We start from the raw sequence: 115,343 nt of genomic DNA, 5'->3' as shown, positions 1-115,343 counted from the left end.
AGTTTGGTCTCCACCGTCACCGCGTTCAGCGTACCCTCCACCACCAGTGGATGATCCTTGGGAATCAGCCGGGGTGAAACTTCAAGCAGCCTTTTTTCGGGATGAATCGACGCGATCAGCCGGATGGTATGGCCGGTCGTACCTGCCATGCGCAGCGCGTCGGGCGTCAGCCGGTCAATACCGATCCGAATCACATCATCCAGGGTGACCCCCATGTCAAACACCGCGTTTGCCAGAATCACCAGTTTGATTGCGGCATCCGTTCCGTTCACGTCATAGGTCGGGTCTGCCTCCGCATACCCGAGATCGCGTGCCTCGTCAAGTGCCTGGGCATAGGTGAGGCTCTCTTCCTCCATTCTCGTGAGAATGTAGTTACAGGTACCGTTTAAGATACCAAACAACTGGAGGACTTTGTTTCCGGCAAGACCGTGTACAAGACCATTGATGATTGGAACCGCGCCTGCGACTGTTCCCTCAAAGAGTAACGCTGCATTGTGTTCTGCGGCAAGCTGTGCAAGTTCCGGGTAGGCAATGGAGACCGGACCTTTGTTTGAGGTCACCACATGTTTTCCCCGTGCAAGTGCCGTACGGATATGGGAAAGAGCCGGTTCACCGGTCTGTGCATTTGTCGGGGTTACCTCGACAAGAATGTCGTATTCAGCTTCACGGACGATTCTTTCCGCGTTCCACGCCGTATCTCCGCATCTGCCGGTTGCTGCCTTGCGGGAAAACACCTCGTCCATATCAAGGGAACTTCCCGGTTGGGCGACTGCACCGCTTTTGGAGTCGGCTGCTGCGGTTATCACAAATCCGTATGCCGGATCGGAAAGAACCCGGGCCACTCCTCTGCCAACCGAGCCGAGGCCGAGAAGGGCAATCTTCATCGGTGTCATGGTTCTTCCTCCATTTCATCAACGATCAGAAGATGTTTCTCTTCAGCAATCTTCATCAGAATGTCAAATGCCTGGTTCATCTCCGCAGCTCCCGCAGCTTTGATGGTCAGTTTTGCGGTGGACGGCTGGGTTATGTGCGGCATGATGATGTGCAGTTCGGTCACTTCGGCGACGTTTGCCTTATCGATACGGTTCACCGTGTCCGTCAAATCAGTGTGCAGAATATGACCGATTAAAATGAATGTCTTGGTGCAGGTCAGGTGCTCTGTTCCTATCCGGATGATCTCAATGCCGTTTTGTGCGAGCGCTGTTTTCAGCTGATCGAGGCGGTTCTGCGGGAGCGAGACGACAATGTCCACGATCAGGGTTCCGTTGCTCGTTTCTGCACCGCGCTGGTGCATGATCGAAATAATATTCGCACCGCTGTCAGAAACCGGTTTAATTGCCGCAAGGAGCTGGCCCGGCTTGTCGTTGAGTTCAAGTCGTAATGATATCTGCACCGTATCTTATCCCAATACTAATCCGTCACGCATCCATTTTAATGTGGGGTTTGGTTTTGGATCCCCGCTGCATTCAGAAAAGAAGATTTGCTGCTGTCACGCAGACCCAGTAAACCGCCACGGCGAACAGACCGCCGGAAAGTGTTGCAAGCAGGTTTGTTCCGGAGTTGCCGATAACGCCTTTGTTTTCGATCAGTGCACCGATCAGACTGTCCATGTTGGTACCGAAAAATCCTGCGGCAATGCCTATGAGGCATACATACCAGGGGGCAACCTCAAGTATGAACGCAAGTCCGCAGATGATTGTTGCACCGAACAGACAGGCGAGTTCACCAAGGACGGTTACCCCGCCGTTTGTTCCGGCAGGCACCGGACGCAGTGTTGTGATCATGTACGGGGTTCCGCCGGTGACACCGATCTCGCTTGCGAGCGTGTCGGCGGTTGCGGTTGCAATGCAGCCGAGGAAGAGTGCGGCAAAGATGTAGTCTCCGGTGATGCCGAAGAGGACTGCACCGGCAACGCCCACGAGTGCATTGGCAAATGCATTCATATAGCCGCGACGTCCGCTTTTTCCCTGTTCAACACCGAGGAAGACTTTTTCTGCGTACCGGTACTTGGTAAAGAATGATCCCAGAATAAAGAAGCTGATAACTATGAGGAACCAGGGGACTCCGGCAAACGTGATGAGGATGATACCAAACAGAACTGCGGCAAACACGCCGCTTGCGTCAACCGTTTTTGCCCGGTAGGCAAAGTAGGCAAATCCTGCACAGACCACAACCGCCAGGGCGAGCATCGTTGCATCATACGTGAACTCCAGATCGAAGAACAGGGTAATGGTCATTGCAACACCCAGAAGTCCGATCATTCCTGCGTCGTCGCGGTCGGTGAGGATGCTGCGCAGCATGAGCAGTACGACAACCGCGATGATTGCAACCAGACTGTCCAGCTGCATGCAGTGGAACATGGTTGCAACGATACCAAGAATTGCACCAAGGGTAAATGCCAGTGTTTCCGGCGTATAGTCCCGCAGTTTGCGGGCGAGATACTCTCCCCAGACCATCATCATCATGGGCCCGAGGAATGCGGTGACGGGGATGAGGCCTGTTCCGTAGAGCAGGGCAAGGACTGCAACAGAGATTGCAAGATAATGGGTTTTATGCAGGGTATAGAGAATTACGGACAGGAGTATGACTGCTGCTCCGACGATGTAGGGGTTGATTACCGGCGCTATGAGCATCAGCAGTGTTACCACAAGCGGCATGGCAACCAAGCGCGGTTTGAACTCCATTGAGTGTACTTGTTAGAGTACACTCTGCAATAAGGCTGTCCGTCGAACAGACTTTACATCTATTTAAAGGAAGGGCATAATTCGGGAAAAGACCGAAAAATATTCGGATGTTGATAGTATGTGCGAATACTCCAACTTAAATTTCTTTTAACCGGTATTCTGCCCGACCGAGTCCCATCTCTTCGGCACAGGTGAACTGGAGTTCCGGCTGGGTTCCCGGCCAGACGCGGGTGAACTTCTCTTCGCCTTCATGGTGATGATCGGGCAGGAGACTGCCGAAGATACCTTCCGCATTGTTGACCAGGTCGTAGCAGGCTTTGTCCAGAGCTACCGGGTCACGCGATGCGAGAATGCCGATGTCAGGCACGATCGGGATATCGTTCCACGGGGTACAGTCGCAGTGCGGTGTGATGTTGGTCAGGAAGTTGATGTAGAATGCTTTGCCGGTTTTGTTTGCAACTGCTCCTGCGGCATACTCGATCATTCTTTCCACGAATACGCATCCGTCATCCTTCCAGTCGATATCGATTGCGTGTTTCGGGCAGGTGTTCATGCACATCAGGCAGCCGATGCAGTGTTCAAGATCGATGACGATCTCTTTTCCGCCGAGACTGATGCAGAATTCAGGGCATGCATTGATGCAGGCACCGCAGGTGATGCAGGTATCTTTTTTGAGGAACGGGCGGGTGGTGTGCTGTTCGCGTTTGCCTTCGCCTGAGGCACATCCCATTCCGAGGTTTTTGAGGGCGCCGCCGAATCCTGCTACTTCATGTCCTTTGAAGTGGGAGACCACAACCATGCTGTCGGCTGCAACGATGTCTGCTGCAATTTTCACCGAGTCGAAGTGTTTTCCATACACTTCGACTTCTTTGGCGTTTGTTCCCCGGAGACCGTCGGCGATGATGACCGGACATTCGGTTACGGGATAACAGAATCCGTGGGAGAGTGCGGTCTCAATGTGATCTATGGCGTTTCTGCGTCCTCCCAGATACAGAGTGTTTGTGTCGGTCAGGAACGGTTTTGCGCCTGCGTTCTTGATCTGGCGCACAATGGCTGCGACATGCAGGGCGCTGACGAATGCATCGTTTCCGCGCTCCCCGAAGTGTACCTTGACTGCGGTGAGGTCACCTTCGGAGACCATGGTTTCCAGGCCTGCCGCTGTGCAGAGGGCCTGAATTTTGCTTTCCGTGTTGCGCCTGGCAGAAAGTGCCCCGGCCCGGGCGATATAGACATCCTCCATATATTATTCTCATTCGTCAGGAGTGCTATTTCTACTCTGGGGTTCCGCCGGCTTTGTACCTGTATGCCTGAGACCCGGTTTACTATATATCCTCAGCCCTCCTACTATATTGCGAATGGAGGATACGAAAACATTCGCAGAGTTCGCAATTTCTGAAGAGCTTCTTCAGGCAATTGAGGACATGGGATTTGAGGAACCAACGCCGATTCAGGCAATGGCAATTCCGCAGATCCTTGAGGGGCACGATGTAACAGGGCAGGCTCAGACGGGTACGGGGAAAACGGCGGCGTTCGGGATTCCAATTATCGAGGGGCTTGATCCAAATAACAAAGCGGTGCAGGCGTTAGTGCTCTCACCAACAAGGGAACTTGCAATACAGACTGCCGAGGAATTTTCCCGGCTGATGAAATACAAACAGGGACTGAGTGTTGTTCCGATCTACGGCGGACAGCCGATTGAACGCCAGTTAAAGGTGCTTCGCGGGTCTGTTCAGGTGGTTATCGGAACCCCGGGACGGGTTATTGATCATCTGAAGCGCGGGACGCTGAACCTTGACTCGGTTCGGATGTTCGTGCTTGATGAAGCGGATCAGATGCTGGACATGGGTTTCCGTGAGGATATTGAGGATATTTTCCATCATACTCCGGAGGATCGCCAGACGATTCTGTTCTCGGCAACCATGCCGGCTCCGATTCTGGAGATTACCCGCAAGTTCCAGAATGATCCGCAGTTTGTGAAGATAACGCGCCGCGAGCTGACGGTGCCGCAGATCGAGCAGACGTACATTGAGGTGCGCGAGCGTGACAAGCTTGAGGCACTCTGCCGTCTGCTGGATATGAACAATCCGGAGCTGGCGCTTGTGTTCTGTAACACGAAGCGGACGGTTGATGATCTGATGAGCCGTCTTCAGGCGCGCGGATACTTTGTGGAAGCTCTGCACGGCGATATGAAGCAGATGCAGCGCGACCGTGTGATGGCGCGTTTCCGCGGAGGTTCCATTGATGTGCTGATTGCAACGGATGTTGCAGCCCGTGGTATTGATGTGGATGATGTCGATATGGTGTTCAACTATGATGTTCCGCAGGATGTGGAGTATTATGTGCACCGGATCGGCAGAACCGGCCGCGCAGGCAGAACCGGAAAGTCGGTGACGTTTGTTGCGCCGCGCGAGATCTACAAGCTCCGTGATATTCAGCGGTATGCAAAGATCAAGATTGCCAAGACTCCTCTGCCGTCGCTGGACGATGTTGCGGAGATGAAGATGCAGATGTTCCTTGACAAGGTTCGCGCGGTGCTGATCGCAGGTAATCTGGAGAAATATCTGCCGATGGTTGAGCAGCTGCTTGAGACCGAGGATGATTCGGAGATTACGAGTATTGAGGTTGCAGCGGCTCTTCTGAAGATGCATCTCGATACCGGCAAGACCAGTTCCTCAGAGAATGGCGAGTCGGCATCTGCGGCATCACCGTCAGAACCCGGTTCTTTTGAGAACACGGGAGCAGAACCCGGAATGGTCAGGTTCAGAATTACGCTTGGCAAGAACCAGCAGATTCGCCCGAAGGATATTGTCGGTGCGTTCGCCGGTGAGTGCAATATTCCGGGAAGCTGTATCGGCAGAATCGATCTGTACGGCAACTACTCGTTTGTTGAGGTTCCGCTGGAGCATGCAGCAGCTGTTCTTGAAACCATGAGTCAGAAGACGATTCGTGGTCAGGAGCTGGAGATTCAGACGGCAACGCCGAGGTCCGAGCGTGAGGAAGAGGAACGCGACCGTGAGCGTTCGTTCCGCAGCAGCGGTTCCGGTGACCGCAGATCCTATGGCGGCAGCCGCGGTGGCTATACCGGCCGCAGCGGCAGCGGCGGGTTCCGTTCCGGCGACCGCCGGGGCGGCGATCACCGCAGTTTTGACCGGAGAAGTCCGCGCACCGGAAACCACGGTTTCTACGGCGAGGATTAACTCTAACTCTTTCCTTTTCTTTTTTTCACGAATTTTGACGGTTTCTGACAGGGAAAATGCCGGGAGCTGCTTGTATCAGAACCCGCAGACAATCACAAAAAAGGGTGTTAGTAGTTCGGCAGATACCGTTTGATCTCCCAGTCGGTGATGGCGCGGGAGTAGTCTGCCCATTCCAGTTCGCCGATGCGGTTGATCTGGGCAACGACATGTTCACCCAGGACACTGCAGAGCAGTTCATCCTGCAAGAGCGCATTGTTTGCTTCCTGTAAGTTCCACGGGAGACAGCGGATACCTTCGGCAGCACGTTCGGCAGGTGTCATGCGGAAGATGTTTTTGTCGATGCTTTCCGTCGGCTCGATTTTGTTGATGACACCGTCCATTCCCGCAGCAAGCATTACGGCAAAGGTGAGGTACGGGTTGCAGGTCGGGTCGGGACTGCGCAGCTCGGCACGGGTACTTTTTCCGCGTGACGAGGGTACACGGATGAGGGCGGAACGGTTTAAGGCAGACCAGCCGACATAGACCGGGGCTTCATAGCCGGGGATCAGACGTTTGTAGGAGTTGACCGTCGGGTTTGCGATGCGGGTGATACCGTCGATGTGTTTCAGGAGGCCGGCAATGAAGTAACGCGCGGTGTCGGAGAGCTGGTGGTCGCCGTCCGGATCGAAGAATGCGTTCTTTGCGTCCTTCATCAGCGAGCAGTTGACGTGCATACCGGAACCGTTGATACCGAAGATGGGTTTTGGCATGAAGGTTGCGTGCAGGCCGCGCTTTAAGGCGAGGGTTTTTGCGGCGAACTTGAAGGTCACGACTTTGTCGGCCATACCAAGGGCATCACCATAGGTGAAATCGATCTCGTGCTGGCTTGGGGCAACCTCATGATGCGATGCTTCGATGTTGAATCCCATCTCCGAGAGTGAAATAACCAGATCGCGCCGGACGTCTTCTCCGGGATCGGTCGGGGTCTGATCAAAGTAGCCGCTGTGATCCTGAAGATTGACGGATGCATGTCCGTCAACCAGCCGGAAGAGGAAGAACTCCATTTCGGGTCCCACGTTGAAGGTGTAACCGAGTTCTGCTGCTTTTTCTATCTGGGTACGCAGAATGTTACGCGGGTCGCCGGCAAACGGTTCGCCGCGGGTTGTGTACACGTCACAGATGAACCGTGCCGCCCGGAATTTTTCGTCCGACCAGGGGATGATCTGGTAGGTGGCAGGATCCGGACGAAGCAGCATATCCGACTCTTCCAGCCGTGCAAACCCCTGAATGGATGAACCGTCGAAGCTGATGCCGTCGGTCAGAGCCTTCTTCATTTGTTTCGTCGGAATCGCAACGTTTTTCGGCTTTCCTTCCAGGTCCGAGAACTGAAGGAGAACCGACCGTACATTATCGTTCTCCAGCTGTGAGAGAACCGCGTCGATTTCGTCAGAAACCATGCTTACATGTGGGCGGTGAAACGATATTAAACCTGAACTCGGGGGTTGACGGGAGTCTGCCGGCACTTCCCTGCCTGCGGTGATCTTTTGCGTACATTCCCGAGGTTTAATACTTCAGAGGTGCATGTATCTATCAGGCAGGGATGAAGCACCACAGCATTCCCTGCCGAGGAGTGATACCATACAAAAACCACAAAAATTCTCTACTTATCCATGAATCCTCCGTGAGAATGTGATACGAACCACCTCCATTCCCGGTTCCGCCGCATCCCCATCCATACCAGTCTTTCCAATATACCAATACACTGTCCGGGGAGATAACCCCCCGGAAAAATTTGTTTTGTCCGCTTAGATTAAAAGAACATATCCAGTGTGGTCTTCTTTGCTTTTGTTGGATCAAACTCGTCCCAGTCCCATCCAAGAGCGTCAAAGATACGCGTCAGCGGTGCCTGAATGGTTTTTTCGAGCATGGTCTCCCAGTCGATCTCAAACATACCGTCCGGTATCTGGTCCGGGTACTCGAAGCAGAGAACATCGGTGTTCGGATATTTTTCCGGGTTATAGGAGCGCCTGATGTAGAGCCGTTTTGGTTTGCTGCCGCGCTTGAAGTCGGTGCCAAGGTAGGTGTTTGAGTATTTTGCTCCCCGGCCATGGGCATCGAGCACCGTGTAGTCGTCCAGCGCTTTGTTGATGCCGCTTGGGATCCCGGCTTTTTCGAGCGGGCACCTGCCTGCGCGGTACATGCGGAGGACTTCAGGCAGGTACTCGCTGACCTCCTCTTTTCCGTTGCCTTTGAGAATCATTTCAAGCACCCGTTCCTGTACTTCGCGGGTGATGGGTGCGGAGTCGGAACGTTTCATCTCAAAACCGGTGATGTCGATCTTGTCAACGTCCTGTCCTTCCTTCCAGACGAGGTGGCCGGCATACCGTTTCTTTGCGCCGCCCTGGAAGAATCTGCGGTAGATCTTTTCGAACTTGATGGAGAAGTAGTTCTGATCTGCATCAAGCGTGTTCCTGGAGAAGTCGAGGTAACTTGCGTTCAGTTCGACTTCCAGTTCGCGGGCGATCTTCATTGTTTCTTCCTGCGAAACCTTGGGCAGCTGGACAAAGCAGGAGTCGGTATCCCCGTAGATTACTTCATAGCCGCGGGCGGTGATGATGTTTCGGGTGTGCTGGATGATGGCTCTGCCGACGGAGGTTACGGCGGATCCAATGTCGCGATCGTACAACCGGAACCGGGAGAATCCCGATACGCCGTAGTAGGTGTTCATGATGACCTTCAGTACGTTCTGCTGCATGTCGTAGAGCGTGTACTCCTGCGAGCCGTAGGGGAAGGTGTTGCGCAGTTTTTTGCGTTCGTCGCGTTCCGCCATGAGTTCGCTGATGATGCTGCGCGTGAGGCCGTCCGGCTGCCGGCGGAACCGGATGCCGTTTGGCGCGTGGATCTCGCCGTCAGGGGATTTGGTTTCGGGCGAGGCGTTTAAGGTCATCATTGCCATCGGGTAGAGGGATTTTAAGTCGAGTACGATGACGTTTTCCTTGACGCCTTTGCTTGCGGCAAAGACGGTCGCTCCTTCAAACTCTTCTCCGGCGGAGTTCCCTTTGGAAGGGAGAACGAATTTTCCGGAGGCTTTGCGGAGAATGTAGATGTCGATGACGTTGGAGGAGTTGAGTGCCTTGTCAAGCGGGCAGCCGACGTAGCGGGAGACTTCCTGATAGAACTCGATGATGTTGTTTTTGCGGTTGATGCCGACGCACAGCTCTACATCCTTGAAGTTGTACTCGACCATTTTTAGGGGGTCTTTGTTCCAGAGGTCGCCCAGTGTTCCGGTGTAACGGACTTTTCGTTCGCCGAGTTCTTCTTCGGCGATGGCGTCAAGCCGGTAGGATTCCTTCTGGCTGCCCTGCATTTTTTTGTAGGCGGTTAAGAGATCGAAGATGACGCGGCCGCGCATGGCGTTTCGTTCGGTTGGTCCCGGCAGGCGTGCGAATGCATCGGTTTTGAATCCGAGGGTTGCAGCCCGTTTGAGGATGTAGTCGGCGTCGAAGTCGGCGAAGTTCCAGCCGGAGAGGATGTCCGGGTCTTTTTCCTGGATGTAGGCGATGAATGCGGTGAAGAGTTCTTTTTCGGTTTTATAGGTGCAGATAGTGTGGTGGTCGCGGGTGAAACAGCCGTTCGCGAGACCGGGCTGTTCGTAGTAGTCAACGCGGGTGTCACCGAGGAGAACGAATGTGGTGTAGTGGTCGTCGTAGGAGTCGTGGCAGGTGAGACAGGTTATCGGGTCGCGTTCGGGTTCGGGGAATCCGTTGCGGTCGTCACATTCGATATCGCACATGCAGATGCGGGGTTTTGAGTGGACAACGACCGGTGCAAGTTCGGTGTAGCTGCATACTTCGGCAGGTGCTGTAACGCCTCCGGTCAGGCCGGTGTCGATTAAGAAACGGGTGGCGAAGGGGATGTCTGCTTCGTAGTGGTGGTAGCGGTCACGCACGATCCGTACGTCGGTTGGTTTTCCGGTGTAGATGCGGCGGAGCGGTTCGCCTTTGATGGAGACTGCTTTGTCCTGCGTGACTTCGATGTTGTCCGGGTGTGGCTGGTCTGCTTCTTTTTCCCAGACCCAGAAGTAAGGGCGGAAATCGGTGATCTGGAGGTGGCGGGCGGTACCTTCGGCGGTTCTGCCGAAGATGTGGACGACCGGTCCGCCCGGTGCATTGGTGTATTCGGCCTGGTTGATGGCGATGGTTACCGGGGATGATTCGTCCCCTGACATCAGACTCTCCTGCAAAGGCCGGTGAGATAGTCTGCAGCTTCGCGGAGTTTGGTTTCTTCCCAGTGATCGAAGGTCCAGGAGTCGTCGATTGCGGCACCGTTTCTGCCGAGGGTGACCGGAAGGCCGAGTGCGCATCCGTCAATATTGTAGGCTCCGTCCGCAGGGACCGAGCAGGTGATTAACCGGTGCGAGTCGGTTCTGATGTCATTAAGCATGCTGCAGATGTGCCAGGCAGGGCCGAAGATTGTACCGGATTTCCCTTTGATGACCGGCATGGAGGATCCGCGGATATCTGCAAGTATTTCTTCGCGGACGGTGTCCGGGACGCTGATGGGCAGGCGTGAAAAGACGGGGACCTGGTGTTCCCCGTGTTCGCCGAGGACACGGGCATCGCCCGTGACTCCGGCGGAAGCAAGTGCGAGGGAGAACCTGCGGCTGTCCAGGAGGCCGCCGAATCCAAGTACCTGTTCCTGTGCAAGGCCGGTGTGTTTTGCGAAGTACCAGGTAAAGACGTCCATCGGGTTGGTGACGACGATGAGGTGACCGCCGAATCCGGAGAGCATATCTGCTGCTTCCCGTGCTACCGGCAGGTTTGCGTCGAAGAGGTCTGCGCGTGTTTTGATCTCCGGGGTTCTGGCAGCTCCTGCGGAGAATACACAGTAGTCTGCGTCCCGCAGACGTTTTGTGTCACAGGAGACGGGGATGTCTATTGCGTGGGTGATGTCGAGTTTTTGTGCGGTGAGGACCGGCTCATACATGTCGTGCAGAATTATTTCGTCGGCGAGACCGAGAGCGGCTGCAAGGAAGGCCACTTCTCCGCCGATCCGTCCGGCTCCGAGGCATGCCAGTACTGTCATATCCAGTTATATTGATCGGGGCAGGTTATGAGGGTTGGGAATCCGGTGCTGTCAAAATGGTCAGCCAAAAATAGGGGGAGGGACTGATGGTAGTTATTCGATGTTTTGGAGGGTATTTTTGTCGTATCGCGAGATGGTTGCGTTTTTCTGGTTCTGATATTTTGCGTCGGGTTTTTTGTCGTAAGGACAGGCGCAGCGTTTGGTTACGTAGAAGACGAGCTGACCGACCGGCATTCCTGCATAAACACGAACGGGGCGGGAGTTGACGTTGCACATTTCCAGGGTGATGGTTCCGGAAAATCCTGCATCGATCCAGCCGCCTGTCTGGTGGAGTTCAATGCCGAGGCGTGCGACACTGCTTTTTCCTTCGATGGAGGAGACGATGTTGTCGGGAAGGGTGATGGTTTCGAGGGTCTCGGCAAGGACGAACTGGCCGGGCATGATGTCAAAGTAGGAACTCTTCCGCTCGCTTGTGTGGGAGAGGATGGTTTCTTTTTTGTAGGGGTCAATGACGTCGTCACAGGGTTCGTACCAGACGAAGTGGTTGCCGAGGCGAATATCAAGTGAGTTCGGCTGTACGAGTGCGGGGTCGTACGGGGTTACACCGATAAATCCGCGTTTTATGTGATCCGCGATTTCCCAGTCTACCAGAATCATATCTTATCTATATGATGCAGGGATAGAAAAAAGTGCTTTAAAAAAAAAGTTAGTGTCTCCGTAATACGGCATAGGCACCTGCGGCTGCTGCGGCGAGGATGAGTACGGTACCGCCGAGCGGGGTCGGCTGCGGTTCGGTTGGTGACGAGGTGGGTGCAGGGGTTGCGGCAGTCGGTACGGGGGTTGCCGGGGGGATTTGGGGGGATGCGATGATGCTGAAGGAGGCTGAGGTGCTGGCGGATACGGCGATTCCTGATACGCGGATGGTGTAGGAGTCAAGGGAAAGACTGGATCCGCTGACCGGGTAGGACCAGGTATTGGGGTTTCCTGCCATGACGGTTACGGTACCGGAGATGCCGGATGCGGAGGTCTGCTGATTTTTGTCGCCGGGGACGAATGAAGCGGGGGTGATTTCGATGAGCAGCTGGTTGTTTGGCGCAAGGTTGGTGGTTCCGGAGATGGTGAAGGGAGTTCCTATTTCCTGATCTCCTATCGGGGTAATGGTGATGGAGGGGTCCTGGACGGTGAGTTTCATGGTGGTGTAGAGGTCGTCAATGTAGGGGGAGTCAAGCATCCGGATCAGGGCGTTTGCTGCCTGGGATCCCTGAAGTCTGTTCGGGCCTTCGACGACGAAGGAGCTTTGCGTGCCGCCGTTTACGGAGGGGATGGCAAGGATGGTCTGGTCACCGCTGGTGATCTGGATGACGCCGAATTTTCCGTCGTACATGGGGTGTTCTACGATGATGTAGTACTGGCCTGAGGACATGCTTTCGGGGAGGTACATCTTGTAGTCGTATCTGCCGTTGTCAACGGGGGTTGTTATCCGTTCGTAGTAGTTGGTACCGAAGATGAAGATGGCTACGCCTGCGGGGCTGCCGGATGCGGTTCCGGCGATGTGGATGTAGTCGCCTTTTGCTGCGGTCAGGCTGGTGGTTCCGATGCTGAGGTCGGGCTGACGGAGCTGGATGGAGAGTGTTGCATATTGTGCGCCGGATAACTGGAATCTGTCGCTTTTTGATCCTACGGCGTAGATGGTGTAGGTTCCGACGTCAAGTCCGCTGCTGCCGGTGTCCCAGGTGTAGGTCCAGGTGTTATCACTTTGGACCGGAGTTTGGGAGAATGTGCCGGATCCATCGAGGCTGACGCCGCCTGCGTTGAGGTTGGGGCCGGTAAGGAAGAGGTAGGTGGTGTCGGAGTCGGTGTTGGTGCCGGTGAGTTTGATTTCCTGGCCCATGTAGTAGCTGCGGCCGCTGTCGGTTGTTGCGATGGTGAGGCCGCCGACGCTGATTCTGATCTTTACTGTGTCATAGTTGGTGCCTGCTCCGGCGGTTGCTGCGCTGTAGCTGGTGATGCTGTTTACGCGGATGGTGTAGGTTCCTTCGGGGACAGGGTTGCCGTTTACGGGGTTTGTTGTGTACTGGACAATTCTTTTTCCGTCGGATGCGGTGGTGACGACACCCCATGATTTTGCGTCGGATGCTGCGATGTCCGGGATGAGGACGGTTTTGATGACGCCGTCAACGGAGACCTGCGGGGTTGCGTCACCACGGGTTATGCCGATCTGGGCGGGTATCATCTGGGGGACGACTGAGGAACCTGTGCTGTCGATGGAGACGATGTAGGGGGTGTTCGGGTTTCCGGCGATGGTGACGGTGAAGGGGTTGCTGCGGATGATGGTATCGGCTGCTGCGGTGATGGTGAGGGTTTCTGCACTGCCGAGGGAGAAGGAGATGATGTTGGATTTTTTGGCGTAGTTGGCGAATGCGGCAGGGATGGTCCATTCGGCCTGCGACTGGTAGATGCCGCCTACGAGGGACGGGGCACCGAGGGGAACTGCGGGTGTTGTGATGCGCGGGGAGTTGATGTTGATTGCGGAGAGGTCGGTGGTGCCGAGCATGGTGGTTTTTCCGCCGACGGGGGTGGTGACGATGATGCCTGCAACGGCACCGATACCAGAGGGGCCGACTTTGGGTGCGTCAATGACGTAGGTGATACTGCTGCTTTTTGCGACGGTCTGGCCGTTTACGGAATCGGTGGAGCCTGCATACCATGCGTCGAGGCTGAGCTCGGGCATCCAGATGTAGAGGTAGCTGCCGGTCCAGGTGCTGCCGTCGTAGATGCGGTAGGCTCCGGTGTAGCCGTTTACGGAGACATCGAGGAGGTTGATAACACCGTTTGCATCAGCCGGAATAGTGTTGATGGGGGTCGGATTTGCGTCGCCGGTCATGTAAGCGATGGAGGTTGCGTAGCTTCCTGGCCCGTCACCGTTTCGTATTTTGATTTTGATCTGTTCATAGACGAAGGCGGTGTCTCCGGGGTAAACAGTCGGGGTGCTGCCGGACTGGGGGTACGGCAGCCGGTCGCCTCCGGTTATGTATCCGGGGGTTGGTACGGGTGTTGCGGTTTTTGTGGGGGTTGTTGTCGGTGTTGTTGTGGTTTCTGTGGGGGTTGTTGTCGGTGTTGTGGTTTCTGTGGGGGTCGTTGTCGGTGTTGTGGTTTCTGTGGGGGTTGCTGTCGGTGTTGCCGTACCTGTTTCATTGTCACGCTGTGGTACGGCATGTATGATTTCGTTCTGTTTTTCGAGGGTGATCCGGACTGCGTGCTGTTTTCCGATTTCCTGAATATTTTTTGCACCGAGCAGTTCGTTGATGTTTTTTGTCTGGAGATCAGTTGCCGGAAGGTGGGTATGGCCGCTTCCTGCGGCGGCAAATTGTATTTCGGGGAAGTTGTCTTCTGCTGCGGCGGCAGGCAGTGTGAGGAGGAATATACAGAGGAGGAGAATGGGTATTACTGGTTTTCGTTTCATGGAGTACACCTGTTTTTACGTAGATGGTGGTTTTTGTTGCTATTAAGAATGGAGATGGTGACAAAAACGGAGTTTGAGAACGCTGCTGCACTCTGCCGAGAAGCGGTGAGTTGGTTTATCCTTCGGTGGAACTCTGGGTATTTCCGCGAAGCGGTAAGCAGGCTGAAGGTATGCGTTCCCAGGGGATGCTCAGGAATCAGAGTGCAACGCTACCCTGAGGATAACCTCTATATTCACTGACGGCGAAAAGAGATACTGCATGCGGTAATGGTCTAATGGCATGACAGGGGCTTCCCAAGCCTCTAATCCGGGTTCGATCCCCGGTTATCGCACTCATTTTTATGGACGACGGTCATAATTATGCAATCAGTCTCATTGCGGAGAATCAGGTGGGGATCCTGCGGGACATCGGTTCAGTTTGTGCAGAGCACGATGCAAACATTCTGGTGACCCAGCAGGAGACGGTTACCCGTGGTCCGGATTCCGGCTATTCATGGGTTGATCTTGAGATTGAGGCATGCGACCGTGTGCAGGAGCTGGTAGCCGCTCTCCGGCTGATTCCCGGGATCCGGGAGGTGAAGCTGCAGGAGACGTTTCGTACCATCTTTGGCAAGCGTGTGATCGTGATGGGCGGCGGTGCGCAGGTGGCGCAGGTGGCTATGGGTGCGGTCAATGAGGCCGATCGTCACAATATCCGGGGCGAGAGAATCTCGGTGGATACGATTCCGCTGGTGGGTGAGGAAAATCTTGCATCGGCGGTTGAGGCGGTCGCACGTCTGCCGCGTGCGTCGATTCTGGTGCTTGCCGGCTCGATCATGGGAGGGGAGATAACAAAGGCCATCCATGCAGTGCAGGCCGAGGGCATTCCGGTTATCTGTCTGAAAATGGTGGGCAGCGCGTCTGCTGCGGCGGATCTGGTGGTCACTGATCCGATTCAGGCGGGCGTGATGGCGGTGATGCATATCAGTTCCATCGGGGTTTTTGATCTCAACCGCGTCCGGGGCAGAGAGTTTTAATGGTGGGAGTTTCATTATGACACAACCGATAAAGTCCGAGAGTCCGTGCTGTAGTCCCTACAGCTATGAACGTGCAGAGCTGACGCCTGCACTGGAAGCAGTGATTGAGAAAGCGGTCCGGGTTCTTTCCCGTGACGGGCTGGTGGTGTATCCTACCGAGACCATCTACGGACTCGGGGCGGATGCATTGTCGGAGATTGCCGTCTATAAGGTATATGAGGCCAAGCAGCGGCCGATGGGGAAACCAATCTCCGTTGCGGTTTCGGATATTGAGATGATCTACGGGATTGCGTACGTGGATGAGTTTGCCGAGCGGTTTATCCGGAAGTTTTTGCCGGGGCCGGTGACGGTGGTGCTGCCGGTGAAGAGCTGCCTTCCGTCTGATCTGTCGGGTGGAACAGGTACGATCGGTATCCGGTATCCGGATCATGCGGTTGCCCGGGCAATTATTGCGGAGCTGGACAGCCCGATTACTTCGACGTCTGCGAATATTTCCGGGGAGGTGTCGCCGGTGACGTCGGATCAGGTGAATGTTCCGCATGATTTTCTGATTGACGGCGGGAAGCTTCCGGGGACGCCGAGTACGGTGGTCGATCTGGCCACCGGAAAGATCGAGCGCCCCGGTGCAATGCTTGATGAGATTGCGACGTTTTTAAAAGAAGAGCGGCGTTGTCCCTGATGTTCTGAGATCCACCGAGGACACTGTTTCTCTTTTTTGGTATCATCCCCGGACTTTTATCTGTTGCGTGCGAAGGGGATACATATGACAACTGCATATCGGACGCCGTCTTTTCTCTTACTGATCGGGACGGTTGTTCTTTGTTTTTTCGCTGCCGGACTTGGTTCGCTGGTGACGGTGACGGGTACGGGTTCGTGGTTTATGACGGAGCTGATTAAGCCGGAGTGGCAGCCGCCGGATTATCTGTTCGGGCCGGTCTGGACGATACTGTATCTGCTGATGGGAATTGCGCTTGCATTCGTTCTTGCTCAGGGGACGGATCGTCGCGATGTCCGGATTGCCGCGGGAGTGTTTCTTGTACAGCTTGTTCTGAATGTTCTCTGGTCGTATCTGTTCTTCGGCTGGGAGATGATTGGCGCTGCGGCGGTTGAAATTGTGGTGTTGTGGGTTGCGATATGCGCGACGATGTATCTGTTCTACCGGATACGGCCGGTTGCTGCGTATCTTTTGATACCGTATCTTGCCTGGGTGACGTTTGCCACGGTTCTGACGGCAACGATCTGGATGCTGAACTGAGGGGTTACCTCAGTTCCTGTACTTTCTGGAGGACGGCGGCTGCATGGCCTCTGGATTTGACTTTGTTCCATGCAGCAAGGATTTTTCCTGAGCCGTCGATGATGAAGGTGCTCCGGTCAACGCCCATGTATTCACGTCCGTAGAGTTTTTTCTGGATCCATACGCCAAATCCTTCGATTGCGATGTGGTCGGGGTCGGAGAGAAGCGGGACGGTGAGTTCCTGTTTCTGGATGAACTTTTCATGGCTTTTTATGCTGTCCTGACTGATGCCGTACACTTTTACGCCAAGTTCGGTGAACCGGGGCAGGAGTTCGGAGAATTCTTTTGCTTCCAGTGTGCAGCCGGAGGTGTTGTCTTTTGGGTAGAAGTAGAGTACGGTGAGGTCTGCGGATGCGTCCGGGATGCAGATTTTATTACCGGCTGCATCGGGGAGACAGAAGCCGGGGATGGTGTCGTTTACGTTTAATGACATGGTTCAACGTTTGGAGGCAGGGGGTATTAAGGATTGGTTTGCGGCGGTGTGTGCAGTACTGAATACATTTTACCCAATCCTTAGGATGTGATAAAAAAGGTGGTGCCATGAGTTCATGACATCACAGGGTGCCTGTTCACCCTGGGGACCGTGTACTGTTTCGTCAGCGAGAACAAACCTCGGTTTCGGGAGACATCCTGTTGTGTAAGAGTGTGTGCTGCTTGCCGGCGGTCTGGTGCTGCGGGGCAGGAACGGGTAAAAAAGGAGTCCGGGGGGTTAGTCCTGGTGTTCGTGTGCTGTTGCGTGGCGGGTGGGCAGGATGAGAAAATCGCCACATATTTTTACCGATGCGCCTTCGGCGTCATCTGTGAATATTTGTGGCGGCTATCAATACACAAGCGGCGGTATTCTGTGTGTTCCGAGATTTCCCAGCAAAACCAAAGCGAAAGACTGATACTTTGGCTTTTCAATAGAATAGGTATTCCACCTACAGCCGGCAGATGATGAAAGTTACCCCCGCTGAACCGAAAGGGTATGATGACGCAGGGATCTGATGCCGCCTGTCTGTTTTGCAGATGAGTCGTTCACCGGAAAACGTGAGTGGAGTTTTTTCCGGAAACAATCCGGCAAATGTGCTGTGACAACCAAAAAAAAAGATGAAAATATTATTCGTCTCTTTTCTCGACTTCGACGATCAGGTTTTCCATAACCTTATCGACCGCATCCCAGGTCGGGTTTGTCTGTCCCGGCTTTCTCACGATGAACGGTCTTCCCTCGTCGCCGGCCTTGCGCATCTCAATATCAATCGGGATCGATCCAAGATACGGCACCTCATACTGCTTGGCTGCCTTTTCTCCTCCGCCCTTGCCGAAGAGATCCACGACCTCACCGCAGTGCGGGCAGACCATACCGGACATGTTCTCAATGATACCGAGCACCGGCAGATCCATCATCTCCACGAACTTGATTGCCTTGGTGGAATCAAGCACGGCAACATCCTGCGGAGTGGTAACGATAACCGCACCTTCCACGTTTGGTGCAAACTGCACGATGTTCAGCGCCTCGTCACCGGTTCCCGGCGGCAGATCGACGACGAGATAGTCAAGGTCTCCCCAGTCAACATCTCCCAGAAACTGCTGGATTGCCGCAGCCTTCATCGGTCCGCGCCAGACGATCGGGCTGTCGGTGGTGTTCAGGAGAAGCGCCATAGAGACGACTTTCAGGGAACCGGTAACTTTTACCGGCATGATCTTATCGCCGATTGCCTGAAGTTTCAGATCCTCAATGCCGAGCATCTTTGCAATGCTCGGGCCGTGAATATCCAGATCAAGAAGACCGGTCTGGTATCCGTGGTTTGAGAGTGCATATGCAAGGTTTACGGAGACCGTACTCTTGCCGACACCGCCTTTTCCGGAAAGAACAAGAATCACATGGCGTACGCTGATATCTGCTTTCTTCGGCTGCTGGCAGGTATCGGTCTTCTGCGTGCATCCGTCGCAGTTACCGTCACATCCTTCGGGTTTGTCTGACATTTCAATTTCACCTGTAATGTAAGCCTATATAACTTATTGCATACTCTGTTATACGGTGGAGAGTATATCCTTTGCGAATTTGGCGTGGGAGAAAAAATCCATTCACCCGCGGGTATCCGGGACATCAATTCCTTCGTAATAGGGTTTTATGTCCAATACCGGCGTTTCATCAATAGCCTCAAGACCCCGCACCGTGATGCGGGTTTGGGTGACGGAAACGATCGTTACCAGCGTCAGAGAGATCGGATTAGGCCGAACCGGCGCACGGGTTGCAAATACACCGGTCAGTTCCCGGCGCCCTCCGTGGGGAACAACCTGCAGAATGTCGCGTTCGGATCGATCAAACCAGCAGAGAATGAATACCGGATCGCCTTCAGACAGCCCCAGAAGTCCGTCGGAATACTCGGGGTATATCTCAATTGTGCTGAGTTTGTCCGTATGTCTTCCCTGATGAGGGGCATCCTTTCGTTCGGAAAAAGGTGAGTGAACAATACCGATAGGTCTGCATTCAATGGGGCCGCAGCGTTTCTGATGTTTCGCGGCATTTTTTTCTGCTGCAAGCGTGTCAAGCGCGTTGTTGCACAGCCAGTCGCAGGATCCGATGTACGCATTTTCCCGCGGAACATGCACATACACCACCTCTGCGTAGACGGATGCGGCCTGTACTGCTTCGTCATAGAGAGGTCTGAGGGTTTTTGAGCGCATCGCATACGTTCCGATCATCTGTGAGATCATCAGTTCACTGTCCGAGAAGACAGTGAGTGTTGCGGATGCCGGATCACAGTACTTTTTTGCGGCGGCGAGAGCTCCCAGAAGTGCCGTGTACTCGGCAGTGTTGTTGGTCTGCACCCCGAGAACCCGCACTTCGGACTCCAGCACCTCGCATCCCCGAAGAATCAGCCATGCAGCCGCTGCTTCTCCCGGGTTTCCGCGGCTTGCACCGTCGGTGTAGATGGTCAGTTCGTCCATACGATTTCTGTTGCCTCTCCTGCTATTTATTGCTGGGGATTTGGGACAAGAGGAGTTTTTCCCCAATCTATACTTCTATTAGGTTTTCAGGAGAGTGTATTGTATGCAACAGATAACCATCCACCTCGGAGCAAACGGTATTACCCCTTCAAGTACGTTTTCCGGCGGCAACATCTCACCGAAGATCGAACTGACCGGTGTACCCGCAGAGGTAAAATATATCGCAGTAATTGTACAGAACAAATCCGGCGACGGAAAGATGCAGTGTATCTGGTCAATCTGGAACATTCCCTCGGTAGGGTACATTCCGCCGGGATACGAGCATGGTCCGGTACCGGGATTTCCGTTCCCCGCAGTTCAGGGCATCAATGATTTCGGGGAACACGGCTGGCACGGTCCGGAGCCAAAACTCGGCAGTCAGGAACGGATGCTGTTCCAGGTTTTCGGTCGTGCGGAGCCGATTGCAATCTCTGCGGATGCAAAAATGGACGATGTGATCGAATCACTCCGCGATGGAAACACCATTGCCTACGGAAGTCTTGAGTCAACCTATTTCGTCTGACTCTCCTCTCTTTTTTGCGGTGTGCCGCATCTGTCAGAAAAATACCGGAAAATATGCCGCGGCTGTACATGATCGGTGCGCGAGGGTAAATCCGGGGATTATACGGGATAGATTTGCGGAACAAATTCTCGTTATTTTCAAAACAGGCAGCAGTATGCCGATTTTTCCGTGCCCCGACAAACAGCTTTATACACCCCAAAAGCACATGTAGATTTATGTCACACAAAGAGGCAAAAAAGGCAGCAGCTCCGGTTGCAGACGCAAAAGTCGAAGCACCGAAGGCAACCGGCAAGCACGCAAAGAAGAACTAACTTCCTGCCGTGTACTGGTTTAATGAACAGATGAGTTTGTGAACAACTGTGTGACACCCCCGGATATCCGATACGGATATCGAGCCTGCCACAGGCACCATGACCCGTGTTCCCGGGAACTGTTCCGGGAACACCGACATGCGCAGATAGACTGTTTTTTCGGGATTGTATATTTCCGCAAAGTTGACATGCGGAGAGTGCACAGATACACACATGGTACTGATTACTGAAGAGATAAAAGGGCAGATCGAAAAAGTAGGGGTCTGTCACCTGATCACCGCATCAAAGTCCGGAGTACCCAATGCCGCACCGATGGGAGGTCTGTGGGTAATGGACGATGATACCATCTGGATCGCAAACAACTTCATGAACAAGACCGCAGCAAACGTACGGGAAAACCCACAGGCAGCACTCCTTGTCTGGAGCCGTGAGATTGGCAACTGTATCCAGCTCAAAGGATACGCAACCCTCGAGTCCGGTACACCCGAACACGCGAAGATGATGGCGATGATGGAGGCAAAAAAGCCGGGACTCCCCAAAAAAGAACTGCTGAAACTTGTGGTAAAAGAGATCTACACCTGCATGCCGGGACCGGCAGCAGGTTCGAAGATCGCATAACTTTTTTTTATTTTGGTTACCTTTCCTGCCGGATTCCGCGCAGTTTCCGAATCGCATGCGACGACCGGGCGAAGAACGCGGAGAGGAAGAAGGAAAACTCCGCCGACCATACATCCGTTCCGGACAGTACCTCATATCCCGATTCCTCCATCACCTGACGAACATGTTTTCCCAGAGAGCCGGAGAGAATCTTCGCCGAATCTGCAAGCAGTGATGCAGCGGTCGTGTACTTGCGGCGGACCTCGGTGTAGTAGCGGTCCTCCTCAATCCAGGGACCGGCAAACTCTTCCTGCAGCAGATACTTGTCCACGAACCGGTCGGCATTTTCGTGATTCCATACCGGCGGACCGGCGCGGACAACGATCTCCGGCAGCCGGTCCACGAGCAGTTCAAAAAGAATCAGCGAGTTTTCCGCTCCCATCGAAACTTCGGCGCGGTGAATCTGGAATTCTTCGGCGACCAGCATGGATCGAACCGATTCCATACTCTTGCGCAGCTGCGGAACGACCGTATCGGCAACATAGGGGGGTGTTTTCAGTCGTATGGCAAGCATTGCGGTTCCCCGCTGCTGCAAAACAGCGGCAAACTCGGATCTGCCCATCTGCGTTGGAGAATCGGCAATGAAATAGACCGGACTTGGTTCTGCACAGTAGTCACGCGCCAGTTCCATGAACTCCGCAAACCGCGTCGGGGTAAGGGCGGCGGCAACGTTGCGGTCCTTATCAGTTGGATCGATCACCACCAGCGGTTCGGAGAACTTTTTCCGGACGGTCTTTTTGTCGGGATAATATCCTTCAATATCGATGACTTCACCGTAACGGAATTCGGATGCCGCCTGCATGAATTCGGAAAATCCTCCGTACGCAAGAATCAGCAGTTCGCAGAGATACCCGGAAAATCCGCCTGTCATATGATCCGAACCGTAGACGCCTCCGCCTTTGGCAAACTGTTTGAGCAGAAGCACATCCTCGCGGAGGGGGGCGATCTTGGGAAGAAGGTAGCGGGTGTGGAATGGTGTGCGGTCAACAGCGCATTTCATCTCGGCGGTTGAGGCAACATGGTAGCAGGGGACAAGGTCCACATCGAACCCCTCAATCACCGCGTTCAGATACGGATGCTCGGCATACTTTTCCTCCGCGGTTCCGGAGAACTTTTCCACCACCGCATACGCTGCGGCAAGTCCTTTCTCCTGCAGCTCCTCGCGGGGCAGTTCCGGCGGGAACAGCATGAAGATGTCGATGTCTTTGTCGCCTTTTACCCAGGTACCGCGGGCAACCGAGCCGGTCATCATCGCGGGGACACCTGCCGCTTCATAGACTGCTGCGATGAGTTTTTCTCCCATCTCCTGCGCTGCGGCGCGCTCGGCATCGGTAGGGAGCACGCGGGCTAAGACCTCCGCTTCGATTGGATTTCTGGTCACAGCTTCACTCCTGCAATTGTTTCATATATGGGTCCCGACGGGGTTAATGTACTCTTTTTGAACACCACCTCACCAATCGTGCAGGTGCCAAAGGACGGCTGCTGTTTCAGCGCGGCAATCCTGGGAAGAAGCGCAGGCGAGTAGTCCCGGACACGGGCAATGGTCAGGTGCGGGGAGAAGGGTTTTGGATCTTTTGCAATACCCAGAGGCAGCAGAAGTGCATCAATCTGCCGTGCAAGGTCTGCGGTCGCGCCGTCGTCTGCGATCTCAGCCTTAATGACACGCGGCGGTCTGCCGAATACTCCTGCACCGGAGACGGTTATCTGATAGGGGGATGCACGAATGCCCTGTAAGGCCGCGGTGATCGGGGGAATCTGTGATTCGGATACTTCGCCAAGGAACCTGAGCGTGATATGCATCAGTGGAGCCTGCACCGCAGTTATCCGTGCCGGTGTGCCCTGCAGGCTGTGTCCTGCGGCAGCAAGAGCGGCTTTGATTTCGTCCGACGGTTCCACTGCAATAAATGTCCGCACCATGTATGGGTAAGTATATGGGCGGTTGAAAAATAGGAGTTTTCGGCTCCGCGTTACCGGCAGAGCTGTTCAAAGACCCGGACAATATCCCGCGACGCACCCACATCATGCACGCGGACAATATCCGCACCGTTCTCCAGTAGGTAGAACAGCACCCCGAGTGTTCCGTAGAGACGTTCATGCGCCGGTTTTCCAATACAATCGCCGATGAATGTTTTGCGGGAAACTGCGGCGAGCAGCGGGCAGTTATACTGCTTCAGTCCGGAGAACTGCCGGCAGAGGTCCCAGTCCGCGGCAAGCGGCCGATCGGAAACCCATTTACCGATGCCCGGATCGAGAATAAGATTGCAAATGCCGTACTTCCCGGCACGGTCAAGTATTTCCTGCAGTGCAGCATGCGTTCCTGCCAGGTCCAACGGGTCGCCGGGGAGCCGGTGTGCTGCCATTGCAATCACCGGCAGGCCGGAGTCTGCGGCGAGTTTTGCATATTCCGGATTTCCAAGACCGTTGATGTCGTTGATGGCGGCGAGATCATAGTGCAGGGCGGCGTCCAGTACTTCGGGATGCATGGTGTCAAGCGACAGAACTGCACCGTATCCGTCAAGTTCTTTCATTGCGGTAAGTACCCGTTCCCGTTCGTCCGCAACCGTCAGCGGCGGGGCGTTGAGCGCGGTACTGCGGGCACCGAGGTCGATGATATCCGCTCCTTCGCGGATCATTTCTTCCACACGGGTAACAACCTGATCACAGGGGGTGAACGAGTCCGAAAAAAAGGATTCGGGACTGATGTTCAGAACTCCCATGATTTTCGGGGAGGTTTCCCCTCCGATGCGGATATTTTTAATCCTGATTTCCATTTCAGATCGCCTGCGTGCCTTTACTCCCGAATCTCCGGGTAGAGCGGATAGCGCAGGCAGAAGGTGGTAACTTCTTCCTTGGTCTCGGCAATCAGGCCGGCGTCATCGATGTGATGGAGCACGCGGGAGATCCACTCTCCCACCTGTTTGCACTCCTCTTCTTTCATGCCGCGCGTGGTGATGGTCGGTGTTCCGAGGCGCAGGCCGGAGGTTTCAAAGGGTGAGAGGTGCTGGCGCGGGATGGTGTTTTTGTTTACCGTGATGCCGGCTTTGCCGAGGGCAACCTCTGCCTGCTGACCGGAGATTCCCTGTTCCGAGAGATCGAGGAGACAGAGGTGGTTGTCGGTTCCGCCGGTGACGAGACGGAATCCATTGTCCATCAGGGTCTGGGCGAGCACTTTGCAGTTTTTGACGACCTGCTTTGCGTAGTCTTTGTACTCGCTGCTGAGGGCTTCGCGGAAGCAGACAGCCTTTGCGGCGATGACGTGCATGAGGGGGCCGCCCTGCATGCCGGGGAAGACTGCTTTGTCTATCGCGTTTGCGTACTCTTTGCCGCACATGATTACACCGCCGCGCGGGCCGCGGAGGGTTTTGTGCGTGGTGGAGGTGACGTAGGTGGTGACGCCAACCGGGGAGTTGTGCAGGCCGGTGCAGCAGAGGCCGGAGATGTGGGCGATGTCGGCCATGGAACGTGCACCGACATCCTCGGCTATTTCGGCAAAGGCTTTGAAGTCAATTTCTCTGGGGTAGGAGGATGCGCCGCAGACGATTAAATCAGGCCGGGTTTTACGGGCGAGTGCTTCGATTTCTGCATAGTCCAGGAGTTCGGTGTCAAGGTTCACGCCGTAGGCGGTGACGTCGTAGTACTTGCCGGAGATGTTGGCCGGGTCGCCGTGGGAGAGGTGACCGCCGTTGTTGAGGCTCTGGCTGAGGATTTTGTCGCCGGGTTTGAGGAAGGAGAGGTATACTGCCTCGTTTGCCTGACTGCCGGAGTGCGGCTGGACGTTTGCGTGTTCGGCACCGAAGAGCCGGCAGAGCCGGTCGCGGGCGATGTTTTCGATCTGGTCGTGGAATTCGCAGCCGCCGTAGTAGCGTTTGCCGGGATATCCTTCTGCATATTTATTGGTGAGAATGGTCCCCATGGCTTCCATGACTTCGCGGGCAACGACGTTTTCGGAGGCGATCAGTTCGAGTCCTTCGACCTGACGCTTGTACTCTTTGTTGATGAGATCAGTGATTTCCGGATCAAACTGCCGCAAAAACGACATATCTGTTGTCTGGGCGAGAAATGACATATCCCATTATTGGCGATGGGATAATATAACCGTCTCGGTCACCGGTTTTTTTGAAAAAATGTTTGCGGGCTGTACGGGGTGATGGCGGCTTTTTTGTGTGTTGCAGTCTGCGGTTTGAAAGAGAATGAGAGGAAGCCACGGTTCCGGTCAATGGTGTGCGGGGTTTTGCGATGCTGCTTTCCCCGGTATCTCCGTTTTTGCGAGGGGCGAATGGTTTTTGCATCTTTGCGGGGATCCGTGTGCGAGAGGAGAGAAAACCCGATCCCGATGGGGTCCCCTGCTGGTTTTACCGGATGCGGGTTCTTTTTCTGCTGTGCTTCAGTGCATGAGGAGGAGGAGGAGGATGGAGAAGCAGAGAAAAAGAAGGAAGATACTGATGAGTGCGATGATTCCTTTGATTTTAATCATGATAGGTTCCCTGTTTTTTCCGGAGTGATGCAAGAGAGGTTTTCTCCTGCATGCATTCCGTTTTTTTTCAGAATTTTCGCCGCTGCGGCCGTACAAGGAAATGAATGTCTGTAGAGTGCACAGGGATAAGACCTGTGCCGGAGGGAGCGGAAATGTCATTCCGCTCTTGCGTTGTTTGTGCGGGTGTGCAGCGTTTTTCGATTCTGACCGGTTTGTTCACCGGTGTCGGCGGACACCTTTCTTTGCGATGATGCGGGGCAACCGGCCGGATGCTACGGTCCCCGCCGTTAGCGGATACCATTCTGCGTGGGAGCGGAACTGGTTGCGGCCGGTCGGGTTTTCCGGGATTCATGAGTTTACGATTTTTTTTGAGGATCCCGGAGGTGCTTTGTCATCAGTTGTCTGCGGCTGAGAAAGGTGTCCTGTGCCGCCGGAGGGGCCAGGAGAGATGGAGAAGAGATGTTTGTCTCTTCTTAGTCTTTTCTCCGCAGCAGGACTCCTGCGGCAAGGAGGCCGAGGAGTGCGCCGCAGAGCGGTGCGGGTGCCTGGGTCAGGGTTGGCAGGGAGGCCGGGTCACCGGTGTTTCCGTCAGATGTCTGAACGACTGTGATGGTGCCGGCCGGTTTGGTTTCGGCGGGTTCCGGTCTGATGGCTGTGCTTTCCGGAGGTGCGGCGGTTGGTTCGGGGGTTGCAGATTCTATGATTTCTGCGCCGCCTTTTTCGTAGACGATGGCGAACGGGGAGAAGGTTTGCGTCGCTGCGATGTAGTTTGCGGCGCCGCGTTCTTCGCCGAGGTAGTGGGTCCTGAGTGTTACCCATTTGCCGCCGATGAAGTGCCGGAGGGAAACGTCATAGACCGTGAGGCCGCGGTCGGTGAGGAGGGCGACCGGGACACTGAACTCTATCTGGGCATATCCTTCGAAGGCCGGGCCGGTGATGTCAATGACGATGTAGCTGTCCGGAGGCGGGGTGACGCCTGCAGGGTCGCTGTCAAGGATGACGGTTCCGGTGGTGCCGGGGGCGAAGGATACACCGGTGATGCCGGTTACGGTGCCAAAGGTTACCTTTCCGGTCCCGCTGACAGTTCCGGAGGTGGTTGTGCTGTAGCCGTCGCCGCTGTCGCCGGACGGCTGCGGCGGGACCGGGGGTACGGGCGGGACGGGAGGTGTTGAGGTCCAGTTTGCGTACAGCGTGATGGTACGGGTGTCGTTTTTCCAATGACCGGTGCTGTTCGCATAGCCTGCAACTGTTTGTATCTTGCCGTCTTTGTCAAATATCTGCGTGCCTGTTCCATTCGTACCGGTAGTTTCGTTGTACCAGCCGAGGAAGGTGTAACCGTTCCTTGTTGGCTTCGGAGTAATATCGGAAACTAATTCATCGTAGGTGAAGGTAATCGTACCACTGGTAGGAGTGGTGTAGTTTTCAAGGGTGACGATTGTTTTGTTTGCCGTCCAGTTCGCAGAGAGGGTGGTGTCCCGCGTAATAGTGAACTTGTCACCGCCATGTAAGAGGGCGCTGCCGTTCCACCATCCGTTGAAGGTGTGTCCGGTTTTGCCCAGATTACCGGTATTATCAAGGACGGTGACGATCTCACCCGAAGCGTAGCCTCTCGTATCGATCGGGACAGTACCGCTGGTGTTGCCGTTGCCGTCGTAGGTGACGTGGTAGTAGGTGACGGGAGCGCTGCTGGTGAGAGCAAGTGTCTTCTTCTCATAACCGCTGACGGTGACGGTGATGTCCCCCGTGCCTGCCGCAGTTGCCTTGAGGGTGATGTTATAGGGGTATTTGTCATCCTCGTTGAATTTGCCAAACTCATTGCCCTGCAACATCCAGCTGACGGTTTCGTTTTTGAGTTCACCATACGTGGTATTGGTGATGTTTGCGCGGATGACGACACCCGCATCACCAATGAGGATGTCAAGCGAACCAATGGGATCTCCAGTAGTCGCATTCTCGAACTGGATCTCCGGCACCGGCGCGGTGTAGGAGGAGCCATGCGTATAGATTACCGGGACTCCGCCAAGGGTGATGTTCAGCGGGGTAATATTGAGCTGGTAGCTCTGCCCCGGTATAAGGTCGGTGAGCTGAACGGTGGTTGGAGTGCCTGCTGCTATTGCGTCGCTAATCTGGTTAGAGCTGATGTCCGCCGGATTGCTGATGTTGGTGAGGTTGACCCATGCACCGGTTGCGCCAGCGAGGCTGGTATTGAGCGTGAAGGTGACGTTTGCCACAGTAGTGTTGTAGGGGATGATCTTCGCGTCCCCTACCTCAGGCATATTTGCGACAATTCTGTGATCCCTGTCAACATCCGGGATGGTATATGTGGTGCCGGTTATCTCTGGTTTTATGTTGGCTCCGTTGTCCGTGAACGAACCAACGGTGCCTGTGATAGTGAACGATACAGATTTTCCGTCCATATAATGCAATTTTCCGCTGGGAATAATCGTTCCGCCGTTACCGGAAATCGCGTAGACTTCATGCGTTTTGTTCAGATGCAGTGCATCCGCACCTGCCGGTGCTGCACCGGACTGCCATGCGAGAATAGGAAGCCGGTAGTCTGGATCGGTACTCATTGTCCAGTTTCCACCGTCACCAAATGTCCAGCCGAGACCTTCATAGAATGATTGATTGCCCCAGATCATCAGCGTACTCGCGTTGGTAGCGTTGTTTCCGCCAGGTTCGGAGACAGGATAGCTGATGCTGCCGCTGATGTTGAGTTCCATGTGCCGCCATGCATAGATGTTTTCCATTGTCGGACATCCACTGATGAATCTCCCAAAGTAACTAATATCACTACTCACGTTCATCCACTGGTTTAATGCAACGGAGTTCGTGACGCTGCTCTCGGATTCTCCCGCAAGACCACCGGTATATGAGGTGGAGGCGATTACCTTACCTGTTGCGTAGCAGTTCGTGATGCTGCCTTCGATATACCCCACCAGTCCACCGGCATATTGGCCGTCGGCAGTGACATCCCCTGTCGCATAGCAGTTTTCGATGCCGTTGCTACCTTCGGAATACCCGATCAGACCTCCTAAATTGACATCTATGAAGCCTGTGGCAGTTACTGCCCCTGTTGCGTAGCAGTTCGCAGTGATAATAATGTTGTCGTTCCGCCCCACCAGACCACCGATACAGACAAAGTATTCCTCAGTATAGGTAGCGGTTACCTTACCTGTTGCGTGGCAGTTTGTGATGGTACTGTCGGAGGCAGACCCCACCAGCCCACCGATATATAAGTAGATGTTGTCAACGGGGGAGGAGGAGGTTACCGTACTGGCGGCGTGGCAGTCTGTGATGATACTGTCGGAAACATACCCCGCCAGTCCGCCTGCAGAGGAATAGGCGCCGGTGAGGGTGGCACTTACCGCACCACTCACGCTTACATTTTTGATCGTCGCACCCTCAACCCTGCCGAAAAGACCGGCGACGATGGCGGAGGAAAGAGTCACATTCATGTTCGTGATGTTCTTGTCATTTCCGTTGAACGTGCCTTGGAAGGATGTAGCTGATGTATTCCCGATCGGTGTCCAGTAGTGTTCACTCAGATCGATGTCATCATTAAGCTCGAAGTATTTTCCACCATAGGTAGTTCCGGAGTTCACCTGCACCGCAATACCGGCAAGCTGCTTCGCGGTCTCGATTAGGTATGGGTCATTCTCCAAGTCACCACTACCCGCCCACGAAGTATCATAATTTCCCGGATCCGTCCAATTCCCGCTTGGTCCCGCCGCACTGACCGCTCCCGTCATCAACATACACACAAGCAAAAAAACAGCAAACAAGAGGCACATCCGGCTTCTTCCCGCCGGAATCAGCGACCGCAGACCTGCATCGGCGGCACGAATTATGGAAAACAGTCGGGACATCATGAAAACTCCCTCCGCATATCCTGAATATCGGGGAGCGTCAGCGTGTTCGTACCTGCTGCATCACGTATGCGGTGGTGCTGATGTTCCCGCCACACACGCATTTCATAGGAGAGCACGGAATGCATCCCCCCGAAATCCTTTTTTACTGTCATGTCCACATCCTACAGGACAGAATCGGAGAGAGGCGATGACATGCACGGCGGAGCCGTCATTCGCTACCGATTATATCCTTTTATAGTAGGATATAACGCGGAAAATTCCTTAATTGAAATTTCATCATATATGCAGTGTGCGCACAAAAAATCAGACAAAATTTGCGGCTCAAAAAAATATGCCTGAGCTATACTCCCGAAATTTCATTTCAGGACGTTCTCTTCAAAAAATGCGGGAAACTACCCCAATGCACAAGCCGGGGCATATTCAGATGAATTGGGGATAGTATTATATCGTGGATAGTACTAAATACTACTATAACAGGATTCAATATTTGATGAAACCATGGGGAAACCGGTGCGCGAACAAACCACAAAAACAGCAGGGATTGCGACTGCATAATCTCAGATATATAATTTGTTTTTACTCGCGATTATTGACATCATCGCGTATAAATAGTTCTTCGTTACAATTTCCCCGAAGAAACCTCTGAAACCCACGTTTTTCCCCAAAATTATAACTACTGACGGGATGATAGATCACATTCATCCCCGGACGTTATAGATCCGGACGACACACCAATCACGGAGGTGAACACCCCGGAACCAGAACTCAGCACCACAAAACATACCCGGAACAAACATCAGATGTCTTCCCGGTTTCCGCCACTCACAAGGGAAAAAGGAACAGACATCTTTTCTTTCCGTCGTCCTCCGACGGAGGCATCCCCCGACAACCATCCGGAAGACAGAAGACAGTCCCCAGAAGACAGATCGTTTCCCGCATGCACAGACACAACCGCAAACCGCAACACCGCAAAAGACAGCTAGAACGTCCGCCTCAAAATCCACGACCCAACCGGCGAAAACTACTTCCTCAGCTTCACCCGCTCGGACAAAGCGGTTGATCCGGAACATGGAGAGAATAACACACCAGAAAAAGAGAAACATCACCATGGACACCCTCACCACCCTCCTCATCATCGGTCTCGCCGCACAGGGCATCGCATTCGCCACACTCGTCCTCGCCCTTCCCCTCTACACATTGGCGGACAGATGGCTTGACCGCACCCACCACAGCACCGCACACGAACACCGGGACTAAATCCCCCGGACTTTTTTCCAAGAAATTCCGCAGACACACCCGCGGAACTCATGGAAAAAAAGCAGACCCTCAAAGCCCGCTTTTTTCCAGCTCATCAGCAATCTGTGCAAGGAGAATCTTATCCTCCAGCTCCTTTGCAAGAGCCTCCGCCTTCCCGAAATCGATAAGTCCCTGTTCCAGATCCCCGCAATCAATCCGCGCAAGACCCCGGTTCAGATACGCCAGCGCCAGCCAGTGTCCTTCACCCTTCGTCCGGTCGGCATGGACAATAATATACGTCAGATCCTCCGCCGCACGATCAGCATGACCAAGTTTCCGGCAGATATCCGCACGATTATAACGAATCGGCACACACCCGGAAAACCGGTCAAGCGCCGCCGTATAATCCGCGACCGCCTCAGCGTACCGTTCCATCTCCTGAAACGACGTCCCGCGGTAATAATAGTAATTCACATTCTCCGGATTTTCGGCAAGTGCTTTCGTAAACCACTCGGCACTCTCCGCAAAATTCCGGGCAAGATACGCCTGCATCCCGTTCTGGAAAAACTCATCCGCCGCAGTCATAGCATCCCCCGCAGAGACCCGATGCGCGTCCCGTACTCCTCAATCATCTCTGAAAGCTCAAGCAGCCTCACCCACTCCTCCGGAATGGCCCCGCGTCCGAGAGAAGCCCCCGCAATCTGTCCCGCAACCGACGCGGTCACACTCGAATCCCCGCCGTGATTTGTCGCCGCACGAACCGCATCAGTAAAACTACCCTCATGCCGGAGCGCACAGAACAACCCGATCGCAAGCGCCCGTTCCGCCGTCTTTCCCGTACCAAGCATGGCAACCGCCTCCGTATCCAGAGTATCCCCATCTGCAAGAACAAGCGCCGCCGAAAGTCTTGCCGCGGTTTCCTCGCCCCAGGAAAGCTTTGCAGTCTCCTCCAGAACCACAGAAGCTGCATCCGGAAGTGCCGACCCCGCAACCAGATGAGAAATCAACGCCGAAAACGCACCGGCGGCGCGGTATCCGTCCGGATGCCCATGCGTCAGCGCAGCAATCCTCTCACCAAGAACACGTGCCTCCCGGGGTGCCGCAACATATCCTGCCGGCGCGGTCCGCATCATTGCATCCGACGATTTACTCGTATTAATCCGCATCTCCACACTTCCCATGGCACCCGAATGCAACGCCGCAAGCGTTGTTACTGCAGGTGCACGGGTAACATACATCTCAGGATGGACAAGCAGTCCCGTTGCCGCACGCTGAACCAGACCTCCGTCCTGCGTGTACAGCCATCGCAGATAGGACCGGTACACCGACTTCACCGGATCCGTCCCCGTCTTTGCCGCGTGAATCAGACCCTCCACCGTAAACAGCGTCAGCTGTGTTGCATCCGAAAAACATGCCAAACCCGTGTGCGGATTTGGCACAAGACATCCAGGAAGACCAGCAGCTCCGTACTTCCTCTCAATATCATCGAAGCTCGTGAACTTCACCGGATAGCCGAGCGCATCGCCGAGCGCCCCCCCGACCAGCGAGCCGGTAACACGAGAGGTACAGGAATTCATACTGAAATGTTTGTCCTGCTCCCTATTAGGATTGTCGGGGAAATGATCAGCACACATCCGTGAGTTACGACGAGTATTTATCGAAAAACGATAAATGAATCTGGTGTATAGTAAATGGGTAGCGGACAGAATCAAAGACCGTCTTCTCCAAAGGAAAAGCGGTTATACAATCGCGCAAAAATAGGTAAATCAATAATGAAAATCTCTCACTCCTTCCTGATTGGAGCACTCGTCCTCACCCTGCTGTGTGCCGGAGCTGCTGCTCCCGCGGCAGCAGAAGTCACCGGACAGGTCTCGGTGACCAGCCTGACCATGGACCCCGAAGTCCTCATGCCGGGCGACACCGCAATCGTAACCGCAGTCATCAAAAACTCCGGAACAACCTCCGTCTCCATCGGCCGTGCGCTGATCATGGGAGTAAACGAAGTATACTCCTCCGAAGACAAAGCCTACAACAGTGTCGGCATGCTCGGACCGGGCGATGAAATGACCTTCACCTTCCCGATTACCTCCCGCGGCGCAGTCGGTACTTTTTACCCGATGCTCTACCTTGACTTCCTCGACGCAGGACTGACCAGTCTCAAGTACACCTTCGCCGTCCGCGTTGACAACACCCAGCTCTCGGTCGCCCTGATCGATCAGCCGGACGCATTCGGTCAGAGCCGGAACGAAAAAGTCACCATCCGTGTCGGAAACCCGCGTGCCAACAGCTTAAACGGAATCCAGATCACCGTCACCGGTGACGGTGTCTCCTCAAAACAGACCACCTACTTTGTCGGAAAACTCGATCCCGATCAGCATGTCGATGCAAACCTGACCGTCGTCGTGGACAAACCGACCGACATCTCCTTTGACGTAAGTTACCGGAACGGCCAGAACCTGCACACCAACTCGGTGCAGATTCCAGTAGAACTCGGTGAACGCAAAGTCCGCGCCGAAATGGTCTTAAACAACATCGTGGTTTCCAACAAAGGAACCTACTATCAGGTCACCGGCGACGTCAACAACGCAGGACTGGAAGACGCAAAGTCCATCATGGTCACAACCGCCAAAGCAACACCAACTGCCCCGATGGAAACCTATGTGGTCGGATCGCTTGAACCGGACGGAATTGCCGAGTTCGATGTGACCTTCACCAACCCGGAATCCAACGTCGTGGACCTTGTGGTCACTTACAAGGACGCGGATGGTAACCCGTACGACACCACCGTTCAGGTAACGCTTCAGGGTGCCGTTATCTCCGGCAGCGGAACATCTGCAAACGAGGGTTCTCCCCTCGGCATTATCGTTGCCGCAGTGATCATTCTCCTGATTGCAGGATGTGCAGCGGTTGCATGGCGGCGCGGACTTCTTGACGACATAAGGAAGAAATAAACCATGTCCGAGGTTCCGGTTGTTGAACTCGTTGATGTCTATAAGGTCTATCACATGCCCGCAGGCGATGTACATGCCTTAAACGGCGTCACGTTTTCAGTGATGGAGGGCGAGTTCGTGGCCATCATGGGCCCGTCCGGTTCGGGAAAGTCCACCCTTATGAACATGATCGGATGTCTGGACGTCCCGACAATGGGCGAGATGTACATCGACGGCCGCAGCGTCAAAGAGATGACCGACGACGAACTGACCATTCACCGCCGCGACCGTATCGGCTTCATCTTCCAGAAGTTCAACTTAATCGGCCTTCTGACCGCGTATGAAAACGTCGAGTATCCGATGATTCTCAAGTACGGCAAACGCGATGATACCGGCAGACCAAAAGAACTGCTCGCAAGTGTCGGCATTGACGAAGCAAAAATGACCCACACGCCGTTTGAACTGTCCGGTGGTCAGCAGCAGAGGGTGGCAATTGCCCGTGCCCTTGCGAACGATCCGGCGCTTCTCCTCTGTGATGAACCGACCGGAAACCTCGACTCCAAGATGAGCGAACAGATCATGGCTCTGCTTCAGGATCTGAACAGGAAAGGAAGAACCATCGTCATGGTTACGCACGACCCGCACACCGCGACATATGCAAACCGGACGATCGTTATCCGTGACGGGGAAATTGTGAATGAATAAAAAGAAGAACGCATCGGCTCTCAATAAAATTGTCTCCCCGATCATTTTTGAACTGTCAATGCGGAATCTGCGTCTGAACTTCCTGCGGTCAATGCTTTCAATGATCGGCATTATCATCGGTGTTCTGGCGATTACCTCGCTTGGCATGATGGGAGCTGCGTTTTCAACGGATATGACGTCGCTTCTGTCATCATCAACGAACTCGCTGACAATCACATCGAATGAGGAGAAAACGGTGGACGGCATCTCCGTAACCGGGCTCTCCTCAAAAGATATACGCGACATTGAAGCAGCGATCCGGTCAGTCACCTCGGACTACTCGCTGATTCCTCTCTATCAGGGAGGAAGAGTAGTAAAGTTCCAGAACAAAGAATTTGGCGCCCAGACCTATGGTCTCAAACCCGGCGACATTCCCGAACTGGTGACGATTCTGAGTGGAAAAGTTCCCCGCGGCACAGAAGGAGTTCTGATCGGCGAAAAGCTTGCAGACGACCATGATCTCCGTATCGGCAGCCGGCTTACGATGACGGACAAGAACGGTGCAACGAAAGCTGTGCGTGTTGTGGGTATTCTGGAAAACACCGGCATGTCGCTGACGTTTTCCACCGATAGTGCAATTGTTGGAACGACAACCTGGTATGAATCAATCGTAAACACGCACAATCTCTACAGTTCTGCAATGGTGAAGACCGGCAATCTGGATAATCTGGACCCCATCTCCTCCGCGATTGAAAAGCGGCTGAACGGACGCGCCGACCGTGACACAGACAACCGGGTGTCTGTTATCGATGCACGGCAGTTTGCAGAGATGATGCAGGAGGGGCTTGGTATGATCTCGCTCTTCCTCGTTGCCATTGGCGGCATTTCGCTGCTGGTTGCAGCGGTTGCCATCTTCAACGTGATGCTGATGAGCGTGAAAGAGCGTATCCGGGAGATCGGTATTCTCCGCAGTATCGGTACGCTCCGCAATCAGGTACTGCTGATGTTTCTGTATGAGTCGGCGATCATCGGTCTTATCGGTGCGATGATCGGCGGTATCCTGAGTGTCGGTGCATCGGCCTTGGTGATCGGCCTGCTGTTTGGCAACATCAGTCTGATGTTTGCCCCAGAGGTTCTGATTTACATCCCGTACGGCATTGTGATAGGCATTCTGGTCTGTCTGCTGTCGGGTCTGTACCCGGCATGGAAGGCAGCAAATCTGAATCCGGTGGATGCACTGGCTTCGGACTAAGAAAGATATGCAGGTTCGCCTGCATATTTTGTACCAATCTTTTCTTTCTCACCCTGCCCCTCGCCAGTACACAATCAATCAGAATAAAAACCCCTAGAGAGATTTTTCCGGAGTGAATAAAAAATGAAAAAATGGTCCGTTCCACAGCACACCGCAAAACCCCGGTTAGATAAATCCGGCAAGTTTTCCCGCCGCAGTCCGTGCTGCATCAAACGCTGGATTATCAAAAAGATCCACCGGGCCGGAGAGTTTCCCGTCAGCAACAGAAAAACCAAGAGCCACTACGGGAACAACACCGCGAACCACAGCCCTGCCGTCACACAGACTCACCGGGCAGAGTATCCCTTCCGGCAAGACGCGGGGACGGGCAAACACGCCGCAGAGTTCCGCGGTGGTCGGGTACGGACACTCCGCACGGGCGATCATCACCACGCCCGAACCGGCGGATGCCGCAGGAGTATCCGCATCAGCAGCGACACCCACGATTGCGGAACGCTTTGACGCAGCAATCAGTCGGTGCAGATCCTGCGGCGTCTGAAACATTGCGGCATCCTCAGTGCAGAACACAAAACCGTTTCCGTCCGCAAGAGCAGGGGTTGCAAACGGATCGGCAAACTGGGAAAGCAGAACAGGGTTCCAGAACTTCGGAGCAGATGCATCGGCAAGAAACAGCACAAACGGTTCACTCTCCCGCTCCGCAAACGACAACCCGCACATTACGGGCTTTTCATTGCGGGAAAACAGCCGCCGCTTTCCTGCCGTCTCCGCAGCCGCCGCAATCGCTGCATCCTTCAGGGCCGTAACCAGCGGTGACGATCCGCCTTCTCCATGCACCATTACCATCACCAGCCAGTCGGCAACATGCGTCACCAGCGAATCCGTCAGAAGTGAGCCTTCAGCCTCTTTTAACACCTTTGCCGCCCGCTGCAGGACATCCGGAAAAATCGCCGCAGACCCGGCAATACCGCCGAGCGGCAGAGCACACACGGAAATTGTCGTTGTCATATGTTACGCATGGTGAATTTTTTCGATTGCTGCAATCATGCCGCGGCTGCCGACATAGATAGGTGTTCTCTGATGCACCCGTGCAGGCACCACCGCAAGCGTACTTGAAACACCATTGGAAACAGCTCCTCCCGCCTGGGACGCCAGAAATCCGATCGGATTAACCTCAAACACCAGCCGAAGCTTTCCGTCCGGCGACTTCGTCGTCGGCGGATACGCATACACCCCGCCGTACTTCAGCACCTGATGGAAATCCGCAACAAACGAACCCGAGTACCGGTTCTTGCCGCCCGCCGCCTCAATATCTGCGATGAACGCTGCATGCTCCGGCAGCCACTCCGTCCGGAGACCCCCCGAACCATAGAGATTTCCTTCCGGAATCTGCACATTGTCCTGCATCAGCTGATACACACCGTCGCTGTTCAGGGCAAAGATCGCAACACCGCGCCCGACCGAAAGCGTAAGCGTCGTCATCGGCCCGTAGAGCATATAAAACGCAGCTTTCAGATTCTTTCCCGGCTGCAGCACATCACCGTCGTAAATGCCCACAATGGTACCCACGCACAGGTTCACCGAGATAAGCGAAGACCCGTCAAGAGGATCCATCACCACCGAATATTTTGACGATGAAGAGAATGTGGTGATGTCATCCTGTTCCTCGGAGGCGACCGCATGTACAAGCCCGCTCTTTGCAAGGACACGGGTAATATGCGTATCGGCCCAGGTGTCCATTGCAGCCTGCTGCTCTCCGGAAGCATTTGTTGAGTCAGCATAACTCTGGTTGCTGATGAACGCAGCACGGATGGGTGCCGCCTGATCCGCAATTAAGAGAATTATTTTGCTGAGATCTTCATATACGCCGGAGTTTTTGAGATATTCCTGTAGGGTCGTCATGAATATTCACTGGAGTATATATTGGACGTGAACGGTAATAAGGGATACATCACCGGTAAGACAGAAGCACTATATGTGCTGTTTGCGGATGAGTACAGCAATGAACGATCTCCCCGCGGACTTTGACGCCTTCTCCGAACAGCACCGGAAAAATTTTCTGAGGGTTCGTGCGCTTTCCCGCGAGAACCCCATCGTCGGCACGTTCTGTACTTTTGTTCCCCGCGAACTGATCCGGGCCGCAGGAGCGGTGCCCGTCTCACTCTGCGGCGGAACGGACACCACCATTCCCGCAGCAGAAACTGACCTTCCGGTCAATTTCTGCCCGCTGGTGAAGTCCAGTTACGGATCGCTTCGGAGCGACCGCTGCCCCTACGCGCATTTTGCAAAACTTATCGTGGGCGAAACAACCTGCGACGGCAAGAAAAAGATGTTTGAGTACATCTCTGAAGAAATCCCGGTGCACGTGATTCATCTCCCGCAGACGATCGATGAGGACAGCATCGCGCTTCTGACGATCGAGTTCAGAAAGTTTGCAAAACGGCTGGAAGAGATCTTTGGCGCAGTCATCACGGATGAGATGGTGCGTGATCAGATCCGTGCACAGAATGCAGAACGGCTGGCGCTCGCAGATGTGTATCATCTTGCAAGAGAAGATCCGCCCCGGATTTCCGGCAGGGAATTATTTGAGATGTTCAACTCCGTTACGAGCTCATATGAACCCGCCGGGAAACTTGCAGAACTTCAGAACCTCAAAGAAACATATACCGCCCGGCCGGTTCCAATGCGGCACCTGAAACGTATTCTCCTCACCGGATCTCCGGTAACCAAAGCGACGGTCAAAGTCATCGACGCAATAGAAGCCGCCGGAGGCACGGTCGTATATCTTGAAGGCTGCATCGGCTCACGGGCAGCCGAACTCCTGGTGGACGAGGAAAATCCCGATGTCTACGATGCACTCGCCCGCAAGTACATCAGAATCCCCTGCTCCTGCATGACACCAAACACCGCCCGGCTTGAGATCATCGGGAAAAAGATCGATGAGTACCGGGTTGACGGTGTGGTTGACATGGGTCTGGTTGCCTGCCACACCTTTAACGCGGAGAGTACAAAACTCCGCGGATATGTGTCCGGGGTGAAAAAGACCCCGTTCCTGCATCTGGAGACTGACTACTCCTGTGCAGATACCGGCCAGATTTCAACCCGCCTGTCTGCATTTCTGGAGATGCTGTAAGATGTATTCGCTGGGAATTGATGCAGGCTCGCGTTACACGAAATTTGCTTTGCTGCAGGATGGTGCGGTTGTCCGGCTCGCGATGGTTCCGTCCGGCTGGAACACGCGCGAACTCACCGAAAAGATGTGCGGTAAACTCATGCAGAAACACGGGATTTCACGATCAGAGTTGTTTATTACGGCAACCGGCTACGGCCGCGTCTCGGTTGACGCGGATGCGGCAGTCACCGAAATCACGTGCCATGCGCTGGGGGTTCATTACCTGAATCCTGCGGTACGAACGGTGATTGACATCGGCGGTCAGGACAGCAAAGTCATCGTCTGTGAGGAAAACGGAGCTGTTGCAGATTTCATTATGAACGACAAGTGCGCCGCGGGAACCGGAAAATTTCTTGAGATGATGCTTGAGACCCTCGGCGAGACGTTTGCAACACTGGATGCTGCGGTTACAGGGGCGGTTCCGGTCCGGATTACGAGTACCTGCGCGGTCTTTGCCGAGTCAGAGGTCATCGGTTTGCGGGCGTCCGGGGCAAACCGTGCAGATATTCTTGCCGGCGTCATCGCCTCCGCTGCCGAAAAGGCCGCAGGTCTTGCGGCACGCGTACGGGTTGCAGATGTTGTCTTTCTCTCTGGCGGTCTGTCAGCCAGCAGTGCGGTTCGCACTGCTCTGGAAGAACGGCTGAGTCGCCCGGTGGTTACCTCTCCCGATGCACAGTTTGCCGGGGCAATCGGTGCAGCACTGAAGGGATTTTGAGACAGGATCCTGCTTTTCAAAAAAGAAAAAAATTAGTTGTCGCCGTTCTCTTCGGCAAACCGCTCAAGTTCACGGTTCCGGAGTTCGGCACGCTTGATCTTGCCGGAGATGGTCTTCGGCAGCTCGGCAACGAACTCGATCAGACGCGGATACTTGTACGGAGCGGTCGTCCGCTTCACATAATTCTGAATATCCTTCACCAGCTTCTCCGACGGCTGGTATCCGTCGTGCAGAACGATGAACGCCTTAATCACCATGCCGCGAATGGAATCGGGACTGCCGACCACCGCACTTTCTTTAACCGCCGGGTGTTCAAGAAGGGTGGACTCCACCTCAAACGGACTGATCCGGTAGCCGGAACTCTTGATCACATCATCGTTTCGGCCGACGAACCAGAAGTAACCGTCCTCATCCAGATATGCCTTGTCACCGGTGTAATACCAGCCGTTGACGAACATCGCCGAGTTCTCCTCAGGGTTGTCGAGGTACTCGCGGATAAGACCAGCAGGCCTCGGATTAAGTGAGATCGCGATTCTGCCTGTCTCTCCCTGCGGAACCTCGTTACCCTCATCGTCATGAAGCTGAATGTGCCAGCCGGGAACAGGTTTGCCCATTGAACCCTGCTTGACCTCCATACCGGGCATCGTTGCAATACAGCAGCAGGTCTCGGTCTGACCGTATCCCTCGCGGATCGTAAGGCCGGTACCTTCCTTCCAGATGCGGATAACCTCCGGATTCAGCGGCTCGCCGGCACTTGTACAGGTGCGCAGTTCGCTAAACGAGAACTTCTTCAGGTCCGCGATGATCAGCATACGGTAGATCGTCGGCGGTGCACAGAACGACGTAATGCCGTACCTCTCGATCAGCGGCAAAAGTTCGGTTGCATGGAACCTCGTACGGTAATCATAGACAAAGATGCATGCGCCGCAGATCCACTGACCGTAAATCTTGCCCCATCCGCACTTTGCCCATCCGGTATCCGACACCGTAAAGTGCACATCATACTCGGTTAAGTCATGCCAGAACTTTGCCGTAACCGTCTGACCAAGAGGATGACCGTAATCATGCAGCACCATCTTTGGATCTTTGGTGGTTCCGGACGTGAAGTAGATCAGCATCGGGTCGGTTGCAAGCATCCTGCGGCCGACACTGCTCACAAGTTTTGTGGAGACCGGGGCCGGATACAGTAACTCGTTCTGGTAGCCGATCCACGGCGTTTCAAGCCGCTCTCCGGGTTTGTCGTCCACAATCATGCGGAGCTGGAGATTCGGACAGTCAGCCGCGACCTGATCAACCTTATCCATATTTTCGCTGTCGGTGATAACCATCTTAAAGTTGCCGACCTTCATCCGGTAGGCGATATCCTTCACTGTCAGCATGTGGGGCGAGGGACAGAACACTGCACCCAGTTTCATGATACCAAGGACTAAAATCCACCACTCGGGAACGCGCGGAAGCATCAGAAGGACACGGTCGCCTTTCTGAATGCCAAACTTCATCAGAATATTTGCGGCCTCATTTGAGTGGATCATCATGTCCCAGAAGGTGAACTTCTTTTCAACACCCTGCTGATTTACCCAGATCATCGCTAAGTGGTTGCGATCCTTTTTGGCCCAGGCATCGACCACGTCAAACGCGAAGTTGTAGTACTTTGGCGCGACGAGAGAGAACGTACGGTACGTCTCTTCATAATTGCCAATGTTGCCCCCAATAGTCGGGGCCCCTAGCGTCTCTGTCATGGTTATTGTCCTATATGAATGGGACGTCTGAGGTAATTAATGCGAGCAGGACTAAGGAGTACATTCCGGCAGGGACAGTGCAACGGACGCGAAGTATTATGCTTGCATCTCTCGTATTAAATAGAGATGGATGGGAAAACATACGATTCGCTGAAGATCGAAAATATCGTTGCATCCGGCGTAATCGCAGATGAGATTAACCTGGCAGAGATTGCTGAAAAGATTGACGGCTGTGAACTGAACACCAAACGGTTCCCCGGTGCAGTCTACCGTATCGATGAGCCGAGAATGGCATCTTTGATCTTTTCCTCGGGGAAAGTGGTCTTAACCGGCATCAGAAACGAATCCGCGCTTCAGGACGGCCTTGAGATCATCCTGAAATCCCTCAAAGAGGCGGGAGTACAAACACTGGATGTCCCCAAAGTTGCGGTGACGAACATTGTCTGTTCCTACGACATTGGCAAGTTCATTAACCTGAACCGGGTTGTGGCAACTCTGTCCCTTGAAGCAATTGAGTACGAGCCGGAACAGTTCCCGGGTCTTGTCTACCGCATTAAGGACCCGAAGATCGTCGCACTCCTCTTCTCCTCAGGAAAGATCATCTTAACCGGCGGCAAGAATCTTGACGATGTCCGCCGCGGTCTTGATTTCCTCGAAGAGCGTCTGGAAACCATCTTAAAGGAACAGAAATAAGGCAGGATGCCTCCCGCATCCGTCAGGATGCATCCTCCCAAACAACCGGGTCGTTTCATCAACATATCCCCGAATCTTTTTTTCAGAACTGCTCGTGTTTTGTCCTGGGTTCATGGAGAACCCTGGACAAAACAGGGGTCAGCCCGGTGCATGAACAGTGGTTAGTCCGACCAGAACCGGTGAGTCTGGACAAAGCGTCTCTCGGCCTTCAGGATTTCACGGTAGAAGTTGTCACCTGTTGCAAAGGTGTTTAAAATCCGCGCCGCAGCCTCCGGCCCCACCCCGCGTCCGGCAAGCGCAATGATCGCCTTCTTCCCGCTGGAAAGCACCATGTTTGCGTTGCGGATCATCCGTGCCTCCGCTTCGCGCTCCTCAGTACTTTTGTTCTTCTTTTTCATCGCCAGATACATCTTTTCGTCGTAGGGTTTGAGAACCGCAATCAGCCGTGCACCACAGACCGGACACTGCGGGGTATCAGGAGCGCGGCCCACCTTGGTGCGGCTTTTCCAGCCTTTGCAGTGCATACACGCAAGTATGATGTCCTGCTCATCAATACGGTGCTTCACACTCGCAATAATTGCCTGGTCCTCGCCCGGAGGGACAATCACATCTTTTCCGGTGAAAAGTCCCTCGGCACCGATAATGGACAGACGGCTTGTTGCCGTCTCCATGCCGTGACCCTGGATCCGCTGTATCACCAGACGCGCATGTTCCACGTCCATATTCGAGAAGAACAGTTCACGGAACGCCTCCTTTTCAATCACCGTGCCGTCGAAGAGATCCAGCAGACGGCTGATGCTGATCTTCTCATAGTCGGCGTCCGCATCAATTGCGCCGAACTTTTTTGCCACCTGCACCAGCTTCCATTTGTAAAGAGCGGTCTTTTTGAGTGCAAGCGTGAGAATTGCCTCGATGTGATCCGGTTCCAGCGAACAGAGCACCTCGTCCACGTCCGGTGCACGCAGAAACTTCGGCAGCCGCAGAAGAATCCGGTAGGCATTCGTCTCAATGCCGACCGCCGTACCGTATCGTGCGGAAAGAAGAATCGACAGCACACGGCCAAGTGCCTCGTTGACCTTGTGACCGCCGCAGAGATTGATGACAACACCCTCGTCCGCATCCTCAAGCACGATCACTTTGTCGGTCGCAACGATCGACCGGTTTTTCTTCATCTCGGCAAGAATCTTTTCCGAGAATGCAACGGTCCGCTCGTCTGCGTGGTAACCGTTGAAGTTGTGCAGACGGCGGAGTTGGCCTGCCTCCATTGCAACCGTGAAGGGAACCGGGATCTGCTCACCCTCCCATGACGGGAGTTCGCCCTTCGCATTCTTCGCAGGCTCAACCATGATGCGGTCCTCGTCGATGTCGAGCACCCGCCACATCTGACCGCGGGCGACAAACACTGCGCCCGAAGAGATCCAGCTGATCACAAACGACTCGTCCAGCGTACCGACGGGTTTGCGGGACACCACATCAAAGACGATACTCTTCTTCTCATCCGCAATCATCGAAAGATTCAGTGAGAGATACCGGCGTGCGCGTGCTTTGGTGATAACCATGTCTCCCTCGGTCCGGATGAGGTAATGTTTCTCCATCTGGGCAATAACCTCACGAATCAGGGGACCGGCATCTGCGAAGCAGTAACTGCGGGAGAAGATCTCTTCGATCTTTTGGATCGCAACTTCGCCGCGCTCAACGGCGAGCGCTGCGATCTGGTTTGCGATGACATCGCTTGCGTTGATGTGCGGACGGACATTCTCCGGTTCGTTCTCCATGGCTTTTCTGACGATCACCATCGACTCAATGCAGTCGTCAAAGCCGGTTGCAAGAACGGTGCCCTTTGAGGTTGCGTGCAGCTGGTGTCCTGCGCGGCCGGTCCGCTGGATCAGCCGGGCAACCTCGCGCGGAGAGTTGAACTGGACGACATGATCGATCTGGCCGATGTCAATGCCAAGCTCCATGGAGGAGGTACTGATCATTCCCCGCGTGAGGCCTGCACGGAACCGGTCTTCTGCGTCCACCCGCATCTCGCGGGAGAGGGAACCGTGATGCACATCGATGTCGCCGCGTTCCCGCAGAGCATGCCCGATGGCCTCGGCAACGCTGCGCGTGTTGGTGAAGACGAGGGTTGAGGTGTGGGAGTCGATGCACTTCTCGATCAGTTTCGTCTGGTCTGCAAACGATTCCCCTGCAAACCGGACGGTGAGGTCAAGTGTCTTTGCGACCGGCACCTGCACGATGGTGTAGGGACGTCTGCCGCAGAGGAACTGTCCGATGACGTCCGGGTTTCCGACGGTTGCGGAGATGCCGATACGCTGTACTTCGCCGGAGAGTTCCATGATCCGTTCCAGTCCGACAGACAGCTGTGCGCCGCGTTTGGACCCGGCGAGTTCATGGATTTCATCAATGACGATGAAACGGACACCGGCGAGATGTTTGCGGAGAACCTTGCCCATCATCATGGCCTGAAGACTTTCGGGGGTTGTTATCAGCAGATCGGGCGGATGCGTTGCCTGTTTGCGGCGGTCGGTCTGCGTGGTATCGCCGTGACGGACTGAGATACGAAGCCCGAGTTCCTTTCCCCACCACTCAAGCCGGTTCATCATGTCGCGGTTGAGGGAACGAAGCGGGGTGATGTAGAGCGTGGTAAATCCGGGCGGGTGCGGTTCGGTCAGCATCCGGTGAAAGATCGGAAGCAGTGCGCTTTCGGTTTTACCGGTTCCGGTCGGGGCGATGAGAATCGCGTTGTCGCCGCGAATGAGTTTGGGAACCGCACGCATCTGAATCTCGGAGAACTCATCAAAGCCCCGCTTGTCCAGGGCTTCACGTATCTTCGGGTGCAGGCTTTCCCGCAGTTCTTCAATGGCTGCGGTCATGCATCCTCCGGGTCGGGGGTGAGGTTTTCCCAGGTGTCAACGTAGGTGCCGTCTTTGAGAAACACCTCGGCGGTATCGGTTTTGATCGCTTTTGCAATCGGGGAGATTTTGTTTCCCGGAATCAGCCGGACGTCAAGGCCGCCGGCAAGTTCATAGAAGGCAGGGACGAGAAGTACGCGGGTTGCGGCGGTGGTCTCCGGAAGATCAACTGCAGCTCCGTCGAGTTCGGCAAGGAGGTAGCCGGGTGTTCCGCGGAGCGAACAGCCGACCTCGTCGTAGATGTTGACGACCGGGTGATGATGACCGCAAAGAATGAGTTTTCCGGCAAGTTCGGGCGCGGGGATAGTATGACCGTGCATGTAGCCGCATCCGTCGATGACAGCTCCGTTTGCGGGGAGCAGCTCATCTTTTTGGAGATATTTTTCCAAGCCCGTGTCATGGTTGCCGGGAGCAAGCCGGAACTCAGTCAGATCTCGAATCTTTTTGAGGACTACCGGAACTTCGTTTTTCTCCTGATAGGTTACGTAGGGGATCATGTGTTTGAGGTCACCCAGGACGACGAGGTAGTCGGGTTCGCTTTCCTCAATGATTGCCAGAAGCCGGGAAAGCCGGGACGCGGTTCCGCTCTGAAAGTGGAGACCGCGGCGGTGCAGATCGGCTTCGACGCCGAAGTGAGGGTCGGCGATGACCAGCGTCCGGTCCTTTCGTTCGATGAGAACAGCCGGTCCGGCAGGATAGAATTCCGGGGTTATTGACATTTGTGTTCAGGCAACTTTGATGAGTTCGGTGGTCGGCGTGTAGCACTCTCCCTCCTCCATCAGGCGTGCAAGGGCGGCCTTGCAGTCGGTTTCGGTCATGCCGAGCGTTCCCGCACGGGTGATGACGTCAGCGATTGGCGCTCCTTTTTTGCCGGAGAGTTCGGTGATGACGGCAAGCAGCTGAACGTCCGTGACCGCGGACGGTGTTTCCTGTACCGGAACAGAGACGGGTTCATCGTCCCGGACGTTTGCAAGGGCGTTTACGAGAACATCTGCAAACTCCTTTCGTCCGGGTGAGGGGGGAAGTGCAGCGAGACGCGCAAGTGCACCTGCTGCTGCGCAGCACAGCCATGCGTCCCGCATTTTCCGGTCGGCGGGAAGAAGGAGGTCGGGGAGCAGTTCGAGGTAGGTTTTTCCGGCATAGGCCCGGAGTTTCACGGTTGCGGTGACCGCCACAAAGCAGGGAGTATCGAGTGCGTCAGCCGCACGGATCAGGGCGGGATTCTGCGGCGGGAGAGAGAGGGTGAGTACACCGGTCGGATCGCTTACACGGAGGGATGACGGCTGATTGTTTCTCAGAATCTTTTCGGTAAGTGTCCCTGCAAAGAAGATGGTGTCGGAGAACGTGCCGTAGGGCGTACGAAACCCTCCGCCGGAAACTGCCGAAAGGTTTCCGCCGGTCAGTTCCCATGCGGTAAGGCATGCAGCAGCAGGCATTCGCGAGGGGGGATGGTGATTCGGCAGTTCCATAATTTCTGTACTATTGGTATTTTGGCGGTAAGTTTGTTTGGGAACGCCAATACAAGAAATTATTCCGTTGCACGCCCAAAAGGATAGGTACTATGGAGTCCCCCGGCATCTGGATCGAAAAATACCGTCCGCGCAACCTCTCGGAGGTTGCCGGACAGCGGGAGATCGTTGAGCGGCTGCAGTCGTACGTAAAGAGCAGGGCACTTCCCCACCTGTTGTTTACCGGGTCTGCGGGCGTTGGCAAGACAACCTGTGCGGTTGCGCTGGCGCGTGAAATGTTCGGCGATACCTGGAGCATGAACTTCCGTGAACTGAACGCTTCTGATGAACGCGGTATCGATGTGGTCCGCAACCAGATCAAACAGTTCGCCCGGACGTCGCCTCTCGGCGATGCGACGTTTAAGATTCTGTTTCTGGATGAGGCGGATGCACTGACCCAGGATGCGCAGGCCGCACTCCGCCGGACGATGGAGAACTATGCAGAGACCTGCCGGTTTATTCTCTCCTGCAACTACTCGTCAAAGATCATCGACCCGATTCAGAGCCGCTGTGCCATCTACCGGTTCCGGCCTCTGGACGATGCGGCGATCACGGAGGAGATGCGCCGCATTGCAGAAACAGAAGGCATCACCATTGAGGAGAATGCATATGCGGCGATCACCTATATTGCCCAGGGAGATATGCGAAAGGCAATCAACGCCTTACAGGGCGCAGCGATTGTGTCTGATGTCGTGACCGCGGAGAACGTCTATGCGATCACCTCAAACGCAAAACCCGAGGAGATCGAAGACCTTGTATCGGTCGCACTTTCCGGTGACTTTGAAACGGCGGAGAGGACATTGCGGACGCTGATGTATGATCGCGGCATTGCACCAAACGAACTGCTCAACCAGATGTACCGGACAATCTCCACCTCGGCATCACTGGATCGCAAACTGAAGGTCTCGCTGATCGATAGTCTCGGAGAAACCGATTTCCGCTTAAGCGAAGGGGCGGATGCGGATATTCAGATGGATGCACTGCTTGCCCGGTTTGTGAAGACCGGACTTGCCCCGTGAACTTTTTTCGGGAGCCGGTTGTACCGGTACTGTCTGCCTTTCTTTTTTGTCGTCTTCCAAATATTGATAAGTGATGTGTCTTGCCGAAAAATATCTCCTAAATATATTTGTTTATCGGGTTTTTGTCACCTTCCATCGATATTTATTACTGCGAAACCGATGTTTCCTGTAATAGTGATTGATATGGAAACAGAGACAAGCATCAATATTCTCAGCGTCTTACTGGGTAATCCCCTGTCACGGCGGATCATCGCCGGAATGAGTCCGGAATGTGAAGAGTGCGGAGGAAACCGTCTGGAAATCGCCCTTGAACACTATCTTGGATTACGGGATGACGTATGCCCGAAATGCCGCAGGGCATCCCGCGAAACGGCCTTCATTATCCGGACCGGGGCACGCAACTTTGGTGTTTCCGAAGAGGAGATCAAAAAGACGTTCCAAAATACCTACTGGCGCAAAGGCCTCGTATCGGTGATGAAAGGTATCGCAGAGTTTGGTGTCCGCCGTCCGTTTGTTCCGGGAGCACCGTTTCAGGTGGTCTGGGACGTTACCCACCGGTGCAATCTCCGTTGCCGCCACTGCTACGCATCCGCCGGGAAGGCACTTGACGATGAACTGACCACCGAAGAAGCACTGAACCTGATCGATCGCCTGGCAAAACTCGGTGTTGCCGTGATTGCCTTCTCCGGCGGTGAACCGCTCTCACGTCCGGACATTCTGCAGCTCATCAGTCATGCACGGGATCAGGGAATCTATGTTGCCCTTGCAACGAACGGAACGCTGATCACCCCCAAGCGTACCGAAGAACTCCGCAAAGCGGGTGCCGAGTATGTGCAGATCAGCATCGACGGAGCGGATGCAAAGACGCATGATGAGTTCCGCGGAATCCCGGGAGCATTTGACCGGACGATCGAAGGGATAAAAAATGCCGTTAACGCAGGATTTTTTGTCAACATTTCCACGACCGCAACAAAGGAAAACTATGATCAGATCCCAAACATCATCGACCTCTGCAGCGATCTCGGCGTCAACTGGGTAATGGCCTACAATTTTGTGCCGACGGGAAGGGGACAGGACATGATGGAAAAGGATCTCAGCCCGCAGGAACGCGAGGAACTCTTACATATGCTCTATGAGAAGAACAGAACCTCAGACTGTCAGGTGCTGACCACCGCACCGCAGTTTGCGCGGGTTGCCCTGCAGCAGTCCCTGGCCTGCGGCCAGGTAATGGTACCGACACATTTCTGCAATCAGGAGGTCAGCGAAAGTCTGTTCAGTCTGACGGAGTTTGTGGGCGGATGCGGTGCAGGCCGGTTCTACATGGCAATCCGAGCGAACGGAGACATCGATCCGTGCGTGTTCTTCCCCAAAACCGTGGGAAATGTACGCACAAGTGATCTGGAGGAACTGTGGAAACATGATCCCCTGTTCGCCGATCTCAGAAACAAGGACAAAACCGAAGGTTCCTGTGGTTCCTGCGAGTATCGCTATCACTGCGGCGGATGCCGGGCACGTGCCTACGGCTACTTCGGCAACCCGCTGGGACCCGACCCCGGCTGCATCAACAACATGGCATACTACACTGCACTGAAAGTGACCCATGCCTCGCCTGCGGCAGAGCCCGCGGCTGAACAGGCATAATTTTTTTGAATGGTTGGGGTCATTTCAGATCCGCAGATAGCGTATCCGTGCAAAGACCGCAGGCCGGTCCAGGCGGTTGTGCTGAAGAAATGCAAGTGCTTCGGCAAGCCGGTTGTACTCATCGACAAGCTGGTTGTAGCGCCGGATTTTTCCGGCAAGCAGGACAACCCCGGCATTATGATCCTCAACCGCTTTTTTGTACACCGCATATGCCGCGGCGAACTCCCCAGCATCTTTCGAAAGTTCTGCCGTCTCCGCCTCAAGCACCTCAATCCGGGTGCGCGATGCCGATAACTCTTCTCTGATGCGGGAGATCGTCGCCTCTTTGGATCGAATCTCCCGTACAAACGAACCGTCTTCCGCAAGCTTCTCCCGCAGAGCGGAACGGACCGAAAGAATTCTGGACACCTCGGCAATACTTCCGTACCGCTTCGACCCGTGCCCCACAAAGAATACCTTCGGGCGGGATGCAAGCGTTCTGACCCTGCCGTCACCTGACGGAAACGTACCCTCGGCATCTCCTACATACCCGAGAGCCGTTGACTCGATCACCGCACACCCGCAGCCGCGAAAATCGTATCCGTCCGGTACGGGAATCCCGACCGCGAGATGATTTTCCGGAGTAAAGTGCAGAACCGCTGCCGCGTATCCCTCGTGGGCAAGAAGCCCTGCAAGCAGCAGAGACTTGTCGCTGCATATGCCCCTGCCGTCTACTACCGTCTCCACCGGAAACCGCGGAGCGCGATCGATTGCGGCCACCTTTTCCGTATCATACGGGATCGACTGTACAAACGCGGCAATCAGTTCAAGATACGCATCATCATCGTAGTTTTGGGACGAGCGGATGTTCCGGAGTTCCGACAGCAGTATCCGGTAAAACGGCACAAGCGCCGGATCAGAGGTAAACGCTGTGTAATATCCGGCAAGCCAGGCATCACCGATGCCTGCGGGAACACGCGCGGTCTTTCCCGATGATCGTGCACCTTCATACAGTACACGCGGCACTGCAATGGTAAAACTGTGGTTCAGGTGACGGAACGGAAACGTGAGCCTGACGGTAATCTCACCTGCCACAGAGCTAAGGATGAGTGCCGGATACTGCACATTCTTTGCACGCCGCATGATCAAAAAAAGAGGAAGAAACGGGTTACGCCACGTGGAGGTAGCGTGCAACAACCTCGGCGAACGCATCCGTGTTGCCAAGCAGACTGTCGGATAATCCCTTGTCACCGAATGCCTTCAGCTTCTTTGCCTGTGCATCAATGACGCCTGCGGGGAAGATGCCGTCCGCCTCAAAGAGCGCACGCTTTGCAAGAAGCACATCCGCCGACTCGTCACAGCAGGTCGGAAGCTGGCGCAGCGTCTTTAAGAAGGCCGCATACTCTTTGTTGAAGATGTTGCCGCTTGCATACAGCTTCTTCGCCTGTTCCAGTGCATCGGGCATGGCAAGGCCGTGCATCGCACCGATAATCAGGCAGGCAACTGTTTCGTAGATATCGGCTGCACCGTCGGCCACACGGTACTCAAACGTCTGTTTGGATGCCTTGTTTGCCCTGCGGTGAATGCCAAAGTTTGCCTCGGCTGCCATATCGGTCGAGCCTGTCCATCCGAGCGGCACGCGGACAACAACCGACCGGTTGCGGTCGCCCCAGCAGATGTAGGTTGGTGCTTCCTGATGCGGAACCAGCCGCAGGTAGGAGGTCGGGATCGGGTTGCCGAACGCCGTAACCGCATCGCCGACACTCAGAATTCCTGCAATCATCCTCTTTGCCGTGTCGGAAAGCCGGCCGTCCTTGACCATCATGTTCTTGCCGTTCTTCTCGGCAAGCATGTGGAAGTGCAGACCGGAACCGGCCTTGCCGACGGTGATCTTCGGTGCGTAGGAGACCTCAACACCGTACTTGTAACCCAGCATCCGCAGTGCCCACTTTGCGATCACAATCTGCTCAACGGCAAGAACCGGATCGGTTGGCAGGAACTCAATCTCGTGCTGTTCGTAGTAGTAACCGTCCTTGGTGAAGCAGCCGACCTCCGAGTGGCCGTACTTGATCTGGCCGCCCGCACGGGCAACCATCAGCATTGCTTCGGTGCGCATCTCTTCAAACTTGCAGAAGGGGCCGGACGCATGGTAGCCTTTCTGGTCCAGTCCGGGATAGAGATCTTCTTCAGGACAGATTACGTAGTATTCAAGCTCGCCCAGACACTTGAAGTCCATGCCGGTGTTCTTCTTAAATGCATCGCGCGCACAGCGCAGAATGTACTCCGGAGAGGAGGCAAGCGGCTTTCCCTCGTTGTCATAATAGGAACAGAGAATGTCAAGTGTCGGCACTTCCGCAAACGGATCCACAAATGCCGTGCTGTAGCGCGGAACAACATACAGATCAGAACTGCCCGCCTCGATGAACGGGAAGATGTTGCTGCCGTCCACACGCTCGCCGTCGGACAGAATAGTATCCAGATATTCTTTGGAAGAGATAACAAAATTCAATGTCTTGAGTTTTCCGTCGCCTGCAACGTAACGGAAGTTCACCATCTCGATTGCATTTTCCTCGCAGAAACGGACGATGTCCTCCTTCGTAAAATCAGCAGGATTTTTCTTCAGGAACTGTACCAGATCATTGGGATTCATCAGTACTTCTGAATCATTCATTGCCGTAACTATTCGAACGGACTGCATAAATACTCAACCATGCGAAGGTGTGTCACTACTCCGGGGAGAAGGAAAAACAGACCGAAACGGGGGAAAACCGACCGGGACTGGCGGGTCAGGGAAAACCCCGCGGCAGGAGACCCGGCATCTTCAGCCGTCAGGGTAAGGATACGGGTCATTCATACCGCATGCGCGGGTGCGGACATTTCCACTCCTGCGTATGTCAGACCTGTTTGGCAAAGTACGGGGAGCGGTTCTGCACAGCCTGTGCGATTGCCGCCTTCAGCTCATCCCCATGAAGACCCCGGATGTCCACTTCGTTTCCGGTGCGGAGGAGACACGGTTTGAGTTTCCCGTCGGAGGTAACCCGGAGGCGGTTACAGTTTGCACAGAACTCCAGATTATGCATCGGCCGCACCACCTCCACTTCGGCACCGTCCAGACAGTACTTTCTGCGGTGGTGCATCCTGCGGGTGGTGACCTGGGTTGAGCGGGATGCAATGTCTTTTTCCAGATCTCCGACGACGTTTGCGTTTCCGCGGATGACATCTTCCACGTGATCGATGTGATCGGCCCAGCCGTTGACGTCCATCAGTTCGATAATCTGGAGAATAATATTTTCTTTGCCCCGGACATAGGAGAGGAACTCCTCAACTTCATCATCATTGATTCCTTTGAGGATAACCATATTGAGTTTGACCGGCGTGAGACCAACAGCAAGCGCCGCATCAATTCCTGCAAGGACATTCGGCAGAAGGTCGCGGCCGGTAATCTTCTGATACCGGTCGCGGCGCATGGTGTCAAGGCTGACATTCACGCGGGAGAGACCGGCAGACTTGAGATCGGCAGCCATTTTTTCAAGAAGTGTTCCGTTGGTGGTCATTGAGGATTCAATGTGCGGAGGAATGGATCTGATAATATCCAGAAGATCGGAACGAAGCGTCGGTTCCCCTCCGGTGAGTTTGATGGTGGTGACACCGAGTTCTGCAAAGACACCGATCAGCTCGGCTATCTCCTCTTTGGTCATCTGGATATGATGATCACCTACAGTACAGCCGTTGATCTCCTCACCTTCGTGATGGCAGTAGATACACCGGAGGTTACAGGTATTGGTTAAGGCAATTCTCACGTTGGTGATGGTTCTGCCATAGGTATCGGTGAGAATGTTATTCACTGGATTTTTTCCGGTCGTCATCAGCATCTCCGATAAAGTTCTTTGCAACAATATAGCACTCGGTGCTTCCCCTGCGGGTTGCAGTGGATCGGATTACCCGGACAGAGTAGAAGCGTTCCTTGACAAGTTCAAGAAGTTCGTTGAAATCCGTTCCCTGGAAAGATTTCATAACAAAGTTGCCGCCCTGTTTCAGGAGTTTTTCGGCAAACCGCAGTGCGTCCTCGTTCAGTGCCATGATCCGCGCCTGATCGTAGGCTTTGGCACCGGAGAGGTGCGGGGCCGCGTCGCAGACGACAACGTTGACGAGCGGCATATGTTCCATGATTTTCTCCTGAATCTCAGGCGTGGTGAAATCCCCGGTGACGGTGATGACGTTTTCCATCGGAACAATGGGGTTGAGGTCAACACCGAGCAGCTGACCCTCGGTCATGGTACGGAGAACCTGCAGCCAGCTGCCGGGGGCTGCACCAAGGTCAACAACGTTGTCGGTTTTTCGGATGATGTTGAACCGCTGGTTGATATCGATGAGTTTGTAAGCGGATCGGGCACGATACCCCTCACGCACGGATTTTCTGTATATATTGTCTTTTGTCCACTGCGACCCCATTGCGGCTGTCTCCCTGTCTCTATTATTATAGCGTAGTGCGGCAATATAATGTAGCCGGTTTTTCCAATGCATAATTTCCCGGAATAATTTCCAGGGAACAATTGAGGATCTGCTGCGCTTTTTCAGAAATTTTTCCGGGGATATCCGGGAGTTCCGGCAGGGTGTAATCACACCTTTATTCACCGAATGCATCCTGCACGATAGGAAAAGACAGGGTTACACGAAAGGAAAAACCCGGCAGAAAAACGGAACGGTTCTGTCAGCGCCAAAGAATTATACCCAAATACGGACAACACTTCTCTACCATGAAACTGGTATATACCGGCAAAACGAAGAACGTTTTCGCACTTGATGACGGAAACTATCTGCTGAAGTTTAAGGACGACTGCACCGGCGCTGACGGCGTTTTCGATCCCGGCATGAACACCATCGGCCTCACCATTGATGGCGCGGGCCGTGCCGGTCTCCGGTTGACAAAACACTTCTTTGAGATTCTCAACAACAAGGGTATCCCGACCCACTACATTGACTGCAACATCGATGACGTTACAATGACTGTCAGACCTGCCAAGACCTTTGGCAAAGGACTTGAAGTCATCTGCCGGTTCCGTGCAGTCGGCAGCTTCTACCGCCGCTACGGGGATTACATCGAAGAGGCCGCCGCCCTTCCCGCATTTGTTGAGACCACCTTAAAAGACGATGCACGTGAAGACCCGCCGATCACCAAAGATGCCCTTGACATTCTCGGTATCGTTTCTGCAAAGGATTATGAAACCTTAAAGGACCTGACCCAGAAGATTGCCACCATCATCAAGGAAGAACTTGCCAAAAAGAACATCGAACTCTACGACATCAAGTTCGAGTTCGGTAAAATCGGCGATCAAATCGTTTTGATCGATGAAATTTCCGGCGGAAACATGCGTGCGTACCGGAACGGCAAGTACATCCTGCCGCTGGACCTTGAGAAGATGGTTCTGGAAGAGTAACTCTTCCCCTGACTTTTTTCAGACATCCGTCCCCAGCAGGATTACCACATCATCCTCGTCCTGCAAAATTCCGTCCAGATATACGCCGCGCAGGTTTTTCAGATATGCAGGTCGTGTGGTAAACCATTCGGAGATCATCTTCGAGATGTAGTCTGCCCCCTGTCCCGACCCGGCAAGAACATACGGGCGGCCGTTGTTTTCCTCTGACATGTAGTAATGGAATGCCGCTTTTGCATCCGCATAGGCGAGTACTTCGGCAGTTTCTGCGGCAAGCGGGGTGGGGGATAACCGGGCGTAGGCAGTCATCTGACGATAGTAGGGGATGTAGGCGTTCAGTTCCTCCGGATAATCACTGACCGCGTCCAGTACCGCGTCGTGCACACGCTGCCGGACCTCAAACACCGTGACATCCACGTTGATTGCATACGGCTTGATCGCAGAGATGTCCGTATCCCCGTACAGATAGAATACGTCCGTTCCTACATCCGGGTTTGTCCCCTCCGCATACCAGTTGTAGGAGTTCGCATAGTTGATCGCAAGCGTTTCCGGGGTGTCGCCGGAGATATAAATTGCCGCACCGCCGATTGCAGCAAGGAGAAGCATGCCGATACACAATCGGGTAAACGGTTTCCAGTCTGGTTTGTCTGTCATGAAAAGAAGTCCGCAAGAGTTTTCTGTTGTCTGATGTCTCTGAGCATTTGTGCATAGGGGATCCAGAAGTTTGTCCGGAGACCGGCAGCCGCAGCAGCAGTTGCTTCGGCAAGTGTTCCCACCCGCACGGGTGCGGTTGCAAGGGAGGCGTGCGATGCCTCCCGGATGACCCAGGTACCGAGGGGTGCCCAGTACTCGCCGGAGACATCACGGATACAGAGCACTTTTGCGCATCTGCCGACGGATTTCAGGTACTCAAGCACCGCAAGCCGTGCCGAGTAGTATGCGCCGCCGATGGGGGAGTACTTGCTCTTGGTAAGGCCGGTTTCCCCGTCTTCAATAACCGTTTCCTCATCACCCGACCACAGTGACTGCTTCTGCCAGCGTTCGATCATCTCAAACCGCCACTCCTCCGACGGGATGAGAAGGAAACAGAGCGTGTTGCCGTGCAGTGTTGCACAGAACACCTGAAACTCCGGGAGTGCGGGCATTCTGATCACATCACGTTTCATTCCTGAGGAGATCATGTCATCGGTTGCGGTGATGGCCCAGCGCGTCGGGACAACCTTTCTCTGCACCCCGAGAAGACCGGAGGTGAGAAGATTTGTGATCTTGTACACATCCGTTCCGTTCTCAAACAGAATGCGGGCTGCCTCCGTTGCCCGGAGATCGGTGTCCGAGGTGCAGCGGTCAACGATCCGGGAGACCCGGGCGTTGTCGATCACATCCAGTTTTTTCATTGCCCCCGACATTCCGACCGGCGCGACGGTTCCGTCGAAGTTGAGATCGAACTGCACGGGCTTGGTAAATGCGACCTCAACGTCCAGCGGTTTTTCCGACAGAGCAATCTCCTGGATCTTCTCTGCATCCGGGATTTTGACGTCCAGTTCTTTTCCGCCGCGAATGGTCCGGGAGCGGATGCCTACAATATCGTCGATGGAAAGTCCGTCCTGCACCCACTGAAGAGGGTTGTCCGAGTCGTTGATCATCAGCGGGCCGCCGACCACTCTGGGGTATCCGTAACTGCCGACAAAGACGGATGGTGACGCTCCCATGTACTCGCTGACCGGCTTTACGTCTTTGAGGGCGTGAAACCGGCGGGTAATGGGGCAGGTCGGCAGACCGCAGAGACCTTTTCCTTTGCAGACAGCACACTGGGACGGCATAGCATTAATTCTGTCGGGATTTCAGTTCGTCAAGCGTTGCATCGGGATGTTTTTTCAGATACGCGGCGATTTCTGGGATATGGAGAAGCAGGCAGTCGGTACATGCCCAGACTTTACCTCCTGAGGAGCTGTCCACAAACTCGCCAAGGTCACTGTCATGACAGGGGTAGAAGGGACAGTAACAGAAGTCGCATGCCTGACCTTTGAAGTGGCAGGGGTAGTAGGGACAGCCTTCTTTCTGCCATTCGACCCAGTGTTCGCCGCCGTAACGGGAAAAGATGAAGTAGGAGGGGGTTGTGCGCGGCACGCGCCCCTCGTGCCGATCAAGGGATGCGGTTACCCCGGTGAGTACTGCGTCATATACGCGGCGTCCGACCTCGGTAAAAGTTCCGGCGTAGAGGTGTTTCGGCTCAGCGGCCGGAACTGCGGCAACCACGACGGCGTCGGAGGTTGTACCGGTAAAGTCGCGACCGAGGTTTCTGAGTGCGTGAGCTTTTGCCTCGGTTGCGGTCATGATGGTTTCGAGGATGGCAGCATCGGACATGCTTTCATCGGAGGTGACGATGATATTGATGGTATGGGGTTTTGCGGGATCCGGGTTTGGGTTGGAGACACCGGCGGTGACAAAGACAGTAATGTAGTCATACTGGAGGATGCAGAGGTTCTGCATCCATACGGCGGTCAGCAGGCCGAAGGCATCGGTTCCGTATCCTTTGCGCGCAAGTAGTTCCCGGACAAATCCCGGAGGGTCGGTATGGTCAAAGTTTTTCGGAACGGTGTGGTTGAGGATGGTGGAGATAGTTTTCAGCCCTCCGTCAATGCCGGTACTTGCTGCCCGGAACTCACCCCGGATATAGACGGTGTCTTTGTCGTAGTGGTAGCGCACGTGTTTTCTCCCCTGAAGCGTTACTACATATATTTCCCGGAATTGTTATTTCTACTCTGGGGTTGTGCCCTGCCCCGGATGAGATCAGCGGGTCCGGGGATGGCAGGCTCTCCGGAATAAAGGTGCAGCACCCGATTCTGGAAAACGTAATAGTATCAGACGCAAAATAGATACTCATGTTTTGGCAGCCGCTCTCGGTTGAGTCATGGATTGGTATGCGGAGAGGTTCTCTCTCTGATGTCAAAGACACCGTGAACACGATCATCGAAGACGTAAAGACAAACGGTGATGCCGCACTGTTTGCCCTCACGGAAAAGTTTGACCATCAGAAACTTGATTCGTTCCGTATCCCGCAGGAGGAGATCGATGCGGCCTATGATCAGGTTGCGCCGGAACTGGTGCAGGCACTGATCGAAGCAGAAGCACGCATCACTCAGTTCCATGAACTGCAGAAGAGTAAGACACTCTGGCTTGAGGAAACGGAACCGGGAATCACCCTCGGTGTCAAGACCACACCGCTTGATCGTGTCGGTGCCTATATTCCCGGAGGCCGCGCAGCTTATCCGTCCACTGTTCTGATGACGACCGTCGCAGCCAGGGTTGCCGGTGTTCCGGAGATTGTTGTCTGCACGCCGCCGCCGGTAAACCCGCTGACGCTGGTAGCCCTTGACATTGCCGGTGTTGATGAGGCATATCAGGTGGGAGGCGCCCAGGCAGTTGCGGCAATGGCTCTGGGAACCGAGACCATCAGACCTGTACAGAAGATCGTCGGCCCCGGCAATGTCTTTGTCACCCAGGCAAAGATGATGCTGCGCGAATACGCCGACATTGACTTTCCGGCAGGACCAAGCGAGATCGGTATCATCGCCGACTCCTCCGCAGAACCTGCCTTTGTTGCAGCTGATGTGTTAGCTCAGGCAGAACATGATCCAAACGCTGCCTGCGTGCTGGTGACCGACAGCGAGCGTCTCGCAGCAGACGTCGGGGAGGAGATCGCTGTGCAGATTGCAACCGCACCCCGCCGGGAAATTATGGAAAAAGCCCTCGCCCATTCCGGTTATGTGATCGCAGAGGACATGGAGGATGCAGTTCTTCTGATGAACCGCATCGCTCCCGAACACCTTTCGATCCAGACGGCAGACCCGCTTGCAACACTTTCCGGTATCCGCCATGCCGGTTCGATCTTCATCGGCCCTTACACACCGGTCGCCTGCGGTGACTATGCATCGGGAACAAACCACGTACTCCCGACGGCAGGCTATGCAAAAAGCTACTCGGCCCTTGATGTCAACCATTTCATGAAGCGGTCACAGGTGCAGATTGTCACCCGCGAAGGACTGGAGACCATCGGTGATGTGATCGAAACCCTCGCAACTGCCGAAGGACTTGCGGCTCACGCGAACTCGGTCCGCGTCCGCAGAGAATAACTTCACTCCCCGTTTTTTTGGCACTGAGCCGTCATTGCATGCATCAGTGCAACCATCTCCCGTACTTCACCCTCGCACCGCTCCTCAATTGCGGCGTACTCCTTTTCGTCGGCCATGTCCCAGACCCGTTTTCCGGTCGGCTTCTGGTCGCGGTCTCCGAGAAATCCGTTGGCAAGCTCGTTGTGTGTACACGGGTGCAGGACCGGACGCGGAATCCGCAAAAATCCGATACCGGCGGTTGCCAGATCCACTACCCGCAGTTTGCAGACGGTCTCATAGATGACCTCGGGGGGAGCAACCGCATACTCCCGGCATTTTGCTGCAAGGAACGGCAGATCAAACGTGGAGATGCCGACTCCGAGGACAAGCGGGTCACAATGCATACGTTTCTTTGCGGAGACGTGTTTCCAGGCATCTGCAAAGACCGCAAAGAGATGTTTCACCACCTCCTCTTCCGAGCCGTCCTGCCATACCCAGTGATGAGTAAAATCCTCGATAACCACACCTTCAAGAGGCCGAGCGCGGTAGATTACCCCGCCGAGCAGTGTATGTCCCTCACGGTAGGGATTAACCGCAAGTGATGCGCCGTGTTTTCGTTTCCGATCACAGGGAGGAACAAATGCCTCAAGATCAAACACGATGACCTCGGTCAGTTCAGGCCGGAAGACAACCATCTCAGAGACCTGCCGCCGTTAGTCCGATAAGCCCGACAACTCCGCTCCATATCGTGTGAACTGCAATCGCCGTGAGCAGCAGTCCTACAATCTTGGACAGAATTACTATGACGGTCTCGCCGAGGAGAGCGGTAATCCGCGAGGAAAACACCAGGAGAATCCAGATGATCAGCAGGGCAAGAACAATAGCCGCTGCGGTTATCAGAATGCCGTACTGCGAGCCGATGATCATGACGGTCGTGATCGTTCCGGGACCACACATGATTGGCGTTCCGATAATGACGCCTGCCATGGATTTCCGGACGGTTCCGGGGAGGAGTTCCACGCCGTCCCGTGCCTGTTCCGCCCGTGCTTCATGCGCAGCTTTTCCGCCGATCTCAAGGCCGAGTACAATCTGCAGACCAAGAATGAAGAGGATAATTCCACCCGCAACCTTGAAACTTTCCAGTTCAATGTTGAGAATGGAGAAGATGATGTCGTTGAACACCAGAAACACCAGCATCAGTGCTCCGGCTACTGCTGTTGCAATACCTGCCTGTTTCAGTACCTCTTTTCCGGAAAGACTGCGCGTCAGATCGATAAACATCGATGTGGACAGCAGCGGGTCCAGAATGATAAACAGCGTGATTGCTGCTGAAACAATGGAAGTGAGTATCCCCAGCATAGATGTAATTAGTGAATGGGTCTTCCTGTGATATATACGTGGGGACAGTACAGAGAGTCCGCCGGGTTGATTATGGAAAAAAGCCAATATATTAAGACAAAACGATGTATGCCGTGATCAAAAACCAGCGCCACCAGAAGATGATTCTCTTAATCGCAGCGTTTGCTATCTTCATGGACGGTCTGGACGGCTCTATTGTCAATGTTGCGCTGCCGGTAATCGCCGGAGATTTCGGGGTTGACATCTCCGGCAGTTCCTGGGTGGTGATGGCATATCTTCTGATTATGGCGGGGTTCATTCTGGCGTTTGGCAAGATTGCCGATCAGGGGCGCATCCGGCAGATCTTTTCTGTCGGGTTTGCGGTGTTTGCGATTGGATCGTTTATCTGCGCGGTGTCGCCCACGTTGTCGTGCATGATAGCCGCACGGGCACTGCAGGGACTTGGTGCGTCGATGATTGCCGCGGCGGCCCCGCTTCTGGTTACCCGGTTTTTGCCGGAAGGTATGCGCGGGCTTGGTATGGGCGTGATTGCAACAACGGGCGGTGTTGCACTGACGTTTGGCCCCCCTATCGGCGGTCTGCTTACGGCATATCTTGGATGGCACTGGATATTTCTGATCAATGTGCCGATCGGGATTGCGGCAATTATTCTCGGACGGTCCGCTATTCCTGCCCCGGCTGTTCCCGCAAAGATGGAGAGGTTTGATTTCTTCGGAACATTTGTGCTGTTCTTTGCCATTGCAGGGTTTATCCTGGTACTTGAGCGGGGTCCTGAGCTTGGGTGGACAAGTCCCGGGATTTTATTTTTTGCGGGGGTGGTTGCGGTGTGTACGGTGGTGTTCTGTCTGCATTCTCTGCGGAGCAGAAACCCGCTACTCAACATCAGAATATTCCGTCACTGGAAGTTTTCGGCGGTAACGGTGTCGTATCTGTTGACCTGTATGGTGTTTGCGGGCGTGATGTATATGGTGCCGTTTTACATGCACACGGCACTTGGTCTTGATGCGGCAGTATCCGGGCTTCTGCTGGTGGTCTCTTCGGTTATTACCGCACTCATCGGTATTCCGGTCGGTGCGTGGTGTGATCGGATCGGATGCCGCACTCCCTGTATTCTTGCGGCGGTCTGCCGTATTGCGTTCTGCACAGTGCTCCTGCTGATTGTCCCGGCGTTTGGTATTCCTGCACTGATTCCGGCCCTTGTCTGTATGGGTCTTGCATTTGGTATCTCCGGCGGTCCTGCAACGACCCGGATTGTGCAGTATGCCCCGGAAGGAGAGGCAGGTACCGGTACGTCGGTGATGATAACTTCGGATTTTCTCGGCGGGGTTTTGGGGGTTGCTGCGTATGCGGTGGTGTTTTCCCTTGCGGTGCCGGCTTCGGTTGGTGTTGCGGTAAGTGATCTTTCAGTATCCCTGTTCGTGGAAGGGTTTCACGCAACCGCAGCCCTTGGTCTTCTCTGCGGGATTGTGACGCTGATTTTGTCGGCTGCAGTGCCGAATCTTGTGACAAAACGCGAGGATCTGGTGGTCAGCGAGTAAGAACGGATGCCCGCAGTACGCGGGCTGAGCTCCGCAAAAAATGAGGATATTTGTTTAAAGGTTCTGTCCCATCAGCCGGACGAGAACAGCCTTCTGTGCATGCAGACGATTCTCTGCCTGATCCCACACACCGCTCTGCATGGAGTCGATCACCTCATCCGTGATCTCCTCACCGCGGTGGGCTGGCAGGCAGTGCAGGACGATTGCGTCCGGTGCGGCGCGTTTGAGAAGCGGCATGTCAAGACAGAAACCGTTGAAGTCCTTTAACTTCATGTCCTTGATGTCCTCTTCTCCCATGGAAATCCAGGTGTCCGTATAGATGGCGTGGGCATCGGCTACTGCCTTCTTCGGATCATCGTACTCCACAACCTTTCCGCCGTTCTCCTGCGCAAACCGGATAGCAGCCGGGTCCGGTTCGTAACCTTTCGGTGTTGCAACCGCGATCTCCATCCCGGTCTGTACCGAGGCCATGATCAGCGAGTTGCAGACGTTGTTGCCGTCACCAATCCAGGCGATCCGCAGACCGTTGAGATCTCCGAACTTCTCTTTGAGCGTAAGAGAATCTGCCATGATCTGACAGGGGTGCTCCTTATCGGACAGTGCGTTGATAACCGGGATGGATGCATACTTTGCAAACTCCGTGATCGTTTCATGCTTGTAGGTCCGCATGATTGCGCCGTGGACATACCGCGACATAACGCGTGCGGTATCGGCGATCGTTTCTCCGCGTCCAAGCTGCGTGTCCCGTGAGTTCAGATACAGCGCGTATCCGCCGAGATCATACATCCCTACATCAAAGGAGATGCGTGTCCGCGTTGATGCCTTCTCAAAGATCATTGCAAGTGTTTTTCCTGCAAGCAGCGGATGAGGGACACCTGCATACCGCTGACGTTTCAGCCGTGCGGCGAGCGTCAGAATGTCGTCGTACTCTTCGCACGAGAGATCCGTAATTGAGATAAAGTCTTTTTTCATCCCCGCAGCTCCTTCATGTGGGAAATTCTCTTCGCAAACAGTGCCTCTGTTCCGATGTCGGTCCGGTGACGGACATTGCCGGAGACGTTGCGGCACGCACTTTCTGCTGCTTCTTCCGCCTCGGTGAGGGTTGCACCCACCCCGACGAATGCCATCGTCCGGGAGGTCTGTGTCTTCAGGATACCAGCTTCTTCAATCACGTTTGCGTAATAGAGGATAGTGTTCTCATGCGGTCCGAGGGTGATCGGGTCGCCTGCATGCGGATGTTCGGGGTAGTCTTTCGGTACGAGGTACTTGCAGACCGTTGCCTGTTTCCTGAAGGAAACATCCGCAGGTGTGAGTGTTCCGGAAACGATATGCTCTGCAATCGTCACAAAGTCCGAGTCGAGGAGGGTTAACACGTTCATCGCTTCCGGGTCGCCGAACCGGGCATTGAACTCAATGACCTTCGGCCCCTCTGCCGTATTCATGAACTGACCGTACAGCACTCCTTTGTAGGGGCAGCCTTCCTTTGCAAGCGCCGCAACGGTCGCCTGCATGATGGCAAATGCTGCCTGGTAATCCGCATCGGTTACGAACGGGAAGGTGTGATCGGCAAGCGTGTAGGAACCCATGCCGCCGGTGTTCGGGCCGATGTCTCCCTCAAACGCACGTTTGTGATCCTGCACAAGCGGCATCGGGACAAGGGTCTTTCCGTCCACGAATGCCATCAGTGTGAACTCTTCGCCAAGCAGCCGTTCTTCAAGGATGATCGTCTGATCCTTAAGGGTCATTGCGTAGGCGACTGCTCCTTCGCGGTCAACCTGCTCGCCCATTACCTTTACGCCCTTGCCGCCGGTAAGACCGGTCGGTTTTACCGCAAGGTCGCCCGGATAGGATCGGATGTACTCGGCAGCCTCTTCCGGAGTCCGGCAGAGTTTATAGGCGGGGCATCCGGCGATTCCGTGTTTCTGCATCAGACTTCTGCAGAATCCCTTGTCCGTTTCAATGCGTGCGGCTGCCTGTGACGGGCCGACGCACCCGATGCCTGCTGCTGTCAGCGCGTCGGAGACGCCTGCCGCAAGCGGGGCTTCGGGACCTACAACCGCATATTCAATATTGTGCTGTTTTGCAAATGCGAGGACAATCTCTGCGTCCGTCTCCGGATGTATCAGCACTTCACGGCACAGCTTGGCGATTCCGGGATTTTTCTTTCCCATGACACAGTACAGATCTGTTTTGGTATTTTTCGATAGTGCGAGTGTGATGGCGTGTTCCCGTCCGCCGCCACCCACAACAAGTATTCTCATGTTCATATCTATCTCCTGTCCGGTAAAAAACTCAGCGGTTTAACAGCTCACTTGCCCTGACCAGCGGATGCAGGGTTACGCCGTCTGCTGCAAGCAGTGCCTCAGCCCCGCTGTCGCGATCAACCACGACGACAACTGCGTCAACAATGGCGCCTGCCTTGCGCAGTTCGTCAATGCCGTACTTTGAAGAACCGCCCGACGTTGTTACGTCCTCAATTAAGAGAACATGCTTTCCGGCAACGTTGCCGATGACCATCTGACTTTTTCCGTGATCTTTTGCTGCCGCACGGATAACCGCACACGGTTTGCCGCTTGCAAGCGACACGGCAACCGCGAGCGGCACGCCGCCCACGGCAACGCCTGCAATCACGTCAAAGGTGTAGTGTCCGGCAACTTCCTTTGCAATCTCGCCGAGCAGTGCGGGCTGCATGATAGCCGTCTTCACATCAATGTAGTATTTGCTTTTTGCACCGGAAGCGAGTGTAAAATCCCCGAATTCCACGGCCTTATATTGAATTAACAGATCTAATACCGGATTTTCCATGATCTCCGTAAAACTCCTGATGAAATATTGTGTACTATAGGAGGTGAAAGAACATTAAGTATTCCCAGGATTCGGCGTTGCACCTGAGTTCGTTTATTGCCTACGAATGATCGTCGTTGATCGAATTTCAGCCCACGGTTCGCACGGCAGAGCCCGTGCGAATCGTGGGATGATCCAGAAAAAAGGTGCAACGTCATGTTATGCCACGAAATGATTTCATAGATATTTTTTTTGGAAACAGTGTGCTGCAGAGAGCACAAAAAAGAGTGGTTAGAAGTTGTAGTTGCCCGGGATTACCATGACCCGGAGGAGTTTGATGTACTCATCGATGAGGTCCAGCGGGTTGGGGATGCTGATACCGCCAAGGGAGATGTCCGGGATACTGATGCCGCCTCCGGAACTTCCACCCGAACTGCTTCCGCCTGAGGAGGAAGAGCCCGGGGAGGAACTGTCGGAATCCTCGGTTATGCCGCTGCGGCTGATGGTTATCCATTTCCGAACGGTATCTTCTCCGTTATAGTTGGCATCCGTAACCGCGAGATATATCTGGTAGGTACCTTCACTGCTGAAGGTATATGTCGGATTGCGCTCGTTGGAGACAGCATTTCCCCCATCATTGAACATCCAGAACCAGTTGCCGGCTCCGCCGGTTGATTTGTCCGTAAAGTGGATGGTCAGCGGATTGGAGGAGTCAACGCTGTACGAGAAGTCGGCAGTTATTGCGGCAGCTGCGGGGAATGCAAAGAGCGCAGCTGCAAGGAGGAGGATTAGGGGGATAAGATATTTCTTCATATTTTTTCACCTCAGGGGGCAAGAGTGTAGTTGTCCGGGACCAGCATAACCTTCAGCAGGCGTATGAACTCTTCGATGATGTCCATCGGGTTGGGAACGGGACTGTCATCTGCAGAGAGGGCGGCTGCCCTTACTTCCATGGTTGTTGCTGCGGTTGTTGGTGCAGTTGTTGCTTTTGTTGTAGCTTTTGTGGTAGGAGCGGTTGTTGCTTTGGCACTGACAACAATTTCTTTGTAAGTTGTAACCGACTTGGAACCTTTTTTGGCTGCAAGTTCCACTTCGTACTTTCCTTCACGATCGAAAGTGTACGTGATGTTCTGATTGGTCAGTTCCTTTTGCAGGGTCCGGGACCCGTCATCAGTCTTATAGATAGACCATTTCCACGAGGTAGGTCCACTGGATTTATCAGTGAACTTCACTTCAAGTGGTGCAGGGCCGGACGTTGCGGAGGCGTCAAAGGCGGCAAGGAGGTCAGAGACAGTGATTTTGATTTCTGCACTATATGGTTTACCTAATTTTGTTGTAACCGTAACTTTTACGGTGTATGTGCCATCCTCAGAATATGTTTGATCTTTGGGTTCGCGATCATAGCTGTACTCATTCGTTCCATCGGCATCTCCATCATAGCCGAAATCCCATTCATATCCTTTATTACTGGACCCCTCGCCTTTAATTTCATCAACGGGAATCGTGGTATTCAGCTTGAACTTAACTGTCAGCGGGGCAACACCTTTCACAGGTGTTGCATCAATGGCTACCTTGTATGCGGAGGTATTCCCAGTAACAGTGATTTGATCTGTTCGTGCAACCGATGTTCCATTCTCATTTGTCGCAGTGAAACTTACGTTGTACGTACCCGGTTCGGTGTAGGTGTGGTTCGTGTTCAGGGTTGTTGCAGTACGTCCATCACCAAACTCCCAACGATAACTTGTGGGAGAATTGGTTGCAGTTGATTTAAATGTAACATTTAACGGTGCAACTCCTGTTTTTGGGCTTACATCAATCGTAGTTACAGGAACTTGTGTAACCGTAATTGTTTTTGTAGTCTCATTACCTACATCCGCACTATTTTTTGCGGTAAGCTTCACTGTGTAGGTGCCAGGAGTGTCATATGTATATGTTGCCGAAGTGGTTGTAGGTTTTGATGCACCCGATACTCCGAAATCCCATATCAGGCTTGCAGCATTCGTGGACGTACTGGTAAAGGTTACCGTAAGCGGTGCTCCGCCTTCCTGAGACGAAGCAGTGAATGAAGCAACCGGTGGTGAAACCTGCGTTACATTAATCATTTTTGAACCATTATTTAGTTCAGTGCCATTCATTGCCTTTACAGAGAGAGTATAGGTTTTTGCTTCCGTAAATTTGTAGGAGATACTTGTGCCAGTGGGATCAGTTGTTGGAGAAAGGGACGGTGATATACTCCACACATATCCTGTTGCATTGTCAACAGGAGATACTGAATATGTGATGGTTTCATTCACTTTTGGAGAAGCAGATCCAGAAATTGTCATTGCCGCACTCACCACTCCTACGCATCCGATCACCAGCCCGAGCACCAGAAGCAGCACGAGAAGTTTTCGCATCTCACGCACCTCACACAATGCCGAGCACCACAAGGATGATCGCAACCACGACGAGACCGAGAATACCGCAGCCAGCCGCGGCACCGCCGCGCATATCAAGAGCAGCACCGAATCCCTTAATCGTTGCAACCAGTGACCAGACCGCCGCAATCAGAATACCAAATCCCGGAATCCAGCCGACCGCAGCATAAGGCAGAGTACTCCGCATCACGACCGCCATCGTCTCGCCGATCTCCGCATCCTCGCCGAACACCTTGGCAAAGACGCCGGAAAGCACCCCCTGAATCAGGATAAACACAATCCACAGAATGAGTAACACCAGGATCAGCATCACCATCGCCATCATATTACTCTGCAGCGCTCCGAGAATCGGGAAGTCCGCGGTTGTAATCGGCAGGATCTTCGGCAGCACAAATGCAAGCATCACAACGGAAATAACCGCCCAGACAACTCCCGCAATCAGGAACAGCCCGACTGCATCACGCGGACCCTCACGTCCGTAGTACGCAAACGCATCCGCGGGCCGGGTCAGGAACCCGGCAATACTGCCCTCGTACGGTTTTTTCGCCTTCGGCTGCTTTGGTGCACGCTCCCGCTTGGGAGGCCGCTCCCGCCGTTCCTTCGTACGACGCTCACGCGGCTCATCATACTCATCAGCATCACGCCGGGACCGCTTTTCCCGCTTCGCCTTTCCTTTCCGCTGACGCGGCGCATCACTGCCCCCGCCGCCGAACATATCCGGAACCGACGGCTCCGACATTGCTCCCGCCGCAGCCGCCGCACCGGCAGCCCCCGTCTCCCCCAGAGGCTTGCCGCACATCGCACAGAAATGATCATCCGGATGGTTCCGCGCTCCGCAGACCGTACAGTACTTCACCGGCGCATTTCCCCGCGCCGGAGGTGACACCGTCGTCACCGAGTACTGCGCCGCAGCAGCCGCACCTCCGAACATATCCGGCTGTTCGGGAGGAATAATCTCCTCAAACTTTGCAATCCACATCTCCCGCAGATCCATCGACGGGAAGATCAGATGCATCTCCTTCTCCCCCTCACGGGAAGCAATCGTCAAACCGATTCCCGGCTCGCCGAGTTCTCCAGCAATACGGACCGCTTTCTTCAGCGTATTTACCGCGAACTCACCCGCAATCGCAAGCATCCCGTTCGTATTACCCATCAGCACAAAACGCGTATTCGTCAGATACGCAGTAAACGACGACCGCTTCACCCGCACACCCGGAGACGACATATACGTCTTCTCTCCCGGCTGCAGCGTAAGCATCTGCGGTGCCTGGGCGGCCTGCGGAGCCCCATAGCCCATACCGCCACCCATCGGCGGCGCAGCAGACGGCGGCATCATCGGAGGGACCTGCGGCATCACATGTGCCGGAAGCTTCGCTGACAGCTGAACCATCCATGCCTCGCGGGAACCCGGAGACGGGAACGTCAGAATCATCTGTTTCACCCCGGTCTGTGATCCAATTGTCAGCGCAACCGACGGCTCGCCCGACTCACTCTCCATACGGGACGCATCCATCAGCTCCGCAATGGCAAACTCCCTGCCGATCTGACCGGAAGCATTCTGAAGAATCAAACGGAGATTCGTCAGATACAGCGTATAATAGGTGCGTTTAATTCGGACACCCGCAGTTTTGAGAATCTCCATCTCACCCGGAGAATATACCGGAGACTGGGGTGACGACGCTGCCGCCGGTGCCGCGCGCACAGGTGCGGGCTGTGACGCCGGGACCGCAAAGGGCTTGTCCCCGATGACTTTCCGGATCTGATCCGCCCAGGCCTGCTGCTCGCCCGCCTTGAAGATACCTCCTACCGGAAACGACCATACCATCTCTTTATGGCCGTTCGGGGTTGACAAAACAATTTTCAGACCCGGCTCGTTACTCGGAAGTGTGATCGGGTCCGCACCCACAATATTCGTAATTTTAAACTCGCGGGGAGCTGTTCCGCCTTCAATAATCAGCCGTTCACTGGTAAGAGTGCCCGTGTACTGCTGGGTTTTCACCATGACCGGCGAAGAATAGTATCGAACCTCGCCTTCATGCATCTCTACGGGAGACATAATATATTTATTACCTATTGCCCTGATGTTATAAAAATCTGTCAAACCGTTTGAACTACCCTCATACAAGGATTTAATAGGATTTGCGATGCATTTTCTTCTGTATGACTGAAACTGAAAGCCCGATTGGGGTGGACATCTTCAAATCCCTCCTCCTCAAAGGCATCCTGATGATAATTCTCGGAGTTATCATGATGATATTTACCTTCGGGTCAATTCTTGCGATTGATTATCTGTTCGGTATTGTGCTCATCATTCTCGGTATCCAGCTTCTCACCTCGGGCTCCACGTTCCTTGGCGAGTACAAACGCACATGGTGGGTAATTCTTCTGGGAATTCTCGCAATCATCTTCGGAATCGTTGCATTCGTGTTCCCGACAATGATGACACTCTACATTGTGTTCATGATCGCGATCACCTCCCTTATCAGCGGATTTACCGACCTGGCACTTGCCATCTCCGACAAATGCGGAGTGGCAAACCGTGCCCTCGTTGCAATATCCGGTGTTCTCGGAATCATTCTTGGTATCCTGTTCATCATTTCTCCGCTCGTCGGGGCATACGTCATTGTTCAGGTAACCGGAATCTTCCTGCTTGCATTTGGTATCCTCGCAATTGCAGAAGGATTCATGGTGAAAAAGGCTGTTCAGACAGCGTAACTAAAAAGGGGACACCCCGCTTTTTTTGGGATTCACATCCCAAACCTTTTATCGGTCATTGTCCCATGAAAGACGTAGGAACACGTTATGGCCGACACAACACGGAAACTTGCAGACATTGCCGAGATTCTCGGGATTCCCGAGGATGAGTGCAGGCTGATCGCAGACGAGTATGAGGCGCTTCTCCCCTGCAAAAAGATCGGCAAAGTCCGGGTGTACGATGAAAACATAGTTGACCGGTTCAGGAAGATCGCGGACCTCCGGGCGCAGGGTCTCCCGCAGGAAGTGATCACGGCAGCAATCAGGGGCGGCAAGAGTCTGGAAGAGCGGGCACTGGAGGACATGAAGCGGATGGGGATTCAGACGCCCAAAGAGCCACAGATACAGGCGCCAAAACCGATCCCCCGGACCGAAACCGAGGAGGAACTTATCCTTGCCGTGCGGTCTGCGGAGACCGCGGTTCAGACAATGGATCACCGGATGGCCGCCATGCGGGAGAAGATTGCAGACGACAACGCAGCGATGCTGGATGCCGTTGCCGAGGTTGCAAAAGAGGTTGCAGCCCTGCGCGGCGAGGTACACACGCTGTGGGATCAGATCGCCTCACTGGAACAGTACTTCCGCGATCAGGATGCACAAAAGAAGTCCGGATTCTGGAAACGGTAAGATCCGGTTACGGGCACTTCTCCCAGCAGATCCGGATGCCTGCAGAAAACACCTTCATCAGCATATCCGCTTTTTTTGCGGCAGTCCGCCGCTCCGGCGATCCTCTGCCGGACCCGGTGCAGGAGATGACAAGGGTCCCTGACGAAAGTTTTGCATGAACCGACCGGACAACACTGCAGTGGGAATGATCCAGTCCGTCGGCAATCCGGATAATGCCTGCAAGCAGGCATACCGTTTTGCGGTCCTGTTTGGAAAGGCCGCAGTAGAGCGGGTGATGCCGTTTGGGCAGTGGTCCCCGGTGATACCGGACAGCAAGTGCAACAAGACTCCGTTCGTGTAACGAAAACGGCAGGGTCCGGTCCCCGGCGATGAATGCCATGCCGGTTTTGTGGTGGGAAACATCCGAGACGCTCCAGCCGATGTCATGCAGAAGTGCGGCCGCTGCAAGCAGACGCCGCGTCTGCCTGCCGCTTCCGTGCACCGGAAAAAGATCATCGTAGACTGCAAGCGACAGACGGCAGACCTGCTCGGCATGACGGGAATCCTCCGTGAGGAGGAGTGCCGCCTTATGCACGATCTGCAGATCCTGTTTTTTCAGACTACCACCAGACCTTTCTCATTGCGATGAACATCTGCTGCGCCCCAAGACCGGAGTCGGGATGTTTGGGAGGGAGATACCGGCCGTCCGGTTCAAGGACATAGCCTTTGGCCGTATCCTGCAGGAATGTCGGCAGAATTTTGTTGATGATGGTGTTTTTGACCTTGCGGTCAAGAACCGGACAGACAACCTCAACGCGCCGTTTGAGGTTGCGCGACATCATGTCCGGACTGCCAATAAACACCTGTTCGTCTCCGTCATTTCTAAAGTAGAATACTCTGCTGTGTTCCAGGAATCTGCCGACGATAGAGATGACCCGGATATTTTCGGAGAGGTTTTGGACGCCGGGCCGGAGCATGCAGATACCACGGACGATCAGATCGATCCTGACACCGGCGTTGGATGCCTCGTACAGTGCATTGATGATCGGCCGGTGGGTCAGGGAGTTGACCTTCAGAACGATGTGCCCGTTTCCGGAACGTTTCTGGTGATCGATCTCGCGCTGGATGAGATGCATCAGGGCACCCTCCATGAAATCCGGGCTTATCAGCAGATGTTTGTATTCCGGGTGTTCCTCTTTTCCGGCAAGATAGGCAAACAGCACGGCAACATCGCGGCAGATACCAGAGTCTGCGGTAAACAGGGAGATGTCGGAGTAAATCCGTGCCGTCTTTGCGTTGTAGTTGCCGGTTGAGATGGTGGCATACCGGACAGGTTTGTCACCTTCCTTTCGGGTGACCAGACAGCATTTCGCATGTACTTTCAGGCCCGGTACGCCGTGAATTACGGTAACGCCATTTTCACTGAGTTTTGTTGCCCACTGGAAGTTGGCCTCCTCGTCAAAGCTTGCCTTCAGTTCAATGACGGCGGTGACATCCTTACCGTTTTTGGCAGCCGCAATCAGGGCGGCGGCAACAGGAGACTCAGGGCCGAGACGATACAGCGTCATCTGAATCGTCTGTACGGCAGGATCCTTTGCTGCGGCGTTCAGGAAGTTGACCAGCCCGTCAAAGCTGTCATAAGGGGTAAACAGCATGCTGTCCCTGTCTGCCAGCCGTTCAAAGATCCGGTTCTCTTCGGAAAGTCCTGCCGGAACCTCCGGGGTATAGGGGGCGAACTTCAGTTCGGGACGGGAAACCGGGAATCTTTTCAGATCGGCAAGGCCGAGGGGGGACGGCACGTCATAGACCAGCTCCGGGATCAGGGAAAGTGCACTCACCAGATGACTGGTGTATCCGTACGGCAGCCACTGTTCCGTTTCAAGGCGCGAGGGAAGTTTTTTTGCAAGCGTCTCGGGAGCTGCCTTAATGGCTGAGATCAGATCGTCGGCATCGTCTCCTTTCAGGTCCAGATCCGAGTCACGGGTAAGACGCACCGGTACAACGGCGCGGACGTTTTCGTCAGGGAGGAGGAGGTCGGCATTTTTCCGCAGCTGTTCTTCCCGGAAAATATATTCTGCCTTTCGTTTGCCGACACGGACAAATCTTCCATAGGTATCCAGAATATCCTGAATGGGGAGGACCGCATAACCACGCTCCGACCTGGCAAGCAGCCCCATGCCTTTGAGGAACTCATCGTGTCCAATGTCCTCGAACCGATCCCCGCGAATGACGGGAACTGGGTTTTCTGCAAGAATTCCTTCCAGTTCTTTTCGGAGTGTCCGTTTCTCCGATTCGCTGCATTTGGTATATTTGGTGAAGATGATGCCGGATTTTTCCAGTTCCGGCTTGAGTTCCCTTGCCCAGACCCAGGACATGTTGCGCATCAGAAAGATGGTCCGGTCGTAGATCATCTCCAGCTGCGTTTGGCTGCCGACCACTTCTTCATACTCATCACTGGATCGGGTTGCTCCTTCCTGATAGGCGGGCACCCGCACCATGAAGAATTCGTCCAGATTATCGGCGACGATGCCGAGGAATGAGACCCGTTCCAGCAGCGGGTTGCGGGGATTTCTTGCCTCGGCCAGAATGCGTTCATTGAATTTCAGCCAGGAAAGTTCCCGGTTGAAGTATCTGCCGCAGTCTTCACACAATGGTCTTCCTGTTTCGGAGACCTTTTTTTCCTTTTTGGATTTTTTATCCGTCTTGTGTTTTTTGCCCATGGAGGTATCCCGGCCTGAAATGAAAATGTATGGTTCTCGGAGATACTTAGTTATTTAGTTCGGCACAGATCAGTATAGCATACATGGATTCAACAGCTCTGACTGCCGCGGCACTTGACCGGCTGAGAAATATCCGGCTGTATGCGGAGACGTACGGCTGTACGTATAATTTTGGGGATACGGAGAAGGTCATTGAGATCGCCAGGTCCCAGGGCTGTACTATTACTGATACCGCGGAGGATGCGGATGCGGTTTTGATCAATACCTGTATTGTGGTTGCCAGGACCGAGGAGCATATGTATGAACGGATGCGCCTGTTTGCCGGTAAGACTCTGATTGTGACGGGATGTCTGCCGGGCATATCGGCGGACCGTGTGCTGTCGGTACATCCGGATGCATATATTATTGATCCGGATCTGATTCACTCCTGTTACCGCGAGGTCGGGACAGTACGGGCAGGAGATCATGCAGTGCTGCAGATTGCAAAGGGATGCAACGGTCACTGTACCTACTGTATCACCCGGTTTGCCCGGGGGAAGCTGGTGAGTTTCCCGCTTGAGGATATTGTGGAACAGGCACAGGAGTTTGTGAAGGCGGGAGCTGCGGAGATTCAGGTAACTGCACAGGATGTCAGTTCCTGGGGGATGGACCGCACTGACGGTCTGCGGCTGCCGGATCTGCTGCGGGCGCTGACGAAGATTCCGGGAGAGTTCCATATCCGTATCGGTATGGCAAATCCGGATACACTGCTGCCGATTCTGGATGATTTTCTGGATGCAGTTGCGGATCCGAAGATCTTTTTGTTTTTGCATGTGCCGGTGCAGTCGGGCTCGGATGCGGTGCTGAAGGCAATGGGACGAAGGTATACGGCAGCCCAGTATGAGGAGATCTGCCGCCGCGCCCGCGAACGGTATCCTGATATCCGCATCTCAACGGATTATATCGCAGGGTTTTCCGGGGAGACGGCAGAGGATGGTGAGGCATCGGTTGCACAGATTCTTGCCACACGGCCCGGAAAAGTGAACATCACCCGGTTTTCAGTGCGGCCGGGAACGCCTGCGGCAAAGATGAAGAATCTTCCCGAACCGGTAAAGAAGGAACGGTCGCGTGCCCTGACGAATGCGGCAAACGCGGTGTATGATGCAAATAATGAAGCCTGGATTGGAAAAACGGTTGATGCGGTGGTAACCGAGGTGGTACGTGCGGGCAGTGTTACGGCACGCGACAGGACGTATCAGAATATTGTGATCCTGTCGGAGATTCCCCTTGGGACCCGGGTGCGGGTGACCATCACCGGTCACCGCCGGCATTATCTTGTGGGCATAGTGGCATTGGAGTAGTGTATCTCTTCCATTTCATCAAGGTAGGGAAGAAGTGCTTTGAGGTAGGTGCGGGGGCCGACTGCGGTCTGTATCTCGCCGGTCTCCAGAATTTCTGCGTTCAGGGGTTCTGCAGCAAACATTTCTTCCACGCGTGCGTCTGCGCCCGCTATCTGGCGCATCTGTTTCTGTATGGTTTTGAACCATTCTTCAATCTCCATTACCGGCCGGAAGTCGGGATCGACCAACCGGTACTTTGCAAGGTCTGCGGCAAGGTCTGAGGTTCGGGCGATCTCCTCGTCCATATACAGATAGATATTGATGTGTTCGGTCCGGCGCAGGTCGCGAAGTACAAGGACATCGATGCGTTCGCCGGGTTTGGGAAGCTCGGTCATGATGATGTACTTGTCCTCGTGCAAATGACTTTATTGTTACGGGTCGATGATTTCCCTATGCGAATAAAATTTAATGATATTGATGAAGGAAGCGATACCGGAGCGGGTGTTGACGGGCGCAAAGCAAAGAGCGGGTCAACCAAGATTGCGGGGTCTGAGGATCAGAAGAAAAAGAAGGGCTTTGCAAGCCATGTAACAGTGATTGAAGGTGACGGTCTTCCCGGTGAGGCAGACCGGACGTAAACTTAATGCAGTACAATATCAGCTGGATCGTTTACGATAATCTCTTTTTTTCCGGCATAGGTGTCTACGATGCCGCGCACCGTTACGTTGTCGCCCCGCAGAAGTTCCAGACCGGTACCGCCATCCGGTACAAATACAGGTGTGCCGGAGATGTTGAGAATCAGGTGTCCGCCGGTTCGGGTAAAGGTGATGTCTTCCACGGTACCGGTAAGAGTGACGAGTGAACCGTCGGCACGGTCATTTGCATAGGGAACTGCCCCACCATCGGGAAAGAGGAAGGCAACTCCGAAATGGAAGAGGGCAAGGGCTGCGATGACACCGGTAAGAATGAGTACGGCATGCCGTTCGGGCGGGGTCAGCATGGTTGTGTTGAATGTATGGGTTGCGACCTACTTGTAGATTGCCCTTTTTGGTATGGCAGATACCTATATATGCTCAGAGGTCGATTGTTCGTTATGACTAAAACAGAACTCCCCAAGTCATCGGTCAAAGTACTGTCAGTACTGGACCCGTACAACTCTCTGACCCACAAGGAAATTGCCCAGTTAACAGGGTTATCTCCAAGAACTATCCGTTATGCGCTGAAAAAGCTGAAGGAGCACGATATGCTCGTGGAAAAGTTCAATTTCCGTGATGCAAGACAGATCCTGTATTCGCTGAAAGTGCCTTCTGCTCCGACACAGGCCGCCGCATAAGCAGGTAATCAGGCTAAAAATCCTGGAAAAACCTCTTTTTTTTATTTTATGCAAAACAACCCGTAATCTTCCGTCATTTCTCTTTAAAAATCCGTATAAGCCGTAAAATAGGTTGATTGTGATACGTAGTGCATTTTTTGCTGCAGATTCATTTAGTTCGTAGTTATACGAACTAGATTAGAAATCTATAAATACTTTTAAAACAATTGTTTTGTATGCAAAGAACAGAAATGCCCCAATCGTGTATCACGATTCTCCGTCTTCTGGAGAGCACCGGTTCGCAGACACACAAGGATATCGTTGCGGGCACCGGACTTGCTCCGCGTACCGTTCGATATGCACTCAAGCGTCTGAAGGAAAATGGTCTCGTGATCGAGAAGTTCAACTTCCGGGATGCCCGGCAGGCAATCTACCAGCCGAAGCTTGCTGTTTCTACGAATCAGGCATCTGCATAACCAATTCCTGAAAAGAACCGTGAATATCCAATTAATTCAATTTTATTTTATCTCCGCCGCTTCAGTTGCCAAATGACAAATAGTAGCAGTAGGATTACGGCAACCAGAACATAGCGTAAATCAATCTGTTTCGTTGCTCCGATCTCCCATTTACCGGAAGTTCCATCCCAGTCATATTGGAATATTTCTGAAAAATACTCCGCAGATTCTTCATTTTTAATGATAATTCCCGCTTCCCGATTATTATTTGGGGAATTATAATTCCAATTTATTGAACTTACCAATACGTATTTCATATCCACTATCGCTCCTTTGTTATGCAGCTTGGTTATGTATTCGTCCGGGAGTTTCAGCCGTGCTGAGGCCGATATATTGTCTTTTTTGGACATCCGGTTGATATTTGCGACTATTTCGTCGTTGTCCGTATCACCGTCGGTGTTGTAGTACATCCCGTCCAGCATGACACGGACAGGGATGCCGCGACCCCCCGCTTCAAGCACATAATCCAGCCAGATATTGTGCGCGCCTCCGGGGTAGGGGGAGATATAGGCCTGCTGGAGGTCAATTTTTTTCCCGGCGTTTTGTATCAGATGAGGGATGAGGACACTGGTATCCGGCGAGATGACCGGGGTGACTTCGACATTGTAGACGGTGTGTGCAGGGAACCGGACGGTGACGTCTTCGTCTTTCCAGGTGTCCGGGAGAGGTTCTGTTCCCGGGGTATAGGGATGGATGTCATAGCCGGCAAGATCTGCATCAAAGACATCACGGAAGTATCCGGCAACACCGGAACTGTGTACTGCGGCACCCCAGCCCCGGTTACCGCGTGTTCCCGGAAGCGGGATTCCGGTTGGTTTGAAGTTTTCCGAGAGGATGAGGAGGGTGTCTTCGTCGGCTACCAGATACTTTGTATGCAGGTACCGATAACGTGCGGGCAGTTCGTCTGTGCTTTCTATGGTATAGACTGCGGCTCCGGCGTTTGTGAGGTAGTTCAGTACTCCTTTTTCTTCGGAACTCATACCGCCTACCGGCCCCCCTTCAACAAGGAGGGTTACTGCGACACCGCGTGCCGCGGCGTCGGCAATCGATTCTGCGAGTTCCGGGTGGGTGAACTCGTACATGGAGATGCAGAGGCTAAAACGCGTACTGTCGATGACGGAGTCAACTACTTCAAATGAGGAGTCGGGTGAGACGAAGAGTGTGACAGATTCTGCGGTGAATGTTTCGGGGGAGAAACGGCTCTGTCCGATTTTATAAATCCGTTCGTCCCAGATATCGTCAGTACAGATGTGTATCCGTCCGTTTCCGGGGATGAAGTCCTCCGGCCAGGAGAAGGACTGTACCGGGGAGTCATGATACAGAAGAGTGATGTCGTCTTTCGTGTTTGCCATCTGAAACCGGCCGGTGAAGAGTGCATCAGGTACGGAAGGGTGCGTGCTGTATATTTCATAGTCCGGATAGGTGCCGTGAATGGTGTAATAGGCAGTTCCTTCGCGGGCGATGACGATGCTGCCCGGAGAGATTGAACCGGGCGGGAACCGGACCGATCCTTCGCCGTCGGTTATTACCCAGCCGTCCATGCTGCCGGTTCCCGACAGGACGAAGTACTCATCCCCGTCCCCTTTTGCATATCCGTCGGGACAGATCTCGGTTACGAGGAACCCTGCGGATACGGGGGCGGCGGTTATGCAGAGGGCGATACACACAAGCATCCAGACTCTCATACTGGTTTTTGTGTTATGAGACAGATTAATAGTATTGCAGATTTATGAGCAGAGGAGTTGTTGTAAAGGTGGGGGGCAGCCTGATGGATGCTGCGGATACTGTGATGCAGGTTCTTGCTGCATCTCCTGTGCCGGTGCTGATTGTGCCGGGCGGGGGAGTCTTTGCCAATGATGTCCGGGGTCTTGGTATTGACGGAACTGCGGCGCACTGGATGGCGGTGGCTGCGATGGATCAGTACGGGTGGTTTTTATCAGCGTCCGGAGTGTTGGCGGAGGATGCGTGTTCAATGCCGGAGGCGGGGGCACGGATTTTTCTTCCGTACCGTGTTCTGCGGGAGGCGGATCCTCTGCCGCATTCATGGGATGTGACGTCGGATGCGATCTCGGCGTGGGTTGCAGGACAACTGGGATGTCCGCTGATTCTTCTGAAATCGGTTGACGGGATTTTCTCGGGAGGGGAGCTGCTTACCGAGATGCCGGAGGGTATGGAGACGGATGTGATTGATCCCTGCTGCCGGGATGTTCTGCGCAGGTATGCGGTTCCGGCGATGATCATCAACGGGCGGTGCCCGGATCGCCTGTCTGCCTGTCTGCACGGGATTTCTGTTCCCGGAACCCGGGTGCGGTGACGGGTGTATTTCTGGCTCTCCCACGGAGCATACAAACTGCACGAAAGCAGAAACATCACCTTTTCCCAAGAGAAACCTGGTGATCCTGCAATAGAAGATATTGCAGACTTTGGGAGCAAAATCTTTTGAAACACTACCTGTCCAACTGCATACAACTATAATGCCTCCTCACAAACACTACTCAGTAACTTTCGCTAAAGCAAATTTTCCTAAGGACAGAGAGATCAGTATGGAGCTACCCGGAGGACCCACACAACCGGAAGTGATGGCAGTATCACTTGAAAAACTCGGCGTACGGCCCGGCGATACCGCAGCCGATATCGGCTGCGGTACCGGCACGGTAACAAAAGCAATTGCTGCGCTGACCGGTGCCGGCGGCTGCGTGTATGCCGTTGACCGCCGTCCTGCAGCAGTTTCGATCACCCGGGAGACCTGTGCAGGTCTCCCGCAGGTTGACGTGTTTGAAGGCGAGGCACTGTCGTTTCTTTCCTCCCCTCACAAACAAATTGACTGCGCCTTCTGCGGCGGAAGCCGCGACATTGCCGCAGTCATTGCACGGCTGGACGAGGAGGGATGCAGGAGCGTCGTGGTCAATGCAGTCCTCATCGAAACCGCCGTTGATACAATTCACGCCATGCAGGAACGGGGAATTTTTCGGGAAGCGGTGCATCTGCAGGTGTCCCGATCCTATGAGCTTACGGAGCGCATTATGTTCAAACCAATCAATCCCATCTATATTATTCACGGGGGCCGCGAATGTTAACGGCAGTCGGTCTTGGCCCCGGTGATGCGGAGCTTCTGACCCTCAAAGCAGTCCGCCTGCTTTCCGAGGCGGACACGGTGTTTGTGCCGGGCGGTATTGCCTCGGAGCTGGTGAAACCCTATGCCAGAGAGATTGTTGTTCTTGAGTTCCCGATGACCCGTGACGAGGAGGTTATCACGGCATGCATGGAACGCAATGCCGAAAAGATTGTTCCCGTGGCAAAGGCGGGCAAAGCGGTCTTCGGCCTTATCGGGGATCCGAACTACTACTCAACCTTCTCCCGGCTTGCCGAGATGGTGCGGGAACGGTATCCGGGTCTTGAAGTGGAGACGGTGCCTGGCATCAGTTCCATTACCGCGGTTGCCTCCCATGCACGGATTCCGGTGAACGGTGCATTCCTGGTCACGGATGGTCCGGCGGATCCTGCAACAAAAATTCTGATGAAGGTCACGCATCCGCGGGAAAAGGCGGAACAGCTGAAAACCGATGGGTATAATGACTTCATTGTGGTGGAGCGTATGTATATGGACGGCGAATGTGTGCACCGCGGAACGCTGCCGGAGAAGACGAACTACTTCTCGATTATGATTGCGAGGAAGGTATGAAATACTATATTGTCGGCGCTGGATGCGGCGATCCGGGCCTGATTACGGTCAAAGGAATGGCTCTGTTAGAAAAGGCGGATGTCCTCATTTATGCAGGGTCGCTTGTAAACCCGGAGCTTGTGGCAAAATCCCCTGCTGCCCTGAAGCTTGACTCCTGGGGAATGAAGCTTGAGGAGATCACCTCGGTGATTGCGGAGAACGTGCGTGCGGGAAAGGTTGTGGTGCGGCTGCATTCGGGAGACCCGGCGATTTACGGATCGATTGTGGAGCAGATTGCACCCCTCGAAGAGGACGGCATTCATGCGGAGATTGTGCCGGGCGTTTCCTCCATGTTCGGCGCTGCGGCTGCGCTGCAAACCGAGTACACGCTTCGCGGGGTGTCCGAGTCGGTGATTGTCACCCGGTCGGCGGGGGAGACGCTTGATTCGGATCAGCTTGCGGAGCTGTCGGCACACGGGACGACGATGGTGATCTTTCTTTCCACCGGTCACATCGATGCGGTGATGAAGAAACTCCGCCGGAGCCCGGATACGCCGGTCGCGGTGGTATATCATGCCTCATGGCCGGATCAGCAGATTATCCGGGGAACAATCGCGGATATTGCCGATAGGGTGCATGCGGCAGGGATTGAGCGTTCGGCACTTATCATCGTCGGCGATGTGGTTGCAGGAATCAAAGCCGCTTACACAAATTCGCATCTCTACGGATGAAGACTGCTGTTGTTGTTCTGGACCGGTTCCACTCCGAAGGGGAGAAGGTTGCCGCGTTTCTGGATGCGGAGCTGGTGCCGTACTCGGATCACGTGTTTGCGGATCTCTACGGGAACACTGAGGTGATTGTTGCGGTGATGTCGGCCGGGATTGCGGTTCGCGGCTGCGCACCGCATTTGTCCGATAAGTGGCATGATCCTGCGGTGGTTGTGGTTACGCCGGATCTCCGGTATGCGGTTCCGGTACTCGGCGGTCATCACGGGGGAAATGTCTGCGCCCGGCGCCTTGCGGCGCTTGGCATCGAGCCGGTGATCTCAACGGCAACGGAGACGAAGGGACGGCCATCGGTGGAAGAGACCGCCCGTGCGGGCGGTCTCGCTATCGTGAACCGGTCTTCGACCCGTGAGGTGAACGGTGCGGTTCTTGACGGCGATGTGCCGGTTGTGCGGGTTGATCCGCCGCACATCGTGGTTGCAAATCCGGGTGTGTCGGTTCTGGTGAACGATTCACGGTATGTGGCAGGCGTCGGGTGCCGCCTGGGTACGACTGCCGAAGAGATTCTTTCGGCCATTGCTGCAGCCTGTGCTGCGGCAGGAATTTCACAGGATGAGATAACGATGTATGCAACGACGGTGAAGAAGTTTCACGAGGAGGGACTGCATGAGGCGATCAGGTCCTTATCCGGCAATCTCATCTTTCTGGATGATGATACTATTAATGCACAGGTACCAAAGACCCCGTCCCGTGCCGGGATGCTGGGTCTGTCGGGCGTTGCCGAGCCGTGTGCTCTGGCACTCGCGAAGTCAGGTACACTGATTCTGAACAAGACCGTCTATGGCCGCGTCACGATTGCCATAGGAAAATAATCATGGGAACTCTTTGGATAGTAAGCTCCGGACCGGGCAGCCTGCAGCAGCTGACTCCGGCTGCAATGAAGGCAATTGCCGCTGCGGATGTTGTGATTGGCAATGCATTTTATCTGGATAAACTGGAGGTGCTGCTTGCAAACAAGCAGGTCATCCGCAGTTCGATGGGTAAAGAGGTTGACCGTGCAAAAGAAGCAGCCCGCCTTGCGGCGGACTGCAATGTTGCGATGATCACCGGCGGCGATGCGGGTGTGTACGGTATGGCAAGCATTGTGCTTGAGGTGGTGGAGCATGAGTTTCCGGAGACGGATGTCGAGGTGCTGCCGGGCGTGACTGCGGCAACTGCGGCGGCGTCCCGCCTCGGGTCGCCGCTTTCGGGCGATTATGTGACGCTGAGCCTGTCGGATCTGCTGACGCCGTGGGAGACGATCGAGAAACGTCTGCATCTGGCGTTTCAGATGGGTGTTCCGGTCGCGCTGTACAATCCAAAGAGCCGCGGACGACCGCTGAATCTGGGGAAGGCTATCGGTATTGCGCTGCAGTACCGCTCCCCGGATACGCCGGTGGGCGTGGTGAAGAATGTGTTCCGCGACGGCGAGGAGACGTTCTGCGTGACGCTTGCATCGCTTGGAGAAAATGATGAGCTGGTTGATATGCATTCGATTCTGATTATCGGCGGCGAGGAGACCAGGTTCTGGGAGGATAACGGAGATGTCAAAGGAATTATTACACCCCGGGGTTACCACAGAAAGTACGTATACTGATATCGGCGCTGATACGCCGGAAGGATTTTCGATTTCGTCGCGCAGCAGAAGCCTTGCGCGGGAGATGGTGGGGAATGCAACGCCCGAGGATCGGATTCGCCAGCGGTGTTCGATTGCGGTGGGCGACTGGGCGATGGCAGATCTGCTGCGGTTCGAGAATGATCCGGTTTCTGCGGGTCTTGCTGCGATTGCGGCAGGTGCCCCGGTTTTTACGGATATCCGCATGGTGCTGACCGGGATTCAGAAACGCGGACATTCCTGTCCGGTGGAGTGTGCGCTGGACTACGGTGCGGACATTTCCCGGGAACAGGGGATTACCCGCAGTTCAGCGGGGTTTGTTGCGCTGAAAGACCGGCTGGAGGGTTCGATTGTGGTTATCGGGAATGCGCCGAGTGCGCTTCTGACGGTGTGCGGGTTTGTGGATGAAGGGATATGTCCGGCGCTGATTGTGGGGACGCCGGTCGGGTTTGTGAATGCGGCGGAGTCAAAGGAGGTTCTTCGTACGAAGGCGGTTCCGTCGGTCTCCAACGTGGGTACCCGCGGCGGTACGCCGGTGGCGGTTGCGTCGCTGAATGAGATTATTACCATGTATTCCGAACAGAGTCATGATTGATCCGGTGAGCGGTTTTCCTTATCCCGAGGCGTGGGTGCGTCTGTGTACGGATGAGGCGGCGCGGGATCTTGCACGCTCGGGGTTTGGGGTGCTGACGGCGAACGGTACGGTGCTCCGTCGCGGGTTTACGACCGGGACCACGGCGGCGGCAGCGGCGTTTGCTGCGGTGGCGTCTCTGCATGGTGCGGAGGTGTCGGAGGCGGAGGTTCTGCTGCCGTGCGGGATTCGGGCTCTGGTTCCTGCCTGCGGCAGGAACGGGTATGGTGAGGCGCGGAAGTTTTCGGGGGATTACCCTGATGATGTTACGGCGGGGATTGTGATTGCCGCGGAGGCGAAACCGTCGGAGACGGTTTTGCTTGCCGCAGGAGAGGGTATCGGACGGTTTGTCCGTGCCACTCCCCGGTATGCAGAGGGCGAGCCTGCGATCAGTCCGCAGGCGCGGGCGGAGATTCTGGGGGCGATTGAGGCGGCCTGTCGTCTGACCGGTGTTGCCGGTGCGGAGGTTGTTCTCCGGATTCCGGAAGGTGCGCGGATTGGTGCACTGACGCTGAATCCGAAGGTTGGCGTTTTGGGAGGTATTTCGGTAGTGGGGACGACGGGGTTTGTGGAGCCGTGGGATGATCATCTGACGGAGACGCTCGGTGAGCGGATTGCGGCGGCTTCGGATGTGGTGATTACGACAGGCCGTACCGGTCTGCGGTTTTCGCGGCTGCTGTTTCCGGAGTGTGAGGTGGTGCTTGCGGGATCGAAGATTTCCGAGGCGCTTTCTGCGGCGGAGCACTGCCGCAGTGTTGTTGTGTGCGGTCTGCCAGGTCTGATTCTCCGGTTTTTTCATCCGGAGGTGGCGACGTCCCGGGGATTTTCGACGGTGGAGGAGCTTGCGGCTTCGACCGGGGGCCGGGATGCAATGAAGGAAGAGGTCCTGGATGCAGTGCGGCGGTATCCGCGTGTGCGCATTGTGCTTCTCGATCGGTCGGGTTCGGTGCTGATTGATTCCGGGGAGGTGCGGCAATGATTATTGTGGGGGTCGGTGCGGGTGCGGGGATGCTGACGGAGGAGGGTATTTCCCGGATTCGTGCGGCGAAGCTGATCTACGGGTCGGATCGTGCGCTTGAGCTTGCACGGGGATATGCGGCTTCGGATGCGATGCTGGTGCCGATTACGGATTATACTGCGCTGCGTGGTCTTCCGGAGGATGCAGTGGTTCTGTCAACGGGTGATCCGCTGATGGCGGGGCTCGGGTATCTGCCGGGCGAGGTGGTCCCGGGGATTTCGTCGATGCAGGCGGCATTTGCACGGCTGAAGGTTTCGTGGACGAACGTTGCGGTGGTGAATGCGCACGGGAAGGATCATACATCGGCGATTGCACGTGCGGCAGCGGATGTGCGTGCGGGGCATTCGGTGTTTGTGATTGCGGATCCGGATTTTTCAGTTGCAGCGCTTGCGGCGGCACTTCCTCCGGAGACGCGGGTTGCGGTCTGTGAGGATTTGGGGTATCCTTCGGAGCGGGTTGCGGAAGGGACGGCGGAGCATCCGCCGGCGGTGCAAAGCCGGTTGTTCTGTGTTGTTGCGGGGTACTAACTCCCGCGATGCGGTGAGCGCGGCGCAACTGCGGCGGGAAAAAGGGAAGGCCGGGAGGTCCTACAGTCCCATTCTTTTGCGCATTCCTTCCGGGTACGTGTTCTATTAAGACCGCGTAATTCCGTGGTTTTTCATGGCAGATGCGACGTTTGTCCGGGTGTCTTCGTTTGGGAGGATGAGGGAAGACCAACGCAGATGCGCCTTCGGCGCTGAGTTGCAAGCCCCGTAGGTCTCGCACGGCAGAGCCGTGCTCACTGCTTCTCAGTCTTGTTCCGCTCCCTCTTCGGGGTCGCCTTCGCTCATCGCATTTGCTGTTCGTCGCTCGCGAAGCTTGTGTACTGTTCAGGTGACAGCTTGGGGCTGCTGAAAAGCCGCCGCAGATTTGCATGGCTCTGCCGTGCACATCTGTGGCGTTTCTTCTCATCCCGCCCGCTCATCACTCGCCTACAATTTTCAGAAAAAATACCTACTAAATCATTTCGCGGCAGAACACAGTCAATAAACGAATTTAGGTACAACGCCATCCGGATACACATCATTAATTCCGCAAAGCGCCAACAGTATTACTATTATGTCAGAGAGGAGGACACTGACAATCGGGGTTGCCATAAATGTCGGCAACTATGAAAGTCTCCGCCTTGAGGTGAGCGACTGCGTGCAGACCGAGGAAGAGGCAGCAGAGCTTGCCGCATACCTGAACCGTGTTCTGGACGGCTACGCGCAGAATGATGCGACAACCCGTGCATCAATTGATAAATATCGTACCCGCGTACTGGAAAAGCATGTGCCGGAAACACCCGCATCTCCGTCACCCGATCCGCTTGATGAACTCTTCGGACCGGTCCCCGATACTGACGGAGTGGTGAAACGCGAAGAACAGAAAACTCCGGTACCGGTAACCGTTGCGGAGACACCGAAGGTGCCAGAACCGGTTATTGTACAACCAGAACCGGTAAAACCTGAAGAGACACCGAAGGTGCCAGAACCGGTTAGTGCGGAACCCGAACCAGTAATAGCTGAAGAGACACCGAAGGTATCAGAACCGGTTAGTGCAGAACCCGAACCGGTAAAACCTGAAGAGACACCGAAGGTGCCAGAACCAGTTATTGTACAACCAGAACCAGTAAAAGCCGAAGAGACACCGAAGGTGCCAGAACCAGTTATTGTACAACCAGAACCGGTAAATACCGAAGAAAAACCCGCACCCGCAGCAGCAGCAGAACCGGTTACCTATACCTGTGAGAAGTGCGGCGCAGTTGTTTCCAAAGTGCAGCGTGATGTCTCCAACCTCTTCATGGGCAAAACACTCTGCAAAACCTGCATGAAATAAGGAGAAAAATCATGAAAAAAAATCTGCTCATGTGGGATCAGACCCTCTTCAAGGACATTGAGGTATTTGACATCGACTATGTCCCCGAACAGTTTGAGTACCGGGACGAGCAGATTCAGGAACTTGCCTATGCCGTCCGCCCGGCTCTCGCCGGAGGCCGCATCCTCAACACCGTCTGCCGCGGCGTTCCCGGAACCGGGAAGACAACCTCCGTTAAAAAACTGTTTGAGGAGATTTCCGGAACCACCAAAAAGATTGTGCCCATCCATATCAACTGTCAGATTGACGGCTCAGAGTATGCAATCTTCTCGCGGATTTACACAAAACTTACCAAAAACTGCCAGCCGCCGAGCGGCACCTCCTTTAAGATGCTCTTTGACATGATTGCAAAGTACATCGAAAACGAAGAAATTACTCCAATCATCTGTCTGGACGATGCCAACTATCTCGTATATGAAAAAGAGCTGAACAAAGTCCTCTATGCTCTTCTTCGGTCCCATGAAACCTATGAACATGTCAGATTCGGCGTGATCGTTATTATCAGCGACCCTGATGTTGATCTGGAGCGCACTCTTGATGCCCGTGTCGCCTCGGTGTTCCGGCCCCAGATCATTCACTTTGCCCCCTACACCGCATCAGAGATTGCGGGCATTCTCTCGCAGCGGGTAATGCAGGGTCTCTACCCCAATGTACTAACCGCCGACCTCCTCGATCGCATCGTTGACCGCACCATGAAATGCGGTGATATCAGAATCGGTCTTGATCTCATCAAGCGTTCCGTCATGAACGCCGAACGGGATGCACGGATGAACGTCACCGATGATGACGTAACACAGGCTTTCTCCATCTCCCGCGACCTCCGGCTTGCCGAGCTCGTCCGTGTTCTCTCGGCTGATGAAGCAAATGTCCTGTTCCGTCTCGCGGAAATGACAAACGATGCGGATATTATCACCACCCGATCGGTGCACACCTCCCTTGGAAAGGAAGCAACCGGCTATACGCGGTATGTGCAGATCATCGAAAAGCTCGATCATCTGCGGCTGGTAACGCTCAGCTATCAGAACACCGGCAACGGCAGAATCCGGATAATCAGCCTCAGATATGACCCCAAACGTGTTCTTGCCCTGCGGAAAAACCAGACCGGCTGCAAAGCAAACACATAACTCTTATCTATTTTCCTGATCCATAACTGAATCATATTCCTAAAGGGGGATAATCTTGGTTAGCGTAAATGAACTCGGACTCGATCTCTTCGAAGAACTCGTCGAGAATGCAGATTTATTCAATGTAGCATATCATGAACTTGACAACGGCGCCCGTATCGTGGACTGTGGTGTGGCTGTTCCGGGAGGCTTCGGCGCCGGCGACTACTTCACCCGTATCTGCATGGGCGGCCTTGGCGACATTGCATTCCGTCAGGGAATGGTCGGCAAGTTCCCGATGACCTTCATTGATGTGAACACCGACTTCCCGGCAATTTCCTGCCTTGGCGCACAGAAGGCCGGCTGGACCGTGAAGCATGACAACTTCTTTGCCATGGGTTCCGGCCCGGCACGTGCCCTGTCCCTGCAGCCGAAACACACCTATGAGGTTATCGGCTACGAGGATGAATGCGATGCAGCAGTTATCTGTCTGGAAGCGGACCACCTGCCGAACGGTGCGGTCATGGAAAAGATTGCAGAGAAGTGCAAGGTTGATGTTGCCAATGTCTGTGCCCTTGTTGCACCGACGTCTTCCCTCGTCGGTTCCATTCAGGTTGCCGGACGCTGTGTGGAGACCGCTGTTTACAAGCTGAACGAGCTCGGCTTTGACACCCGCAAGATTCTCACTGCTGCCGGCAGTGCTCCGATTCCGCCGGTTCGCGGCCCCAAGCTCGCCATGGGTGTTACGAACGATGCAACGATCTACCACGGACAGATCAATTTAACGATGAACGCTCCGGAGATCGTTGACTATCTTGAGAAGATCCCGAGCTGCGCTTCCAAGGGATACGGCAAACCGTTCAATGAGATCTTCAAGGAGGCAGGCTACGATTTCTACAAGATCGATACCAGCCTTTTCTCCCCGGCAGAAGTTGTCATCAATGAGGTCTCTACCGGCAAGGTTTACCAGGTCGGCAAAGTCGATGTTGATGTAACGCTGAAGTCCTTCGGTCTTGCATAAGAAAAAATCAGGGGGATTTTCTTCTCCCTATCTTTTTCTGATGATTCCGCAGAGTTAATTACATTGCAGTGAGTATAGAATAAGGCACAATTGGACTCGTGGTCTAGGTGGTTATGACGCCAGCCTTACATGCTGGAGGTCAGGGGTTCGAATCCCTTCGGGTCCACTCATTTTTCAAAAAGATTGCCGGGTGTCAGGGGAAGTATTCCGGTCGTGTTGCCCGTTCCATTTCGATCTCGCCGGCACGTTCAAAGCAGTGCCGCGCCCGCACCTCCTCGCCGAGTTTTGCAAGACACGCTGCTTTCTGTTTCCAGAGTTCTTCGTCGTAGAGATTGATCTCCAGTCCGCACTCAAACGCGGTCACCGCTTTTGCATGGTCGCCGAGTTCGGCAAACATCAGGCCGAGGTTGAGCCAGTAGTCGGAGACCTCGGGGTTCAGTCGTACTGCCCGGTCGAAGGCGAAGAGCGCAGCGTCAATGTCTCCTGACCGGCAGAAGACGACACCCCGGCCGCACCAGCTTTCCGCGCATTTCGGATCGAGGTCCGTTGCCCGTCTGAGGCATTTGACAGCATCGTCATGTTCGCCGCATTCACTGAGTACCAGACCAAGTTCAGCCCAGTACTTGGGAACTTCGGCGTCAAGATCAGCCGCCCGTTCAAAACACAGCCGTGCCTGCCGGAGGTTGCCGCAGTCGCGTTCGGTCTCCCCGCGGCTGAACCAGTACCGGCTGTCGTTTATCCCGTCATCACCACTCATATAGAAGAGATCACTCCAGAGGTATTAATAGGTGGGCGTTGCATATGAAAGTAGAAAACTACCCGGCGGAAGAATTACCATGGCACGGAAAAAACAGGAGTTCGATCCGCTCGCAGGTCCGATTGGCGGCAGCGGGTTGCGGAAGAAGAAGTCCAAAGGAAAATCGTTTGATGTACTGGGCGGGGGGTTCGGCGGCGATCACCCGGTTGAAAAGGAAGCGTTTGACAGTTATGCTGATGTATCCTTCGGCGGGTCGTCCGATGCACTGATGGAGACCGGCGGCGGTTCTTCACCTAAGTCAAAACCCCGAAAGAAGGGGTTGTTTGCGTCGATATTCGGGGGAGGCGGTAAGAAAAAGCAGCAGAAGCCCCGGAAGGAAAGCATGCCGCTTGAGGCCGAGGAGGAGAGACCCGAGTCCTATGTGCCAAAACATGTCCGCGATCCGGAGCTGGAGATTCAGGATGGTGTGATGGAAACGGGTATTGCCGACCGGATGGCGGATCCTGAATACGACGAATACGGGGAACCGGAGTACGGGGAACGGTATGAGGAGCCGGTGCCGTATCACGAGTCCGCAGGGGAGCCGGAGGAGGATCTGTTTGAAGAGGAGGAGATCGTATCTCCGCCGGTAAGAAAACCGGCGGAGAGAAAAACGATGCCGGCATCCGTTCCGGTGCGGACGGTTGCTCCGCCGCCGTCCTCAGGTGTTCACCGGGAGTCTCAGGCAGCATCTCCCTCCGCCGCAGGGCCGGATATGCATGTGTGTCATCTGTGCGGTGCGGTGTCTCCGGCCGAGCTTCCGCAGTTCGGTTCAGGGTCCGGGGAGTATGTGCCGCTGTGCCGGACCTGTTACCGGGCGGTGACGACGCTGATAAAGTTCCGTGATCCGAAGGATGAGCGGGAGATTAAAGCGGAGTGGTATACGCTCTGCCCGAATCTTGATTCGGATCGTGCCGACAGGGTCATTGCCGCGGCAAGGAAGAACTCCTAATCTTTTTTACTCATAATTGAGTTGCTTATCATTTCGGTATCTTAATACATGTCCTCTTTCCAATGGATGAGTATGGATTCTGTGCATCTGAACCGTCAGCAGTACCTGGTGGCGATTACTGTTGCGATTGCATGTTTTCTGCCGCCGTTTATCGGAGAGGCGACAAATATTGCGCTCCCCTCTCTGATTTCGGATCTGCAGCTGCCGATGAGTATGTTCGGCTGGATTCTGACGATATATCTGCTGACTTCAACAGTGTTTCTTATCCCTGCGGCACGGTATGCGGACAAGATCAGTAAGAAGGTGTTCTTTTGTCTGGGGGTGTTGCTTCTTGGGATTGGTTCGCTTGGTATCGGTCTTGCAACAACGGGGGAGATGGTGCTGGTGATGCGGGCGGTCGAAGGTGTGGGGAACGCGCTGATGTTTGGTACGGCGATTGCGCTGGTTACTTCGGTAGTGAAGGTTGAGCTTCGGGGTACGGCTATCGGGATTGCAATGACCGGTGTGTTCCTCGGACAGCTTGCAGGTCCGCTGCTTGCCGGGGCACTGACGGATGTGTACGGGTGGCAGATGGTGTATCTGATTCTGGTGCCTGTTGCCCTGCTGTCGTTTGTTCTGGCTGTTCCGTTTGTGCCGCGCGATGTGCCGACGGATACGATGCCGTATGACTGGCCGGGGGCGGTTTTGTTTATTTTTGGTATGACACTCGGGCTGTACGGGTTTTCGAAGATGCCGGATCTGTTTGCACTCGGACTGCTGGTTGCAGGACTTGTGCTGCTCGGGCTGTTCTTCCGGTATGAGAGGCGGGCATCCAATCCGCTGGTTCCGGTACAGCTGATTTTGAAGAACCGCGGGTTTACGTTCAATAATTCGGCGAATCTGTTGTATTATGTGGCAATTTATGCGATGGGGTCGCTGGTGTCGATGTATATGACCCATGCCTGGGGTTTTTCTGCGCTGGAACGTGCGCTGGTGGTAACGACGCAGGGACTGATTCTGGTGTTGTTTACGATTGTGGCCGGGAAGTTCTATGATCACCTGCTGCCGCGCTGGCTGATTGTGTCGGGTGCGGTGATGGCGGTGGCGGGCGGTGCTGCAGCATTTTTGCTTGGGGTTCCGTCTGCGAGTCCTGTCTGGCTGCTTGCAGCGGTGGTTGCGGCGAGTGTTGCGGCGTTTGGTTGCGGGTCGATTGTGCTTGCGGTCATTGATCGCCTGGTGAAGAATGCGCCGCCGCGCTATGCGACGACGACCGGGCTGGGTATTATTGTGCTTGGTATGCTGCTTCTCCTGACCTGCGGGGCGGAGCAGGCGGTCTGGACGATGGTTGCGGTACAGGCACTGTTTGGTGTGGGGATTGCAATTTTTGTGACGCCGAACAGTACGGCTATCATGAATGCGGTAACCGAGCAGGAGTACGGTATGGCGTCCGGTACACTTTCGACAACCCGTATGCTGGGGATGGCGATCTCTATTGGGATGATGACGGTGCTGACGAATCTGTTTCTCGGTGCCGGGGTACAGATGGGGCAGGATCATGTCGGGGAGTTTCTGGTGATGATGCATGCGACGGTTGTTGCGGCGATTGTGGTGCTGGTTGTCGGGATGCTGCTGTCCTGGACTGCGGATACGCAGTCCCGGTAATACTGTTTTTGAAAACTGTCTGCGGGCTGTGCGGGGATGGGCAGGATGAGAAGAGCCGCCCAGAATCGCACGGGTTTATGGACAGCATCCTGCTGAGGGGAGTTGCACCTTTCTTCCTGAAGATCCCACGAAAAATACAGAACAGACAGACATCTTCAACATCACGGAATACCCGGGAAAATCACGGAAACAGAGTAATTTAGGATTCCGTGATGTTCACGAACTGGTCCGGGATGTTTTTTGCGTCTGTGTGTTTCGTGTCTTCTGTGGGCTGAAATACGATGATTCATCGTCAATAAACGGAGTTAGGCGCAACATCCGGCCTGACACACACAAAATGAAAAAAGAACAGCCCGGCCCGCATCCCGGGCACTGTTTCACCGATCACCCGTGGTAATGGTAGAAGTAGTTCTCCAGTTTCTCCCCGCGTTCCACAAACTCACGCTGCCCGCGGGTAAGCACCAGATCCCGTTCACGGCTCTGCACCGCAGGACAGAACCGGCAAAGCGCCTCATCCACTTCACTCTGGGCAGCACGTACCGGACAGTAATACACACCCTCATGCAGCTCAACGGAGTATCCGCCGGGAAACGGCGTCCCCACCGGATGGGCCGGCTCATCCGCAACGTACATAGCATACGCAGCGATCAGATACTTGAGCTCTGCAAGCCGATTTCCCCGGGTCTGATCCGCAGCAAACCGCACAAACTCCTTCCACGACCCCGGCAGACGAACATCAGCATGAACAGCTGCAAGTTTTGCTGTCATCATGCGGTGATACCCGTCCACAATCTGGACACGGGCAGAAGCAAGAAGAACCGCTGCATACTCCTTCCTGACATGCGCCAGTTTTTTCCCGTACCGTACAAGCATCTCCTCCAGATCCTCCGGAGTAAACACGGCCCCGCAGGACTGCAACTCCGCAAGAAGTTCACCTTTCCGCAAAAGACGTGCAAGAGCAGACCAGTCAGTATCACCGGCAGCATACCGCTCCGCCCCGGACCGGTTCCAGAACCCCATTCACACCGCCCGTTTCATGCTCAGACTGATACGGCCGCGGGCCGTATCAACCGCCAGCACCACCACGCGGACATGATTCCCCACCTGAACCACCTCGGACGGATGTGCAACAAACCGGTCAGCAAGCTCACTGATGTGCACAAGTCCGTCCTGATGCACACCCACATCCACGAACGCCCCGAACGCCGTAACGTTTGTAACAATGCCCGGAAGCACCATACCCTCGGTCAGATCAGTAATCTCCTGCACGGTGGAATCAAAGGAAAACTCCTCCTCCCCCGTAACACGGATGTCACGGCCCGGATTTGCCAGCTCCTCAATGATGTCGGTGACCGTCACAAGACCGCAGTCCGGACTCACATACCTCTCCGGATCGATCCGTTTCAAAAGCTCGGTACTGCCTGCAAGCCTTCCTGCGGGGACGCCAAGGTCCGCTGCCATCCGTTCCACAAGGGAATACCGCTCGGGATGCACACCGGTCATATCAAGCGAATTATCGCCTCCGCGGATACGGAGAAATCCTGCGGCCTGTTCAAAAGTCTTCGGCCCGACTCCCGGAACGTTCAGCAGTTCCCTGCGGTTCCTGAACGGACCGTTTGCGGACCGGTAGGCAACGATCTTTTCGGCAAGTGCCGGCCCGATACCCGACACGTAGGAGAGCAGCGCGGAACTTGCCGTATTGAGGTTCACCCCGACGGCGTTCACCGTCTGCTCGACCACATCGGCAAGTTTTGCGGCAAGCCGGTTCTGATCCACATCATGCTGATACTGACCGACACCAAGCGATTTTGGATCGATCTTGACCAGTTCCGCCAGCGGATCCTGGACACGGCGTCCGATGGACACCGCCCCGCGAAGCGTGACGTCAAGATCCGGGAACTCGCGCCGTGCCTCCGCCGACGCCGAGTACACTGACGCACCGCACTCACTTGTCAGCAGAACCGGCAGCGGTCTGCCGAAGGTGATACCTTTGACAAACTTCTCCGTCTCCCGGCCTGCCGTACCGTTTCCAATCGCGATGATGTCGATTGCATGCGTCTTGCAGAGCCGGATCACCGTTTCGCGTGCCTGAGTACGCTTCGTCTCCGGATAGAGAACACCGGTCTCCACAACACCGCCGGTCGCATCAAGGCAGACAAACTTGCAGCCGGTACGGTATCCCGGATCGATTGCAAGCACCCGCTTCTCTCCGGCAGGCTCGGCAAGCAGGAGATGACGAAGGTTCTCGGCAAACACCGAGATCGCCTCGGTGTCGGCACGCTCCTTAATCGTGTTGAAAAACTCGCGTTCCAGTGACGGGGCAATCAGACGGCGGTAGGCATCAGCTGCTGCTGCCGCAACTTCGGACGAAGCCGCACCGGTACCGGTCACGACACGCGGAATCAGTTCTTTGAGAACACGTTCCTCCGGCGGCGCGAGATGCAGGCGGAGTACGCCTTCCCGTTCACCCCGCATCACCGCAAGCACGCGGTGGGATGCTGCACGGGTGATCAGCTCGTCCCAGGCAAAATATCCGGCATACACCGAGGCATCCTCGGCCTTTCCCTTCACCACCCCGGAAGAGAGATGTGCGGAACGGGCATAGATGCCGCGAATCATACCGCGGAGACCGGCGTCCTCGGAGATCTCCTCGGCAATAATGTCCCGTGCACCGGCAAGCGCATCCGCCGCTGTCGGAACCTCCGGAGTGAGGAAGGTTGCGGCTGCCGCCTCCGGCGACAGCCGCACATCCTGCATGCGCAGAACCGCAGCAAGCGGTGCAAGACCGCGGTCGCGGGCAACGCTTGCACGGGTCTGGCGCTTTGGCCGGAACGGCAGATAGATATCTTCAAGCTCAGCAACGGTATCGGCCGCGAGGAGTTTGTCCTGCAAATCAGCGGTCAGAACCTTTCGTTCCCGAAGCGTTGCAAGAATGCTTCCCCTGCGATCGTCAACCTGTTTGATGCGGATAAGTGCGTCACGCACCGAAGCGATGGCAACCTCGTCAAGGGAACCTGTGGCCTCTTTCCGGTAGCGGGCGATGAAAGGGACGGTTGCCCCGCTGCCGAACAGCGACGCAACCGCAGTAACGGACTCCTCAGGAAGGGAAAGGGAATCGGCAACTTTGCGGCAGAGGCGGGTGGAACCGGGGCCTGTGGAGAGGATCATATGTTGTGTAGTACTTGCATGGGGTGCGGGATAAATCTGCCTCTTCCGGAGGTTAGCGGGAAAATTACGGTATAAAAATCCGGCTGCCGGTGGATTTTTTCCACTCGTTCATGATCTTTTCCATACCCTGCCGGTCCTCTTTCTCAAACGGATCAAAGACGCAGAGTGCATCAGCAGAGACCGGAATTTTTCGCGGAAGACACCGGAAATCCCCGTGCCAGACCTCAAGCCTTGCATGGCTGCCGGAGGCGGATGCCACCTCCACCGGACAGCGGCGGATCTTTTTTTGGGGAAATTCCGCGGGGTCTGTCTGCCAGGAAAAATCGTCAAGACCCAGCGGACGGCAGTTGACCGAGATGTTGACCGCACTCCAGAATGCTGCCGCAGACCACCGGTCATTGAGAATGACATGCGGCATTCCGGCAAGACTTGCGGCGATACCGAGGGTTCCTACTCCCGAACAGCCGTCGATGACCGTCGTCGGGCGGGACCGTCCAATCATACGGGAGATCGAGAGAAGTTTCGGATTGAATGGTCGCGGCATCTCTACATGCATGGTGGAACTTCGCTGGTACACCACAATGTTTCCGGCGGGCGACGGGAAAACGGCGGCATGAAGGTCGCATCCGGCAATAAGTTCATGTGTATGAAATACCGGCGAATCCATTCCGCGGGATAATCCCGGGACCACATGCCGGTCCCGGACAACGCCCAGGAGTTCGGGAATCTCTGCCATCAGGCGGTCGGCAATATCTTTGTCAATGGCATGCGTCAGAAGAATCAGGGAGTGCGGCGGGAGATACGGCGGGGCACTGAGTACCATAAACGGATGCAGATGCGGAACTCCTGCATTGCCCAGCGGAGATGCGGGGGAAATGATCTTCTCTTCTACGAGTATCAGCCAGATATGGGAAAAAACATCATCAATATAGCGTTTGCCGCAGACCGGGCAGGGAGGGGGAGGGGAGTCCAGAACCGGCGGTAGACGTTTGTCTCTTTGCAAACCCTGACAGGACGGGCACGCATCAAACCGGTGAGCAGAAGTAGTTACCAGATCATCAGAAGACTGAATGCAATCCTGTCCGCAGACAGGGCAGTTCATATGGGATAGATGATGCGAAAGGAGATAAGAGTTTTCCTCAGCAGGGCGTTGTACCTAAATTCGTTTATTGCCTACGAATAATCGTATTTCAGCCTACAGAAGACACGAAACGCACGGAAGTAACAACCTCCCGGAACAGTTCGTGAACATCACGGAATTCTAAATTACTCTGTTTCTGTGGTTTTCTTGTATATTCCGTGATGTTGAAAATTTCTGTGTGTTCGGTGTTTTTTGTGGGATGATCAGGAATAAAGGTGCAACGCTTGTCAGGCCAATATCTATTTTAACTCACGAGCACCATTTAGTAGTGCAATGAACAGTGGCATCTGCCCGAAATGTGGTTTACCAAAAGAACTCTGTATTTGTGAAGAAGTCGCAAAGGAACAGCAAAGAATCAGCGTGAAAGTAAGCAAGAGACGGTACGGAAAAGAGGTGACCGTTGTGGACGGTCTGGATCCGTATGAGATCGATCTCGAGGATCTCTCCAAGTTCTTAAAAGGACGCCTTGCCTGCGGCGGCACGGTGAAGGAAAATTCCATTGAACTTCAGGGAAATCACCGCGACAGAGTAAAGGAACTGCTGACCACACGCGGATACAGTATCGATAATATCAGCTGAATTCTAAAAAATATTTTTTTGAAAATTCTTTTTCACTTCTTTTGTCTGAGGGCTTTTTCCTTTTCGGCGGTGATCCGCGTTTTGAGTTCGGTGTCTTCGTCACTGCAGCAGGAGAGGGCTGTGTCGAATGCGGTGACGGCGTCGCTGATTTCGCCGAGCTGCAGGAGTTCGTAGCCTTTGTTGTACCAGATGTCCGGGGATTTTGGCAGTGCGATGAGGACGCGGCGGAAGCAGTCGTGTGCTTCGAGATGTTTTCCCAGACAGCTGAGAGCGAGTCCTTTGTTGTTCATGGCGCCGGTCATGGTACGGTCGTATTTGAGCGCACGGTCATATCTGGCGATGGCTTCTTCATATTTTCCCAGGTCACGGAGTGCGTTTCCGCAGTTGAAGTAGCTGACTGCGTGTCCTGGTGCAATTTCGGTGACGGCTGAGTAGCATGCGATGGCGTCTTGGAGTTTTCCTGCGTTGTAGAGCAGGGTTGCCCGGTTGAACCAGTGTTCGGGGGCACGGGGTTCTGCTTTGCAGACGCGGGTCATGATGTCGTCTGCTTCTTTGTAGTTTCCCATTTCTGCGAGCATTCGCGCGTGGCTGGTCAGGTATATCACATTGTCGGGTTCATACCGGAGTGCTTCGAGGAAGCACTGGTCGGCTGCAAGGGTGTCGCCAAAGGTTGCAAGGGTGTCGCCTTTGTTGTGGTAATAGACGGCGGTTGTTGGCCGGAGTTCGATTGCTTTGTCATAGCAGGGTATTGCTTCGGTTTGTTTTCCCTGCAGGGCAAGGATGCGTCCTTTGTCGTTCCATGCGGGTGCGCTGGACGGGTCGGCGGCGAGTGCTTCGTCAAGGCACCAGAGTGCGTCACTGTACCGGTTGTACTGCAGGTAGGAGAGTGCTTCGCTGTATTTTCGGGCTGCTGTTCCTGCGTTTTCGTTTGTGCCGGTTTTTTTGATCCGGTCAAATAGTCCCATGGGTAATCTTACATATCTGAGGCGATGAGGGATAGCCTTTTTCACCGGCGGGGTGGTGTATCCGGAGGAGTGTGGGGGTATGGTTTCGGGAGTGTTTCGCAGCGTGTTTGCGGGGAGCTTTGTTTTGCAAAAAAGGAGATTTATTCTGCGGCAGCGCCGGTCATGCGTGCGACGACTGTTGCTACGTATCTGCCGAAGTTGACGCCGTGTTCAAGGTCTGTTTCACGTAACTGGCCGTCCGCTGCGAGGCCGTAGTGGCCGCCGGAGTGTTCTTCGTTTCCTTCTGAGTTTGCGATCGGGTCGCCGACGACGATCATGCCGTGAATGAGCATGGCCTGGACGATGGAGAGGATTGCTGTTTCTTTGCCGCCGGTACGGTCGCCTGCGGTGGTGAAGGCTGCACCGACTTTTCCACAGAGCCGGCCCCGGACGAAGGTTGTGTCGTCGATAAGTTCTTTGAATTCGGAGGCGACTCCGCCGAAGTATACGGGAGAGCCGAGAATAATTCCGTCATATCGGACGAAGTCGCTTGCTGTTACACGGTTGAATGCGAGTACATCAACTTTTATTCCAGGGACTTCTGCGGCGCCGCGGCCGATGGCTTCGGCGAGCAGTTTTGTTTTGCCTGTGCGGCTGTAGCAGGTGATGAGTATGGAAGCCATAACTGTTTACTATGTATCAATGCAGGAGGTTTTAAAGGTCGGTATTGCGTATCTGGTGTCGGGATTCGGGTTAATGGAGTTAGGTTTTTTTTGCGATTTTTCCAGGTTTTGCGGGTGATGCCGGTGTACCGCGGGTGAAGGCGGTGTTGCACCATTATTCCTGATCATCCCACAGAAAACACCGAACATGCAGAATTTTTCAACATCACGGAATATACAAGAAGACCACGGAAACAGATTAATTTAGGATTTCGTGATGTTTTTGCTTTCGTGTGTTTCGTGTTTTCTGTGGGCTGAAGTTCGATCAATGACGATCATTCATAGGCAATAAATGAATTGAGGTGCAACGCCCGCGAAGGCCACACGTTTATAATTGTGGGGAACCAATAATTTAGAGAGTTTGATCGAATGGCAGCTACGAAATGTACGTCATGTAATGCCCCGCTCGCAGAGCGCGGTGCAACCGAGTTCAAGTGTCCAGACTGCGGTGAGGTTATTTACCGCTGTGCATACTGCCGCAAGCAGAGCATTAAATATACCTGTCCGAAGTGCGGATTCCAGGGTCCGTGAGGATAAGATATGGGCGAAGTTGCAGTTATTTTAAAGGTCATGCCGGAGTCTCCGGATGTTGACATGGAAAAGCTTCAGGCTGAGATCAGAGAGAAGATCCCCGGAATTCAGGATATGAGAGTTGAGCCGATTGGGTTTGGTCTCTCTGCAATCAAGATTGCTATGATCACTGAGGATGAAGAGGGTTCCGGCGATAAGATTGAGAGTCTTTTTGCAGGAATTGCAGGCATTGACCGTGCAGAGATTGAGTCTCTGAACCGGATGCTCTAAATACCTATTTTTTCTTTTCCGGTTTGGTTTTTCTGTTCCGGATATTTGTTCGTGATTTTTTGATGGGATGAGATGGGGGAGGATCAGTGTGCGAGATTTCGCAGATGTGTCGCTTCGTTCCGCTAAGTCGCAAGCCCGGAGGTTTTGCTCCGCTCCTCCTTTCGGGGTCGCCTTCGTTCGTTGCATTATTTTCTTAACGCTGCTCGCCGTTCCGTTCGGGGCCGGGCGGGCGGCGATGACGGGGAAAGCAAGGTCGGTGAGGAAGAGGTAGAGGTGTTTTCGGGTGCTGGATTGTTCTGTCATGAGGGGGGACACGGAGGTTTGAAAGCCTCATACCTCATGCCTCATACCTATGCCGGAGGTTGAGGGAGGCGGTGTCCTGTCTGGTGCGCGGAGGGCGTTTTGTCCGTTCTCTTCCGCATTTTTTTCGATCTGTTTGGTGTTCGTTTACTGCCATCTCAGACTATATTTATACTATGAAGAACAAATATGTTACACAAGAGAGTTATCACGGAGCACATGCATGGATAGTAAAGCGTGTGCGGACTTTTTTCTCCTGCGGGGTTGTGTTGTTCCTGCATGGGTGAGGCTTGAGGTATGAGGCTTTAGGCTTTTACCTCACGGTGAGATGGTGACGGTTCCGATATGGTGATATGATCACCGGTCGTAGAGAATAGTGTCTGTTCCTGTTTCTCTTGTCGAAGGGTGGAAATCGGACAGACATCTGTTCTGGTGAATCTTTTTCGTGGTAATGCAGCGTTCGCTTTTTTCTGAATGGGTTTCTCTTTTGCTGATTTTTTTCGTGGTGCACTTTGCCGTTCTCTTCAGGAAGAGGGGTTCATGCGCTTTTTCCCTGTTGTGCGCTGTGCGGTGGTGCAGGATGCACCGCCGCTGGTGCCGGATCCTTTGCGAAGACCTCCCGCACGCGTTCTGCGGGGTCAGCCGTTCAATGATAGAGAGTATGCTGCCGGTAATATTTGAATCTACGCAGGCGGTAGCCGCGGGGGGTGTTCATCTGCGGCGTTTACGGGGAGATTTTTCTGCGCGGTTGGGTCGCGGAGGAAAAAAGAACGGATCATGAATCCTCAGTTAATAGGATATAATACGCCATATGATATTAAACTACTCCCAATCCTTCGAGAATTCCCCAAGAGCGTCGCATCGATGAGGAGTTATATGCACAGCAAAACCTAATTTGTGCTCAATATATTTTTATACTAAAAGAAAGTGGAGATATTTTTTACGAAAGGAAATTGTTTCTTTTCCCGCGCAAACGAAAGTGATCCTGCAAATTAGGTATTCGGGAAATCTCACGGGTTAAATCCTCTTAACTTAGGATGTAATGGTCTCCCCACACGTAGGCGGAAGCGGTTGTTTCCGCATGCGTTTCCATCTGCTCCTGAGGAGGAATTACATGAGAAGACTACGTAATTACGGGACGCAGCGTCCCCATGATTTTTCAGCGAAGCTGCGGCAGGGTGTGGTGCTGCTCGCTGCTCTGCTGCTTGCCTGCACACTGATGGCCGGGGCTGTCAGTGCGGAGGAAGTTACTGTTACTACATGGAGTGATCTCCAAACGAAATTCTCTGGTGGAAACACCATCACGTTAGGTGCTGATATCGAGATCCAAGGACCTCTCACTCTTACGAGTGGTGAGGTAACGCTGAATCTGGGAAACCACAAGCTGTATAATTCCACAGGAAATGCTGCGTCATATCCCATTACAATCAATGGCGGTACTTTAATCATCACGGGAACGGGAAGTATTGAGTACCCGACTGACCTGATTCAATTATCCAAAGGTACTGTGAATATTCAGTCAGGAACCCTTATCGCAAATGGTGGTGGTGCTGCTGTTGTAATTACCGGCAGCACTGAATCAAATGCGAAAGACTATTCCAACCTGATTGTGGGAAAGGATGCAACATTAAAAGGTGGCTGGTATGTTGTCTTCATCAGTGCAAAGACGACGGAGAAGAAGTTTTACGGTATCACCATAGATATTGCAGGAAAACTTCTCAGCTGTGAGAATCCAGCAAATGGTGGTGCTCTTTATATCAATGGAGTTCTCCAGAAAGAGAATACCCAAACCAATCCTCCGGTAATCACCATTCGTGATACTGCAGTAATTGCCCCAAGCAAAGGTAATGCGGTATATGCAGCAGGTTATGGAAAGTGGATCATCGAAGGAGGAACATTCACCGGAACGGAAGCTCTTAGTATCAAGTCAGGAGAATGGGATATTAAGGGCGGAACATTTACGGGAAATGGTCCATTCTATGACCCTGCAATCTACAATGGAAATGGTTCTGAAGAGACCGGTGCTGCGGTGAGTATTACCACCAATCACGGATACGCAAAGAACGTGAGAATAACCATCACCGGCGGTACATTTACGAGTGAGAAGCAGTCCGCATTTTATGAAGGTTCAAGCTGGAAGAAAGATGGTGATTTCCAGTCCGGTTCTGCTCTGAAGCAAGTTCTTATCACCGGCGGTACATTTGAAACGAAGAATGAGACACTGAGTGCTATTAGAATTCAGAACTCCGGTGATACCACCAACATCACCAAGGGTATTTCCATCAAAGATGCGCCGAACGGCAACACACTCCTCTACCCCGGCCTGAACCAGACGGGCGTAGAATGGGACGGCGACGCAACCAACGGTTACACGCTTAAAATCACCGAGGGCGGCAGCTACAAGCTGATGGAGAGTTTCAAGTATGCTCCCTACACAGACAAAAACCGCCTTTCAATTGTAACCGGAGTAACCCTCGATCTGAATGGAAAGACCATTACTGCCGAGAGAGACTCAGGCAATGCAGGTGATACAGCCTTCATCAGTGTGAACGGAAAAGAGCTGACCATCAACGGAAATGGTGGAGGAATTACCACCAGCGGTGCAAGCTCTGACGGTTACAAATCATGTCTGTTCTTTGCAGGAAAGAACACCAAATTAACGATTAACTCTGGTACGTTCCAGAGCAACGGAATTGTCATCGCGGAGAATGCCGAAGTAAAAGATGGTCAGCCTCTTTATGCCGCCCCGAAGACTACCTTGAACGGAGGCACCTTTACCTCAACCGACTCTACTGCAATTTACATGACCGCCGATAACGGCGAACTTACTGTTGCAGACGGAGTCCAGATCACAGGTAAGACCGCCGGTATCGAGATTCGCTCAGGAACGGCCAACCTGAACGGAGGTAAGATTACTGCCACTGGTGCCAACACCTATCCAGCGTACGCAGCTGTCCCGAGCAACCCAATCACTGACGGATCAGCAATTGTTCTTGTTTCAAAGGCTGGGGCCTACACGGCAGCTATTGACCTGAACATCGCTGGCACGACAGAAATCACCAGTACGAACGGTGCGGCAATCCGTAACTATGTCCGCAAAGGAGATGGAAAGGGTAGCATGACCGCAGACAATGCGACTATCAAAGTAATCGTCTCTGACACGCCGAAACTTGCAGGTGCTGTCGCAGCAATCGAAAACGCCCATTATGCGGGTGACACTGGTGCAACCATCGTGGGCACGTTCGCGCTCAACGGCGGATACTACAAAGCTCCGTCTTATGCCGAACTCCTTGTAGGCAACCCTGCTGTCACCTATCAGACCGGCTACTCCATGAGTACTGAACCAGTGCAGGATGGATACTACGCACCGACAAAGACAACAGCACCGGAAGTTAAAGAAACCGTTACGCCAGGATCGGGTGGAACTGTAGTAATTACTCCTCCTGTATCTGGATCATTAGTAGTCGAAGATAAGACCGTAACGATCACCGCCGCAGGAACAAGCGGCAGTGACAACTCTGTTACCTTGAAAGTCACCTACGAAGATGGTGCAACTGTTGCAGATACCGGTGCCTCCGGTAAGGTAGCCTCCGTAGAAGCCGAGTACAAAGCCATCCCTCTGGAAGATACAACCAGTGGGGTGACTGGCGCGAAGGTTGACATGACCATAACGTTGACAACTGTTGACACCAACCTGCCGACCATCACCGGAAAACTCAGTGACGCAAAACAGACTGCACTTCAGGCATTCGGCAGCACATACACCACCTTCAAAATGGGTCCGGCATTCGTTGCATCCCACGAAAAGCTCGCAGAATTTAACAACAACGTCAGCACTATCACCCTGACGTTCCTTGTCCCCAAGAGCTGGGCACCTGAATCCGGCAACATTGGTGTAGTGCATATTAGTGATGATGCAAACCCTGTTGTTACCAAGAGTGGGCTTACGGTTGTAACTACGGATGATGGAGAGAACTGGAAAGTAACGGTCACCAGTACCAAGAAATTCTCCGGATACTCCACCTATTACGCAGAATCCAGCAGCCCGGGTCCCGGACCGCAGCCCACATACCAGCCCGTGTCCTCCTCCGGCTCCGGCAACATGGAAAACGCCTTCCGTGTCCTCTTTGACACCCAAGGCGGCAGCTTCATCAGTCCCTCAACCGGCCTCTCCTACGGCGACAAGATCAGTCAGCCGCCCGCACCAACCAAAGACGGCTACACCTTCGGCGGCTGGTACAAAGACGAGGCATGCACGCAAAGCTGGAGCTTCGCCTCCGGCATCGACGGAGACATGACCCTGTATGCCAAATGGACCCCGTCCTCCGGCGGCTCATCGCAGACCGTGTCACAGACCGGCAGTGCAACCGCCCAACAGACCGTAAAGGCAACCCCGGCGGCGACACAGGCGCAGAGCACATCTGCGGCCACCCCCGCGCCCTCGGGAACCTCTGCCTCCGGCGTATCCCCGACCATGACCCAGGCACCCGCACCGGTACTTGGTGCCCTCCTCGGGCTCCTTGCCGCAGGTGTACTCATACGAAGAAGAGACTAACCCTCTTCCTCTTTTTTCTCCCCCGCAAGGCAGCACGCCTGACCGGCGGCACACGGCACTCCCGCAAAAGAAAGAACACGGAAAAACACTACCCGTGCAACTGACAAAAATCAATAGATGAACACAGGGACCAAAATCGTAATCGCATGAAATACCTCCTGGGGTACGTGGCATTGCAGAAATTCCATTGGGGAGTGTGAGTTTTCCTGCCTCCACATGACACGCACCGGTTCATTCAATACCACACACACACCTTTGCAGGATGCCCGTCGATACCGGCAGCCTTCCTTTTTTTTCATCTCTTCTGCCGCGAAAGGATTTAGTTGATTTCTCCGGAACGTTTTTTTTCTGAAAATTGTAGGCGGGTGAATGAGGAGTCTGGCAGGATGGGATAAAGAAACACGAATCCGTGCGAATCCCGGTCGCTTCGCTCCCTCCACGAATCGCATTTGCATTTCGTCGCTCGCCTTCCCGTCCGAGCGGACGGGTGGCGTTGCTGTCGCACGGTTCCGCCCGGCTCTGGGCGGGCGAGAGCAGCGTTAAGAAAATGCGATGAGCGAAGGCGACCCCGAAAGGGGGAGCGGAGCAAGACCTCCGGGCTTACGACTCAGCGGCGCGAAGCGACGCATCTGCGTTATCTATTTCAGATATCCCACTCATCACTAACTCACCTACAACTTCCAGAAAAAAACTACAAAAAAAAGAAAACAACGAACTGAAATTACAGCTCGTCGTCGAACTCGTCTGATTCCTCTTCCTCATCCTGCTTGAGCTCAACATTGTTGATATCAAACTGGCGGAACGCGAGTTTCTTTGCTTTGATAATATTTCTGCCTTCCTTACCGATAGCAAGACCGCGATCATCATCACGGACCTCAACATAGGCAACCTCGCCGTCCTCGTCCTCCTCAAACGTGACGGTCATAACCTGCACCGGCAGGAAACAGTTGCGAATAAACTGGACCTTATCGGGGTTGTACTCAACAACCTCGACCTTCTTCCCAAACGCATCGGATGCCTTCTTAATACTTGCACCCTTCTTTCCGATTGCAAGACCCATCTCTCCCGGATTAATAACGAAGAGAATGCGGCCGAATTTGTCATCCACCACACAGTCACGTGCACCTGCACCGGTCAGGTTCTCGAACTGCGCGATCATGCGCATTGCATCTTCGGAAATTGTTATCTCACTCATATTATGCTCTCTTCAGGCTCAGAATGTCAGACTCGCCTGCATCAACGATAGCGAGGACACTGATCATATGATCGCGACCGCACTCTTTGCCGAGCTGACGGGAGCTGCCGTTGAACTCATAGAGCGGGAGATTCTCTGCTGTGGCAATAATTGCGCGGACCTGTGCCGGCGCATTGCTTGCAACAATAACGAGTTCCGCTTTGTTCTCTGCAACAACTTTCTCAACGCTGTTCTGTCCTAAAACGACCTTACCGGTCTTAATTGCCCTTCTCAGGGATAAGTTGAAATCCATGTGTAGATTCACCTGTTTTTGTGGTAGTTCTGCACTCCGACCCGGCACCAGGGGAGGTGGCCCCATAAAATCCGAATCTTCCCGCAGGAGCTGCACGATATTCATGCAATGCAGCAGTCATCCGAACCGCCCGCAGGCAGCACCGGAGAAACTCTGTATATATTGTACCCCGCAGATAATGAACCTTTTCAGAAACCAGACCCCGATCTCCATCCGCGTGCGGTGTATCTCACTCACTGCTGCCGCAGCACCGCGATCAGATCCCCCTTCCTTGCCCCCACATGCCGCGCAACCGGCTCGCACTTCACCGTCATCAGATACGCAACCGGCGGCAGACCCGCATACTCCGTCAGACTCTCATAATTCGCAAGACCCTTCGCAATGATCAGCGTCGCATCCCGCATCGCAGCAACCACCTCTGGCGGATACACATCCGGATGCAGACCAAGCTGCGCACCCCCGCCCGCATGATACACCGCATCCGCCGCCTCATCCAGCCGCAGATCCCGTGCCTCCTGCATCGTCACATCATTGAGCATCGGCTGATCCTTCACCACAATCGTCACATGACTCCCGCGTCTGCGCAGCTCCGCGCACAGCAGCTTATCAAACACCGCCTCACCGCAGTTATCCGTACAATACACAACCCTCTCTGCAAGCGCAAGAATCCTCTCCGTATCATCCAACGCAAGACCGCGCTCAAACATCTCACGGAAATACCCCGTAAAATCCTTCGCAATCTCGTGACCCGCCACCCCGTAATCCATCGCATTCCCGATAACCGCCGCAACAACATAATCATGCACCGAAGACAACATCGGCCGCACCGCCTCTGCAACCCCCGCCGCAACCGCATTATCCTGCACCTTCAGACCCGCATACGGATCAGCCGACCCGATAACCGCATAACAGCAGCGGTGCACCGCCCCCGCAATCACCGACGCACCGACCGGCTCATTCGCGCGGGAATCATACAACTCCGTACAGCGCCGCAGCGCCAGCGCAACCGTCTCCGCATCCGAAGACACATACTCAGCCTCCGCCACAACCCTTGAGAGCAGGCATGCCCTGCATTCCGGTGCAAGTCTCACAAAATCATCTCCAAAATCGAAAAAATTCTCATGGGGCCGCCGCGATTTGAACGCGAGTCAGAAGACCCCCAGTCTCCTAGGATTCCAGGCTACCCTACGGCCCCTCATGCTTCCCTCTTCCGAATGAAGCATCATACATATAGGATGTGCGTCCCTTATTAGTTTTTACTTTGACACCGGCAAAAAAGGATCACTGATCCTCCGACCGCTTCATATCCTTCAGATGCTCCATCATCTCCATCTCATCACGCCCCACATACACCATCGCAACCGTCAGCCCCAGAATCACAATCGTCGTCCCGATAATATCAATAAACGTCAGATCACTCACCAGCAGCCGTCTGACCATCGTCGTAATACCCGCAATCAGAATCGGCCGGACCAGCACACGCCCCGCACGGACATACGACGCAACCATATCCACCAGCGTCGCAATCACAATAATCAGAAGAATCGCCTGCAGCACATTCGACAACCCGTGCTGTGTCGGATTCTCCAGCGCCGTCATCACCAGCGTCATCGTCTCCGCAACACCCATCAGTGCCGCCACTACCAGAAGAATCGCAATCAGCACATAAATCGCAATCGTAACCGCACCGCAGCCCTGCGCAAGGGCCTGACGGACACGGGGAAACGGCTCGAAATCCTGTATCATATCTCTCGTCCGGACCGGGAATGAACTCCCGTAATCATCTACTCTTACTATAGCCCCCTCATCAATATAATTATAGAGGTTCACCTTAACCCCCGGCAACCCCGTCCTCCGGCAGCAAACCCGACACTTTATTATTGGGGAACCGACAACCTACTTAACGCGAAGGCGTAATTGGGACCCGGGCAGAGGAAAACCCCCTCTGCCCGGAACATGCCGAACCAACCGGTATGTATATATATTTTTCAATCCCAATAATGATGCTACCTTCCAGAGGACAACAAGGGCCAGTAGATCAGTCAGGCAGATCGTCGGACTTTTAATCCGCAGGTCGGGGGTTCAACTCCCTCCTGGCCCGCTTGCACGTCGCCATGGTTTTTTAGGAGATTCGAGTACGAACCCTCCCTATTGACTTTCGGCAGCGTGTATTGGCGCGTCCGTTGGACATCTGAACAAGCGTCAACAAAAAACTCTGAGACTTTTATGTGGTGAGAACTCTGAACACAAGCACAGACATCCGTATCTATCAAGATCTTAAATTAGGAGCTCTATGACACGACTAAACGTATTACTCCATGAAATGGTTCCCGATCACCAGATCATGACCCCGGAAGAAGTTGTAAAACTCCTTGCCGACTATGACATTACCGAAGAGCACCTTCCCAAAATGTATCATGACGATCCTGCCGTCAAAGCCTGCGGAGCAAAACCGGGAATGGTCATCCGCATCACGCGCAAAAGCCAGACAGCAGGTGAAGCTACCTCCTACCGCCTTGTGGTCAGACGGCCGAAAAAATAACCAGAGTGGATATACTTGATTGACAGAAGTGTACTTTCCGGAGCGTACTTCTCCCAGGAGCACGTCGCCCGTCACCAGCTGGACTCGTTCAACAACTTTGTGGAGTACAACCTCCAGAAAGTCGTCAACGAACAGCGCATCGTTGAGACGGAGATTGTAAACCGGGGAAAGAACCAGGAACCCGTATGGGTTGAACTCGGAGACCTCCGAGTAGAAAAACCGATCGTCCGCGAAGCGGACGGATCACAGAGCAAATTATTCCCGACCGAAGCACGCCTGCGTAACCTAACCTACGCAGCCCCGATGGTCCTCACCATGACACTCCATCAGGGTGACAAGGCATTCGAACCGCAGGAGACAACCATCGGTCAGCTTCCGGTCATGATCGGATCCAAAGTCTGCAACCTTTGCGGCCTCTCCATCGATGAACGGACCGAACAGGGCGAAGACCCGAGCGACCCCGGAGGATATTTCATCGTAAACGGAACCGAGCGTGTATTAATGACACTCGAAGATCTTGCCTCCAACAAGATCATGACCGAATACACCGAACGGTACAACGAACAGATCCATGTATCCAAAGTCTTCTCGCAGTTCCGCGGATACCGTGCCCTCGTCGTCGTCGAGAAAAATAAAAAGAACCTCCTCGACGTCAGCTTCCCGTCCGTTGCCGGTCACCTCCGCTTTGCGGACCTGATGCGCGCCTTAGGTCTTGAGACCGACGAAGAAATCGTCTCCGCAGTCTCCCTCTCCGAAGACGTCTTAACCTACATGATGCAGAACCTCGAAGAGTCCGAATGTGCCACCTCCGAAGAAGGCATCATGTACGTCGGGAAAAAACTCGCACCGAACCAGACCAAGGACTACCAGAGAAAACGCGCCGAATTTGTCCTCGACAGCTACCTCCTGCCGCACTTAAACTACCTCATCCCGTCCCACTTAAAACCGGGCGATGAAAGCTATGAACTGTATGCAAAGGACGTACGTGTCGCAAAAGCCGAATTCCTCGGCAGAATGGCAGAAGCCTGTTTCGATCTCGCCTTAAACAAAAGGAGAATCGACGACAAGGATCACTACTCCAACAAACGCCTGAAACTTGCCGGAGACTTAATGGAAGACCTCTTCCGTATCTCCTTAAACAGACTCACGCGTGATGTCAAGTACCAGCTGGAACGTGCAAGCATGCGCCACCGCGAACTTGCCATCGGAACCGTCGTCCGTGCCGACGTATTAACCGAACGGTTAATCCACCCGCTCGCAACCGGAAACTGGGTCGGCGGCAGAACCGGTGTATCCCAGCTCATGGACCGTGTCGACCACATGTCGGTCATCTCCCATCTGCGCCGTGTCATCTCACCGCTGTCCCGGTCCCAGCCTCACTTCGAGGCCCGTGATCTGCACCCGACCCAGTGGGGCAGAATCTGTCCGTCCGAAACACCGGAAGGACCAAACTGCGGTCTCGTGAAGAACTTCGCCCAGCTCGTTGAGATCAGCAAAGGAATCGAGAACGAAGAAGCGATGCTGCACATCATCCGCAGTATGGACATTGAACCAATCCGGAGTGAGTAAATGGAAAAGAAAATGGCAAGAGTATTTGTCGACGGAGCTCTCTTCGGCAAAGTTGACGACGCAGTCGGTTTCACGAAAAACTTCCGCCAGATGCGCCGGCACGGTCAGATCCCGACCGAAGTCAACATCTCTTACAAAGACTACAGTAACGAAATCGTTATCAACACCGATCGCGGACGCGCCCGCCGCCCGTTAATCGTCGTCGAAAACGGCGTCCCGGCAGTTACTCCCGAAGACATTGAAATGGTCAGATCCGGAGAATACGAATTCTTCACGCTCGTCGACCAGGGCAAGATCGAGTTCATCGACGCTGAAGAGGAAGACGATCTCTACATCGCTGTCTATGAAGAGGATTTAACCCCCGAACACACGCATCTGGAGATCGACCCGTCGCTGATCCTCGGTATCGGAGCAGCACACGTTCCGTTCCCGGAACACAACGCATCCCCGCGTGTTACCATGGGTGCCGGTATGATTAAGCAGGCACTGGGTTTTGCCCAGGCAAACATGAAACTGCGGCCTGATACCCGTGGTCACATGCTGCATTACGCCCAGGTCCCGATGGTGCACACGCAGGCTGCGGAACTTATCGGTTCCGACAACCGTCCGCAGGGACAGAACTTCTGTGTCGCTATCATCTCCTACGAAGGATACAACATTGAAGATGCACTCATCTTCAACAAGGCCTCGGTTGAACGCGGTCTCGGCCGGTCCCACTTCTTCCGGACCTACGAAGGAGAGGAACGCCGTTACCCCGGAGGACAGGTTGACAGAATCGAAGTCCCCGACGACGACGTACAGGGCTCCCACGGACCCGGTTCCTACGCAAACCTCGACACCGACGGAATCATCAACCCCGAAACCCGGGTACTGGAAAAGGACGTCCTGATTGGCAAGACCTCCCCGCCCCGGTTCCTGGAAGAACCTACCGGCGAACTGATTGCCGTGGAAAAACGCCGCGACACCTCGATCACCATGCGCAGCAACGAGACCGGTATTGTGGACACCGTGATTGTAACCGAGTCGGAAAACTCCTCGCGCCTGGTCAAAGTCCGTACCCGTGATCTCAGAGTGCCGGAGATCGGCGACAAGTTCGCGTCCCGTCACGGTCAGAAAGGTGTCTGCGGTCTGATTACCCCGCAGGAAAACATGCCCTTCACCGAAGCCGGTATTGCCCCGGATCTCGTCATCAACCCGCACGCAGTCCCGTCCCGTATGACCATCGGACATATGCTGGAAATGATCGGCGGCAAAGCCGGTTCTCTCATGGGAACCCGTGTCAACGCAACCTCGTTCCGCAGAAAACCGGTTCAGCAGATCTTCGACAGCCCGTTTGCACAGCAGCGGCTGCTTAACGACAAAGAGATCGGTAAGGATATTGCAAACAGCACGCTTACCCGTGAACAGGTGCTCCGCCACGAACTGGCCGAAGCAGGATTTGCCCACACCGGTCGTGAAGTCATGTATGACGGTATCACCGGCCGCAGATTCCAGGCAGATATCTACGTCGGCGTCATCTACTACCAGAAACTCTACCACATGGTATCCACCAAGATGCACGCACGGTCCCGCGGACCGGTGCAGGTCTTAACCCGCCAGCCGACCGAAGGACGTGCCCGTGAAGGTGGTCTCCGGTTTGGAGAAATGGAACGTGATGTGATGATCGGTCACGGTGCGGCAATGGCATTAAAGGAACGTCTTCTCGACGAGTCCGACGCGGTCAAACAGTACGTCTGTGCCCGCTGCGGTATGGTTGCCATGTACGATGCAAAGCAGAAGACGACACGCTGCCTTGCCTGCGGTGCCGAGACCGACATCTACGAAGTAGAAATGAGCTACGCATTCAAGCTGCTGCTTGATGAAATGAAGAGTATGGGAATTGCACCCAGACTGAAACTGGAGGATATGGTGTAACATGACCAGCCCAAAGAGAATCGGAAAGATTGAGTTCGGTCTGCTCTCCCCAAAAGCGATCCGTGACATGAGTGTCTGTAAGGTCATCTGGCCCGACACCTACGACGACGACGGTTTCCCGTACCCGAAAGGCCTGATGGACCCGAGCCTTGGTGTTATCGACCCGGGTCTCCGCTGCAAAACCTGCGGCCAGAAGCAGGGCGACTGTCCCGGTCACTTCGGCCACATTGATCTCGCAAAACCCGTGATTCACGTCGGCTATACGCGGCTCATCAGAAAACTGCTGCGTGTGACCTGCCGCGAATGCGGCAGACTTCTGCTTGACAAAGAGGAGATCGAGCGGTTCAGCGCCTTAGAAGACGATCCCTATTCTGCCGAGACCATCGGCGAGAAGGATATCAAAAAGGAACGCATCTGCCCGTACTGCGGCGATCAGCAGTTCAAGATCAACTTCGAAAAGCCGACCAGTTTCGTTGAGGTGGTTACCGAGACCGGCGAGGACGGCAAGGTCCACAAGACCGAACACAAACTCACCTCCGCAGATATCCGCGAGCGGCTGGAGAAGATCACCGACGACGATCTCCGTCTGCTCGGTATCGACCCGACCGTTGCACGGCCCGAATGGACGATTCTTACCGTCCTTCCGGTGCCGCCGGTAACCGTCCGCCCGTCGATTATTCTGGAGAACGGTCAGAGATCCGAGGATGATCTGACCCACAAGCTGGTGGATATCATCCGTATCAACCAGCGGTTCAAGGAGAATCAGGACGCAGGCGCCCCGCAGCTGATCATTGAGGATCTGTGGGAACTTCTGCAGTACCATGTGACAACGTATCTGGACAACGAAGTTGCCGGCTGTCCGCCGGCACGCCACCGGTCCGGACGTCCCTTAAAGACGCTGTCCCAGCGTCTGAAAGGTAAGGACGGCCGGTTCCGTGGATCCCTTTCCGGTAAACGTGTGAACTTCTCGTCCCGTACGGTCATCTCGCCGGACCCGAACCTCTCCATCGGGGAAGTCGGTGTCCCGCTCGCCATTGCAAATGAGATGTCCGTTCCGGTTCGTGTCACCAAACAGAACATCGAGGATATCCGATCCATGATCCGGATCGGTCCGAACCGTCCGACGCTTCGCGACCCCTGCGGTGCAAACTATGTCAACCGTCCGGACGGCCGCCGTATCCGCCTGATTGCCGGTCCCGAAGGCAACTGTGATACCGTTGCCGAGATGATCGAGCCGGGATGGAAGATTGACCGCCAGCTCAGAGACGGCGATATTGTGCTGTTCAACCGTCAGCCGTCACTGCACCGGATGTCCATCATGTCCCACCACATCAAAGTGATGAACGGCAGAACATTCCGCTTAAACCCGGCGGTCTGTCCCCCGTACAACGCAGACTTTGATGGGGATGAAATGAACCTGCACGTTCCGCAGACCGAGGAAGCCCGGGCAGAAGCCGAACTTCTGGTTGCGGTGCAGGAAAACATTCTCTCGCCGCGTTTCGGCGGCCCGATCATCGGCGGTCTGCACGACCACATCTCCGGTATCTTCCTGCTGACGAATCAGCTGAAATGGTACACCAAGTCCCAGTTCCTGTATCTGCTGAAGTACACGGATATGGAGCATCTGCCCGAACCGGGCAAAGTTGAGGACGGTATTCCCTACTGGAGCAACAAACAGGCATTCTCGATGATCCTCCCCAAGGACGTCAACATGTTCTACAAGGCAACCTGCTGCAGAAACTGCGATCCCTGTACGAAGGATACCCACTGTCCGCACGATGCATATGTGAGAATTGTTGACGGTCAGCTGCTTTCCGGAACGATTGACAAGAAGTCCGTCGGAGCAATGGATGGTGCGATTCTGAACCGTATCATTCGTCTGCACGGCATGAAGCGTGCCCGTGAGTACATCGATGACTTAACCAAACTGTCGATTCGTGCAATCATGATCAATGGTTTCTCCTACGGAATCAACGATACCGATCTCGGAAAGGAGGAGTACAAGCAGATCCGCGATGTGCTCGACAAGGCCGAAGATGATGTGGCTCAGCGTATTAACATCTACGAGCAGGGACATCTTGAACCGATGCCGGGAAGAACCCAGGAAGAAACCCTGGAAATGCAGGTGATGAAGGAACTCGGTAAGGCCCGTGACCGTACCGGAGAAATTGCATCCCGCCACCTGGGTTTCGAGAACTCCGCAGTGGTGATGGCAGTGTCCGGTGCCCGTGGTTCCATGCTGAACATGGCACAGATGGCCGGTTGTATCGGTCAGCAGGCAGTGCGTGGTGAGCGTATCGTTCGTGGATACGAGGACCGCACGCTGCCGCACTTCAAGCGCGGTGATAAGGGTTCGGATGCACACGGTTTCGTGCGCAACTCCTATAAGTCCGGGCTGACGCCAACGGAGTTCTTCTTCCATGCTATCGGAGGTCGTGAAGGTCTTGTGGATACTGCAGTCCGTACGTCCCAGTCCGGTTACCTGCAGCGGCGTATGATTAACGCTCTGCAGGATCTCAAAGTCGCGTATGACGGTACTGTCCGCAGTACCGGAGGAAAGATCATCCAGTTCAAGTATGGTGAGGATGGAACGGATCCGGCAAAGTCCGCGTCCGGTCTGCCGGTTGATGTGAAGGGTATTGCTGAATCTGTGTTAAAGGAGGCTGTGTAAGATGGCGCCAAGAAAGAAGAAGGCTGAAGAAGAGCCGGCACCGTTTGCGGAACCTGCCTTTCTCGAAGAGGATGTTCCTCTGGAGCCGGTTGAGGAAGAAGACCGTTTCGGCGATTCTCTGGAAGATGCAGTGATTGGCGAGTACGAAGCCGGTATTCCTGAGTCTGTGGAAGAGATTGAGGAGATCGAAGAGGTTATCGGGGAGGAGTCCGAGTCGGAGGACGACTCTGACTCCGAGGAGAGACCGAGATCCCGCAAAGGAAAGAAAGGTCCGAACGCTGAGGATGAAGAGCCGGAGAGCGAAATTGCGAAGATGCTGCACACCTGGGCTCTTCCGAAGACACTGTTTGATCAGATCCGTGTCTGGCTTGAGGCCAAGACTCCCGAAGAGCTGGAAGCTGTTGATCTTGACCGGTTAAAGACCCGTGTCCACCGTCTGGTGGATGAGGATATGCCGGTCTCAACCACGACCGAACTGACGAAGATTCTTACTTCCAAGTTTGATGAGGGGCATGATGTAACGGATGACCTGTTCGAGGAGATTGTGGCACGTATTAATGCGGAGTACGATCGTACGCGCGTTCAGCCGTGTGAGGCGGTGGGCATTAATGCTGCGCACTCCATTGGTGAGCCGGGTACGCAGATGACGATGCGTACGTTCCACTACGCGGGTGTGGCCGAGATTAACGTTACTCTGGGTCTGCCGCGTCTTATTGAGATTATGGATGCCAGGAAAGAGCCGTCCACTCCGACGATGACGATCTTTCTGGAGAAGGGATACCGTGAGGACCGTGATAAGGCCCGTGAGGTTTCCTGGAAGATTGAGGCTGCTCCGCTGCACGAGTTCGGTGATATCGAGACGGATATTGCGGATATGTGCGTGATTGTGCAGATTAACCGCGAGGTGTGCAAGAAGAGAAAGATTGCGGTCTCCGAAATTCTGGAGCGTGCCCCGCAGAAGATTAAGGACAAGCGCCATTACCGTGATTTCGAGGTGGTGGTTGATGAAAAGGAGGGTATCCTCCGTTTCCTTCCGAAGAATGAGGAGTCGTATCAGAACCTGTTCCAGCTGGCAGAACATGTCCGTCAGGTGATTGTGCAGGGTATTGATGATATCCGCCGTGTGGTGGTCCGCAAGGAGAATGATGAGTACATTCTCCATACGGAAGGTTCCAATCTGAAGGATGTCTTTGAGATCGAGGGTGTGGACTGTACGAGAACGCGGACGAATAACATTGCAGAGATTGCAAATACTCTTGGTATTGAAGCTGCACGTTCCGCGATTATCTACGAGGCATTCTCAACGTTGAAAGAGCAGGGTATTTCGGTGGATCTCCGCCACATTATGCTCGTTGCAGATATTATGTGCATGGACGGTGAGGTCAAGCAGATCGGTCGTCACGGTATTGCCGGTGAGAAGGAATCGGTTCTTTCCCGTGCATCCTTCGAAGTTACGGTCAACCACCTGCTGGATGCAGCGGTTGCCCATGAGTTTGATGAGCTGTCCGGTGTGACGGAGAATGTTATTGTCGGTCAGCCGATTCTTCTCGGTACGGGCGATGTGAAGCTGATGGTTCGCCGGGTCAACCCGATGAAGTCGGCATAATATTTTTTTCTTTTTTTGGGGGTATGTTTTGTTTGCCGGTTGTGTGTGTCCGCTGCTTTTCGGGGACCTGCTGTAAGAAATGATGGTATGCGTTCGGCCTGTTTCCTTCGCCGCTTGCGATTCCACGACATGATTTCGTAGATCTTTTTTCTGGAAAAATATCTCCTCTGGCTTTTCTTTTCTGAAGTATTGTGTGGTGTGGTGTCTTCGGCACCGTTCACAGAAATGCGAGTTCACGCGTATCCCGGGGTATCCGCGTTTTTTATTCCATCTTATCCGTTCAGAGCTTCCAGTATTTTTTCAGAAAAAAAGGGGGAGAGAGGGTTGCCGCGGGGTTATCCGTGGTAGAGGCGGATGCTGCGGATAA

General features: G+C 54.3%; 104 protein-coding genes and 4 tRNA genes (1 of these 108 running past the window's edge). 52 read left to right on the top strand and 56 right to left on the bottom strand.

Features of this window, described 5'->3' with window-relative positions; genetic code table 11:
• The 4 genes from O0S09_RS05675 to O0S09_RS05660 all read right to left on the bottom strand — a co-directional run.
• A protein-coding gene (locus O0S09_RS05675) for a homoserine dehydrogenase (protein ID WP_268923043.1) crosses the window boundary here: on the bottom strand, positions 1-884 show its 5' portion. 106 nt of this gene lie to the left of the window's left edge; 884 of the gene's 990 nt are visible here — the first part of the coding sequence; the start codon lies at positions 882-884; the stop codon falls past the left edge of the window.
• A gap of 5 nt (positions 885-889) precedes the next feature.
• Positions 890-1,393, bottom strand: coding sequence for an amino acid-binding protein (locus tag O0S09_RS05670; RefSeq protein ID WP_268922996.1), 504 nt, complete (start codon positions 1,391-1,393; stop codon positions 890-892).
• Between the two features lie 73 nt (positions 1,394-1,466).
• Positions 1,467-2,684 carry a DUF92 domain-containing protein gene (locus O0S09_RS05665; RefSeq protein WP_268922995.1) on the bottom strand — a complete coding sequence of 406 codons (1,218 nt, stop codon included), beginning with the start codon at positions 2,682-2,684 and terminating at the stop codon, positions 1,467-1,469.
• Positions 2,685-2,820: 136 nt separating this feature from the next.
• Positions 2,821-3,924 (bottom strand): DUF362 domain-containing protein, encoded by a 1,104-nt coding sequence (locus O0S09_RS05660; RefSeq protein ID WP_268922994.1) that lies wholly within the window; start codon positions 3,922-3,924, stop codon positions 2,821-2,823.
• Between the two features lie 115 nt (positions 3,925-4,039).
• On the opposite strand from O0S09_RS05660, the gene O0S09_RS05655 reads away from it, so the two are divergent.
• Positions 4,040-5,881 carry a DEAD/DEAH box helicase gene (locus O0S09_RS05655; RefSeq protein ID WP_268922993.1) on the top strand — a complete coding sequence of 614 codons (1,842 nt, stop codon included), beginning with the start codon at positions 4,040-4,042 and terminating at the stop codon, positions 5,879-5,881.
• Positions 5,882-5,988: 107 nt separating this feature from the next.
• Here O0S09_RS05655 and glnA read toward each other — a convergent pair whose 3' ends face one another.
• The 5 genes from glnA to O0S09_RS05630 form a co-directional block, all read right to left on the bottom strand.
• Positions 5,989-7,317 (bottom strand): type I glutamate--ammonia ligase, encoded by a 1,329-nt coding sequence (gene glnA / locus O0S09_RS05650; RefSeq protein WP_268922992.1) that lies wholly within the window; start codon positions 7,315-7,317, stop codon positions 5,989-5,991.
• 353 nt (positions 7,318-7,670) lie between these two features.
• Positions 7,671-10,088: a DNA-directed DNA polymerase gene (locus O0S09_RS05645; RefSeq protein ID WP_268922991.1), complete on the bottom strand. Its 2,418-nt coding sequence runs from the start codon at positions 10,086-10,088 to the stop codon at positions 7,671-7,673.
• A complete protein-coding gene (locus O0S09_RS05640) occupies positions 10,088-10,945 on the bottom strand; it encodes a malate dehydrogenase (protein WP_268922990.1) in 858 nt (285 codons plus the stop codon). The genes O0S09_RS05645 and O0S09_RS05640 overlap by 1 nt, the downstream gene beginning before the upstream one ends.
• Positions 10,946-11,038: 93 nt before the next feature.
• Positions 11,039-11,602 carry a dCTP deaminase gene (gene dcd / locus O0S09_RS05635; RefSeq protein ID WP_268922989.1) on the bottom strand — a complete coding sequence of 188 codons (564 nt, stop codon included), beginning with the start codon at positions 11,600-11,602 and terminating at the stop codon, positions 11,039-11,041.
• A 49-nt stretch (positions 11,603-11,651) separates the two neighbouring features.
• Positions 11,652-14,408 carry a hypothetical protein gene (locus O0S09_RS05630; protein WP_268922988.1) on the bottom strand — a complete coding sequence of 919 codons (2,757 nt, stop codon included), beginning with the start codon at positions 14,406-14,408 and terminating at the stop codon, positions 11,652-11,654.
• A gap of 261 nt (positions 14,409-14,669) precedes the next feature.
• Between O0S09_RS05630 and O0S09_RS05625 the strand changes: the two genes are divergently transcribed.
• From O0S09_RS05625 to O0S09_RS05610, 4 genes are all read left to right on the top strand, one after another.
• Positions 14,670-14,740, top strand: a tRNA-Gly gene (locus tag O0S09_RS05625).
• A gap of 9 nt (positions 14,741-14,749) precedes the next feature.
• The gene (locus O0S09_RS05620; RefSeq protein WP_268922987.1) at positions 14,750-15,424 is read left to right on the top strand and encodes a DUF5612 domain-containing protein; all 675 of its coding nucleotides are present in this window, start codon (positions 14,750-14,752) and stop codon (positions 15,422-15,424) included.
• A gap of 16 nt (positions 15,425-15,440) precedes the next feature.
• Positions 15,441-16,103 carry an L-threonylcarbamoyladenylate synthase gene (locus O0S09_RS05615; RefSeq protein WP_268922986.1) on the top strand — a complete coding sequence of 221 codons (663 nt, stop codon included), beginning with the start codon at positions 15,441-15,443 and terminating at the stop codon, positions 16,101-16,103.
• 84 nt (positions 16,104-16,187) lie between these two features.
• On the top strand, positions 16,188-16,679 hold the full coding sequence (locus O0S09_RS05610) for a TspO/MBR family protein (RefSeq protein ID WP_268922985.1): 492 nt from the start codon (positions 16,188-16,190) through the stop codon (positions 16,677-16,679).
• A gap of 4 nt (positions 16,680-16,683) precedes the next feature.
• Here O0S09_RS05610 and O0S09_RS05605 read toward each other — a convergent pair whose 3' ends face one another.
• The 3 genes from O0S09_RS05605 to tsaA form a co-directional block, all read right to left on the bottom strand.
• Positions 16,684-17,151 carry a peroxiredoxin gene (locus tag O0S09_RS05605; RefSeq protein ID WP_268922984.1) on the bottom strand — a complete coding sequence of 156 codons (468 nt, stop codon included), beginning with the start codon at positions 17,149-17,151 and terminating at the stop codon, positions 16,684-16,686.
• 665 nt (positions 17,152-17,816) lie between these two features.
• The gene (locus O0S09_RS05600; RefSeq protein WP_268922983.1) at positions 17,817-18,683 is read right to left on the bottom strand and encodes an Mrp/NBP35 family ATP-binding protein; all 867 of its coding nucleotides are present in this window, start codon (positions 18,681-18,683) and stop codon (positions 17,817-17,819) included.
• 102 nt (positions 18,684-18,785) lie between these two features.
• Positions 18,786-19,652, bottom strand: a complete 867-nt coding sequence (gene tsaA / locus O0S09_RS05595) for a tRNA (N6-threonylcarbamoyladenosine(37)-N6)-methyltransferase TrmO (protein ID WP_268922982.1) — start codon at positions 19,650-19,652, stop codon at positions 18,786-18,788.
• 103 nt (positions 19,653-19,755) lie between these two features.
• Between tsaA and O0S09_RS05590 the strand changes: the two genes are divergently transcribed.
• Entirely contained in the window at positions 19,756-20,214 is a 459-nt protein-coding gene (locus tag O0S09_RS05590) for a YbhB/YbcL family Raf kinase inhibitor-like protein (RefSeq protein WP_268922981.1), read from the top strand.
• 524 nt (positions 20,215-20,738) lie between these two features.
• Positions 20,739-21,143: a pyridoxamine 5'-phosphate oxidase family protein gene (locus O0S09_RS05585; RefSeq protein WP_268922980.1), complete on the top strand. Its 405-nt coding sequence runs from the start codon at positions 20,739-20,741 to the stop codon at positions 21,141-21,143.
• A 16-nt stretch (positions 21,144-21,159) separates the two neighbouring features.
• On the opposite strand, the gene cca is transcribed toward O0S09_RS05585, so the two are convergent.
• From cca to O0S09_RS05565, 4 genes are read right to left on the bottom strand one after another with little or no spacing between them, the layout of a single operon-like run.
• Entirely contained in the window at positions 21,160-22,563 is a 1,404-nt protein-coding gene (gene cca, locus O0S09_RS05580; protein ID WP_268922979.1) for a CCA tRNA nucleotidyltransferase, read from the bottom strand.
• Positions 22,560-23,099 (bottom strand): RNA 2',3'-cyclic phosphodiesterase, encoded by a 540-nt coding sequence (gene thpR / locus O0S09_RS05575; RefSeq protein ID WP_268922978.1) that lies wholly within the window; start codon positions 23,097-23,099, stop codon positions 22,560-22,562. The genes cca and thpR overlap by 4 nt, the downstream gene beginning before the upstream one ends.
• A 50-nt stretch (positions 23,100-23,149) precedes the next feature.
• A complete protein-coding gene (gene folP / locus O0S09_RS05570) occupies positions 23,150-23,953 on the bottom strand; it encodes a dihydropteroate synthase (protein WP_268922977.1) in 804 nt (267 codons plus the stop codon).
• 20 nt (positions 23,954-23,973) lie between these two features.
• Entirely contained in the window at positions 23,974-25,221 is a 1,248-nt protein-coding gene (locus O0S09_RS05565; protein WP_268923042.1) for a serine hydroxymethyltransferase, read from the bottom strand.
• 237 nt (positions 25,222-25,458) lie between these two features.
• Here O0S09_RS05565 and O0S09_RS05560 point away from each other — a divergent pair, with 237 nt between their 5' ends.
• Positions 25,459-25,770 carry a hypothetical protein gene (locus O0S09_RS05560; protein ID WP_268922976.1) on the top strand — a complete coding sequence of 104 codons (312 nt, stop codon included), beginning with the start codon at positions 25,459-25,461 and terminating at the stop codon, positions 25,768-25,770.
• Between the two features lie 359 nt (positions 25,771-26,129).
• On the opposite strand, the gene O0S09_RS05555 is transcribed toward O0S09_RS05560, so the two are convergent.
• Positions 26,130-29,528: a GLUG motif-containing protein gene (locus tag O0S09_RS05555; protein ID WP_268922975.1), complete on the bottom strand. Its 3,399-nt coding sequence runs from the start codon at positions 29,526-29,528 to the stop codon at positions 26,130-26,132.
• A gap of 1,068 nt (positions 29,529-30,596) precedes the next feature.
• On the opposite strand from O0S09_RS05555, the gene O0S09_RS05550 reads away from it, so the two are divergent.
• The gene (locus tag O0S09_RS05550) at positions 30,597-30,785 is read left to right on the top strand and encodes a hypothetical protein (protein ID WP_268922974.1); all 189 of its coding nucleotides are present in this window, start codon (positions 30,597-30,599) and stop codon (positions 30,783-30,785) included.
• Between the two features lie 69 nt (positions 30,786-30,854).
• Here O0S09_RS05550 and O0S09_RS05545 read toward each other — a convergent pair whose 3' ends face one another.
• Entirely contained in the window at positions 30,855-31,349 is a 495-nt protein-coding gene (locus O0S09_RS05545) for a tetratricopeptide repeat protein (RefSeq protein WP_268922973.1), read from the bottom strand.
• Entirely contained in the window at positions 31,346-32,341 is a 996-nt protein-coding gene (locus O0S09_RS05540) for an ADP-ribosylglycohydrolase family protein (RefSeq protein ID WP_268922972.1), read from the bottom strand. Before O0S09_RS05540 ends, O0S09_RS05545 begins: the two co-directional genes overlap by 4 nt.
• Before the next feature lie 195 nt (positions 32,342-32,536).
• Between O0S09_RS05540 and O0S09_RS05535 the strand changes: the two genes are divergently transcribed.
• The 3 genes from O0S09_RS05535 to O0S09_RS05525 are packed head-to-tail and all read left to right on the top strand — an operon-like array spanning position 32,537 to position 35,630.
• Positions 32,537-33,715, top strand: a complete 1,179-nt coding sequence (locus O0S09_RS05535) for a COG1361 family protein (RefSeq protein ID WP_268922971.1) — start codon at positions 32,537-32,539, stop codon at positions 33,713-33,715.
• A gap of 3 nt (positions 33,716-33,718) precedes the next feature.
• Positions 33,719-34,399 carry an ABC transporter ATP-binding protein gene (locus O0S09_RS05530; RefSeq protein WP_268922970.1) on the top strand — a complete coding sequence of 227 codons (681 nt, stop codon included), beginning with the start codon at positions 33,719-33,721 and terminating at the stop codon, positions 34,397-34,399.
• On the top strand, positions 34,392-35,630 hold the full coding sequence (locus O0S09_RS05525; protein WP_268922969.1) for an ABC transporter permease: 1,239 nt from the start codon (positions 34,392-34,394) through the stop codon (positions 35,628-35,630). Before O0S09_RS05530 ends, O0S09_RS05525 begins: the two co-directional genes overlap by 8 nt.
• 165 nt (positions 35,631-35,795) lie before the next feature.
• Here the strand turns inward: O0S09_RS05525 and O0S09_RS05520 are convergent, their stop codons facing one another.
• Both O0S09_RS05520 and O0S09_RS05515 read right to left on the bottom strand, forming a co-directional pair.
• On the bottom strand, positions 35,796-36,635 hold the full coding sequence (locus tag O0S09_RS05520) for a fructose 1,6-bisphosphatase (RefSeq protein WP_268922968.1): 840 nt from the start codon (positions 36,633-36,635) through the stop codon (positions 35,796-35,798).
• A 3-nt stretch (positions 36,636-36,638) separates the two neighbouring features.
• The gene (locus tag O0S09_RS05515; protein WP_268922967.1) at positions 36,639-37,529 is read right to left on the bottom strand and encodes a class 1 fructose-bisphosphatase; all 891 of its coding nucleotides are present in this window, start codon (positions 37,527-37,529) and stop codon (positions 36,639-36,641) included.
• Positions 37,530-37,629: 100 nt separating this feature from the next.
• Between O0S09_RS05515 and O0S09_RS05510 the strand changes: the two genes are divergently transcribed.
• Positions 37,630-38,760, top strand: a complete 1,131-nt coding sequence (locus tag O0S09_RS05510; RefSeq protein ID WP_268922966.1) for a double-cubane-cluster-containing anaerobic reductase — start codon at positions 37,630-37,632, stop codon at positions 38,758-38,760.
• 1 nt (position 38,761) lies between these two features.
• Complete coding sequence (locus O0S09_RS05505) at positions 38,762-39,514, top strand: acyl-CoA dehydratase activase (protein WP_268922965.1); 753 nt, start codon at positions 38,762-38,764, stop codon at positions 39,512-39,514.
• Positions 39,515-39,546: 32 nt separating this feature from the next.
• Here O0S09_RS05505 and O0S09_RS05500 read toward each other — a convergent pair whose 3' ends face one another.
• The gene (locus tag O0S09_RS05500) at positions 39,547-41,253 is read right to left on the bottom strand and encodes an AMP-binding protein (protein WP_268922964.1); all 1,707 of its coding nucleotides are present in this window, start codon (positions 41,251-41,253) and stop codon (positions 39,547-39,549) included.
• Between the two features lie 126 nt (positions 41,254-41,379).
• Between O0S09_RS05500 and O0S09_RS05495 the strand changes: the two genes are divergently transcribed.
• The gene (locus O0S09_RS05495; protein ID WP_268922963.1) at positions 41,380-41,946 is read left to right on the top strand and encodes a TATA-box-binding protein; all 567 of its coding nucleotides are present in this window, start codon (positions 41,380-41,382) and stop codon (positions 41,944-41,946) included.
• 161 nt (positions 41,947-42,107) lie between these two features.
• On the opposite strand, the gene O0S09_RS05490 is transcribed toward O0S09_RS05495, so the two are convergent.
• From O0S09_RS05490 to O0S09_RS05480, 3 genes are read right to left on the bottom strand one after another with little or no spacing between them, the layout of a single operon-like run.
• Positions 42,108-44,822 carry a DEAD/DEAH box helicase gene (locus O0S09_RS05490; RefSeq protein ID WP_268922962.1) on the bottom strand — a complete coding sequence of 905 codons (2,715 nt, stop codon included), beginning with the start codon at positions 44,820-44,822 and terminating at the stop codon, positions 42,108-42,110.
• On the bottom strand, positions 44,819-45,580 hold the full coding sequence (locus tag O0S09_RS05485; protein ID WP_277612909.1) for a metallophosphoesterase: 762 nt from the start codon (positions 45,578-45,580) through the stop codon (positions 44,819-44,821). Before O0S09_RS05485 ends, O0S09_RS05490 begins: the two co-directional genes overlap by 4 nt.
• 6 nt (positions 45,581-45,586) lie before the next feature.
• The gene (locus tag O0S09_RS05480; RefSeq protein WP_268922961.1) at positions 45,587-46,330 is read right to left on the bottom strand and encodes a hypothetical protein; all 744 of its coding nucleotides are present in this window, start codon (positions 46,328-46,330) and stop codon (positions 45,587-45,589) included.
• A gap of 92 nt (positions 46,331-46,422) precedes the next feature.
• Between O0S09_RS05480 and O0S09_RS05475 the strand changes: the two genes are divergently transcribed.
• Both O0S09_RS05475 and O0S09_RS05470 read left to right on the top strand, forming a co-directional pair.
• Positions 46,423-47,388 carry a replication factor C small subunit gene (locus tag O0S09_RS05475; RefSeq protein ID WP_268922960.1) on the top strand — a complete coding sequence of 322 codons (966 nt, stop codon included), beginning with the start codon at positions 46,423-46,425 and terminating at the stop codon, positions 47,386-47,388.
• A gap of 183 nt (positions 47,389-47,571) precedes the next feature.
• Entirely contained in the window at positions 47,572-49,029 is a 1,458-nt protein-coding gene (locus tag O0S09_RS05470) for a radical SAM/SPASM domain-containing protein (RefSeq protein WP_268922959.1), read from the top strand.
• A gap of 24 nt (positions 49,030-49,053) precedes the next feature.
• On the opposite strand, the gene O0S09_RS05465 is transcribed toward O0S09_RS05470, so the two are convergent.
• The 4 genes from O0S09_RS05465 to O0S09_RS05450 form a co-directional block, all read right to left on the bottom strand.
• Complete coding sequence (locus tag O0S09_RS05465) at positions 49,054-50,151, bottom strand: transglutaminase-like domain-containing protein (RefSeq protein WP_268922958.1); 1,098 nt, start codon at positions 50,149-50,151, stop codon at positions 49,054-49,056.
• 25 nt (positions 50,152-50,176) lie between these two features.
• Positions 50,177-51,679, bottom strand: coding sequence for a glutamine synthetase family protein (locus O0S09_RS05460; protein ID WP_268922957.1), 1,503 nt, complete (start codon positions 51,677-51,679; stop codon positions 50,177-50,179).
• Between the two features lie 223 nt (positions 51,680-51,902).
• On the bottom strand, positions 51,903-52,874 hold the full coding sequence (gene moaA / locus O0S09_RS05455; protein WP_268922956.1) for a GTP 3',8-cyclase MoaA: 972 nt from the start codon (positions 52,872-52,874) through the stop codon (positions 51,903-51,905).
• A complete protein-coding gene (locus O0S09_RS05450) occupies positions 52,846-53,460 on the bottom strand; it encodes an RlmE family RNA methyltransferase (RefSeq protein WP_268922955.1) in 615 nt (204 codons plus the stop codon). The genes moaA and O0S09_RS05450 overlap by 29 nt, the downstream gene beginning before the upstream one ends.
• Before the next feature lie 305 nt (positions 53,461-53,765).
• Here O0S09_RS05450 and O0S09_RS05445 point away from each other — a divergent pair, with 305 nt between their 5' ends.
• Positions 53,766-54,446: a phosphoribosylaminoimidazolesuccinocarboxamide synthase gene (locus O0S09_RS05445; protein ID WP_268922954.1), complete on the top strand. Its 681-nt coding sequence runs from the start codon at positions 53,766-53,768 to the stop codon at positions 54,444-54,446.
• 18 nt (positions 54,447-54,464) lie between these two features.
• Here the strand turns inward: O0S09_RS05445 and O0S09_RS05440 are convergent, their stop codons facing one another.
• The 3 genes from O0S09_RS05440 to O0S09_RS05430 are packed head-to-tail and all read right to left on the bottom strand — an operon-like array spanning position 54,465 to position 57,149.
• Complete coding sequence (locus tag O0S09_RS05440) at positions 54,465-55,097, bottom strand: DUF3089 domain-containing protein (protein WP_268922953.1); 633 nt, start codon at positions 55,095-55,097, stop codon at positions 54,465-54,467.
• Entirely contained in the window at positions 55,094-56,263 is a 1,170-nt protein-coding gene (locus O0S09_RS05435) for a hypothetical protein (RefSeq protein ID WP_268922952.1), read from the bottom strand. Before O0S09_RS05435 ends, O0S09_RS05440 begins: the two co-directional genes overlap by 4 nt.
• A 4-nt stretch (positions 56,264-56,267) precedes the next feature.
• Positions 56,268-57,149 carry an adenosylcobinamide amidohydrolase gene (locus tag O0S09_RS05430; RefSeq protein WP_268922951.1) on the bottom strand — a complete coding sequence of 294 codons (882 nt, stop codon included), beginning with the start codon at positions 57,147-57,149 and terminating at the stop codon, positions 56,268-56,270.
• Positions 57,150-57,325: 176 nt separating this feature from the next.
• Here O0S09_RS05430 and hisD point away from each other — a divergent pair, with 176 nt between their 5' ends.
• The gene (gene hisD / locus O0S09_RS05425; RefSeq protein ID WP_268922950.1) at positions 57,326-58,576 is read left to right on the top strand and encodes a histidinol dehydrogenase; all 1,251 of its coding nucleotides are present in this window, start codon (positions 57,326-57,328) and stop codon (positions 58,574-58,576) included.
• Positions 58,577-58,578: 2 nt separating this feature from the next.
• Here the strand turns inward: hisD and O0S09_RS05420 are convergent, their stop codons facing one another.
• Both O0S09_RS05420 and O0S09_RS05415 read right to left on the bottom strand, forming a co-directional pair.
• Positions 58,579-59,250: a hypothetical protein gene (locus tag O0S09_RS05420; RefSeq protein WP_268922949.1), complete on the bottom strand. Its 672-nt coding sequence runs from the start codon at positions 59,248-59,250 to the stop codon at positions 58,579-58,581.
• A gap of 1 nt (position 59,251) precedes the next feature.
• Positions 59,252-59,914, bottom strand: a complete 663-nt coding sequence (locus O0S09_RS05415; RefSeq protein ID WP_268922948.1) for a MarC family protein — start codon at positions 59,912-59,914, stop codon at positions 59,252-59,254.
• A 104-nt stretch (positions 59,915-60,018) separates the two neighbouring features.
• Here O0S09_RS05415 and O0S09_RS05410 point away from each other — a divergent pair, with 104 nt between their 5' ends.
• Positions 60,019-61,452, top strand: a complete 1,434-nt coding sequence (locus tag O0S09_RS05410; protein WP_268922947.1) for an MFS transporter — start codon at positions 60,019-60,021, stop codon at positions 61,450-61,452.
• A 54-nt stretch (positions 61,453-61,506) separates the two neighbouring features.
• Here O0S09_RS05410 and argF read toward each other — a convergent pair whose 3' ends face one another.
• The 6 genes from argF to O0S09_RS05380 form a co-directional block, all read right to left on the bottom strand.
• Entirely contained in the window at positions 61,507-62,424 is a 918-nt protein-coding gene (argF, locus tag O0S09_RS05405) for an ornithine carbamoyltransferase (protein ID WP_268922946.1), read from the bottom strand.
• Positions 62,421-63,719 (bottom strand): phosphoribosylamine--glycine ligase, encoded by a 1,299-nt coding sequence (gene purD / locus O0S09_RS05400; protein WP_268922945.1) that lies wholly within the window; start codon positions 63,717-63,719, stop codon positions 62,421-62,423. Before purD ends, argF begins: the two co-directional genes overlap by 4 nt.
• Positions 63,720-63,744: 25 nt before the next feature.
• Positions 63,745-64,257 (bottom strand): orotate phosphoribosyltransferase, encoded by a 513-nt coding sequence (gene pyrE, locus O0S09_RS05395; RefSeq protein ID WP_268922944.1) that lies wholly within the window; start codon positions 64,255-64,257, stop codon positions 63,745-63,747.
• Between the two features lie 270 nt (positions 64,258-64,527).
• On the bottom strand, positions 64,528-65,049 hold the full coding sequence (locus O0S09_RS05390; protein WP_268922943.1) for a PKD domain-containing protein: 522 nt from the start codon (positions 65,047-65,049) through the stop codon (positions 64,528-64,530).
• Positions 65,050-65,060: 11 nt separating this feature from the next.
• Positions 65,061-66,632: a PKD domain-containing protein gene (locus O0S09_RS05385; RefSeq protein ID WP_268922942.1), complete on the bottom strand. Its 1,572-nt coding sequence runs from the start codon at positions 66,630-66,632 to the stop codon at positions 65,061-65,063.
• 10 nt (positions 66,633-66,642) lie between these two features.
• The gene (locus O0S09_RS05380; protein WP_268922941.1) at positions 66,643-68,709 is read right to left on the bottom strand and encodes a YIP1 family protein; all 2,067 of its coding nucleotides are present in this window, start codon (positions 68,707-68,709) and stop codon (positions 66,643-66,645) included.
• A gap of 104 nt (positions 68,710-68,813) precedes the next feature.
• Between O0S09_RS05380 and O0S09_RS05375 the strand changes: the two genes are divergently transcribed.
• Positions 68,814-69,368, top strand: coding sequence for an HdeD family acid-resistance protein (locus O0S09_RS05375; protein ID WP_268922940.1), 555 nt, complete (start codon positions 68,814-68,816; stop codon positions 69,366-69,368).
• An 87-nt stretch (positions 69,369-69,455) separates the two neighbouring features.
• Complete coding sequence (locus tag O0S09_RS05370; protein ID WP_268922939.1) at positions 69,456-70,034, top strand: MerR family transcriptional regulator; 579 nt, start codon at positions 69,456-69,458, stop codon at positions 70,032-70,034.
• Between the two features lie 7 nt (positions 70,035-70,041).
• On the opposite strand, the gene O0S09_RS05365 is transcribed toward O0S09_RS05370, so the two are convergent.
• Positions 70,042-70,608: an HD domain-containing protein gene (locus O0S09_RS05365; RefSeq protein ID WP_268922938.1), complete on the bottom strand. Its 567-nt coding sequence runs from the start codon at positions 70,606-70,608 to the stop codon at positions 70,042-70,044.
• A gap of 25 nt (positions 70,609-70,633) precedes the next feature.
• Positions 70,634-72,733: a polyphosphate kinase 1 gene (gene ppk1, locus O0S09_RS05360; protein ID WP_268922937.1), complete on the bottom strand. Its 2,100-nt coding sequence runs from the start codon at positions 72,731-72,733 to the stop codon at positions 70,634-70,636.
• An 83-nt stretch (positions 72,734-72,816) separates the two neighbouring features.
• Here ppk1 and O0S09_RS05355 point away from each other — a divergent pair, with 83 nt between their 5' ends.
• A complete protein-coding gene (locus tag O0S09_RS05355) occupies positions 72,817-74,073 on the top strand; it encodes a tRNA (N(6)-L-threonylcarbamoyladenosine(37)-C(2))-methylthiotransferase (RefSeq protein WP_268922936.1) in 1,257 nt (418 codons plus the stop codon).
• Here the strand turns inward: O0S09_RS05355 and O0S09_RS05350 are convergent.
• Positions 74,043-74,471 (bottom strand): hypothetical protein, encoded by a 429-nt coding sequence (locus O0S09_RS05350; protein WP_268922935.1) that lies wholly within the window; start codon positions 74,469-74,471, stop codon positions 74,043-74,045. The two genes, O0S09_RS05355 and O0S09_RS05350, sit on opposite strands and share 31 nt — an antisense overlap.
• A gap of 33 nt (positions 74,472-74,504) precedes the next feature.
• On the opposite strand from O0S09_RS05350, the gene O0S09_RS05345 reads away from it, so the two are divergent.
• Positions 74,505-74,690 carry a hypothetical protein gene (locus O0S09_RS05345; RefSeq protein WP_268922934.1) on the top strand — a complete coding sequence of 62 codons (186 nt, stop codon included), beginning with the start codon at positions 74,505-74,507 and terminating at the stop codon, positions 74,688-74,690.
• Between the two features lie 2 nt (positions 74,691-74,692).
• On the opposite strand, the gene O0S09_RS05340 is transcribed toward O0S09_RS05345, so the two are convergent.
• The gene (locus tag O0S09_RS05340) at positions 74,693-75,052 is read right to left on the bottom strand and encodes a hypothetical protein (protein WP_268922933.1); all 360 of its coding nucleotides are present in this window, start codon (positions 75,050-75,052) and stop codon (positions 74,693-74,695) included.
• Positions 75,053-75,145: 93 nt separating this feature from the next.
• On the opposite strand from O0S09_RS05340, the gene O0S09_RS05335 reads away from it, so the two are divergent.
• A complete protein-coding gene (locus tag O0S09_RS05335; RefSeq protein ID WP_268922932.1) occupies positions 75,146-75,385 on the top strand; it encodes a winged helix-turn-helix transcriptional regulator in 240 nt (79 codons plus the stop codon).
• A gap of 215 nt (positions 75,386-75,600) precedes the next feature.
• Positions 75,601-75,840 (top strand): winged helix-turn-helix domain-containing protein, encoded by a 240-nt coding sequence (locus O0S09_RS05330; RefSeq protein ID WP_268922931.1) that lies wholly within the window; start codon positions 75,601-75,603, stop codon positions 75,838-75,840.
• Between the two features lie 47 nt (positions 75,841-75,887).
• Here O0S09_RS05330 and O0S09_RS05325 read toward each other — a convergent pair whose 3' ends face one another.
• Positions 75,888-77,564: a phospholipase D-like domain-containing protein gene (locus tag O0S09_RS05325; protein ID WP_268922930.1), complete on the bottom strand. Its 1,677-nt coding sequence runs from the start codon at positions 77,562-77,564 to the stop codon at positions 75,888-75,890.
• 44 nt (positions 77,565-77,608) lie between these two features.
• Between O0S09_RS05325 and O0S09_RS05320 the strand changes: the two genes are divergently transcribed.
• The 13 genes from O0S09_RS05320 to O0S09_RS05260 all read left to right on the top strand — a co-directional run bounded on the left by O0S09_RS05320 (position 77,609) and on the right by O0S09_RS05260 (position 87,754).
• Complete coding sequence (locus tag O0S09_RS05320) at positions 77,609-78,193, top strand: amino acid kinase family protein (RefSeq protein ID WP_268922929.1); 585 nt, start codon at positions 77,609-77,611, stop codon at positions 78,191-78,193.
• Between the two features lie 229 nt (positions 78,194-78,422).
• Complete coding sequence (locus tag O0S09_RS05315) at positions 78,423-78,956, top strand: bifunctional cobalt-precorrin-7 (C(5))-methyltransferase/cobalt-precorrin-6B (C(15))-methyltransferase (protein WP_268922928.1); 534 nt, start codon at positions 78,423-78,425, stop codon at positions 78,954-78,956.
• Positions 78,950-79,561 (top strand): cobalt-factor II C(20)-methyltransferase, encoded by a 612-nt coding sequence (locus tag O0S09_RS05310; protein ID WP_268922927.1) that lies wholly within the window; start codon positions 78,950-78,952, stop codon positions 79,559-79,561. Before O0S09_RS05315 ends, O0S09_RS05310 begins: the two co-directional genes overlap by 7 nt.
• On the top strand, positions 79,558-80,271 hold the full coding sequence (gene cobM, locus O0S09_RS05305; protein WP_268922926.1) for a precorrin-4 C(11)-methyltransferase: 714 nt from the start codon (positions 79,558-79,560) through the stop codon (positions 80,269-80,271). Before O0S09_RS05310 ends, cobM begins: the two co-directional genes overlap by 4 nt.
• A complete protein-coding gene (gene cbiG, locus O0S09_RS05300; RefSeq protein WP_268922925.1) occupies positions 80,268-81,137 on the top strand; it encodes a cobalt-precorrin 5A hydrolase in 870 nt (289 codons plus the stop codon). The genes cobM and cbiG overlap by 4 nt, the downstream gene beginning before the upstream one ends.
• 2 nt (positions 81,138-81,139) lie before the next feature.
• Positions 81,140-81,901: a precorrin-3B C(17)-methyltransferase gene (gene cobJ, locus O0S09_RS05295; protein ID WP_268922924.1), complete on the top strand. Its 762-nt coding sequence runs from the start codon at positions 81,140-81,142 to the stop codon at positions 81,899-81,901.
• Positions 81,849-82,514 carry a precorrin-8X methylmutase gene (locus tag O0S09_RS05290; RefSeq protein WP_268922923.1) on the top strand — a complete coding sequence of 222 codons (666 nt, stop codon included), beginning with the start codon at positions 81,849-81,851 and terminating at the stop codon, positions 82,512-82,514. Before cobJ ends, O0S09_RS05290 begins: the two co-directional genes overlap by 53 nt.
• Positions 82,507-83,529, top strand: coding sequence for a cobalt-precorrin-5B (C(1))-methyltransferase (locus O0S09_RS05285; RefSeq protein ID WP_268922922.1), 1,023 nt, complete (start codon positions 82,507-82,509; stop codon positions 83,527-83,529). The genes O0S09_RS05290 and O0S09_RS05285 overlap by 8 nt, the downstream gene beginning before the upstream one ends.
• Entirely contained in the window at positions 83,526-84,095 is a 570-nt protein-coding gene (locus O0S09_RS05280) for a cobalt-precorrin-7 (C(5))-methyltransferase (protein WP_268922921.1), read from the top strand. The genes O0S09_RS05285 and O0S09_RS05280 overlap by 4 nt, the downstream gene beginning before the upstream one ends.
• 571 nt (positions 84,096-84,666) lie before the next feature.
• Entirely contained in the window at positions 84,667-85,425 is a 759-nt protein-coding gene (locus tag O0S09_RS05275; RefSeq protein ID WP_268922920.1) for a hypothetical protein, read from the top strand.
• Between the two features lie 11 nt (positions 85,426-85,436).
• The gene (locus O0S09_RS05270; protein WP_268922919.1) at positions 85,437-86,588 is read left to right on the top strand and encodes an ORC1-type DNA replication protein; all 1,152 of its coding nucleotides are present in this window, start codon (positions 85,437-85,439) and stop codon (positions 86,586-86,588) included.
• 55 nt (positions 86,589-86,643) lie between these two features.
• A complete protein-coding gene (gene mch / locus O0S09_RS05265) occupies positions 86,644-87,588 on the top strand; it encodes a methenyltetrahydromethanopterin cyclohydrolase (RefSeq protein WP_268922918.1) in 945 nt (314 codons plus the stop codon).
• 92 nt (positions 87,589-87,680) lie between these two features.
• Positions 87,681-87,754 (top strand) — tRNA-Val (locus O0S09_RS05260).
• Between the two features lie 27 nt (positions 87,755-87,781).
• On the opposite strand, the gene O0S09_RS05255 is transcribed toward O0S09_RS05260, so the two are convergent.
• Positions 87,782-88,345 carry a tetratricopeptide repeat protein gene (locus O0S09_RS05255; protein ID WP_268922917.1) on the bottom strand — a complete coding sequence of 188 codons (564 nt, stop codon included), beginning with the start codon at positions 88,343-88,345 and terminating at the stop codon, positions 87,782-87,784.
• A 79-nt stretch (positions 88,346-88,424) separates the two neighbouring features.
• Between O0S09_RS05255 and O0S09_RS05250 the strand changes: the two genes are divergently transcribed.
• Positions 88,425-89,336 carry a hypothetical protein gene (locus tag O0S09_RS05250; protein WP_268922916.1) on the top strand — a complete coding sequence of 304 codons (912 nt, stop codon included), beginning with the start codon at positions 88,425-88,427 and terminating at the stop codon, positions 89,334-89,336.
• 72 nt (positions 89,337-89,408) lie between these two features.
• Positions 89,409-90,977 (top strand): MFS transporter, encoded by a 1,569-nt coding sequence (locus tag O0S09_RS05245; protein ID WP_268922915.1) that lies wholly within the window; start codon positions 89,409-89,411, stop codon positions 90,975-90,977.
• Between the two features lie 384 nt (positions 90,978-91,361).
• On the opposite strand, the gene O0S09_RS05240 is transcribed toward O0S09_RS05245, so the two are convergent.
• The 3 genes from O0S09_RS05240 to O0S09_RS05230 form a co-directional block, all read right to left on the bottom strand.
• On the bottom strand, positions 91,362-91,997 hold the full coding sequence (locus O0S09_RS05240; protein ID WP_268922914.1) for a DUF2115 domain-containing protein: 636 nt from the start codon (positions 91,995-91,997) through the stop codon (positions 91,362-91,364).
• Positions 91,998-94,145, bottom strand: coding sequence for a Tex family protein (locus tag O0S09_RS05235; RefSeq protein ID WP_268922913.1), 2,148 nt, complete (start codon positions 94,143-94,145; stop codon positions 91,998-92,000).
• 64 nt (positions 94,146-94,209) lie between these two features.
• Positions 94,210-95,247, bottom strand: coding sequence for a hypothetical protein (locus tag O0S09_RS05230; protein ID WP_268922912.1), 1,038 nt, complete (start codon positions 95,245-95,247; stop codon positions 94,210-94,212).
• A gap of 312 nt (positions 95,248-95,559) precedes the next feature.
• On the opposite strand from O0S09_RS05230, the gene yciH reads away from it, so the two are divergent.
• Positions 95,560-95,865, top strand: a complete 306-nt coding sequence (yciH, locus tag O0S09_RS05225; protein ID WP_268922911.1) for a stress response translation initiation inhibitor YciH — start codon at positions 95,560-95,562, stop codon at positions 95,863-95,865.
• A gap of 32 nt (positions 95,866-95,897) precedes the next feature.
• On the opposite strand, the gene O0S09_RS05220 is transcribed toward yciH, so the two are convergent.
• Together O0S09_RS05220 and O0S09_RS05215 are read right to left on the bottom strand one after the other, a co-directional pair.
• Complete coding sequence (locus O0S09_RS05220) at positions 95,898-96,830, bottom strand: tetratricopeptide repeat protein (RefSeq protein WP_268922910.1); 933 nt, start codon at positions 96,828-96,830, stop codon at positions 95,898-95,900.
• Between the two features lie 140 nt (positions 96,831-96,970).
• Positions 96,971-97,492, bottom strand: coding sequence for an NAD(P)H-dependent oxidoreductase (locus tag O0S09_RS05215; protein ID WP_268922909.1), 522 nt, complete (start codon positions 97,490-97,492; stop codon positions 96,971-96,973).
• A gap of 408 nt (positions 97,493-97,900) precedes the next feature.
• On the opposite strand from O0S09_RS05215, the gene O0S09_RS05210 reads away from it, so the two are divergent.
• The 4 genes from O0S09_RS05210 to O0S09_RS05195 all read left to right on the top strand — a co-directional run bounded on the left by O0S09_RS05210 (position 97,901) and on the right by O0S09_RS05195 (position 103,187).
• Positions 97,901-98,062, top strand: coding sequence for a zinc finger domain-containing protein (locus O0S09_RS05210; protein WP_268922908.1), 162 nt, complete (start codon positions 97,901-97,903; stop codon positions 98,060-98,062).
• A 9-nt stretch (positions 98,063-98,071) separates the two neighbouring features.
• A complete protein-coding gene (locus tag O0S09_RS05205; protein ID WP_268922907.1) occupies positions 98,072-98,332 on the top strand; it encodes an elongation factor 1-beta in 261 nt (86 codons plus the stop codon).
• An 840-nt stretch (positions 98,333-99,172) separates the two neighbouring features.
• The gene (locus tag O0S09_RS05200) at positions 99,173-99,313 is read left to right on the top strand and encodes a hypothetical protein (RefSeq protein WP_268922906.1); all 141 of its coding nucleotides are present in this window, start codon (positions 99,173-99,175) and stop codon (positions 99,311-99,313) included.
• Between the two features lie 433 nt (positions 99,314-99,746).
• Positions 99,747-103,187: an InlB B-repeat-containing protein gene (locus tag O0S09_RS05195; RefSeq protein ID WP_268922905.1), complete on the top strand. Its 3,441-nt coding sequence runs from the start codon at positions 99,747-99,749 to the stop codon at positions 103,185-103,187.
• A 721-nt stretch (positions 103,188-103,908) separates the two neighbouring features.
• On the opposite strand, the gene O0S09_RS05190 is transcribed toward O0S09_RS05195, so the two are convergent.
• The 5 genes from O0S09_RS05190 to O0S09_RS05170 form a co-directional block, all read right to left on the bottom strand.
• Positions 103,909-104,382, bottom strand: coding sequence for a NusA-like transcription termination signal-binding factor (locus O0S09_RS05190; RefSeq protein ID WP_268922904.1), 474 nt, complete (start codon positions 104,380-104,382; stop codon positions 103,909-103,911).
• A 1-nt stretch (position 104,383) separates the two neighbouring features.
• Positions 104,384-104,674 (bottom strand): 50S ribosomal protein L30e, encoded by a 291-nt coding sequence (locus tag O0S09_RS05185; RefSeq protein ID WP_268922903.1) that lies wholly within the window; start codon positions 104,672-104,674, stop codon positions 104,384-104,386.
• A gap of 233 nt (positions 104,675-104,907) precedes the next feature.
• Complete coding sequence (locus O0S09_RS05180) at positions 104,908-105,765, bottom strand: damage-control phosphatase ARMT1 family protein (RefSeq protein ID WP_268922902.1); 858 nt, start codon at positions 105,763-105,765, stop codon at positions 104,908-104,910.
• Positions 105,766-105,796: 31 nt separating this feature from the next.
• Positions 105,797-105,869: transfer RNA gene (locus tag O0S09_RS05175), tRNA-Pro, on the bottom strand.
• Positions 105,870-105,955: 86 nt separating this feature from the next.
• On the bottom strand, positions 105,956-106,420 hold the full coding sequence (locus O0S09_RS05170; protein WP_268922901.1) for a phosphate-starvation-inducible PsiE family protein: 465 nt from the start codon (positions 106,418-106,420) through the stop codon (positions 105,956-105,958).
• Positions 106,421-106,701: 281 nt separating this feature from the next.
• Here O0S09_RS05170 and O0S09_RS05165 point away from each other — a divergent pair.
• The 6 genes from O0S09_RS05165 (at position 106,702) to rpoA2 (ending at position 114,976) form a co-directional block, all read left to right on the top strand.
• Positions 106,702-106,775, top strand: a tRNA-Lys gene (locus tag O0S09_RS05165).
• Positions 106,776-106,967: 192 nt separating this feature from the next.
• Positions 106,968-107,216, top strand: a complete 249-nt coding sequence (locus tag O0S09_RS05160; RefSeq protein ID WP_268922900.1) for a DNA-directed RNA polymerase subunit H — start codon at positions 106,968-106,970, stop codon at positions 107,214-107,216.
• A 15-nt stretch (positions 107,217-107,231) separates the two neighbouring features.
• A complete protein-coding gene (locus tag O0S09_RS05155) occupies positions 107,232-108,785 on the top strand; it encodes a DNA-directed RNA polymerase subunit B'' (RefSeq protein WP_268922899.1) in 1,554 nt (517 codons plus the stop codon).
• A complete protein-coding gene (locus O0S09_RS05150) occupies positions 108,786-110,699 on the top strand; it encodes a DNA-directed RNA polymerase subunit B' (RefSeq protein WP_268922898.1) in 1,914 nt (637 codons plus the stop codon).
• 1 nt (position 110,700) lies between these two features.
• Complete coding sequence (locus tag O0S09_RS05145; protein WP_268922897.1) at positions 110,701-113,370, top strand: DNA-directed RNA polymerase subunit A'; 2,670 nt, start codon at positions 110,701-110,703, stop codon at positions 113,368-113,370.
• 1 nt (position 113,371) lies between these two features.
• Positions 113,372-114,976 (top strand): DNA-directed RNA polymerase subunit A'', encoded by a 1,605-nt coding sequence (gene rpoA2, locus O0S09_RS05140; RefSeq protein ID WP_425438239.1) that lies wholly within the window; start codon positions 113,372-113,374, stop codon positions 114,974-114,976.
• Positions 114,977-115,343 lie beyond the last annotated feature (367 nt).

This window comes from Methanocorpusculum vombati (assembly GCF_026891935.1).
GTDB classification, from domain to species: domain Archaea; phylum Halobacteriota; class Methanomicrobia; order Methanomicrobiales; family Methanocorpusculaceae; genus Methanocorpusculum; species Methanocorpusculum vombati.
The sequence above is the reverse complement of the archived record's forward strand: the minus strand, read 5'-3'. Positions and strand labels throughout refer to the sequence as shown.

Excerpts from the sequence above, each read along its gene's own strand:
- O0S09_RS05665 (WP_268922995.1), bottom strand. The coding sequence starts at position 2,684 with ATGGAGTTCAAACCGCGCTTGGTTGCCATGCCGCTTGTGGTAACACTG.
- O0S09_RS05660 (WP_268922994.1), bottom strand. The coding sequence starts at position 3,924 with ATGGAGGATGTCTATATCGCCCGGGCCGGGGCACTTTCTGCCAGGCGC.
- O0S09_RS05655 (WP_268922993.1), top strand. The coding sequence starts at position 4,040 with ATGGAGGATACGAAAACATTCGCAGAGTTCGCAATTTCTGAAGAGCTT.
- glnA (WP_268922992.1), bottom strand. The coding sequence starts at position 7,317 with ATGGTTTCTGACGAAATCGACGCGGTTCTCTCACAGCTGGAGAACGAT.
- O0S09_RS05645 (WP_268922991.1), bottom strand. The coding sequence starts at position 10,088 with ATGTCAGGGGACGAATCATCCCCGGTAACCATCGCCATCAACCAGGCC.
- O0S09_RS05640 (WP_268922990.1), bottom strand. The coding sequence starts at position 10,945 with ATGACAGTACTGGCATGCCTCGGAGCCGGACGGATCGGCGGAGAAGTG.
- dcd (WP_268922989.1), bottom strand. The coding sequence starts at position 11,602 with ATGATTCTGGTAGACTGGGAAATCGCGGATCACATAAAACGCGGATTT.
- O0S09_RS05630 (WP_268922988.1), bottom strand. The coding sequence starts at position 14,408 with ATGAAACGAAAACCAGTAATACCCATTCTCCTCCTCTGTATATTCCTC.
- O0S09_RS05620 (WP_268922987.1), top strand. The coding sequence starts at position 14,750 with ATGGACGACGGTCATAATTATGCAATCAGTCTCATTGCGGAGAATCAG.
- O0S09_RS05615 (WP_268922986.1), top strand. The coding sequence starts at position 15,441 with ATGACACAACCGATAAAGTCCGAGAGTCCGTGCTGTAGTCCCTACAGC.
- O0S09_RS05610 (WP_268922985.1), top strand. The coding sequence starts at position 16,188 with ATGACAACTGCATATCGGACGCCGTCTTTTCTCTTACTGATCGGGACG.
- O0S09_RS05605 (WP_268922984.1), bottom strand. The coding sequence starts at position 17,151 with ATGTCATTAAACGTAAACGACACCATCCCCGGCTTCTGTCTCCCCGAT.
- O0S09_RS05600 (WP_268922983.1), bottom strand. The coding sequence starts at position 18,683 with ATGTCAGACAAACCCGAAGGATGTGACGGTAACTGCGACGGATGCACG.
- tsaA (WP_268922982.1), bottom strand. The coding sequence starts at position 19,652 with ATGGACGAACTGACCATCTACACCGACGGTGCAAGCCGCGGAAACCCG.
- O0S09_RS05590 (WP_268922981.1), top strand. The coding sequence starts at position 19,756 with ATGCAACAGATAACCATCCACCTCGGAGCAAACGGTATTACCCCTTCA.
- O0S09_RS05585 (WP_268922980.1), top strand. The coding sequence starts at position 20,739 with ATGGTACTGATTACTGAAGAGATAAAAGGGCAGATCGAAAAAGTAGGG.
- thpR (WP_268922978.1), bottom strand. The coding sequence starts at position 23,099 with ATGGTGCGGACATTTATTGCAGTGGAACCGTCGGACGAAATCAAAGCC.
- folP (WP_268922977.1), bottom strand. The coding sequence starts at position 23,953 with ATGGAAATCAGGATTAAAAATATCCGCATCGGAGGGGAAACCTCCCCG.
- O0S09_RS05565 (WP_268923042.1), bottom strand. The coding sequence starts at position 25,221 with ATGTCGTTTTTGCGGCAGTTTGATCCGGAAATCACTGATCTCATCAAC.
- O0S09_RS05560 (WP_268922976.1), top strand. The coding sequence starts at position 25,459 with ATGGTTTTTGCATCTTTGCGGGGATCCGTGTGCGAGAGGAGAGAAAAC.
- O0S09_RS05555 (WP_268922975.1), bottom strand. The coding sequence starts at position 29,528 with ATGATGTCCCGACTGTTTTCCATAATTCGTGCCGCCGATGCAGGTCTG.
- O0S09_RS05550 (WP_268922974.1), top strand. The coding sequence starts at position 30,597 with ATGGAGAGAATAACACACCAGAAAAAGAGAAACATCACCATGGACACC.
- O0S09_RS05545 (WP_268922973.1), bottom strand. The coding sequence starts at position 31,349 with ATGACTGCGGCGGATGAGTTTTTCCAGAACGGGATGCAGGCGTATCTT.
- O0S09_RS05540 (WP_268922972.1), bottom strand. The coding sequence starts at position 32,341 with ATGAATTCCTGTACCTCTCGTGTTACCGGCTCGCTGGTCGGGGGGGCG.
- O0S09_RS05535 (WP_268922971.1), top strand. The coding sequence starts at position 32,537 with ATGAAAATCTCTCACTCCTTCCTGATTGGAGCACTCGTCCTCACCCTG.
- O0S09_RS05530 (WP_268922970.1), top strand. The coding sequence starts at position 33,719 with ATGTCCGAGGTTCCGGTTGTTGAACTCGTTGATGTCTATAAGGTCTAT.
- O0S09_RS05525 (WP_268922969.1), top strand. The coding sequence starts at position 34,392 with ATGAATAAAAAGAAGAACGCATCGGCTCTCAATAAAATTGTCTCCCCG.
- O0S09_RS05520 (WP_268922968.1), bottom strand. The coding sequence starts at position 36,635 with ATGACAACGACAATTTCCGTGTGTGCTCTGCCGCTCGGCGGTATTGCC.
- O0S09_RS05515 (WP_268922967.1), bottom strand. The coding sequence starts at position 37,529 with ATGACGACCCTACAGGAATATCTCAAAAACTCCGGCGTATATGAAGAT.
- O0S09_RS05510 (WP_268922966.1), top strand. The coding sequence starts at position 37,630 with ATGAACGATCTCCCCGCGGACTTTGACGCCTTCTCCGAACAGCACCGG.
- O0S09_RS05505 (WP_268922965.1), top strand. The coding sequence starts at position 38,762 with ATGTATTCGCTGGGAATTGATGCAGGCTCGCGTTACACGAAATTTGCT.
- O0S09_RS05500 (WP_268922964.1), bottom strand. The coding sequence starts at position 41,253 with ATGACAGAGACGCTAGGGGCCCCGACTATTGGGGGCAACATTGGCAAT.
- O0S09_RS05495 (WP_268922963.1), top strand. The coding sequence starts at position 41,380 with ATGGATGGGAAAACATACGATTCGCTGAAGATCGAAAATATCGTTGCA.
- O0S09_RS05490 (WP_268922962.1), bottom strand. The coding sequence starts at position 44,822 with ATGACCGCAGCCATTGAAGAACTGCGGGAAAGCCTGCACCCGAAGATA.
- O0S09_RS05485 (WP_277612909.1), bottom strand. The coding sequence starts at position 45,580 with ATGTCAATAACCCCGGAATTCTATCCTGCCGGACCGGCTGTTCTCATC.
- O0S09_RS05480 (WP_268922961.1), bottom strand. The coding sequence starts at position 46,330 with ATGGAACTGCCGAATCACCATCCCCCCTCGCGAATGCCTGCTGCTGCA.
- O0S09_RS05475 (WP_268922960.1), top strand. The coding sequence starts at position 46,423 with ATGGAGTCCCCCGGCATCTGGATCGAAAAATACCGTCCGCGCAACCTC.
- O0S09_RS05470 (WP_268922959.1), top strand. The coding sequence starts at position 47,572 with ATGGAAACAGAGACAAGCATCAATATTCTCAGCGTCTTACTGGGTAAT.
- O0S09_RS05465 (WP_268922958.1), bottom strand. The coding sequence starts at position 50,151 with ATGCGGCGTGCAAAGAATGTGCAGTATCCGGCACTCATCCTTAGCTCT.
- O0S09_RS05460 (WP_268922957.1), bottom strand. The coding sequence starts at position 51,679 with ATGAATGATTCAGAAGTACTGATGAATCCCAATGATCTGGTACAGTTC.
- moaA (WP_268922956.1), bottom strand. The coding sequence starts at position 52,874 with ATGACGACCGGAAAAAATCCAGTGAATAACATTCTCACCGATACCTAT.
- O0S09_RS05450 (WP_268922955.1), bottom strand. The coding sequence starts at position 53,460 with ATGGGGTCGCAGTGGACAAAAGACAATATATACAGAAAATCCGTGCGT.
- O0S09_RS05445 (WP_268922954.1), top strand. The coding sequence starts at position 53,766 with ATGAAACTGGTATATACCGGCAAAACGAAGAACGTTTTCGCACTTGAT.
- O0S09_RS05440 (WP_268922953.1), bottom strand. The coding sequence starts at position 55,097 with ATGACAGACAAACCAGACTGGAAACCGTTTACCCGATTGTGTATCGGC.
- O0S09_RS05435 (WP_268922952.1), bottom strand. The coding sequence starts at position 56,263 with ATGCCGTCCCAGTGTGCTGTCTGCAAAGGAAAAGGTCTCTGCGGTCTG.
- hisD (WP_268922950.1), top strand. The coding sequence starts at position 57,326 with ATGTTTTGGCAGCCGCTCTCGGTTGAGTCATGGATTGGTATGCGGAGA.
- O0S09_RS05420 (WP_268922949.1), bottom strand. The coding sequence starts at position 59,250 with ATGGTTGTCTTCCGGCCTGAACTGACCGAGGTCATCGTGTTTGATCTT.
- O0S09_RS05415 (WP_268922948.1), bottom strand. The coding sequence starts at position 59,914 with ATGCTGGGGATACTCACTTCCATTGTTTCAGCAGCAATCACGCTGTTT.
- O0S09_RS05410 (WP_268922947.1), top strand. The coding sequence starts at position 60,019 with ATGTATGCCGTGATCAAAAACCAGCGCCACCAGAAGATGATTCTCTTA.
- argF (WP_268922946.1), bottom strand. The coding sequence starts at position 62,424 with ATGAAAAAAGACTTTATCTCAATTACGGATCTCTCGTGCGAAGAGTAC.
- purD (WP_268922945.1), bottom strand. The coding sequence starts at position 63,719 with ATGAACATGAGAATACTTGTTGTGGGTGGCGGCGGACGGGAACACGCC.
- pyrE (WP_268922944.1), bottom strand. The coding sequence starts at position 64,257 with ATGGAAAATCCGGTATTAGATCTGTTAATTCAATATAAGGCCGTGGAA.
- O0S09_RS05390 (WP_268922943.1), bottom strand. The coding sequence starts at position 65,049 with ATGAAGAAATATCTTATCCCCCTAATCCTCCTCCTTGCAGCTGCGCTC.
- O0S09_RS05385 (WP_268922942.1), bottom strand. The coding sequence starts at position 66,632 with ATGCGAAAACTTCTCGTGCTGCTTCTGGTGCTCGGGCTGGTGATCGGA.
- O0S09_RS05380 (WP_268922941.1), bottom strand. The coding sequence starts at position 68,709 with ATGTCTCCCGTAGAGATGCATGAAGGCGAGGTTCGATACTATTCTTCG.
- O0S09_RS05375 (WP_268922940.1), top strand. The coding sequence starts at position 68,814 with ATGACTGAAACTGAAAGCCCGATTGGGGTGGACATCTTCAAATCCCTC.
- O0S09_RS05370 (WP_268922939.1), top strand. The coding sequence starts at position 69,456 with ATGGCCGACACAACACGGAAACTTGCAGACATTGCCGAGATTCTCGGG.
- ppk1 (WP_268922937.1), bottom strand. The coding sequence starts at position 72,733 with ATGGGCAAAAAACACAAGACGGATAAAAAATCCAAAAAGGAAAAAAAG.
- O0S09_RS05355 (WP_268922936.1), top strand. The coding sequence starts at position 72,817 with ATGGATTCAACAGCTCTGACTGCCGCGGCACTTGACCGGCTGAGAAAT.
- O0S09_RS05345 (WP_268922934.1), top strand. The coding sequence starts at position 74,505 with ATGCGAATAAAATTTAATGATATTGATGAAGGAAGCGATACCGGAGCG.
- O0S09_RS05340 (WP_268922933.1), bottom strand. The coding sequence starts at position 75,052 with ATGCTGACCCCGCCCGAACGGCATGCCGTACTCATTCTTACCGGTGTC.
- O0S09_RS05335 (WP_268922932.1), top strand. The coding sequence starts at position 75,146 with ATGACTAAAACAGAACTCCCCAAGTCATCGGTCAAAGTACTGTCAGTA.
- O0S09_RS05330 (WP_268922931.1), top strand. The coding sequence starts at position 75,601 with ATGCAAAGAACAGAAATGCCCCAATCGTGTATCACGATTCTCCGTCTT.
- O0S09_RS05325 (WP_268922930.1), bottom strand. The coding sequence starts at position 77,564 with ATGAGAGTCTGGATGCTTGTGTGTATCGCCCTCTGCATAACCGCCGCC.
- O0S09_RS05320 (WP_268922929.1), top strand. The coding sequence starts at position 77,609 with ATGAGCAGAGGAGTTGTTGTAAAGGTGGGGGGCAGCCTGATGGATGCT.
- O0S09_RS05315 (WP_268922928.1), top strand. The coding sequence starts at position 78,423 with ATGGAGCTACCCGGAGGACCCACACAACCGGAAGTGATGGCAGTATCA.
- O0S09_RS05310 (WP_268922927.1), top strand. The coding sequence starts at position 78,950 with ATGTTAACGGCAGTCGGTCTTGGCCCCGGTGATGCGGAGCTTCTGACC.
- cobM (WP_268922926.1), top strand. The coding sequence starts at position 79,558 with ATGAAATACTATATTGTCGGCGCTGGATGCGGCGATCCGGGCCTGATT.
- cbiG (WP_268922925.1), top strand. The coding sequence starts at position 80,268 with ATGAAGACTGCTGTTGTTGTTCTGGACCGGTTCCACTCCGAAGGGGAG.
- cobJ (WP_268922924.1), top strand. The coding sequence starts at position 81,140 with ATGGGAACTCTTTGGATAGTAAGCTCCGGACCGGGCAGCCTGCAGCAG.
- O0S09_RS05290 (WP_268922923.1), top strand. The coding sequence starts at position 81,849 with ATGTCAAAGGAATTATTACACCCCGGGGTTACCACAGAAAGTACGTAT.
- O0S09_RS05285 (WP_268922922.1), top strand. The coding sequence starts at position 82,507 with ATGATTGATCCGGTGAGCGGTTTTCCTTATCCCGAGGCGTGGGTGCGT.
- O0S09_RS05280 (WP_268922921.1), top strand. The coding sequence starts at position 83,526 with ATGATTATTGTGGGGGTCGGTGCGGGTGCGGGGATGCTGACGGAGGAG.
- O0S09_RS05275 (WP_268922920.1), top strand. The coding sequence starts at position 84,667 with ATGTCAGAGAGGAGGACACTGACAATCGGGGTTGCCATAAATGTCGGC.
- O0S09_RS05270 (WP_268922919.1), top strand. The coding sequence starts at position 85,437 with ATGAAAAAAAATCTGCTCATGTGGGATCAGACCCTCTTCAAGGACATT.
- O0S09_RS05255 (WP_268922917.1), bottom strand. The coding sequence starts at position 88,345 with ATGAGTGGTGATGACGGGATAAACGACAGCCGGTACTGGTTCAGCCGC.
- O0S09_RS05250 (WP_268922916.1), top strand. The coding sequence starts at position 88,425 with ATGGCACGGAAAAAACAGGAGTTCGATCCGCTCGCAGGTCCGATTGGC.
- O0S09_RS05245 (WP_268922915.1), top strand. The coding sequence starts at position 89,409 with ATGGATTCTGTGCATCTGAACCGTCAGCAGTACCTGGTGGCGATTACT.
- O0S09_RS05240 (WP_268922914.1), bottom strand. The coding sequence starts at position 91,997 with ATGGGGTTCTGGAACCGGTCCGGGGCGGAGCGGTATGCTGCCGGTGAT.
- O0S09_RS05235 (WP_268922913.1), bottom strand. The coding sequence starts at position 94,145 with ATGATCCTCTCCACAGGCCCCGGTTCCACCCGCCTCTGCCGCAAAGTT.
- O0S09_RS05230 (WP_268922912.1), bottom strand. The coding sequence starts at position 95,247 with ATGAACTGCCCTGTCTGCGGACAGGATTGCATTCAGTCTTCTGATGAT.
- yciH (WP_268922911.1), top strand. The coding sequence starts at position 95,560 with ATGAACAGTGGCATCTGCCCGAAATGTGGTTTACCAAAAGAACTCTGT.
- O0S09_RS05220 (WP_268922910.1), bottom strand. The coding sequence starts at position 96,830 with ATGGGACTATTTGACCGGATCAAAAAAACCGGCACAAACGAAAACGCA.
- O0S09_RS05215 (WP_268922909.1), bottom strand. The coding sequence starts at position 97,492 with ATGGCTTCCATACTCATCACCTGCTACAGCCGCACAGGCAAAACAAAA.
- O0S09_RS05210 (WP_268922908.1), top strand. The coding sequence starts at position 97,901 with ATGGCAGCTACGAAATGTACGTCATGTAATGCCCCGCTCGCAGAGCGC.
- O0S09_RS05205 (WP_268922907.1), top strand. The coding sequence starts at position 98,072 with ATGGGCGAAGTTGCAGTTATTTTAAAGGTCATGCCGGAGTCTCCGGAT.
- O0S09_RS05200 (WP_268922906.1), top strand. The coding sequence starts at position 99,173 with ATGCGCTTTTTCCCTGTTGTGCGCTGTGCGGTGGTGCAGGATGCACCG.
- O0S09_RS05195 (WP_268922905.1), top strand. The coding sequence starts at position 99,747 with ATGAGAAGACTACGTAATTACGGGACGCAGCGTCCCCATGATTTTTCA.
- O0S09_RS05190 (WP_268922904.1), bottom strand. The coding sequence starts at position 104,382 with ATGAGTGAGATAACAATTTCCGAAGATGCAATGCGCATGATCGCGCAG.
- O0S09_RS05185 (WP_268922903.1), bottom strand. The coding sequence starts at position 104,674 with ATGGATTTCAACTTATCCCTGAGAAGGGCAATTAAGACCGGTAAGGTC.
- O0S09_RS05170 (WP_268922901.1), bottom strand. The coding sequence starts at position 106,420 with ATGATACAGGATTTCGAGCCGTTTCCCCGTGTCCGTCAGGCCCTTGCG.
- O0S09_RS05160 (WP_268922900.1), top strand. The coding sequence starts at position 106,968 with ATGACACGACTAAACGTATTACTCCATGAAATGGTTCCCGATCACCAG.
- O0S09_RS05150 (WP_268922898.1), top strand. The coding sequence starts at position 108,786 with ATGGAAAAGAAAATGGCAAGAGTATTTGTCGACGGAGCTCTCTTCGGC.
- O0S09_RS05145 (WP_268922897.1), top strand. The coding sequence starts at position 110,701 with ATGACCAGCCCAAAGAGAATCGGAAAGATTGAGTTCGGTCTGCTCTCC.
- rpoA2 (WP_425438239.1), top strand. The coding sequence starts at position 113,372 with ATGGCGCCAAGAAAGAAGAAGGCTGAAGAAGAGCCGGCACCGTTTGCG.